Source organism: Pseudomaricurvus alkylphenolicus (assembly GCF_011683955.1).
Lineage (GTDB): Bacteria > Pseudomonadota > Gammaproteobacteria > Pseudomonadales > Cellvibrionaceae > Pseudomaricurvus > Pseudomaricurvus alkylphenolicus.
Genome location: NZ_JAAQPI010000017.1, coordinates 1 through 114,799 on the forward strand (window position 1 = coordinate 1; position 114,799 = coordinate 114,799).

Annotated in this window: 106 protein-coding genes and 1 tRNA gene (1 of these 107 cut by a window edge); 70 read left to right on the top strand and 37 right to left on the bottom strand. The window is 55.2% G+C overall.

What is annotated here, in order from left to right:
- Positions 1–184 precede the first annotated feature (184 nt).
- Positions 185–1,087 (bottom strand): hypothetical protein, encoded by a 903-nt coding sequence (locus tag HBA55_RS30105; protein ID WP_166999183.1) that lies wholly within the window; start codon positions 1,085–1,087, stop codon positions 185–187.
- A gap of 10 nt (positions 1,088–1,097) precedes the next feature.
- On the bottom strand, positions 1,098–2,345 hold the full coding sequence (locus HBA55_RS30110; protein ID WP_166999185.1) for a phage integrase: 1,248 nt from the start codon (positions 2,343–2,345) through the stop codon (positions 1,098–1,100).
- Positions 2,346–2,862: 517 nt separating this feature from the next.
- Here HBA55_RS30110 and HBA55_RS30115 point away from each other — a divergent pair.
- Together HBA55_RS30115 and HBA55_RS30120 are read left to right on the top strand one after the other, a co-directional pair.
- Entirely contained in the window at positions 2,863–3,108 is a 246-nt protein-coding gene (locus HBA55_RS30115) for a hypothetical protein (protein WP_166999187.1), read from the top strand.
- A gap of 51 nt (positions 3,109–3,159) precedes the next feature.
- Positions 3,160–3,693, top strand: coding sequence for a hypothetical protein (locus HBA55_RS30120; protein WP_166999189.1), 534 nt, complete (start codon positions 3,160–3,162; stop codon positions 3,691–3,693).
- A 118-nt stretch (positions 3,694–3,811) separates the two neighbouring features.
- Here the strand turns inward: HBA55_RS30120 and HBA55_RS30125 are convergent, their stop codons facing one another.
- From HBA55_RS30125 to HBA55_RS30135, 3 genes are all read right to left on the bottom strand, one after another.
- Complete coding sequence (locus HBA55_RS30125; RefSeq protein ID WP_166999191.1) at positions 3,812–6,646, bottom strand: fibronectin type III domain-containing protein; 2,835 nt, start codon at positions 6,644–6,646, stop codon at positions 3,812–3,814.
- Between the two features lie 257 nt (positions 6,647–6,903).
- Positions 6,904–7,230: a hypothetical protein gene (locus tag HBA55_RS30130; protein ID WP_166999193.1), complete on the bottom strand. Its 327-nt coding sequence runs from the start codon at positions 7,228–7,230 to the stop codon at positions 6,904–6,906.
- A gap of 153 nt (positions 7,231–7,383) precedes the next feature.
- Positions 7,384–7,965, bottom strand: coding sequence for a hypothetical protein (locus HBA55_RS30135; RefSeq protein ID WP_166999195.1), 582 nt, complete (start codon positions 7,963–7,965; stop codon positions 7,384–7,386).
- A 273-nt stretch (positions 7,966–8,238) separates the two neighbouring features.
- Between HBA55_RS30135 and HBA55_RS30140 the strand changes: the two genes are divergently transcribed.
- The 8 genes from HBA55_RS30140 (at position 8,239) to HBA55_RS30175 (ending at position 21,421) form a co-directional block, all read left to right on the top strand.
- Positions 8,239–9,600 carry a glycosyltransferase family 4 protein gene (locus tag HBA55_RS30140; protein ID WP_166999197.1) on the top strand — a complete coding sequence of 454 codons (1,362 nt, stop codon included), beginning with the start codon at positions 8,239–8,241 and terminating at the stop codon, positions 9,598–9,600.
- A 4-nt stretch (positions 9,601–9,604) separates the two neighbouring features.
- A complete protein-coding gene (locus HBA55_RS30145; RefSeq protein ID WP_166999199.1) occupies positions 9,605–12,427 on the top strand; it encodes an LTA synthase family protein in 2,823 nt (940 codons plus the stop codon).
- Between the two features lie 65 nt (positions 12,428–12,492).
- Entirely contained in the window at positions 12,493–13,872 is a 1,380-nt protein-coding gene (locus HBA55_RS30150) for a glutamine synthetase family protein (protein ID WP_166999201.1), read from the top strand.
- A gap of 10 nt (positions 13,873–13,882) precedes the next feature.
- Positions 13,883–15,034, top strand: coding sequence for an iron-containing alcohol dehydrogenase (locus tag HBA55_RS30155; RefSeq protein WP_166999203.1), 1,152 nt, complete (start codon positions 13,883–13,885; stop codon positions 15,032–15,034).
- A 122-nt stretch (positions 15,035–15,156) separates the two neighbouring features.
- Positions 15,157–15,942, top strand: a complete 786-nt coding sequence (locus HBA55_RS30160; protein WP_166999205.1) for a hypothetical protein — start codon at positions 15,157–15,159, stop codon at positions 15,940–15,942.
- Positions 15,943–16,050: 108 nt separating this feature from the next.
- Positions 16,051–19,296, top strand: coding sequence for an SNF2-related protein (locus HBA55_RS30165; protein ID WP_166999207.1), 3,246 nt, complete (start codon positions 16,051–16,053; stop codon positions 19,294–19,296).
- Positions 19,289–20,506 (top strand): hypothetical protein, encoded by a 1,218-nt coding sequence (locus HBA55_RS30170; protein ID WP_166999209.1) that lies wholly within the window; start codon positions 19,289–19,291, stop codon positions 20,504–20,506. The genes HBA55_RS30165 and HBA55_RS30170 overlap by 8 nt, the downstream gene beginning before the upstream one ends.
- 48 nt (positions 20,507–20,554) lie before the next feature.
- Positions 20,555–21,421, top strand: a complete 867-nt coding sequence (locus tag HBA55_RS30175) for a hypothetical protein (RefSeq protein WP_166999211.1) — start codon at positions 20,555–20,557, stop codon at positions 21,419–21,421.
- 341 nt (positions 21,422–21,762) lie between these two features.
- Here the strand turns inward: HBA55_RS30175 and pspF are convergent, their stop codons facing one another.
- Positions 21,763–22,770 carry a phage shock protein operon transcriptional activator gene (gene pspF / locus HBA55_RS30180; RefSeq protein WP_166999213.1) on the bottom strand — a complete coding sequence of 336 codons (1,008 nt, stop codon included), beginning with the start codon at positions 22,768–22,770 and terminating at the stop codon, positions 21,763–21,765.
- 215 nt (positions 22,771–22,985) lie between these two features.
- Between pspF and HBA55_RS30185 the strand changes: the two genes are divergently transcribed.
- Genes HBA55_RS30185 through pspC form a run of 4 tightly spaced genes read left to right on the top strand, consistent with a single transcriptional unit; the run spans position 22,986 to position 24,686 of the window.
- Positions 22,986–23,141 carry a hypothetical protein gene (locus tag HBA55_RS30185; RefSeq protein ID WP_166999214.1) on the top strand — a complete coding sequence of 52 codons (156 nt, stop codon included), beginning with the start codon at positions 22,986–22,988 and terminating at the stop codon, positions 23,139–23,141.
- A 39-nt stretch (positions 23,142–23,180) separates the two neighbouring features.
- On the top strand, positions 23,181–23,897 hold the full coding sequence (gene pspA / locus HBA55_RS30190) for a phage shock protein PspA (protein ID WP_166999216.1): 717 nt from the start codon (positions 23,181–23,183) through the stop codon (positions 23,895–23,897).
- Between the two features lie 24 nt (positions 23,898–23,921).
- Positions 23,922–24,200: an envelope stress response membrane protein PspB gene (gene pspB / locus HBA55_RS30195; RefSeq protein ID WP_166999218.1), complete on the top strand. Its 279-nt coding sequence runs from the start codon at positions 23,922–23,924 to the stop codon at positions 24,198–24,200.
- A gap of 21 nt (positions 24,201–24,221) precedes the next feature.
- Complete coding sequence (gene pspC / locus HBA55_RS30200; RefSeq protein ID WP_166999220.1) at positions 24,222–24,686, top strand: envelope stress response membrane protein PspC; 465 nt, start codon at positions 24,222–24,224, stop codon at positions 24,684–24,686.
- A gap of 106 nt (positions 24,687–24,792) precedes the next feature.
- On the opposite strand, the gene HBA55_RS30205 is transcribed toward pspC, so the two are convergent.
- On the bottom strand, positions 24,793–25,485 hold the full coding sequence (locus tag HBA55_RS30205) for an SOS response-associated peptidase (RefSeq protein WP_166999222.1): 693 nt from the start codon (positions 25,483–25,485) through the stop codon (positions 24,793–24,795).
- A 121-nt stretch (positions 25,486–25,606) separates the two neighbouring features.
- Between HBA55_RS30205 and HBA55_RS30210 the strand changes: the two genes are divergently transcribed.
- The 5 genes from HBA55_RS30210 (at position 25,607) to HBA55_RS30230 (ending at position 31,624) form a co-directional block, all read left to right on the top strand.
- Positions 25,607–26,089, top strand: coding sequence for an Lrp/AsnC family transcriptional regulator (locus tag HBA55_RS30210; protein ID WP_166999224.1), 483 nt, complete (start codon positions 25,607–25,609; stop codon positions 26,087–26,089).
- 191 nt (positions 26,090–26,280) lie between these two features.
- Positions 26,281–27,042, top strand: coding sequence for a PP2C family protein-serine/threonine phosphatase (locus HBA55_RS30215; protein ID WP_206020046.1), 762 nt, complete (start codon positions 26,281–26,283; stop codon positions 27,040–27,042).
- Positions 27,043–27,087: 45 nt separating this feature from the next.
- Positions 27,088–27,981, top strand: a complete 894-nt coding sequence (locus HBA55_RS30220) for an adenylate/guanylate cyclase domain-containing protein (RefSeq protein WP_166999226.1) — start codon at positions 27,088–27,090, stop codon at positions 27,979–27,981.
- 6 nt (positions 27,982–27,987) lie between these two features.
- A complete protein-coding gene (locus tag HBA55_RS30225; protein ID WP_166999228.1) occupies positions 27,988–29,517 on the top strand; it encodes a serine/threonine-protein kinase in 1,530 nt (509 codons plus the stop codon).
- Positions 29,518–29,650: 133 nt separating this feature from the next.
- Positions 29,651–31,624 (top strand): CsgG/HfaB family protein, encoded by a 1,974-nt coding sequence (locus HBA55_RS30230; protein ID WP_166999230.1) that lies wholly within the window; start codon positions 29,651–29,653, stop codon positions 31,622–31,624.
- 23 nt (positions 31,625–31,647) lie between these two features.
- Here HBA55_RS30230 and HBA55_RS30235 read toward each other — a convergent pair whose 3' ends face one another.
- Both HBA55_RS30235 and HBA55_RS30240 read right to left on the bottom strand, forming a co-directional pair.
- A complete protein-coding gene (locus HBA55_RS30235) occupies positions 31,648–32,061 on the bottom strand; it encodes a CBS domain-containing protein (protein WP_240946376.1) in 414 nt (137 codons plus the stop codon).
- 183 nt (positions 32,062–32,244) lie between these two features.
- Entirely contained in the window at positions 32,245–32,721 is a 477-nt protein-coding gene (locus HBA55_RS30240; RefSeq protein WP_166999235.1) for a MarR family winged helix-turn-helix transcriptional regulator, read from the bottom strand.
- Between the two features lie 229 nt (positions 32,722–32,950).
- On the opposite strand from HBA55_RS30240, the gene HBA55_RS30245 reads away from it, so the two are divergent.
- Complete coding sequence (locus tag HBA55_RS30245) at positions 32,951–34,108, top strand: CaiB/BaiF CoA transferase family protein (protein ID WP_338109487.1); 1,158 nt, start codon at positions 32,951–32,953, stop codon at positions 34,106–34,108.
- Between the two features lie 64 nt (positions 34,109–34,172).
- On the opposite strand, the gene HBA55_RS30250 is transcribed toward HBA55_RS30245, so the two are convergent.
- On the bottom strand, positions 34,173–35,396 hold the full coding sequence (locus HBA55_RS30250) for an NAD(P)/FAD-dependent oxidoreductase (protein ID WP_166999238.1): 1,224 nt from the start codon (positions 35,394–35,396) through the stop codon (positions 34,173–34,175).
- 118 nt (positions 35,397–35,514) lie between these two features.
- Between HBA55_RS30250 and HBA55_RS30255 the strand changes: the two genes are divergently transcribed.
- A complete protein-coding gene (locus HBA55_RS30255; RefSeq protein WP_166999240.1) occupies positions 35,515–36,573 on the top strand; it encodes an AraC family transcriptional regulator in 1,059 nt (352 codons plus the stop codon).
- A gap of 16 nt (positions 36,574–36,589) precedes the next feature.
- Here the strand turns inward: HBA55_RS30255 and HBA55_RS30260 are convergent, their stop codons facing one another.
- The 5 genes from HBA55_RS30260 to HBA55_RS30280 form a co-directional block, all read right to left on the bottom strand.
- The gene (locus HBA55_RS30260) at positions 36,590–37,726 is read right to left on the bottom strand and encodes a hypothetical protein (protein WP_166999242.1); all 1,137 of its coding nucleotides are present in this window, start codon (positions 37,724–37,726) and stop codon (positions 36,590–36,592) included.
- Between the two features lie 68 nt (positions 37,727–37,794).
- Entirely contained in the window at positions 37,795–38,532 is a 738-nt protein-coding gene (locus tag HBA55_RS30265) for an ABC transporter ATP-binding protein (RefSeq protein WP_166999244.1), read from the bottom strand.
- A 9-nt stretch (positions 38,533–38,541) separates the two neighbouring features.
- The gene (locus tag HBA55_RS30270; RefSeq protein WP_166999246.1) at positions 38,542–39,762 is read right to left on the bottom strand and encodes an ABC transporter permease; all 1,221 of its coding nucleotides are present in this window, start codon (positions 39,760–39,762) and stop codon (positions 38,542–38,544) included.
- Positions 39,763–39,777: 15 nt separating this feature from the next.
- Entirely contained in the window at positions 39,778–41,034 is a 1,257-nt protein-coding gene (locus HBA55_RS30275; protein WP_166999248.1) for an ABC transporter permease, read from the bottom strand.
- 14 nt (positions 41,035–41,048) lie between these two features.
- Positions 41,049–41,840 carry an outer membrane lipoprotein-sorting protein gene (locus tag HBA55_RS30280; protein ID WP_240946373.1) on the bottom strand — a complete coding sequence of 264 codons (792 nt, stop codon included), beginning with the start codon at positions 41,838–41,840 and terminating at the stop codon, positions 41,049–41,051.
- Positions 41,841–41,916: 76 nt separating this feature from the next.
- On the opposite strand from HBA55_RS30280, the gene HBA55_RS30285 reads away from it, so the two are divergent.
- On the top strand, positions 41,917–42,717 hold the full coding sequence (locus HBA55_RS30285) for an amidohydrolase (RefSeq protein WP_166999250.1): 801 nt from the start codon (positions 41,917–41,919) through the stop codon (positions 42,715–42,717).
- Positions 42,718–42,757: 40 nt separating this feature from the next.
- Here HBA55_RS30285 and HBA55_RS30290 read toward each other — a convergent pair whose 3' ends face one another.
- Genes HBA55_RS30290 through HBA55_RS30300 form a run of 3 tightly spaced genes read right to left on the bottom strand, consistent with a single transcriptional unit; the run spans position 42,758 to position 47,858 of the window.
- A complete protein-coding gene (locus HBA55_RS30290) occupies positions 42,758–45,202 on the bottom strand; it encodes an EAL domain-containing protein (protein WP_166999252.1) in 2,445 nt (814 codons plus the stop codon).
- On the bottom strand, positions 45,199–45,774 hold the full coding sequence (locus tag HBA55_RS30295) for a YfiR family protein (protein WP_166999254.1): 576 nt from the start codon (positions 45,772–45,774) through the stop codon (positions 45,199–45,201). Before HBA55_RS30295 ends, HBA55_RS30290 begins: the two co-directional genes overlap by 4 nt.
- Positions 45,774–47,858, bottom strand: coding sequence for a TonB-dependent receptor plug domain-containing protein (locus tag HBA55_RS30300; protein WP_166999256.1), 2,085 nt, complete (start codon positions 47,856–47,858; stop codon positions 45,774–45,776). Before HBA55_RS30300 ends, HBA55_RS30295 begins: the two co-directional genes overlap by 1 nt.
- Before the next feature lie 212 nt (positions 47,859–48,070).
- Between HBA55_RS30300 and HBA55_RS30305 the strand changes: the two genes are divergently transcribed.
- From HBA55_RS30305 to secF, 5 genes are all read left to right on the top strand, one after another.
- Positions 48,071–48,147 (top strand) — tRNA-Met (locus HBA55_RS30305).
- A gap of 277 nt (positions 48,148–48,424) precedes the next feature.
- Entirely contained in the window at positions 48,425–49,495 is a 1,071-nt protein-coding gene (gene queA, locus HBA55_RS30310; protein ID WP_166999258.1) for a tRNA preQ1(34) S-adenosylmethionine ribosyltransferase-isomerase QueA, read from the top strand.
- Between the two features lie 16 nt (positions 49,496–49,511).
- Positions 49,512–50,624 (top strand): tRNA guanosine(34) transglycosylase Tgt, encoded by a 1,113-nt coding sequence (gene tgt / locus HBA55_RS30315; RefSeq protein WP_166999489.1) that lies wholly within the window; start codon positions 49,512–49,514, stop codon positions 50,622–50,624.
- Between the two features lie 136 nt (positions 50,625–50,760).
- On the top strand, positions 50,761–52,632 hold the full coding sequence (gene secD / locus HBA55_RS30320) for a protein translocase subunit SecD (RefSeq protein WP_206020047.1): 1,872 nt from the start codon (positions 50,761–50,763) through the stop codon (positions 52,630–52,632).
- 24 nt (positions 52,633–52,656) lie between these two features.
- Positions 52,657–53,577, top strand: a complete 921-nt coding sequence (gene secF / locus HBA55_RS30325; RefSeq protein ID WP_166999260.1) for a protein translocase subunit SecF — start codon at positions 52,657–52,659, stop codon at positions 53,575–53,577.
- Positions 53,578–54,432: 855 nt separating this feature from the next.
- Here secF and HBA55_RS30330 read toward each other — a convergent pair.
- Entirely contained in the window at positions 54,433–54,612 is a 180-nt protein-coding gene (locus tag HBA55_RS30330) for a hypothetical protein (protein ID WP_166999262.1), read from the bottom strand.
- 331 nt (positions 54,613–54,943) lie between these two features.
- Between HBA55_RS30330 and HBA55_RS30335 the strand changes: the two genes are divergently transcribed.
- Entirely contained in the window at positions 54,944–56,914 is a 1,971-nt protein-coding gene (locus tag HBA55_RS30335) for a PAS domain-containing hybrid sensor histidine kinase/response regulator (RefSeq protein WP_166999264.1), read from the top strand.
- Positions 56,915–56,967: 53 nt separating this feature from the next.
- Here HBA55_RS30335 and HBA55_RS30340 read toward each other — a convergent pair whose 3' ends face one another.
- Positions 56,968–57,771, bottom strand: coding sequence for an inositol monophosphatase family protein (locus tag HBA55_RS30340; protein WP_166999266.1), 804 nt, complete (start codon positions 57,769–57,771; stop codon positions 56,968–56,970).
- A 240-nt stretch (positions 57,772–58,011) separates the two neighbouring features.
- On the opposite strand from HBA55_RS30340, the gene trmJ reads away from it, so the two are divergent.
- From trmJ to HBA55_RS30445, 21 genes are all read left to right on the top strand, one after another.
- Positions 58,012–58,842, top strand: coding sequence for a tRNA (cytosine(32)/uridine(32)-2'-O)-methyltransferase TrmJ (gene trmJ / locus HBA55_RS30345; protein ID WP_166999268.1), 831 nt, complete (start codon positions 58,012–58,014; stop codon positions 58,840–58,842).
- A gap of 107 nt (positions 58,843–58,949) precedes the next feature.
- Positions 58,950–59,420, top strand: a complete 471-nt coding sequence (gene iscR / locus HBA55_RS30350; RefSeq protein WP_166999270.1) for a Fe-S cluster assembly transcriptional regulator IscR — start codon at positions 58,950–58,952, stop codon at positions 59,418–59,420.
- Complete coding sequence (locus tag HBA55_RS30355) at positions 59,417–60,562, top strand: aminotransferase class V-fold PLP-dependent enzyme (protein ID WP_166999272.1); 1,146 nt, start codon at positions 59,417–59,419, stop codon at positions 60,560–60,562. Before iscR ends, HBA55_RS30355 begins: the two co-directional genes overlap by 4 nt.
- 104 nt (positions 60,563–60,666) lie before the next feature.
- The gene (gene sufB, locus HBA55_RS30360; RefSeq protein ID WP_166999274.1) at positions 60,667–62,103 is read left to right on the top strand and encodes a Fe-S cluster assembly protein SufB; all 1,437 of its coding nucleotides are present in this window, start codon (positions 60,667–60,669) and stop codon (positions 62,101–62,103) included.
- A gap of 31 nt (positions 62,104–62,134) precedes the next feature.
- On the top strand, positions 62,135–62,905 hold the full coding sequence (gene sufC / locus HBA55_RS30365) for a Fe-S cluster assembly ATPase SufC (RefSeq protein WP_166999276.1): 771 nt from the start codon (positions 62,135–62,137) through the stop codon (positions 62,903–62,905).
- Entirely contained in the window at positions 62,902–64,140 is a 1,239-nt protein-coding gene (gene sufD / locus HBA55_RS30370) for a Fe-S cluster assembly protein SufD (RefSeq protein WP_166999278.1), read from the top strand. The genes sufC and sufD overlap by 4 nt, the downstream gene beginning before the upstream one ends.
- Positions 64,137–65,354, top strand: coding sequence for an aminotransferase class V-fold PLP-dependent enzyme (locus tag HBA55_RS30375; protein WP_166999283.1), 1,218 nt, complete (start codon positions 64,137–64,139; stop codon positions 65,352–65,354). The genes sufD and HBA55_RS30375 overlap by 4 nt, the downstream gene beginning before the upstream one ends.
- A gap of 69 nt (positions 65,355–65,423) precedes the next feature.
- Positions 65,424–65,810 carry a HesB/IscA family protein gene (locus HBA55_RS30380; protein WP_166999284.1) on the top strand — a complete coding sequence of 129 codons (387 nt, stop codon included), beginning with the start codon at positions 65,424–65,426 and terminating at the stop codon, positions 65,808–65,810.
- 75 nt (positions 65,811–65,885) lie between these two features.
- Entirely contained in the window at positions 65,886–66,419 is a 534-nt protein-coding gene (gene sufT / locus HBA55_RS30385; protein WP_166999285.1) for a putative Fe-S cluster assembly protein SufT, read from the top strand.
- 43 nt (positions 66,420–66,462) lie between these two features.
- Positions 66,463–66,879, top strand: a complete 417-nt coding sequence (locus tag HBA55_RS30390) for a SufE family protein (RefSeq protein ID WP_166999287.1) — start codon at positions 66,463–66,465, stop codon at positions 66,877–66,879.
- 43 nt (positions 66,880–66,922) lie between these two features.
- Positions 66,923–67,228, top strand: a complete 306-nt coding sequence (locus HBA55_RS30395; RefSeq protein WP_166999289.1) for a 2Fe-2S iron-sulfur cluster-binding protein — start codon at positions 66,923–66,925, stop codon at positions 67,226–67,228.
- A gap of 161 nt (positions 67,229–67,389) precedes the next feature.
- Positions 67,390–67,815 carry a nucleoside-diphosphate kinase gene (ndk, locus tag HBA55_RS30400; RefSeq protein WP_166999291.1) on the top strand — a complete coding sequence of 142 codons (426 nt, stop codon included), beginning with the start codon at positions 67,390–67,392 and terminating at the stop codon, positions 67,813–67,815.
- Positions 67,816–67,851: 36 nt separating this feature from the next.
- Positions 67,852–69,039 carry a dual-specificity RNA methyltransferase RlmN gene (gene rlmN, locus HBA55_RS30405; protein WP_166999293.1) on the top strand — a complete coding sequence of 396 codons (1,188 nt, stop codon included), beginning with the start codon at positions 67,852–67,854 and terminating at the stop codon, positions 69,037–69,039.
- 10 nt (positions 69,040–69,049) lie between these two features.
- Entirely contained in the window at positions 69,050–69,838 is a 789-nt protein-coding gene (pilW, locus tag HBA55_RS30410) for a type IV pilus biogenesis/stability protein PilW (RefSeq protein ID WP_166999295.1), read from the top strand.
- Positions 69,839–69,856: 18 nt separating this feature from the next.
- Complete coding sequence (locus HBA55_RS30415) at positions 69,857–70,819, top strand: RodZ domain-containing protein (RefSeq protein WP_166999297.1); 963 nt, start codon at positions 69,857–69,859, stop codon at positions 70,817–70,819.
- A 34-nt stretch (positions 70,820–70,853) separates the two neighbouring features.
- A complete protein-coding gene (gene ispG / locus HBA55_RS30420; protein WP_166999302.1) occupies positions 70,854–71,966 on the top strand; it encodes a flavodoxin-dependent (E)-4-hydroxy-3-methylbut-2-enyl-diphosphate synthase in 1,113 nt (370 codons plus the stop codon).
- Positions 71,967–72,009: 43 nt separating this feature from the next.
- Positions 72,010–73,287: a histidine--tRNA ligase gene (hisS, locus tag HBA55_RS30425; protein ID WP_166999305.1), complete on the top strand. Its 1,278-nt coding sequence runs from the start codon at positions 72,010–72,012 to the stop codon at positions 73,285–73,287.
- Between the two features lie 101 nt (positions 73,288–73,388).
- Entirely contained in the window at positions 73,389–74,066 is a 678-nt protein-coding gene (locus tag HBA55_RS30430) for a tetratricopeptide repeat protein (RefSeq protein ID WP_166999307.1), read from the top strand.
- Positions 74,063–75,196, top strand: a complete 1,134-nt coding sequence (gene bamB, locus HBA55_RS30435; protein ID WP_166999310.1) for an outer membrane protein assembly factor BamB — start codon at positions 74,063–74,065, stop codon at positions 75,194–75,196. Before HBA55_RS30430 ends, bamB begins: the two co-directional genes overlap by 4 nt.
- Before the next feature lie 94 nt (positions 75,197–75,290).
- Positions 75,291–76,706, top strand: coding sequence for a ribosome biogenesis GTPase Der (gene der, locus HBA55_RS30440; protein WP_166999312.1), 1,416 nt, complete (start codon positions 75,291–75,293; stop codon positions 76,704–76,706).
- Positions 76,707–77,283: 577 nt separating this feature from the next.
- On the top strand, positions 77,284–78,018 hold the full coding sequence (locus HBA55_RS30445; RefSeq protein WP_166999314.1) for a VOC family protein: 735 nt from the start codon (positions 77,284–77,286) through the stop codon (positions 78,016–78,018).
- Positions 78,019–78,044: 26 nt separating this feature from the next.
- Here HBA55_RS30445 and HBA55_RS30450 read toward each other — a convergent pair whose 3' ends face one another.
- From HBA55_RS30450 to HBA55_RS30465, 4 genes are all read right to left on the bottom strand, one after another.
- On the bottom strand, positions 78,045–78,968 hold the full coding sequence (locus HBA55_RS30450; RefSeq protein ID WP_166999316.1) for an arginase family protein: 924 nt from the start codon (positions 78,966–78,968) through the stop codon (positions 78,045–78,047).
- Complete coding sequence (locus HBA55_RS30455; RefSeq protein WP_166999318.1) at positions 78,965–79,756, bottom strand: TSUP family transporter; 792 nt, start codon at positions 79,754–79,756, stop codon at positions 78,965–78,967. Before HBA55_RS30455 ends, HBA55_RS30450 begins: the two co-directional genes overlap by 4 nt.
- A gap of 54 nt (positions 79,757–79,810) precedes the next feature.
- Positions 79,811–80,716, bottom strand: a complete 906-nt coding sequence (locus tag HBA55_RS30460) for a D-hexose-6-phosphate mutarotase (protein WP_166999320.1) — start codon at positions 80,714–80,716, stop codon at positions 79,811–79,813.
- A gap of 106 nt (positions 80,717–80,822) precedes the next feature.
- A complete protein-coding gene (locus HBA55_RS30465; protein ID WP_166999322.1) occupies positions 80,823–81,248 on the bottom strand; it encodes a hypothetical protein in 426 nt (141 codons plus the stop codon).
- Between the two features lie 251 nt (positions 81,249–81,499).
- Between HBA55_RS30465 and HBA55_RS30470 the strand changes: the two genes are divergently transcribed.
- Together HBA55_RS30470 and HBA55_RS30475 are read left to right on the top strand one after the other, a co-directional pair.
- Positions 81,500–81,835 (top strand): hypothetical protein, encoded by a 336-nt coding sequence (locus HBA55_RS30470; RefSeq protein WP_166999324.1) that lies wholly within the window; start codon positions 81,500–81,502, stop codon positions 81,833–81,835.
- Between the two features lie 115 nt (positions 81,836–81,950).
- The gene (locus tag HBA55_RS30475; RefSeq protein WP_166999325.1) at positions 81,951–83,750 is read left to right on the top strand and encodes an ABCB family ABC transporter ATP-binding protein/permease; all 1,800 of its coding nucleotides are present in this window, start codon (positions 81,951–81,953) and stop codon (positions 83,748–83,750) included.
- Positions 83,751–83,801: 51 nt separating this feature from the next.
- On the opposite strand, the gene tal is transcribed toward HBA55_RS30475, so the two are convergent.
- Entirely contained in the window at positions 83,802–84,737 is a 936-nt protein-coding gene (tal, locus tag HBA55_RS30480; protein ID WP_166999328.1) for a transaldolase, read from the bottom strand.
- A 145-nt stretch (positions 84,738–84,882) separates the two neighbouring features.
- On the opposite strand from tal, the gene HBA55_RS30485 reads away from it, so the two are divergent.
- The 3 genes from HBA55_RS30485 (at position 84,883) to HBA55_RS30495 (ending at position 88,440) form a co-directional block, all read left to right on the top strand.
- On the top strand, positions 84,883–85,233 hold the full coding sequence (locus HBA55_RS30485; protein ID WP_166999330.1) for a DUF4156 domain-containing protein: 351 nt from the start codon (positions 84,883–84,885) through the stop codon (positions 85,231–85,233).
- A 32-nt stretch (positions 85,234–85,265) separates the two neighbouring features.
- Positions 85,266–87,806 (top strand): DNA polymerase II, encoded by a 2,541-nt coding sequence (locus HBA55_RS30490; protein WP_166999332.1) that lies wholly within the window; start codon positions 85,266–85,268, stop codon positions 87,804–87,806.
- Between the two features lie 373 nt (positions 87,807–88,179).
- Positions 88,180–88,440 (top strand): DUF4404 family protein, encoded by a 261-nt coding sequence (locus HBA55_RS30495; protein ID WP_166999335.1) that lies wholly within the window; start codon positions 88,180–88,182, stop codon positions 88,438–88,440.
- 64 nt (positions 88,441–88,504) lie between these two features.
- Here the strand turns inward: HBA55_RS30495 and HBA55_RS30500 are convergent, their stop codons facing one another.
- The 3 genes from HBA55_RS30500 to HBA55_RS30510 are packed head-to-tail and all read right to left on the bottom strand — an operon-like array spanning position 88,505 to position 90,185.
- The gene (locus tag HBA55_RS30500; RefSeq protein WP_166999338.1) at positions 88,505–88,882 is read right to left on the bottom strand and encodes a sirohydrochlorin chelatase; all 378 of its coding nucleotides are present in this window, start codon (positions 88,880–88,882) and stop codon (positions 88,505–88,507) included.
- A 59-nt stretch (positions 88,883–88,941) separates the two neighbouring features.
- Complete coding sequence (locus tag HBA55_RS30505) at positions 88,942–89,682, bottom strand: tRNA-uridine aminocarboxypropyltransferase (protein ID WP_166999341.1); 741 nt, start codon at positions 89,680–89,682, stop codon at positions 88,942–88,944.
- On the bottom strand, positions 89,679–90,185 hold the full coding sequence (locus HBA55_RS30510) for a MaoC/PaaZ C-terminal domain-containing protein (protein WP_166999344.1): 507 nt from the start codon (positions 90,183–90,185) through the stop codon (positions 89,679–89,681). The genes HBA55_RS30505 and HBA55_RS30510 overlap by 4 nt, the downstream gene beginning before the upstream one ends.
- 175 nt (positions 90,186–90,360) lie before the next feature.
- Here HBA55_RS30510 and HBA55_RS30515 point away from each other — a divergent pair, with 175 nt between their 5' ends.
- The 7 genes from HBA55_RS30515 (at position 90,361) to HBA55_RS30545 (ending at position 100,583) form a co-directional block, all read left to right on the top strand.
- Positions 90,361–91,569 (top strand): iron-containing alcohol dehydrogenase, encoded by a 1,209-nt coding sequence (locus HBA55_RS30515; RefSeq protein WP_338109489.1) that lies wholly within the window; start codon positions 90,361–90,363, stop codon positions 91,567–91,569.
- 128 nt (positions 91,570–91,697) lie between these two features.
- Positions 91,698–92,240, top strand: coding sequence for a (2Fe-2S)-binding protein (locus HBA55_RS30520; RefSeq protein ID WP_166999347.1), 543 nt, complete (start codon positions 91,698–91,700; stop codon positions 92,238–92,240).
- Positions 92,237–94,444: a xanthine dehydrogenase family protein molybdopterin-binding subunit gene (locus tag HBA55_RS30525; RefSeq protein WP_166999350.1), complete on the top strand. Its 2,208-nt coding sequence runs from the start codon at positions 92,237–92,239 to the stop codon at positions 94,442–94,444. Before HBA55_RS30520 ends, HBA55_RS30525 begins: the two co-directional genes overlap by 4 nt.
- A 121-nt stretch (positions 94,445–94,565) precedes the next feature.
- The gene (locus HBA55_RS30530) at positions 94,566–95,534 is read left to right on the top strand and encodes an XdhC family protein (RefSeq protein WP_166999354.1); all 969 of its coding nucleotides are present in this window, start codon (positions 94,566–94,568) and stop codon (positions 95,532–95,534) included.
- A complete protein-coding gene (locus HBA55_RS30535; protein WP_166999357.1) occupies positions 95,531–96,151 on the top strand; it encodes a nucleotidyltransferase family protein in 621 nt (206 codons plus the stop codon). The genes HBA55_RS30530 and HBA55_RS30535 overlap by 4 nt, the downstream gene beginning before the upstream one ends.
- Positions 96,152–96,398: 247 nt before the next feature.
- Complete coding sequence (locus HBA55_RS30540; RefSeq protein WP_166999360.1) at positions 96,399–98,999, top strand: TonB-dependent receptor plug domain-containing protein; 2,601 nt, start codon at positions 96,399–96,401, stop codon at positions 98,997–98,999.
- Between the two features lie 678 nt (positions 99,000–99,677).
- Positions 99,678–100,583 carry a class I SAM-dependent methyltransferase gene (locus tag HBA55_RS30545; RefSeq protein ID WP_166999363.1) on the top strand — a complete coding sequence of 302 codons (906 nt, stop codon included), beginning with the start codon at positions 99,678–99,680 and terminating at the stop codon, positions 100,581–100,583.
- A 239-nt stretch (positions 100,584–100,822) separates the two neighbouring features.
- Here the strand turns inward: HBA55_RS30545 and HBA55_RS30550 are convergent, their stop codons facing one another.
- The 3 genes from HBA55_RS30550 to HBA55_RS30560 all read right to left on the bottom strand — a co-directional run bounded on the left by HBA55_RS30550 (position 100,823) and on the right by HBA55_RS30560 (position 103,144).
- Complete coding sequence (locus HBA55_RS30550) at positions 100,823–101,497, bottom strand: hypothetical protein (protein WP_166999366.1); 675 nt, start codon at positions 101,495–101,497, stop codon at positions 100,823–100,825.
- Positions 101,498–101,500: 3 nt separating this feature from the next.
- Positions 101,501–102,610 carry a ribosome biogenesis GTPase YlqF gene (gene ylqF, locus HBA55_RS30555; RefSeq protein ID WP_166999369.1) on the bottom strand — a complete coding sequence of 370 codons (1,110 nt, stop codon included), beginning with the start codon at positions 102,608–102,610 and terminating at the stop codon, positions 101,501–101,503.
- A gap of 141 nt (positions 102,611–102,751) precedes the next feature.
- Positions 102,752–103,144, bottom strand: coding sequence for a glycine zipper family protein (locus HBA55_RS30560; protein WP_166999372.1), 393 nt, complete (start codon positions 103,142–103,144; stop codon positions 102,752–102,754).
- A gap of 125 nt (positions 103,145–103,269) precedes the next feature.
- On the opposite strand from HBA55_RS30560, the gene HBA55_RS30565 reads away from it, so the two are divergent.
- From HBA55_RS30565 to HBA55_RS30585, 5 genes are read left to right on the top strand one after another with little or no spacing between them, the layout of a single operon-like run.
- Positions 103,270–103,794, top strand: coding sequence for a DUF6942 family protein (locus HBA55_RS30565; RefSeq protein ID WP_166999375.1), 525 nt, complete (start codon positions 103,270–103,272; stop codon positions 103,792–103,794).
- Positions 103,791–104,402: a YigZ family protein gene (locus HBA55_RS30570; RefSeq protein WP_166999378.1), complete on the top strand. Its 612-nt coding sequence runs from the start codon at positions 103,791–103,793 to the stop codon at positions 104,400–104,402. Before HBA55_RS30565 ends, HBA55_RS30570 begins: the two co-directional genes overlap by 4 nt.
- A gap of 59 nt (positions 104,403–104,461) precedes the next feature.
- Positions 104,462–104,944 carry an FKBP-type peptidyl-prolyl cis-trans isomerase gene (locus HBA55_RS30575; RefSeq protein WP_166999380.1) on the top strand — a complete coding sequence of 161 codons (483 nt, stop codon included), beginning with the start codon at positions 104,462–104,464 and terminating at the stop codon, positions 104,942–104,944.
- A gap of 26 nt (positions 104,945–104,970) precedes the next feature.
- Complete coding sequence (locus tag HBA55_RS30580) at positions 104,971–105,381, top strand: YbaN family protein (protein WP_166999383.1); 411 nt, start codon at positions 104,971–104,973, stop codon at positions 105,379–105,381.
- A 2-nt stretch (positions 105,382–105,383) separates the two neighbouring features.
- A complete protein-coding gene (locus HBA55_RS30585) occupies positions 105,384–106,097 on the top strand; it encodes a TIGR00730 family Rossman fold protein (RefSeq protein ID WP_206020049.1) in 714 nt (237 codons plus the stop codon).
- Here the strand turns inward: HBA55_RS30585 and HBA55_RS30590 are convergent.
- Positions 106,069–106,611 carry a YaeQ family protein gene (locus HBA55_RS30590; protein WP_166999386.1) on the bottom strand — a complete coding sequence of 181 codons (543 nt, stop codon included), beginning with the start codon at positions 106,609–106,611 and terminating at the stop codon, positions 106,069–106,071. The genes HBA55_RS30585 and HBA55_RS30590 overlap by 29 nt on opposite strands.
- Before the next feature lie 122 nt (positions 106,612–106,733).
- Here HBA55_RS30590 and HBA55_RS30595 point away from each other — a divergent pair, with 122 nt between their 5' ends.
- Complete coding sequence (locus tag HBA55_RS30595) at positions 106,734–107,435, top strand: SIMPL domain-containing protein (protein WP_166999389.1); 702 nt, start codon at positions 106,734–106,736, stop codon at positions 107,433–107,435.
- 184 nt (positions 107,436–107,619) lie between these two features.
- Here the strand turns inward: HBA55_RS30595 and HBA55_RS30600 are convergent, their stop codons facing one another.
- The 3 genes from HBA55_RS30600 to HBA55_RS30610 form a co-directional block, all read right to left on the bottom strand.
- Positions 107,620–107,940, bottom strand: a complete 321-nt coding sequence (locus tag HBA55_RS30600; protein WP_166999391.1) for a 2Fe-2S iron-sulfur cluster-binding protein — start codon at positions 107,938–107,940, stop codon at positions 107,620–107,622.
- A gap of 161 nt (positions 107,941–108,101) precedes the next feature.
- Entirely contained in the window at positions 108,102–109,118 is a 1,017-nt protein-coding gene (locus HBA55_RS30605; protein WP_166999393.1) for a GlxA family transcriptional regulator, read from the bottom strand.
- Positions 109,119–109,255: 137 nt separating this feature from the next.
- Complete coding sequence (locus HBA55_RS30610) at positions 109,256–110,050, bottom strand: class II aldolase/adducin family protein (protein ID WP_420821516.1); 795 nt, start codon at positions 110,048–110,050, stop codon at positions 109,256–109,258.
- Between the two features lie 167 nt (positions 110,051–110,217).
- Between HBA55_RS30610 and HBA55_RS30615 the strand changes: the two genes are divergently transcribed.
- Genes HBA55_RS30615 through tadA form a run of 3 tightly spaced genes read left to right on the top strand, consistent with a single transcriptional unit; the run spans position 110,218 to position 111,803 of the window.
- Entirely contained in the window at positions 110,218–110,475 is a 258-nt protein-coding gene (locus tag HBA55_RS30615) for a DUF1653 domain-containing protein (RefSeq protein WP_206020050.1), read from the top strand.
- Positions 110,417–111,301 (top strand): putative RNA methyltransferase, encoded by an 885-nt coding sequence (locus HBA55_RS30620; RefSeq protein WP_338109492.1) that lies wholly within the window; start codon positions 110,417–110,419, stop codon positions 111,299–111,301. The genes HBA55_RS30615 and HBA55_RS30620 overlap by 59 nt, the downstream gene beginning before the upstream one ends.
- Entirely contained in the window at positions 111,288–111,803 is a 516-nt protein-coding gene (tadA, locus tag HBA55_RS30625; RefSeq protein ID WP_166999397.1) for a tRNA adenosine(34) deaminase TadA, read from the top strand. The genes HBA55_RS30620 and tadA overlap by 14 nt, the downstream gene beginning before the upstream one ends.
- Before the next feature lie 44 nt (positions 111,804–111,847).
- Here the strand turns inward: tadA and HBA55_RS30630 are convergent, their stop codons facing one another.
- Positions 111,848–113,623 (bottom strand): ABC transporter transmembrane domain-containing protein, encoded by a 1,776-nt coding sequence (locus HBA55_RS30630; RefSeq protein WP_206020051.1) that lies wholly within the window; start codon positions 113,621–113,623, stop codon positions 111,848–111,850.
- 112 nt (positions 113,624–113,735) lie between these two features.
- A protein-coding gene (mltF, locus tag HBA55_RS30635; RefSeq protein WP_166999401.1) for a membrane-bound lytic murein transglycosylase MltF crosses the window boundary here: on the bottom strand, positions 113,736–114,799 show its 3' portion. Its footprint extends 403 nt past the window's final position; the window shows 1,064 of its 1,467 coding nt (coding positions 404–1,467); the start codon falls outside the window, past its right edge — the gene reads right to left on this strand; its stop codon occupies positions 113,736–113,738.

Genomic DNA, 114,799 nt, shown 5'->3' on the forward strand with positions numbered 1-114,799 from the left:
GTCTGGAGAGGCTAGGAAGTGGGATTACATCAAAGAGGTCGAACTAAACCCGGATAACTCGGACCATGAGTGTGAGAAAGCAGCGTAAAAAATGAACTAATGGTGACATCTGTCTTGAAAAACGCCGCACGGTATCGACAGTTTTGCTAAAAAGATGATCGGCGTTTCGGTAAAGGCAGATTACTCAGTTAATTGCATTGTCGGCCAGTTCTTTTCTGATTTTCGAGACCAGCGCAGTAAAGGATCTGCGTTTCAAACTTTGCTCGACACCGTAAGTACTGACCCAATCAATTGCGTCCGCGTCTACCGCGAGAAGAATATTGTCTGTATCGTAGATGTTCTCTTCACTGTCGCATTCCGCTCTGATTATCTTCCATAGATCTTGGCTGGAAGCATTTGGATGGTCCAATAGCACCCGTGTAATCAGTTCTTTCAGTTGGTGATTGCGAGTGGCTTTCCCCCGAGATGCGACTTTCTTCACTTCCTTTAGCAAAGGGCTTTGAATTTTCCTGATTTCGGATGCTGGTATTCGGAGATCTTTTAATTTCCAACTGGCGTAAAAATTCCAGCTATAGGTCAGTGGTGCGGCGTTGAGGGCTTTCAGCGGAGCTAAAGGATCGTAATCCGGTTCTTTTGTTACTTCAAAGGCCGCGCGCAATCCCTGCTTAAAATCCTGGGTTTTATGGGGCATCAATACTGTGTGGTTACCAGACGCAAATGCCTCGTCTATCGATAAGGGTTCCCAGTCGTCTAGAGGGCCAAAGTCTTCAAAAGGGCAGTTGCCAGAAAAGTGAGATATCGATGAAAGGTCTAACGGCTGGTAGAAATAAATTTGATCGGCCCTTCGATTCAGCACCAGAGCTTTCAGAAGCTGTGGACTGGCGGCTACAGGGCCTTGATAGTAGAAATGGCAGTGTCCAACTTTCTTTCCATTTTTGGTAGTTGAATAAACTAGGAACGGCGTTTTACGACAAATGAGAACGCCGGTCAGGTTCCCTTGCTCTATTTCGTAGAATACATCTGAGCGAGTGTTGTTGAGTTTCTGTACGGCTTCATCCAGCGTATACCAAGGTCCTTCCAAGGGCATTCCATCATCCTTATCCGATCAACGCCACAGCCTCTGCTTTATGGTCCGGCGCCAAATGGGCGTAGCGCAATGTTGTATTCAAATCAGCATGTCCGCACAGCTCCCGAACGGTATTTAGGGGTACACCGTTCATCACCAGCTTTGATGCAAAATCATGACGCATATCATGCCAGCGGAAGTTGGAAATATCAGCCTTTTTCAGCAGGTTGCGCCACGCGGTGTTGACGTTATCCAGGCGGCTGCCGTCATCGGCGGGGAATACAAGACCGGATTTATTGGGAGCCTGCTTCTTCCAGTGCTCAATGGCCGTCAGGGCGGTCTGATTCAGGGGAATATGCCGGGTTTTGCCGGATTTGGCGTTTTCAGCCCGGACCGTGAGGATTTGTCTTTCGGTGTCGATATCCCGCCACTCCAGGTCAAACAGCTCACCCTGCCGGGCTCCGGTCTTCAATGACAGGGTTACCAGTGGCGTCAGGCGGTCACCGTAGGCCTTGCCCTCCAGGCATGGCATCAGCTCATAGCCTCGAACCCGTCGATGCTCATTGGCCCGGCCCCGAGCGGCGATCATTTCTTCGTCACGCTCTCTCAGGGCCGCCATCAGGCGATCTGCCTCCTCCTGGTTCAAGAATCGGGCTTGCTTGTTGGAGTCCTCTGGCAGAGATTTGAGGCGCTGTAGGGGATGTTCATCGATCACTTCCCACTCCACGGCCTTGGTCAGAATGGCACGCAGGGAATTAACGCGGCGGTTAATGGTGGCTGGCTTCAGCTTTCGGCCCTCCAGCTGCTCTGTGCGCCACTTTTCGATGGCGGACAGGCTGATTTCCGCCATGGGGGTATTTTTGAGGTGCTTAAAGCTGTATTCGATATTGTTGAGTGTTTCTTGACCAGATTTGAGGGTGGCCAGTGCCCAGTCTTTGTAGTGCTTGTCGATAAAGGTTTCCAGGGTGCTTTCCCGGACTGCCTTGGCGCGGGCCTTGTCTGCCTGTTTCTCCCCCTGGGGATCGTTCCCTTTGCCAACATCACCGGCGTAGCCCTTGGCTTCGTCGCGGGCCTGGGCGACGGTCTTGGAAGGGGATAGCTGGCCGATCTTAATCCGCTTGCGGTTTCCAGCCTTGGTCCGATAGGAGAAGTAGAAGGTCATTCTACCAGTGGGCTGCACCCGCAACAGAAAACCCTTGATCTCGGTATCCATGACCTCGTAGGCCTTGGCTTCAGGCTTGAGTGCTTTGACGCTGGTATTGCTGATTTTGGCTTTCATCGTTGGTCCCTCAATTTCAGGGCATTTTAGGGCTCTCTAAAATTTAAGTCCATATTAAGTCCAAATTGAAAGAATTGAGAGGAAAGGCAAAAAATCTCAGTGAACAACAATGAATTTATAAGCTGTTGATAAATATAGAGTAATTTGTGTTTGGTGGTGTGGGCTTGTTCATGGCGATTCACTGAAAATGGCCATTTTGAGGCACTGGGGGTGTGGTGGTCGTCGGTTCAAATCCGGCCACTCCGACCATTTCTTTTTTGACTTTCCCCTATTTCCAGTTGGGCAGCTGTGGGGCAGAGTTCTTAATGTCAGGGCAGTGTGAAGCCCTAAAGGTCAAATCATATGCCAGGTGCATTCCGAAGCGCTGAGGGCGCAATTGATCCGTTAGGCTGGCCGTATATAACCTTTTACTGCTAAAGATAGTGTTAAGTTTTCTTTGCTCATATAGCGGTCTGCTAAACCAATGGTTTACTATACGGCCACATGCAGGACTGTTTATATACATTGAGGCTAGATAATGAGCAAGCATGGGCTACAGATCACTGCTGAAGAGTACAAGGCCATCTGTGATGAAGTAATGCAGGGGGTGGCTCGCAGTAGTTCCGAACTGGAGCCTATGAGCAACGGTTATGACAAGCGGTCTCGCAAGTTCTTTGGTGGGCTCAACGCTCGTGTTCAACGCGGTGAGGAGCTGACAGAGATCATTGAGGGGGCCGATAGGCTCATGAACATGGCGTGGGGTACTGAATCCGCCAAACGTTAACCTGCACCACTGGGAGGCAGGGTGCCGCCCTTCGTCACAAGGATTTAGTGAATGCCACTCAACCCTTCCTTTTCTTCCCCTGAAGCGCTGAAAGACCTTAATGAAATCCTGACGCCTTATTTGTCGGCACTGGAAAACTACAATATCAAACTGGATTCAGATGGGCAAAACGATCTGACCAGGGGGATTATCCACGTCTACAGCGATTACATCGCACAATACAACGCCGTTCAAGTTAACGGGCACGACCCTATCAAGATTTTAGCGTGGGCACCGTACATACTGTGCCGGCCAGGCGGACTGAGCGAGCATGAAATGCAGTGCGCTTTCAGTGTGTCTGCGCATCTGTTGTGTAAACATCTCAAGGCCAGAGGCGTCTCGATCAGTGAAGTCTGGTTGAGTAAGGTTTTGCGAGTAGCAAAGAATGGTTTGGATGAAGACTTGGAGCCAGTGTCGATAGGACAGATCGGTTACTACGCTGTGTTTAAAACCGCCGATAATACCGCGCCATGCAGCCCATGGTGGAAAAAGGCACTGACTGCGGCCCGGTGGGTTGTGAAAGGTAAGACGGGTGGTGTGGGGTAAAGATAGAAATAAATCGCTATTCTTTATTCGGAATTAAGTCTTTCGAACAGAAGCAATCTATGGTCCGATCTGGGCAAACCCAAGCCGTCAGGTACAACCCGACGGCTCAGCTCCAAAATCAACGCACTATCTGCAAACAATCAGTACAGACAGCACTGCTGCCATCGGGATTGGTCACCACAACATCCCAGGTGCGAGCCTTGTTCGGTCCACCATTGCCGATACTGATGTCCAGACTAATATTTTCATCATCCAGAACTTGAACATTGCTGGCAACCGGGGCTGGCCCCGAACCGTTGGCAAATGTGATCTGTGCGTCTGCATCAAAACCGGCACCGCTGATGGTAAAGCTGGCGCCCTGCCTTAACTCAGACAGAGAGATTGAACCGGGAGTCATGCTGTCGACTGCCAGTACCGCCGCATTGGGATCGACAATAATCAGATTAATAAAGTCACTGCCAATATTGCCCGCCGAGTCGGTGGTCTGCGCAGTAATGGTATGCGCTCCGGCCGAGAGGTTGGAAAGCAGCAGGTTAGGGCCGCTGCCCAGATTTCCGTCGTTATCGGAATGCCAGCCGATAGCGTTGGTGACAACCTGATCGTCATCTTCAGGATCAGTGGCGTTGGCCGCAAAGGCAATCTCGCTTCCAAGATTGTGCTGACTTCCCTCGCCGGGGCTGAGGATGCTAACGACGGGCATCTGATCGCCGGGTTCACCACTGGACGTGATATCGAGGTAGAAAACGTCCAGGGCTGTACTCTGGCCGTTGCCTGTGGTGCGGTCAGTATCGGTTACACGGATATCAACATTGCCGCTAGTGCCGGAGGGTAAGGGCAACGTCAGCGTTTGACGTCCGGTTCCGTTCTCCAGTGTAGCCAGAGTGTTAAAACTGCCACCGTTAATGGCGTAGGCGATTTCAAAGTTGTCGCCTTCGCTGTTAGCCTCCGCTTCGGCGTCAAGGGTCAGTGTGACAGCAGCCGATGCATTAACACCGCTTAGATGCCAGTAGTGTTCCAGGCGACTGACACGATTTCGCGGCTTACCGCCCTGATGTTGTTCGACCAATCGTTGGTATCCAGAGGCCACGGTGGTGTCCAGGTAAGATCCGATTTCCGTGGTGCCGCTGACCGAGGTTTCACCACCGGCGTGGACTCGACTGGGGGCAACAATGGATACTGTGGATGTCTCATTCGAGTCGTTGCTGCCCGCACTATTATAGGCCTGCAGGTAGTAGCGATAATCGCCGGAAGCAAGATTGTTATCGGCGTAGGTGGTGCCGTTGCGAGGCACGTTGGCGATTTGAAGGTAAGCGCCGTTATTCATCGAGCGATAGACTCGATAACCGGATTCATCCGATTCAGGTGTTGAGGCGGGATCGCTCCAGTCTAATTGGATGCTTGTTTCCCCGGACAGTTGTGCAGCCAAATCCGTTGGTGCGGTCGGTGGTTCTGTTGAGGTCAGTTCCTGAGGGACAGTGCCGGTAATAAAGTACTGCCCCAAGCTGCCGTAGTTGCTGTAACCAGTGGTCGCCGGGTCACCTGCGCCCACACCTTCGATGGCCAGGAAATATTGTCCGGCAGCCACCCAAGTGGAAATCTGTGCGTAGGTGTCTCCTGCGATATCGCTGCGAATAATTTCGAAGCCATTGGCATCGTAGAGGATGGCTTGCGCGTCCAGGTTCATGCCCCGGCGACTTTGCGACGTGTATGAACTTATCCACGCCGGGGTGACGGCAATGTCCATTTGGCCTTCACCGACGTTCAGGGAAAACAGATCAATATCGTTACGGTCTTCAATGATGCCTTTGTTAGCCGGGTTGAGGTTGCCGGGGTCGGATACCGGATTAGTGGCCAGAAGGTCTGTACCGTTGCTGATCTGCAGCACCGTGGCGTTACCAAAGTTGACGTCCTCATGGTCGTCAATGCGATAGCCTAAATGCCCGGCGATAATTTGCAGGTCATCCTGGGTGTTGCTGGCATCGGCGTATTCTCCCTTGCTCCACTGACTGACTTGTGCGTAGTAGCCGACCCCCATAATGGGTCCCCAATCGGTATTTCCGCTGCCGTGTCCGCCATAGTAGGAACTGGTTGAGGTGCCATCATGACCGAGAGCCAGATTGTGGCCGAGTTCGTGAGAGGCTGCTTCTGAAATGTTGTGCGGGCCGCCGACACCGTCAAGGAATACAAGTGCGGGTTGATAAAAGGGATAATTACTGCGTCCCCAGACGTTGACGTAGGCGACGCCGCCGCAGCCACAACTGTAGATCTCCTGGCCGTTGGCATCGGCCTTGCGGGTAACCAGTATATGCCCGACATCGGGGCCAAAATTAGCGGGTTCTTGCGTGGTTACGTTTATATCGTAGGGAGCAAAATCTTCGGCGACTCGCTTCCAGGTTTCTGCGATATCGTTCAGTTCACTTTGGCTGAATGATGCTTCGTTGCCGTCAGTGTCGTAGGGACGCATATAAAAAGTATCCACGCCCTGATTGTTGTTCCAGATAGTCCCGGTTACGTTATGGCCGTCCATGTCCAGATAAACGGTGCGCGATGCGCCGGCTTTGCTATTTAAGCTGAACGCTTCAACTTCCGAAATATTACTGGCTTCAGGGGTCGAGCTTTCCCCCGTCGAGGTATTTTGTTCAACATCCTGAGCATCGTGAATCGGGTCTTCAAAGAAGATGCCACCGCCGGAGTCGGCACGAAGAAACGGCAGGTCCAAATTGGTAAAGTGAAAGTTTTGCAGCCATTCCAATGCGCGTTTTTGCGCTGCCGTCGGCAGTTCGTTTAACTGGGCTCGAAAAATTCCCGGGGGAATCTGCTCCAGAGTTTCAGGCATGCCCTGACCAAATTCACGATGTTCCATCGCTGCTGAATTTTGAGCGAGGCTGCTGGAGGAGGCGACCGTCAATATTGCTGCGAGGCCGATTGTTTTGATTGCTGGAGAATTGCCCATGCTGCACCCATCAAAAATGTGTTGAACAAAAATGCTATCACGGGGCAGTGGCTAAAATTATTGAACTGACTCACACTGAAAACGCGACCAATGCGCATTTCTGAAACCTTGTCACCCAGGTCATTTTGCTAAATAAATGCAGGAATAATGAGAAGCCCTGACAGTGACTTCCGGATCATTAATGATAGCGGCGTTTTATTTGCGTCAAGTGCTGAGTCGATGGACGACTTCGCGGGTGAGGCAGTGGCAGAGCGGTGTTAGCGCTCTGCCAGGTAAACGAAATCCGAATTGGCTTGGGCGTCTGCCAGGTCCGCAGCGCTGGGTTCTACAATGATAAAGCTGAAAGTGTCTTCAGTCGTTTTTTTCGCGGCGTTTGCAGCCTTAATGGTATGAACCCCTGCCTCAAGGTTGGCAGAAACCTGCAAGAGGATGTCGTCGGCCATCCGCGTATTTTCGGCGGGCTGTCGTTTACCTTCCGGCTCGACCAATGGTCCCGTTTCGGAACTTTGTGCCCAGCCATTTGCAACGACTCCGGCAAAGAAAACGAACCCGATCGTGTGTTTGATTACTCGTAACCTATCCATGTCGCCACCCGTGCATTTTTTCAGTGCGAGAATGCTAGCACGGGTGTTTACGCAAATTTATTGAACTGATTCACACTGAAAAAGCAACCATTGCTCATTCCTGTCAGCTTGGCATGAGCTTCATCTTTTTTACTGAATGATCACAGAAAAAAGTTAACTGCGTTGATCGTTGATGTCAGCAAAAGGAAAGGCGTCGAGAAAGGGTTCGAGCGCTTTCAGGGCTTCTTCCTGTCTTGAGTACTGTGGACTCTTTACGGTGATGAATGAGCCGTCATCCAAGGTAATGGTGATTTGGCCCTGTGGGTCCGCAGATGCCTTTAAACCTTGTACCCGAAAACGCCTGCCCTGTTGCATCAGTCCCATTTTCGCCAAGCCTCCCAAGGCGCCAGCGAATGCACCTCCGGATCCTTTGCTGCCAATCAGTGTGACGGTCAAGGTCTTGCCATCCTTACTGTACTCGCCAATGATGCTGCCCATACCCAGTGCATTTTCCTGTCGCACGTCTGTGCGCTGCCAGCCGGCAACGTTGGCGCTGAAGAAACTCGCGACAGACCCCTGCAGGCTGCTTTCCAGTGCCTCGACACACCAGCGGGCTTCTTCCAGGGCTTCTTTGAATTTCTCTTTATCCACCAGTCGCATGATGCCTTCGCAGCTGGTTTTCGGGCTTTCAGCTTCGATGGCTTCAATGCAGGCGCTAAGACTGAGGATCAGAATGGCGGCGATTATACGGGTCATGATTTTCTCCTTGACTGGCCTGAATTGACCAGCTCTATAATGATAATGACAGTCATTATCACTTGTGGTCTGAAAACTCTATCAATGAAAGAATAGACGCCCGCAAGCATTTATGCGGAGATTCCCCCTGGCTGGTCCAACCGGCCCCATCAATGCTATAGTGCGCCGCTTGTCGAATACCCTATTTGTCCGGGCCTCTGCCCGAGGTTGGTAACCCATGTCCTGTCATGCCAGGGCTGTAGTGAATGAAGTTGGAAAGGATTCTACCTGCCCATGCGATTCCTGATCGAATGCACCCATACCTTTTTTAATCCTGCTCATAACACCGGGATTCAGCGCGTGGTGCGCAATATTGTCGAGCACCTGCCCGAAGCCACCGAGGAGGTCGAGTTCAGACCTGTGGTGCTGAAGGAGGGCGAGTTGTATGGGGTCAAGGATCTGCCGGACGTAGATGAAGAACCCCAATACTCTGATGTGCCTCCCTGGCCCTATCGTGTATTGGAGCGCGTTGAGCAGCGTCACGCCGGACTCAGTCGCCGTTATCAACGCATCAATGAGCGACCATCCTTTCAGCGTTCCAAGAATGCCCGGCGGGCCTTGTTTGTGGTGGTCAAGGCGCTGGACCTCGGCCTGCGAGCGCTGAAGAAGGGATTGCGAACCATCGGTGATCGGGTGGAAGACCAGCGCCTGGAACGCCTGGAGTTGTCAGAGAATGATCACCTGATTCTTATCGACGCATCCTGGAACTACAGTCAGGCACCGCAGGCGTTTGAGGCGATAAATGCCAGTGGCGCGAAGATTTACGGTGCCGTTCACGATATTATTCCGCTCACCAATCCCGAATTTTTTCACGGCAAACTTGTGGATGATTTCTCCAAGTGGTTTGAAGCCGTCGCTCAGCTGGCGGCCGGATACATTTGCGTCTCCAGAACGACCATGGAACGCACCCGTAATAAAGTTAATGCTCTGGTGGGTTCTCAGGCGGGAGAGCGCAAGGTCTATGACTATTTTTATTCGGGCAGCGACTTCAGTCGTCAAACTCAGAGGGGCAGCGTTCGCCCGCAATTGATGGATATCTTCGCCAGCGATGAACCCGTCTATTTAATGGTGGGCACCATCGAACCGCGCAAAAACCACCGCTACGTGCTCGATGCTTTCGACCAGCTCTGGCAGCAGGGTGTCAGAGCACGCCTGTTGATTATCGGTGGTCAGGGCTGGAAATGCGACGATCTGGTGGACAGGGTTTTGCAACACCAACACCATGGTCAGGCCCTGGTGATGGTGAACGACGCCACCGATGCCGAATTGAACCATTGTTATCAACGCGCCAATCGATTGATACTGGCCTCGCACGATGAAGGATTCGGCCTGCCTATTATTGAGTCCATGAACAATAATCTGCCAGTGATCTGCAGCGATATCGACATCTTCCGGGAGGTGGGCGGTCAGTATTGCGACTATTTCGATCTCTCTGATTGCGGATCCTTGGCGGCGCAGGTGAAAGCGCAGCTCGGTGATACAAACGAGGTGGCAGCGCTGGAAGGCTGGCGTTGGGACAACTGGCGCGAGGCAACCCGGCGATTCTGCGATAACCTGGTGGATCTGGCACGCCGCTCTGAAGCAAGCCGTGGGTAACTCCATGAGATTTTTTGCTCTGGCCTGGCTTTTTCTGTTTGGCCTTGAACTCGCCATGCGTGCACTGTTGATGCACGAGACCGGCAGCAAGCTCTACGCTCTGCACCAGATGCTGCCGGCGATTGCCGCGGATGCCCTGGTGGCCATGGGCTTTGCTCTGATTGTCCGTGGTGCCAGGTTCTTTTCTTTAAGTGTGGATGTGGTTCTGCTGGCGGCGCTTTGGGCCTTAATGCACTGGCCAAATATGGAGAGCATTGTTGCGCTTGGCCAACCGGTGGATCTGGCGGATATCGCTTACGTTAAAGATGCCGATTTTTTGCAGGGGTCGTTACAGGCCTTCAGCTTTCCTTTGTTTTACCCGCTGTCCTTGGCGCTGGCACTGATCGCATTGCTCTGTTTAAACCGGCACCCGGTCAGCTCCCCCAAAGCCCGGGCTATCAGTATCGGGGCTGGCTTACTGGTGTTGGCGGTGGGTGGTTATACCAGCGTCGATGAGTTTTCTGACTGGCGTACCACACATCCCCTTTTTCTTACGCTTGGAACAGCAATTTCCGAAGAATACGGTTTGGAACCCGACAGTCTGGAAGCTGTAGAGCCAGCGCCACCGGTGCTGCGACCTTTGTTGAAGCAGGAAAGGTCGCAGGCCCGGGATGGTGAACCTCTTCAGGAACGTCGCCACAATGTTCTGCTGATTGCGCTTGAAGGCATTCCCGGTGCTTACGTTCGGTCCGTCAGAGAGTACTTTGGCCTGCCACAGGGCAGCGATCAGTCTATCGATGCATTTCAAATGCCGGGTTTGAGTAACATCGCGGAACAGGGACAGGTTACCCCCAACTTCGTGGCGCATACCCGCCAGACGATTCGAGGCCTGTATAGCCTGCTGTGTGGCGATTACCCGAAGTTGACGGCCCGCTCCACGACGCCCAAAACCATGGAGTACCTGCAGCTGCCACCGGCAAACAGGCCAGCCTGCCTTCCAACTATCCTGGCGGACAGGGGATATCAAACTCTGTATTTGCAATCAGCACCTCTGGCGTTTATGAGCAAAGACAGGTTTATGCCCGCTGCCGGATTTGTTGAGGTTCACGGCAGTGAGTGGTTTGAGCAGCAGGACAGTCTGAACGGCTGGGGCGCCAGTGACGACAACCTGTTTCGCAAAAGTTTGCAGCGTTTGCAACAGGCCAACGAGGCCGAACAGCCCTGGTTTGCGACGCTCTTGACGGTGGGTACCCATCATCCCTACGACGTGACCGATGAAGAGGCCGCCAGATACCCAAGCCGCAAATTGGCAGCCGTCGCCAAATTGGATGCAGCACTGCAGGAGTTTATGGAGGGGTTGAAGGCTTCCGGTTTGCTGAACGATACACTCGTTATTATTACCGCCGATGAATCCCACGATATTCCCAATCAGCGTCACGGCGCCAACTGGGGCCTAAACATTGCATTGGCACCCGAGTTACAGCCCGGTATCAAAGAGGGGATCTTTGGCCAGCTTGATATGGCGGTTTCGATTCTGGATTATCTTGGCGTACCGGACCGAGAGGGTTGGCTGCAGGGGGAAAGCTTCTTTCAGAACGAGTATGTTCCTCAAAGTCGCCCGATGCTTTTTTCACGGGGCCAACTGTTCGCCTATCTGGGGGATGGAAAAACTCTGGGTTGCGTGAGTGCCAAGCGTTGTCGTCAATACCAGGCGCATAATGGCAAGTTGTTTGCGGAAAGCTACGAAGAGGGCAGCACCTTCGAGTCCGACAGTGCGAGGCCAGAGTGGCTCCTTGCCCGGTCCGCAAACCAGCGTCTGCGCAACGGCATTTCTAACCCTAACCAAGTGGTTTTTCTTCAACAGCAGCAAACAACGGTTGGAAAGCATCCAACCTACATCTCTGCAGGGCAGTATATTGATATTCCTGCCGGGCAAAAAGTGAGTGTGCAATTGGATCTGAGCGTGCCAGAGGGTTCCGCCGCGGCATCTCCGACTCTGGAGATCAGAGCGCGAGGCGAACAGCCAGTGGACTTACCGGTGAAGCTGCCAATTATGCAGCCGGGCGAGCGATTGCAGGTGACCTTGAGTTTTTCTTCCGGCGAGTTTTTGCTCAATGCTTTTGAGGCCAACCTCCGGGGAAGAACGAAATCCGCCAGCGGGGCGACCATCAATGTCACGGACTATCGCGCAGCTTGGCGCGAAGGTGGCAGCGGAGCCGGTCGGGGGATTAACGATATTGAAGTGCAGCAATTCAGTCTTACCGACAACAAGGGCGAACAGCACCAGAGTGCTTTATTTCAAGACCATTACTTTATAGCAAAGGTCCTGGATGCGGACTCCATTGTGTATACAGACAGCGAGCACCTCGACAGCGACGGCTACTTGATACAGGGCTGGTCGCACCCCGAGAAGTGGGGCACTTGGAGCCAGGGTGAAGAGTCCGTGGTGGGATTCCATCTTAACGACAGTCCGCCCATCGGACTGGACGAGTTTGTGCTGGATCTGGATCTCCAGGCGTTTGTGACCCCGGAAAAAAACCAGAGTTTTCAATTGTCGCTCAACGGGTTGCCACTGGGAGAACAGACCATTACCTGGCCGGCCCGAAATCGCCATCTGAAACTGCAGGTACCCGCCAATGCTTTGCGTGAGGGGCTGAATACTCTGGCGTTCCACATTGACAACCCTCGCTCCCCGAAAGAGTTGGGTGTCAGTAATGATGCCCGCCCCATCGCGGTGGGGCTGCGGAAGTTAGCTATCCGTTACCCATCCTCCATACGTTGTTTATTGTCCCGGGTAGGCGAGTTCCTGTCCGCCGATAGCGATCCCTCTGAGCACTGCTTGCTGTAGATTGTCACAGAAACTTCACAAATCCTGTTCTATCCTCAAGGGAGTGAACAGGAGGAAGTGTCGTCATGCTGGATCCCCGCCAAGTCAAAACCGTTGCTGATGCCCGTCAGATTGTTGAACATCGGGGGCTTCACCACATTAAGGTCGGTCTTTTCGACAACGATGGTATATTGCGCGGCAAATACATGAGCCGCGACAAATTCCTCAGTTCACTGGAAAAGGGTTTCGCATTCTGCGATGTGGTGTTGGGCTGGGACAGCAATGATCAGCTCTACGAAAACGTCGATGTCAATTATACCGGCTGGCATACAGGATATCCGGACGCACCGGTCAGAATCCTGCCGCAAACCTGCCGCGACCTGACCTTCGAGCCGGGTATGCTGCTGTTTCTGTGCGAGTTTGATGATAAAGCCGCTGAGATCTGTCCGCGCAATCTTCTAGCACGCATACTGCAGCGTGCGCAGGGGCTGGGCCTGGAGGCCAGGGCAGCGTTTGAATATGAGTTTTTTCTCTTTAACGAAACACCCCATTCCGTACGTGCCAAGGGTTACCGCAATCTGGAGCCCCTGACCCCCGGTTTTTTCGGCTATTCCATGCTGCGCAACACCGTCCATGCCGAGTTGTACCACGACCTGCTTCAAACCTGCGAGCAAATGGATTTCCCGTTGGAGGGGTTGCATACAGAAACCGGGCCCGGTGTACTGGAGGCTGCCATATCCGTCACAAGCGCGGGTGAGGCGGCCGACCGTGCGGCGCTGTTTAAAACCTTTACCAAAGTCTGGGCGCAGCGGCACGAGATGATGGCGACCTTTATGGCCAAGTGGTGCAACGATTATCCGGGGCAGTCCGGGCATATTCATATGTCGCTCAATCATCTGGATGATGGCCGCTCGGCATTCTTTGATGCAGACGCTGATATGAATATGAGCCCAATGCAAAGGCATTTTGTCGCCGGGCAGCAGGCACTGATGCCGGAGCTAAGTGCCATGCTTGCGCAAACGGTGAATGCCTATTCTCGGTTGGTGCCGGGGTTTTGGGCGCCTACGGATGCCACCTGGGGCAACGAAAATCGCACCACGGCACTGCGGGTCATCTCCGGATCTGAAAAATCCCAGCGGGTGGAATTCCGTTTGGGATCAGCGGATGCCAATCCCTATATTGCACTCGCGGCGGCATTGGGTGCGGGCCTCTACGGGATTGAAAACAAGCTGGAGCCCGAACCCATGGTGCGTGGCAACGCTTATGAACAAAGGCATGCGGAGCAATTGGCATTGCCACAATCGTTGGGGCAGGCAGCTGGGATACTGCGCCGATCGGCAGCGGCGGAGCAACTGTTTGGCCGTGCGTTCGTGGATCACTACGCCGCCAGTCGCGAGTGGGAGGAGCGGGAGTTCCGCAAGCATATTACGGACTGGGAGCTGCAGCGCTATTTTGAAATTATCTAGAGAAGGGGCCATGACAAAACATCACACCAATTGGAATTACCCCACTGATATTCGACTGGGAGCGGGGCGCGTACAAGAGCTGGCGCAACACTGCCGTAATCTGGGAGTAACATCTCCGCTGCTGGTAACAGACCCGGGATTGGCGGCTTTGCCTATGGTCAGCAAGATAGAACAGGCCTTGCGCGGCGCCGGCCTGGCTTCTGGTTTGTTTACGGAGGTACAGGGTAACCCCACTGGAGAAAATGTCGCGGCCGGTGTCGAGGCTTATCGCCTGGGACAGCATGATGGCGTTATTGCCTTGGGTGGGGGCTCGGCCCTGGATGCGGGCAAGGCGGTGGCCCTGATGGCGGGTCAGAACCGCCCGCTGTGGGACTTTGAAGACCGGGATGACAATTGGACCCGCGTCAATGCTGACGCCGTCGCCAAGGTAATCGCAGTGCCAACCACGGCGGGTACCGGCTCTGAGGTCGGGCGTGCCGCTGTGATCACGGATACCGAAGCGCAGCTCAAAAAGATCATCTTTCATCCCAAGATGTTACCGACAATGGTCATTCTCGATCCAGAGTTAACGGTTAATTTGCCGCCGCCATTAACGGCAGCTACGGGGATGGATGCCCTGTCTCATAACCTGGAGGCATTCTGCGCGCCCGCCTATCATCCTATGGCAGCGGGTATCGCAGTTGAGGGTATCCGGCTGGTAAAAAACTGGCTTCCCACTGCCTACCATAATGGCGGGGATCTGGAGGCGCGAGCTCATATGTTGGTGGCGTCGAGCATGGGGGCTACCGCTTTTCAGAAGGGGCTGGGGGGCATGCACGCTCTGGCCCACTCACTGGGGGCACTCTACAACGCCCATCACGGCCTGCTCAATGCAATTCTGATGCCCTACGTGCTGCAGACCAATCGCAGTGTAATTGAGGATCGAATCAATGCGCTGGCGGCTTATCTTGGTTTAACAGGTTTTGATGGGTTTTATGACTGGGTGCTGCAGCTGCGCGCAGAGCTGAATATTCCCAATACTCTGGCCGATATTGGGATTGATACTTCGCAAGCTGAACGAATTGGGGCCATGGCCTATCGAGATCCTTCTGCGGAGGGAAATCCCCACCCATTGTCAGAGTCACAATATGAAATTCTCTTTTGTGATGCAGTTGGCACTTGATAACGGTGTAAGCGACGGATTAACGGCTATACTGATTGCGGAGGGCGACACCGGTGGGAATACCGGTTATGATGGGTTGTGCGCTTTTTGACCATCTCGGATAAGATGACCGAACAATAACAATGAGTCAGGAACATCACGGAAAACAATCTACCCACCTGCTGGCGCTGCCTGCGTTGGCACTGTCCTGCCTGATTGGTTCAAGCCCGTCGCTGGCTCAAGTCCAGGAATGGACCTTTGAAATCCAACCCTACGTCATGAATACGTCCCTGGAGGGAGATGCCGGAGTGGGCCACGTGGATGGCGATGATTTGACCTCGGAGTCCACCGACATACTCGAAGCACTAAAATCCGGTGGTATGTTGCACGCCGAGGCGATTCATGAAAGTGGCTGGGGTGTGGCGCTGGATTATGGCTTTATGGATCTGAATAATGGCGTATCCAGCTCCGCTGAGGGTGTTCGTGATGTCAAACTGCGTCAAGGAGTGCTCCAGGCGGATGTAATGTTCCGTACCATGATCGGCAACAGTACGCTCGACTATCTCGGCGGCATCCGTTGGTGGGACAGCAGTCTGGAACTGGAAAAGACCTCTGAGGATGGCAGTATCGAGTCCGATGTCAGTGAGGAGTGGCTGGACCTCTATGTTGGCGCTCGCTGGATCAAACCCATTGGCCAGGATTGGCATTTCCTGCTGCGTGGTGATCTGGGTGGCTTTGGCCTGGATGCCGAAATGACCTCCAGCTTCTCCACAGGTATCCAGTACCAGCTTAATGAAAAGCTTTCTCTCGACCTGCTCTATAAAGGCACCTGGGTAGAGTATGAGAAGGAGAGCTCCAACAAAGAAGAGCGCTACCAGTACGATGCCGTCACCCATGGTCCGGTGATGGGCGTTAAATTCAAATTTTAGTCTTCCTTGTAGTACACTAGCGCGTCGTTTCGCTGCTAAAACCTGCTAATTATCAATGACTTATTTTGGCCTTCTTGTGTTCCCGGCGAATTCCGGGGAATCTGCCCTGTGAGTGGGCTGGACATTGCTGCACTGCTTGGCGCGGATGTCGCTTGTTCCGGTCAGGCGCTGGTCGATGCCGGGCAGGTACTGGAAACCCGTGAGCCTCAGCCTGGTGCTGTAATTACGGGGGTGGTCGAGGATCAGGGCCGTCAACGGGTGTATATTCAGCTCTCGGATGGCGAGATTGATGGCGAGTGCAGCTGCGATGTGGGTGAAAATTGCGCCCATGTTGCGGCGGTTTTGCTGGCCAGACAAGCTCCACCGGGATCAGCGGCAGCACCGGAACCGACAATATCCACGGCGGCGTCGCCGTCTGTTCGAACCTCTCCCTCCCAGACCTCTTCAGCGATGGGCGCGCAACAGATCCTGCTGTACTCATTCAAGCTCAGTTCACTCACTCGGAGTGCCATTGCCCGTGAGGCGACCGCCAGTCTGCAGGTTTGGGTACAGCAGCCCTCAGGACAGCGCAGCGCTTTTGAATTCAATACCATTCGCGGTGGCCACTATCCTCGTTATGTTCAGGACATTGACCGGACGATCCTTCGTCGTTTGATGGCGGAAGGGGCACGCCAGCCGTTGGAGCTGACCGGGACGACAGGATTTGAGCTGTTAAACAGCTGCCTGGCGACGGGGCGTACGCAATTGCAGTCTGCCGAAGGCCGCGAGCTGCCCGCGTCGGTGATGGAAGCAAGAGATCCTCGAGATCCCCTCTGGCAGCTCCTGGCCGATGGCTCTCAGCAGCTGGCATTGGATGATTCGCGATCAGTCATTGCCAATCTGGTGCCACCATTATTGGTTGATACTGGCTCAGGTCACTGTTGTGTCGCTGAGTCCTTGTCGGATTCACTGTTGGCTCTGGCCACTCGTGAACCAATTACTCCTGAGCAGGCGGTTGGTTTGCCCGCGGGCCCATTACCGAAACCGCTGCCGCTAGAGCCGACCCTGACTGAGCGGAAATCGTTGAGTCCGGTGTTGCGTCTGCATGGCTACCGACATTCTGCAGATGAAGACGTAAAGGCGGTGGCAAATCTTGACTGGTGCTACAACGGTTATGTCATCGACACCGACCAGTTGCCCGCCACACAGAATTGGGTCCGATTTGTGGGAGAGGATCAACAGATTCACCAGGTAGCACGGGATTTGGAGGCCGAGAAGACTTGGCGTGACCAGCTCAAGGACTTTCAGGTCAATCCCCGTGGATTAAGTCTGCCGGGGCAGAGGGCCTGGCTGACGTTTGTGATGTTGGGGCAGGAGTCATTGCAACGGGCCGGTTGGCAAATCGACATTGATGACAGTTTTCCCTACAAAATGGCCGAGGCCAGAGATTGGTACGGCAATCTGATGTCAAAACCCCTGGCTCAGGGCAGCGAAGATCATCAGGATTGGTTTAATCTGGAGCTGGGCGTCATTGTTGATGGCGAGCCCGTTAATATATTGCCTTTGCTGATTGAACAGTTTCGGCATTTTTCATTCAGCGCCTCCCGTGAGGGTCGCTCCCAACAAAACCTGGAAGCGCAACAGGCCAGTGAACAGCAAGTTAATGAGCAATTGATGCTGTTTTTGGGTGACGGCCGATACCTGCCAATTCCCCTGCAGCGTGTGCAAAACATTCTGCATACCCTGGTGGAATTGTACGATCAGGAAAGCGAAGAGTTGAGTCTTCCCGCTGAGCAAACCGCATTGCTGGCGAAGCTTGGCCAGGTATTTGAAGAGGATGAGCTGCAATGGTCGGCCGATGATGCACTGGAGGCATTGGCGCATCGTCTGGCTGTTTTTGAGGGTATTGAGCCCATGCTGCCGCCGCCTGACTTTAAAGCGGAACTCAGGCCCTATCAGCAGGAAGGGTTGGGCTGGTTGCAATTTCTGCGGGAGTTTCATGCCGGCGGGATTCTTGCTGACGATATGGGGTTGGGCAAAACAGTGCAAACCCTGGCGCATTTGGCTACAGAAAAAGCCGCAGGGCGTCTGGCGCAACCCTGTCTGATTGTGGCGCCCACCAGTCTGATGGGCAATTGGCGCCAAGAGGCACGTAAGTTTGCTCCAGACCTAAAGGTGCTTACGCTGCACGGTGCCAAACGCAAAGCCAGCTTTATCGATATTCCCACCGCCGATATTGTGCTCACGACCTATGCGCTGTTGCACTTTGATGCGGAACAACTGCTGCAGCAAGAGTATGAGTTTCTGATTCTGGATGAGGCACAGACGATCAAGAATCCGCGCGCAAAAGCGTCACAAATTGTGCGCCAAATCGATGCCCAGCATCGGCTCTGCCTGACGGGTACGCCGATGGAGAATCATCTAACGGATCTTTGGTCGTTGTTTGACTTTCTGCAACCGGGGTTGTTGGGCAAGGAACGTCACTTCTTACAACAATACCGTCAGCCGATCGAGCGCGATGGCAATGAAGAGCGCGCGTTGCAATTATCTCAGCGCATCGCGCCTTTTATATTGCGTCGAACCAAATCGCTGGTGGCATCCGACTTGCCTCCCAAAACGGAAATTGTGCGGTCCATACCACTGGAGCAAAAACAACGAGATCTTTACGACAGTATACGCCTGACCATGCACAAGCAAATTCGCAAGGCAGTCGAGGATCAGGGCTTTGCGCGCAGCCACATCGCTGTGCTTGATGCGCTGTTAAAGTTGCGACAGGCCTGTTGCGATCCACGGCTGCTGGATTTGGATGCGGCCAGAGAGGTTGAGGAATCCGCCAAGTTTGATGCCCTGATGCAAATGCTGCCGGAGCTGGTGGAAGAGGGGCGTCGCATATTGGTGTTTTCGCAGTTTACCTCCATGCTGGCATTGATTGAACAGGCCGTGCAGGCACTGGAAATACCCTGTCTTAAGCTAACCGGGCAAAGTCAGAATCGCGCGGAGATGGTAGAAAAATTCCAAAGCGGCGACATTCCGGTGTTTCTTATCAGCCTGAAAGCGGGTGGAACCGGCCTGAATCTGACGGCGGCGGACACAGTGATTCATTACGATCCCTGGTGGAATCCCGCAGCGGAAAATCAGGCGACGGATCGCGCCTATCGCATCGGCCAGGACAAACCGGTATTCGTTTATAAGCTGATTACTGAAGGCACGGTGGAAGAAAAAATTCTGCAATTGCAGCATCGCAAGCGCGAGTTGGCCGATGGGCTCTATAGCGCCAAGGCGGGTTCGCCCACGCAATTAACTCAGGACGATCTGAATATCCTGCTGCAGCCCATTGACGAAACTCCAACAGACAATACACAAAGCCATGACTGAATCTATCGATAACCAACTACAGACACAAATCGACGGGCAACTGATGGAGCAGGGTGCCTTTACGCCGCTGGATTTACTGCTAAGCAGTGGCCGCTTGACCTATATCGACTATGAGCAATGGCGCCAGGGCAATCAGCCCTATCTGGATGAAACGCTGCTGGGAAGTCCCAAGCGCATTCGTCAGCAATTGGATGCTGCTGTCGCTTATGCCAAGCAAATCGGACTGGTGGAGGATGAGCAGGAGTTTACCTGCTGGGACAATACCGGTTCCAAGCTCCGGCTGAGTGCCGACGATGAAATGCACCACCTGCTGAGCCTGCGATTTGTCAGTGTACAAAACGAGCCACAGATGGATATGTTTTTTGATAATCCGGTGGTGGTGCTGGTTAATGATATCGTCGCTGCGCTGGTGAGCCGTTCATTGGCTGATGCCGAACGCGCACTGGACAATTTATACCAGCAATCTCCCAATCATGCCGACCTGGCAATGTTTGACCAGATGGTGTCTGCACTGGGGCGTTCTCAGGGGCCCTGTGGCGACACCCAGGCTGAATTGTCGAGCGTTCAGGAGTTAAGTGGCCATGCCAAACGTTTGTTGAGTGCGCAGTATCGGGAGTATCTGATTCCACTTTGGCGCTATCTGGCCAAGGCGTTGGAGGGGGTGGCATTTGATCCTGAGCAGCCGCAGCATCACAGCAGTTATGTATTGGCTCGAGCGGAGGATTGGCCGGGGGTCAGTCATGCAGTGAACCAATCGCCGCTGTGGCAGCAGCAACCGGTGTTGTGCCTGCGTCTGGCGGAAAGCGGTTTGCGTCGCCAGCAACGTATCGAAGCCATTACGGCCTGGTGTTATCTGTGCTGGCTGCATCCACAGGTAGCTGAGGAGAGTCTCAACGAGGGCGGGCAGGGGGATCGCAATGTGAGTGATCTGTGGCACCGGTTTCTGGATCTGGAGGACACGCTGGAGCTGGATGAGCCGCTCGAAATCGGGGTTTTTCCTGCCTGGTTGTTGCTGGCGGAGCCAGGGCTTGCTCAGTCTCTGCCTGAGAAACTGCCATTGCGGGAGGATCGGGCGGCTCAGTTATTTGGTGTCTGTCATCGTCTGGTGAAGGCGCGTCTGGCGGCTGATGGTGACCGGGAGATGGGGCTAAGGGGAGAGCTGCAGCAGTTGGAGCCTGCTTTGGTGGATTTTCTCAAGTCTCGGGTTTGATGAGTGGTGTGGTCTATTATTGCATTAGGTGATGGTTGAGCACTGACGATGAGTAATACGGTCCTGATAGTCATAGCTTTTAATCTGGCGCTGTTGTTGTTGGCCTCCTGGGGTTTTTTCCTGTATGTGGTGCGCGGTTTAAAGCGGGAGAATCGGCATAAGAGTGCGGCGTTGGATCGTTCGCTGAAGGGGTTTGCCGAGCTGAAGGTGATGTTGGAGAAGTTGCAGTTCAGTGTGGAGGCGTCGGCTTCTGCGCAGGCGTCGGTGGTTGCGACGATGGGCGCGGAGGCTGGTACGCCGCCATTGGGTGCAGGTCAGGGCGGTGGCACTGGTGTGAATGTTGCTGAGGTTCAGCATTATCGGGAGCAGGTGCAGGAGTTGTCTTCGCGGTTGGCACAGCGGGATTTGGGTTTTGAACAGTTGGAGGCAGAGAAACGCGATCTGAAGTTGCAGGTGAAAGCGAATCAGATGGCGGCGGATCAGCTAAAGCGGGTGCAGCAGGAGAATGCCAAGCTGAGGGCGACACTGGCGGATTATATCGCCAAGAATAAGGCCAGTGACGCCTTGGTGAAGGAGCTTGAACGGAAGTTGGCTGAGGTCCAATCAATGGCGGATGAGACGCGCCGGAAGCTGGAAGAGGTGCGCAAGCAGCCGCCATTTGAGATGGATAATGTGCAGCTTGAGGAGTTGAAGGATACCTTGCAGAGGGCGCTCCGGGAGAAGCAGTTTATTGAGGAGCAGTATCTGGAGTTGCTGGATAAGGTGGAGGAGTCTGAGGAGATTGCTCGCGAATTGCAGAAAGCGCGGCAGGAGTGTGAGCAATTGGAACAGTCTTATATGCAGTTGATTCAGCAGTTTGAGGGTGGGGGTGATGATGCTGAGGATGATTTTAAGCTTGAGGAGATTGATGAGTAGTCGGAGCTGTCTCCTAGTTGGATAGCTTTGGAGCCAACCTGGTGGATATGTGCCACAAACGCTCGTTCGATAATGTCTGCAACGACCGCACGAATGTAGGTCAGGTTAGCGCCGCTACGCGGTGCGTAACCTGACGATCCGCTGAAGGTTTAAATTGGCGGCGGCCATTTATAAAACGCCTGTTGCAACAACATCCCAGGATGTTAAAAACCGGGCAGCGCCAACGAACATCAGTGGAGCCGGCGGATTACGGCTTCGCCTAATCCGCCCTACGTATGAACAACACACGGACGATGCCATCGAGGCATGCCTGTTTCTGATGTTCGATCTTTTTGGTTTCTTTAGGCGCTAAGCTTAAACTTTCTGTAAAGCCCGCGTAATTGGTCATAGCTTAAGCCTAGCGACTTAGCTGTATTTCCCTGGTGAAATTGATTGTCTTCCAGTGCCTTGGTTAGTAGTTGGCGCTGATAGTTTTCTACTGCTTCCTGGAACGTTTCCTGCGTTTTTTCTTTTGTGGTTTTTTCTGTTTGATCTTTGGGTTCTGATGCGGCCTTGGGTTGCTTTTCTGTTTCGACTGTAGTGTCCGGCCCAAACGGATCAACCACAATTATATCAATGGGATCATGAGGATTATCCCAACGATACACGGAGCGTTCGACGGCGTTTTTGAGCTCACGCACGTTGCCGGGCCAGGTGTGGGTTTCGAGGGTTTGTAGGGCGTGGTCACTAAAACCCGGGAAGAGGGGCCAGCCCAGTTCGTGGCTGATACGCACGGCGAAGTGGTCGGCCAGTTCGGTGATGTCACCCAGGCGTTGTCGCAGTGGGGGCAGTCGAATGACGTCGAAGGCGAGTCGGTCGAGCAGGTCTTCGCGAAATTTTTCTTGTTTGGCGAGCGCTTTGAGGTCTCCGTTAGTGGCGCCGACGATGCGAACGTCGGTGGTGAGTGTCTGGCGACCGCCGAGTCTTTCGAATTCTCCGTATTCAATCACACGCAGGATTTTTTCTTGGACTCGCAAGTTCATGGTGGCGAGTTCGTCCAGCAACAAGGTGCCGCCCTGTGCCCGTTCGAAGCGGCCAATGTGGGTGCGGTTGGCGCCGGTGAAGGCACCCGCTTCGTGGCCGAAGAGTTCGGATTCCAGCAGTTCGTCGCTGAAGCTGGCGCAGTTGACCTTGATCAGGGGGTGGTCCCAGCGGCCGGAGAGGAAGTGCAGGCGCTCGGCAATGAGTTCTTTGCCGGTGCCCCGCTCTCCCAGTACCAGTACAGGTCGATTGATGGCGGCCAGCCGGGAAACCTGATCGAGGCTTTCGAGCCAGGCGCCGGAGCTGCCGATAATGCGTTGCTCTGCCATAATTTGGTAATTTTAGCCTTACGATTGGTTGAATTTACCATTTATAGGTTAATTTAACTATATAGTCTTCAGGGTAAATCAGAGATTTTTTCTAAATTTTATGAAAATCAATGACTTAACTAAGTTGGCACAATCTCTGTAATGTACTTGGCAAGCACCCACAGTCTTGTGGGATTCCGTAACCCGGTGGTTTTGAGATTCAGGGAGATAGCAGCATGGAGACAGGACGTTGGATTGCCCGTTTATTAAGTTGGGGAGCGCTGCTGATGACTCATACCCTGGTGTTGTTGCTGATTCTGTTGGCGGTTTTTTTGGATCGGTTGACGGTCGGAATTTTGCCGCAGTTGTTGGATTTGTGGGTGCTGTTTTAATCAACGGATCGGGTTCAGGCCCGCCAAGGAGTTTGATCGATGAGTATTTTTTCACGCATGGCTGACATCATTAATTCCAACATCAACGCGATGCTGGACAGTGCGGAAGATCCGCAGAAGATGATTCGCCTGATTGTTCAGGAGATGGAAGAGACTCTGGTAGAGGTGCGCAGTTCTTCCGCGCGGGTGATTGCGGATCGCAAAACAGCCCAGCGCCGCCTGGAGCAGGTGATGGCCGACGGTGATGACTGGGAGGCCAAGGCCAAGTTGGCGATCAGCAAGGGGCGTGAGGATCTGGCCCGCGCGGCACTGGCAGAGAAGCAGATTATGACTGAAGAAGCCGAGGCTGTGCAGCAGGAGTTAGCGGCCCTGGATGAGCATCTGGATCACTTGAATGAGGAGATCGCTCAGTTGCAACAGAAGCTCAATGATGCCAAGGCCAAGCAGAAGGCGATGTTGATGCGGGCGAAAACGGTGAATGACCGCATCAAGGTCAAACGTCAGATGCACCGCGATGCCTTGGACGAGGCATTTATGAAGTTTGAAAAGTTCGAGCGCCGGGTCGATAATCTGGAGGGTCAGTTGGAGGCCATGGATCTGGGGCGTGAGTCTAAACCGGACTTGGCATCGGAGATCGAAGAGCTGGCCAATCAGGACAAGATCGACGCTGAAATGGCGCGCCTGAAAGCGGAAATGAGTGGTGGAAATGGGGGTAGTGACACTCCCAGCGCGCAGAGCGACAAGGAATCGTCTTAATACCGCCTGTTATAGGAACCCGTTATGTACAACTTTATGTTTGTGCCCACCATTCTGTTTCTTACTATTGTGGCACCGCTCTGGATCATCATGCACTACCAGAGTAAGAAGCGTTCCAGTAAAGCTCTCAGTGATGAGGAGCGCCAGACGATTGAAGATATGCTGGAAACCGTGGATCGTATGGCGGAGCGCATAGAAACACTGGAGTCTATTTTGGATGACAGTCACCCCCGTTGGCGCCAGCAACATTCAGCGCGCAGTGAGGACAAAGTCAGTCCTCTCAAGCGTACTGGCGGGCAATAGCGAAACGATCAAGGAGTCCTGATGATGAGAAGACATCGAAGAAGGCGCACGTGTAGAAAACACCATATCGAAAGTCGTCGTCGCGACGGCTGGGGGATGAACCTCTACCGCAATAAAAGTGAAGGCAAGATCGCCGGTGTTTGTGCAGGTCTGGCCGATCACTTTGATTTTGACCCCTGGGTGGTGCGTCTGTTTTTTATCGCCGGTTTTGTATTTTTGAATGGCCTGGCTATCTTCGCCTATGTGGCGGGCTGGATGCTGATGGCCCCAGCCAGTGACAATGCCGTCGAATCCGTCGAGTATGATGAGCGGCGCCACAGCTACCGTCGCAAAAACATGTTTCGGCACAGCGCCAGCCCCTCAAGGCGCCTGCAGGAAGCCCAGCGACGCCTGAACGGTGTTATGAGAAGGGTGGAAGATATGGAGGCCTATGTGACTTCCCGCCAATATGAACTCAATCGAGAGTTTTCCAATATGGAGCGCTAGCGCTCCAAATCCCATGTGGCCTCACCATAGTGGCCTCAACAGTACCCTCAATTATCTGTAACACCCCACATCGTCGCCCCTGCAAAGGCAGGGGCCCTGCAGGCACTTACTCCGAAATTTCCCAGCTGTCACCAACCGCCTCAGGCAGTGTTTTGTCTCGGCTGTTGCTATAGCGCTTGTTTATCGGCCGTGCCCGTAACGCGTAGGGCAGGTGTGATGCCAGCAAGGGTTTAAGCTCATCGGTAGACGCTTCGGGATTCAGCCATTGCTTCATTTCGTCACCCCCTAACATCACCGGCATACGCTTGTGGATGTCGCGCATGGCGGGAGTTGCTTCGGTGGTAACGATGGTGCAGGACAGCAATTCATCGTTCCAGCAGTCCCATAATCCGGCAAATACCAGCGGCTGCTTTGGTGCAAACACCTCAATGGGCTGCTTGCCGCCTTCCTGCTGGCGCCATTCCACAAACGAGGTGGCGGGAATCAAGCAGCGTTTGTGCCGGAAGGGGCCTTTATAGGCGCGGCTGGTATGCAGGGTTTCCGCCCGGGCGTTAAACATGGCAAAGCGGGTATCCGGCCCACTTGACCAACTTGGGGTAAGCCACCAGCGTGCCATATGGCACTGTCGTTTACCGGTCTGGCCGTACAGACCGACTTCATCCTGTCGTGGCTCGATGATCATGGCCACCGCTTCAGTGGGGGCAATGTTCACACGATCACCCAGCTGCGCATCGACCCCGAGATCTTCCAGCAGTTCATCCACACCGGGGGTGGCAAGTAAATTAAAGCGGCCGCACATACCGTACTCCTTCAAGGGGATATTGCAATTCTAGAGGTTTTAGGCAATTGTTTCACTGCTATACTCGTTTTTGGTACAACGTCTCTATTGAGCCCAAAAAGGGCGCATGGAAGGAGTGCATATGAAGATCAAGGTGGACCGCCAGGATAAAGCCATACTGGCTCTGCTGCAGGCCGATGCCAGTTTATCTGTGGCGGAGGTGGCGGAGAAGGTGGGCGTATCCAAGTCCGCCTGCTGGCGTCGTATGCAAAAGCTGGAGGAGGCCGGGGTCATCCGCGAGCGGGTCACTCTGCTCAATCAGGATAAGGTGAATCTTCCGCTCACCGTCTATGTTTCCGTTCGCACCAATCAGCACAACGACCGCTGGGCCGAGCGCTTTCGGGAGGTGGTTGAAGGCGTGCCGGAGGTGCTTGAGGTGTACCGCATGAGTGGTGATCTGGATTATCTGATCAAGGCGGTGGTCACGGATATGCCAGGGTATGATCGGCTTTATAAGGAGTTAATCAAGGCGGATTTGTTTGATGTGAGTTCCAGCTTTGTGATGGAATCCATGAAGCAAACGACCCAATTGCCACTCCGATACCTGCAGGAAAAGACCCAATGACCTATAGTTGAGAGGTGGGGCAGGCGACCCGAACCCCCGCCAGCACTGGCTTGGCGAGCAGAGGGTTGGGTTTGGATGGTCTTTGGGTAACATTGATATTGTATTGCTTCTTATTTAGGGGCTGTAAAGCGAGGGCCTGCTTGGGTTATGGTTCGAAATAACGATTGGGATGTCAGGACAGGAAAAACGGCATGATGGAACCCCTTTTCGATGTGGGTCAGTGCACGGACAAAGGTAACTGTCGACCACAGAATGAGGACAGTTGTGGGGGAGACGCGCAGCTGGGGCTGTGGTTGGTTGCCGACGGCATGGGCGGGCACGAACACGGCGAGGTCGCCAGTCAGCTGGCTGTCGAGCACATCGCAGAGCAGGTGCGCCTCGGCAAGTCGCTTGAGGACAGCATTCGCTACAGTCACCAAATCATTCAGAATGTCAGCCACAGTAAGGGTTCCAGTCGCCCTATGGGAACGACCATAGTCGCCGTGCTGTTCGAAGACAGTCGCTACCAGATCGCCTGGGTGGGAGACAGTCGGGCTTACCTTGCCGACCAGCATTTGTGTCAGCTAACCCGGGACCATTCACTGGTACAGCGCCTGCTGGACAGCGGCGTTGTCACCGAGGAGGAAGCCAAAAATCACCCCAATCGCAATGTCATTACTCAGTCCTTGGGGTCAACCGAAATGAAGTCGCTGGTGGTGGATACCGTCAACGGTGATTTAAAGGCCGGTCAAAAGCTGTTGCTCTGCAGCGACGGGCTCAATGGCGAACTCTCCGATGAGCGTATTTACGAACTGATGAATACGCCGGACACTGCCCAGGATCTTTCGGAGCGCCTGGTGCAGGCCGCCAAGGACGCCGGTGGTCACGACAACATCAGCGCAATAGTGATCAGTTATCCTTCAGAGTCCCTAAACGCGGACGAGACCATGGTCATCAAGCGGGCGGGTGCATAATGGAAAAAACAATTGCAGGAATGAAACAGGACCGGGGTGCCGGCCATGAATAATTACGCCATCTTGTTTGCAGATATCGCTGGCAGCTCCGCCTTGTATAAAAGAGTTGGCGATGAACTTGCCCTGAAAATGGTGGATGACTGCCTGGCAGGAATTTCAGAAATGGTAGTGCAATTTCAGGGTACGGTGGTCAAGACGATCGGCGATGAAGTGATGTGCTTCTTCGAAGACCCGGAAAACGCCGTTCGCTGCGCGCGCAGTGTGCAGCGGGATCTGCATCAAAAAGCCAAAACTGACTCCAGTACGCTTTCAGTAAAAGTGGGTATTCACTACGGTCAAGCCATGCTCAAGGATGGGGATATCTTTGGGGATGCGGTGAATACCGCCGCCCGCATGAATCCGGTGGCCAATGCGGAACAGATCATCACCACCCAAGAAACTATCGACGCCCTCTCCGAGGAGCTTAAATCCCATACCCGGCCCTTTGATACCATCAAAATCAAGGGGTTTACTCAGGATTCTGTGCTCTACATCGTCGAATGGGCTGACGAAGAATTCGGTGATGCCACCGTGCTCTCCACAGGTTGCGCAGCCAATCCCAAGGCGGGACTTGCCAGCATTTATCTCAAGTGGGGAGACTACCGGACCCAGATTCACTCAGACCGATCCTCGTTTGTTATCGGCCGCGATCCGGCTCAATGCGATTTGTCAGTTACCTCAAAACGTGCTTCGCGCAAGCACGTATGGATTGAGTTCCGCCGCGGCAAGTTCGTGTTGATTGATCACAGTACCAATGGCACTTGGATTCAGACTCAGGATGGCAAGCAGGTATACCTGCGGCGCGAGGAATTACCACTGTGGGGCAGTGGGCTGATCAGCCTGGGGCAACCCATCGACAATAATCAAGAAGACTGTATACGTTTCGTTACCGAGGATTAACTGGCCATGGAAATCCCCGGCTATGAAATCAAGCGCAAGCTCGGTCAGGGTGGTATGGCCGCCGTCTACCTGGCACGCCATATTAGTTTAGAGCGGGATGTCGCTATTAAGGTCATGGCCAGTTCCCTGGCCGCCGACCCGAGTTTTACCGAGCGCTTCCTGCGCGAAGCCAGAATCGTTGCTCAGCTGAATCATCCTGGTGTGGTCGCCGTTTACGATGTGGGGGTGCATGAGAATCATCACTATATTTCCATGGAGTACCACAGCGGTGGTGATCTCAAGCAGCGTCTGAGAGCAGGGCTGACGCTGGACGAAAGTATCGACATCATGACCCAGGTGGCTGATGCCTTGAATTTTGCCCACGACAAGGGCTATATCCACCGGGATGTGAAGCCGGACAATATTCTGTTTAGCGAAACCGGTCGGCCAGTGCTCACGGATTTTGGCATTGCCAAGGCGACTAATACCGATGTGCAGATGACTCAGGCGGGTACGTTGATGGGTACGCCCCGTTATATGAGTCCAGAGCAAGCCAAGGGAAAGCCGTCGGACCTGCGCAGCGATATCTACAGCCTGGGCATTATTTTCTTTGAAATGATTACCGGACGCGTTCCTTTCAATGCCGACCAGGCCATAGCCATCACCATTCAGCATATTACGGATCCCGTGCCCCGCATCGATCCTCCGATGGATGTCTACCAGTCTGTGATCGATCAGGTACTGGCCAAGGAGGCGGATGATCGTTTTCAAAGTGCCAATGAATTTGCCCAGGCCATTGTCGCCACACCTAAACCCCAGTTGGATGCCGGCGCAACCGTGGTTGCCCTGGAATCTTCCTGGCAGGACTCTAATGCGGAAACCGTTTTGGCCGGTGCGGGTAGCGGTACCGGTGAGCCGGCCTGGAAGCGTTGGACACCAGCGGCTGCGGCCGCGGTTGTTGTGTTGGCGGGTGCGGGATATTGGTTGTCACGGGATGCCGGGGTTGCTCCCGAGCCACCAGTGCCGGCATTAACGCAAACCACGAGGCCTGCAACGACGAGCTCAGCGCCAGAGCCCACCCCAACGCAACCTCCGGCTGAATCGATTAAACCGGAACCCGTCAGTGTCGATCAGCCCGTGGTCGCCGCTACAACAAAAGTGGAATCTCCGACTTCGGAGCCCGCTTCACCGGCACCGGCCCGGGCTGAACCAGAGCCAGCGCCAAAGCCTGCCCTGGTCGTTGTTGAAAAGCCTAAACCGCAGCCTCAACCGGTCAAGCGCACCAGTATTCAGGACTTGCAGATCAAAATTCTACTGGCCTCCGCTGAAAGGCTGGTCCAACAGGGCGTGTTGCTGAATTCCACGGAGGAAAACGCGGTCACCAAATACCAGAAAATCCTGGCTATCGACCCCCGCCATAAACAGGCGCGGAGAGGTCTGCAAAAGGTGGTGAACACGCTGGACCAGCAGTTGTCCAATAATGAGCTGGAAGCATCGGCGCGGCAGCATGTGAACTCGGTGTTGAGCGATCTGCGCAACGAGTACACATTTTTGTGATGCCTGGCAATAAACATCAGTATTGAGGTCAATTTTGTGTGCCATTGACCGATATTTTTCAAACAGAACCATTACAATAGCTTGATGAATTGGGGAAAACCGTTCTACCTGAATGAGGAGGGGGCGAAGGGATATGACAAAACTAAGCAGACTGGTGTTGGTGATGTGCCTGGCGGGGTGTGCCGCTCCAGGGCCAAAATACACACTTGATGACATCGCCAATGCACAGTCAGCCGGCAGGCTGGAGGGGCTTTACGAGACCATCAGCCAGACAGTCGCCCAGGGTAAGGGTGGTCAGGAACTGAGCAGTTTGCTGACGGAAGCCGGTCGTCGCCTGGCAGACGATCAAATCAAGCGGTTTAGCACTGATCTTAAGCAACAGCGGGCCGAGCGAGGCGCCATTGCCCTGAGTGCCCTGCCTTCTATCGACAGCATTAAAGCCAAATTGCAGCGCTGGAATCCCAGCAGCGCCGCCCAGCTGGATAAACTGCTGGCCCGAGAGATCCAGCACACCCGTGATTTTGTGGCCCGCAACCGCGCCACTCTCGACGGCATCAAGTTGCAGGAGCCGCTAAAGGCTATCGCACTGGCCAGGGACAACGTTTATTTTACCGGCAGCGCGGACGACAAAAGCCTGTTGCAGACGCTGTCTGACCAGTTGGTGGAATACTTCTATTCACGCGGTGGTCAGAAACTGTTGTCTGGCGATTTCGCCTCCGCACTGGAAGATTATAAGATTGCCGCGGACATTCGCCCGGACTATAAGGATGTGGCTGACCAGGTAAACCGTATCAATGCTGCGGTATTCTCCCAGCAATTTGTCGGATTGCTGGAGCAGGGCAAAGCGGACGACGCTCACGCGATGTTCCTCAAGGCCTCTGACGATCCCTCCTTTGAGCAGATCAAACAGGAGTTGGGATCCACCGTCGGTATCATGCGGGATTTCTTTTCCCAGATGGCCGAGGAATCGAGCGAACACAAAGAGTACTACACAGCCTATCTGCGCTTCCGCCAAGCCGATGAAATTATGCGTCTGATGGAAATGCAGCATGAGCCGCCAACCAAGCAGAAGCGCGAGTTTATTAACTTTCTTCTCAAATTGGCGGAAAAGGTCCGTAAGGATGGACGACCGGGCGTTGCTCTGGGACTGGCCAAAGTGGTTGAAGAGTTGTCGCCCATTCCGGAAGAGCGAGCTCGTGAAACCAAATCAAGCCGCCAGGTTCGCCGCGTGCTGCGTCAGGCCCGAGAAGAAGTGGAGACTGTCGCGGTCAAGGGTATTTCCACCTCCACCTTCGCTCATTCGGCGGGTCAGGGCAACCTGGGTAATGCCATTGCTTCTCGTATCACCAAATACCTGTTCAACGAGATCCCCAACGATGTTCGTATCGTAGAACGGGAGCAGCTGGAAACCCTGTTGAGAGAGAAAAAGCTCAAGCAGCAATCGGCTCAGCAACGTCTGGCAACCACCGATTACTTTATCGAGGGCAGCATTCTTGAGGCCAAGGTGGACAGCTCGGTAAAAGACGGCTCCAAAACCATGCGTGTGGTCACGGGCCATAACGACACGCCTAACCCTGAACACGAAAAATGGTCCAAACGCAAGAACGGTCCTGAACCAGCGCGTTTTATCAAAACGCCAATTACCGAAACTGTCACGGTGAATATCCAAAGCCACCGCAAAGTGGGGCTGGTATCAGCTTCTTTTCGCCTGATTGCCGCAGAAAGTGCCAAGGTGGTCTACACGGACACCGTGAGCGAAGACGTTGTTCACAACGATCAAAGCTCAGAAGGTATTCAGATTGGTGAGTTTGTGGCGGAGCATAAGTTCTCTGAGCTGCCGTCCGATGTTGAGATCCTGAACGGCCTCAGTGTCTCGGTGTCCGACGAAATCGGTGCCAAGCTGGTCGAAGCGCTTAAGGATTCCGAGTCGGCTTACGCCAAAGAAGCTGAGGCGTTGATGCAGGAAGGCAACATTGTGGATTCTGCTGAATTCTATGCCTATGCGCTGGTCATGCTGGAAAGCAAGAAGAAAGATGCCGAACAGGTACTGACCAAACTGAAGGACGCGTCTGTACAGGGCGTAAGCGAAATAGCGGATACCCTGTAACAGGGTATCCCATTCGCATAACCTTACTGAGTCAACAACAGAGTCAGCACCGCCAGCATGTCGGTGCTGCTCAGAATACCCACCACTTCGTCGTTATCCAACACGGGCAGCGCCCCAACCTTGAGCTCCTTCAATAGCAGTGCCGCCTTTAGCAGGGTGGTGTCTGGTGCGATGGATGTGACCTCTGTGCAGTAGACTTCGCTGATAGGCAGGTGGCTTTCCAGCGCGCGGGTTCCGCGTTCATAGTTATCGCTGAGTCTGGAAAGGCCTGCGGCGTAGATATCTCGTTGGGTGACAATGCCGACCAGCTTTTTGTCGCGGTCAACAACAGGAATACTGCGAACACCGCGCTCTTCCATCAGCTTGCGGGCACGGGCGACGGAGTCACTCGCCGTCAACAGCACCACGTCCTTGGTCATATAGTCCTTCACCAGCATTTTTTTCACGATAATCTCCCTAGTTGATGTTCGCCTAATGTCTGTATTATAGCCGCGTGCCGAACGGGTATCGCACTCCCGGCGATGGCGCCGGCATGACCTGGATCAAAGCGGAGCCAATCAGGGCGGTTTATCGGCCCCAGGAGCAATTGCTTAAGCTGCCAGGGTGCTCAACCGAGCTTCCTATGAGTGTTGCTCATCGTCCTGCAGAGCGCCAGCGTGCTGGTGCAGCCGGTCGATCAAATCGCTGAACTGGCGTCGCTCTTCATCGTTAAAGCAGCACAGCAGTTTTTCCTCGTATTCGTAGGAGGTGGGCACCACATCGTTATAGACAGATTTGCCGGTGGGGGACAGTTGCAGCATCGAACGCCGGCGGTCTTCCGGGTCGAATTCCCGCTCGATCAATTTACGTTGTAGTAGCTTGCTTACTGCGCGGCTGATAATGGATTTCTCGATATGGGTCTTTAACGAAACCTCGTCAGCAGAAATACCGGGATACTCGCCCAATACCGCCATGATGCGCCACTCGGTAATCGAAATGGCGAATTTGTCCTTGTAGGTGTCGGCGATTATGCCTGAGACGGTGTTGGACAGAATTGAGAGCCGGTACGGAAAGAACCGCTCCAGGGTGAGTACACGGCTGAGATCTGAATCGGTCATAAATCCAGGTTTCCTTAAAATGTCTTCAATTTATTCAATATTCGCTTGTTTTCTTGCCATATAGAGTGAGGCAGGTTGGTTGCTAATGCAACCATAAGTGGTTGTCGCTGCAACTATGTATGATGATTTGTTGTTTAATGACAATTTTGCCGACCGCTGAGGTCATTGTTTGCCTGGTGGGAGTGCCGCAGAATGACTCTCAACAGATATCAAGATGAGGAAACGAGCGGTGAGTGGACCTTTAGCAGGCATCAAAGTGATTGAAATCGCTGGCATCGGCCCCGGTCCCTGCGCCGGCATGATGCTGGCCGATATGGGCGCCGAGGTGATTCTGGTGGACCGTAAGGTGGCCAATGCCAACGCAGCCCAAATTACCGGTGAGGGTGATGCCAGCCAGGTGACCTTCTTTAATCGCGGCAAGAAGTCGATCGCGGTGGATTTGAAGAGCCCCGAAGGTGTTGAGCTGGTGCTCAAGCTGGTCGAAGGGGCAGATGTGTTGATCGAAGGCTTTCGTCCTGGGGTGATGGAACGCTTGGGCCTGGGGCCAGAGGTGTGTCTGCAGCGCAACGCCCGTCTGGTGTACGGCCGTATGACGGGCTGGGGGCAAACCGGGCCACTGTCACATGCCGCTGGCCACGATCCCAATTACATTGGTGTGTCGGGTGCGTTGTACTACGGTGGCCGCAAAGAACAGCCCCCTATCGCACCTTTGACTTTGGTGGGTGATCTCGGTGGCGGTACTATGGTGCTGGCCTGGGGCATTCTCTGCGCCGTGATTAATGCTCAGAAAACCGGCGAAGGCCAGGTGGTGGATGCCGCCATTACCGATGGTTCTGCCTACATTTCCTCCCTACTGATGATGATGCGCAACACCGGCCAGATTCAGGATCGCCTGGAGACCGGTTGGGCAGACGGTGCCGCGCCCTGGAGCGATACCTACACCTGTGCCGACGGCAAGTTTGTGACGGTTTGTGCGCTGGAGCCTCAATTCTACGCAGAGATGCTGCAGCGTCTGGATCTGGCCGAGAATCCGTTGTTTGCCAACCAATGGGATATCAAATCCTGGCCCGAAGGCAAACGCGTAATGAAAGACATTTTCGCCAGCAAGACTCGCGACGAATGGTGTGAGCTGCTGGAAGGCACGGACGTCTGTTTTGGTCCGGTATTGGATTTCACTGAAGCGCAACAACACCCCCACAATGTTGCCCGCAAGACCTTCCTGAATGTTAACGGTATTCCTCAGCCGGCGCCGGCGCCCAAGCTGAGTAACTACCAGCCCGAGGTCGGACCTTGCCCGCGTTTGGGTGAACATACGGATGAAGTTTTGCAAGCAGCCGGATTGCCGGACGGTGCAATGGCGGAACTCAAGTCTAAGGGTATCGTTTGAGAATGCGAGAGGTTTGAGTCTGGATGACGGGGCGCCAGTGAGCGCCCCGTCATCTTTTGGAACGTTATCCGGCTAACAGTTCTTTGGGCGCAATGCTCTCGTCGGCCAGTTTGGCGGGATCGACGGAGATATTCTCGGCGATCAGCTTCTTGCTCACCATAAACTCCTGTGGACGGTTTACACAGTCGGCTGAAATCAGCTTGCCTTCCTTCAGGTAGAAGGCCACAAAGCTGCGGCTGCCGTCTTTGTCGCCGCGAATAATCACTTCGTCGTAGCCCTGGCTGAGTCCGGCGATCTGCAATTTCAGGTCGTACTGGTCGGACCAGAACCAAGGCAGGCTGCTATAGACCTTTTCATTGCCACAGATACTGGCGGCGGCACTCTTGGCCTGATCGGTGGCGTTGGGTACCGATTCCAGCCGCAGGCGGATATCGTAGAGGGCATTGGGGTGATTGGTGACATCACCGGCGGCGACAATGTCAGGGTCATTGGTGCGGGCGTACTGGTCAACCACCACGCCGTTTTCCACTTCCAGGCCAGCGGCTTCGGCAAGCTCAACGTTGGGCACGATACCGACACCAATCACCACCAGGTCGGCATCAAAATGGGTACCATCGGCACAGGTGACACGCTGTACCTTGCCATCGCCTTCAAAGCCGGCAACTGCCACACCGGTTTTGATGGAGACGCCTTCGTCGCTGTGGACGCGGGTGTAAAACTCAGACAGCTCCGGAGCGGTTACGCGGGCCAGCACCCGGGGTGCCATTTCCAGCACGGTGACGTTCATGCCCTGTTTTTTCAGAGAGGCTGCGGTTTCCAGGCCGATATAGCCGCCACCGACAATCACAGCGTTAGCGCCTTCGGCTACGTCTTCTTTGATCTTCTCCACATCACTGATGTCACGCAGGTAGTGGATGCCGCCCAGTTCCACGCCCGGCAGGGATACCGTGCGCACCCGAGAGCCCGTGCACAGGGCGAGCTTGTCATAGCTCATGACTTCGCCGTTATCCAGCGTCAGGGTCTTGTGGGAGCGGTCGATACTTTCAACCCGAACGCCCAGTTTGAACTCGATGTCGTTCTTCTCATAGATTGCCTGGTTGCGGATCAGGAGCTTCTCAGGAGTGGTGTCGCCGGCCAGGAAGGCTTTGGAAAGGGGGGGACGATGATAGGGCAGGTAGGGCTCGTCACCCAGAACAATGATTTTGCCATCCCATCCTTCCTGACGCAGGGAAGGGGCCAGTTGTGCCGCCGCGTGGCTGGCACCGATAATAATGCAGGTCTTGGACATGAATACCACTCATCGAAACTTTGTTTAAGGTGGCGACTAGCTTAATGCCCGACCGTTAAAACATGGCTATCATTTTCGTCCACATGATTAGTATTTTCGGCCAATTAAGGCTATCATTTTGGGCCAAACGTTTGATGTGGATCAAATGCAGCACTTTACCGACAGTCAACACATCTATGTGGATGCCCGTCTCAGGCGCCTGGAGCAGGTGCTGAAGGAAGAGTGCCCCTACGTGGATCGAGAGGCCCTGGGACACTGGTGCGGCTTTAATCGCCCCTGGTGGGTGGAGAACGCGGGGCTCACCCAGGAAGACTACCTGCGGCTGCTGCGCCAGCTGCATACCAATGAGGTCCCCAATATCGCCCTCAGGGTGGCCAGCCGCACGCAACTGCAGGATTCCGGCATTGTCGGCTATGCGATGATGTCCAGCGCCACTCTGGATAATGGCCTGCGGATTGCGGGCCACCTGCTGGAGCGCAGTTTTCCCTATATTCACATTGGCCTAGAAACCGACAGTGAACACGCGCGCCTGGTGTGTCAGGTAACGGCGGCCGGTTCCAATTACTTTCAATTGCTGGTGGAAGAATGGCTGATCGCCATGTGGGGGTACATTCGGGCGCTGTTGCCCGAAGGTGTGGCCGCTTGTGCGAGCTACGCCACCCTCAACTACGGAAAGCCGACCTATCACGGCCAGTATCAGCAACTACTGGGCTGTCGGGTCAGCTTTGATCAGCCCAGGGCGATTCTGGCCATTCCCAGGCAGTGGTTGTATATCGGTGTGCAGGGCAGCAGCCCTCAGGCCCAAACTCTGTATGACCTGCAAATCCGCCGTTTGATGCGGGACCACGAACACAGTGGTGACATCGTCAGCCGGGTGAAACGCCTGCTGCTGGAAAGGCCAGTGGAGTGTGGCTACAGCCTGGAAAAAACCGCGCCGCTGTTGTCGCTGTCGGCTCGAACCTTACGTCGGCATCTGGCGGACGCGGGCACCAGCTTTCGGCAGGTCTGCCTGGATGTGCGCATGGATCTGGCTCGGGACTATCTGCTCAGCAGCTCCATGACAGTGCAGGAAATCGCCTACCAGTTGGGTTATTCCCAGCCCAACAACTTTTATCGTGCATTCAAGGCAGTGTACGGTGAGCCGCCGGAACAGTATCGTCAGGGAATGAATCACTGACGCTGTGTTGGCCGCGTTAAAAATACCAGGCCAGTTGTGCCGTGGCGGTGAGTTCGTGTTGCCGCCACATCCGCGGTGCCGTTTGGTAGCCGCCGTACTCGCTGCCGGTCGGCCCCATAGGCAAGCTAATGGATAATAACAGTTGCAGATTTTGGGAAAGATCGTGTTGACTGGTGACTTGCAGCAGTGCCGATTGATCGCCGAGGTTGTTCAGCAGTGTCGGTGTTAGCAGCCACAGTGGGGTGATCTCGATAGTGGCAGACAGCGCCAGATAGTTACGCCCGAGGGTGAATAATTCCCCCCGCTGCAGACGCTCCACCAGCGCGGGCGACAGATCCGAGTCCTGATAGCGCTCACCGGTTTGACCGATCCCGTTGTAATAATATTCCGCCAGCGCACTGACGTTGTGACCCTGCCAAATCCAGGAGTAAGCGAGATTGGTCACCAGGCTCCAGCGCCAATCGCCCTCCACGTGCGTGGCGCTGATGTCTCCACGCCACAATGCTTCCCCCAAGGGAGTGGTAAACCCCGCTCCCACCAGTTCATCGTTGTAGTGGCGGGCGAGCAACAGGTCGTATTCCCTTTCGCCGGCAAAACCGTGGTATTTCAGTGCTACAGACTCACTCTGGAATACCCACACCGCCTGCAGGTCGTCGCCGTTTTCGCGCAAATATTGCCCGTAGGCCATATCGTCACCGTTCTTATATTCTTTGTCGACAGTGGTGGGGGCAAAGGGATTAAACACGTCCAGGGGATGGTACACCAGGCCATTACCCCAGCTGATGGCCTGGCGGCCGAGGCGCATTACACGCTGGTCATCACTGTATCCGAGGTAGGCGCGATCGAGTTTTTGCAGTGCGCGGTGGTCTTCGCTGTCGTCCAGAATATGCGTCAGGTCCCACCGACGTTGTTGATCGTCATCGACCTCACCGCGGCGTTGCAAGTGGTCGCCATGTTGGCTTTGCAGTTGATAATCGAGCCGCCAGTCCCAGTGTTCACCGGAATCGCCGACAAACGCTCTGAGACTGGCGATATGGTCTGTGAGGTGAGGTTGCAAGTGCAAGGCGTCAACGCTGTCATCGGCAAATCGCGTGTGCTGGATTCGATATTTGATGTGACCACCGGCTTCCATCGCCGCAGTATTCTGAGTCACCAGAAACCCGCCTATACAACAAAAGCACAGAAGCCACCGGCTTGATGCCACGCCGCCAAGACAAGGCATCAAAGCGCCTGTTCCTGAGGCGCAACACCCTCGGATTGCAGTGCTATTTTTCCCGGTTGGGTTTCGTCGCTGACGATGCGCCCATCCTGCATGCGAATCAGGCGGCGACAGTAACTCATGACCCGTTGGTCGTGAGTGGCAATGACAAAAGTAATGCCCCGTTTTTGATTGAGCTGTTGAAATAAATCCATTAACTGCGAGGCGCTGTTGGAATCCAGGTTGGCGGTGGGTTCGTCTGCCAACACCAACACGGGGTTGCTGACAATGGCGCGGGCGACCGCCACCCGCTGCTGCTGACCGCCGGAAAGTTGAGCGGGCCTTCTTTGCTCCAAACCGGCCAATCCCACTTCCGCCAGAATCGTATCCGACCGCTGGCGCCGTTCCGCCTTGTCGATGCCCTGTAACTGCATCACAAACTCGACGTTTTCCCGCGCGCTCAATACCGGCACCAGATTAAAGGCCTGGAAAACAAAGCCTATTTTCTGCAGGCGCAGATGAGCCAATTGCTTTTTCGACAATTGATCAATACGTTGATCGCCAATGGTGATTTCACCCTGGTCGGGTGTATCCAAACCTCCCAGCGCGTTCAGTAAGGTCGTCTTGCCAGAACCGGAGGGCCCGGACAGACACACAAATTCGCCGGGCTCGATGCTCAGGTCGACGTGATCGAGCCCTTTGATCAGGCTGCCGCCCTGCTCGAATGTCTTGCACAACTGTTGACAGAGAATGGAAGTCATTGGCGTGTCTCAAGTGTGATTCATGGTGGTGATCGGGTCGAGTCGCGATGCTTGCCAGGCGGGCAGGGCGCAGGCAACAATGCCCAACACCAGCACTACCCCATTGGCTCGAATCACATCGAGCGTATGGAGTGCCGGTTTTAAAACACTGCCGGCGCCCATCAATGCCATGCCCTCGGCGACGCCGGAAATATCCAGGCCGTCCTTTATGCTGTGCAGGCTAAGCAGCACCAGTGCATTGCCGACGAGCAGTCCAATCAGCAGCAACATCATGGCTTCCAGCAGAATCTGCACGCAGATGCTGGCGGGTGTCATACCCAGCGCTTGCATCAGTCCGATTTCGCGGGTGCGCTCGAAGATGGCCATGACCAGGGTATTGACCAGTCCGAACGACAGGGCAAGAAAAATAACAACAATAAATACCATGGAAAAGCCGTCAAAGGTTTCCACTGATGTCCCCAAAAACCGGTCCAGTTCGTACCAGGGCAGCACTTCCAAATGGGGTGCCGACTGCGCCAACCGTTCAACCGTCGGTTGCAACAAGCGTTGTTCCTCAGTCAGTATCACCAGCTCGCTGATTTTTTGATCCATACGCAGCATTTTCTGGAGAGTGGCACGGCCGGCGTAAACCTGATTCTCCTCTGTGGCTGACAGCTCTGATTCAAATATGCCCACCACCCGAAAGCCGCGGTCGACGACGTTGTTGTCCGGATCCTGGCTCATCAACACCACGCGCTTGCCCAGTCGGGTTTCCAATCGCTCCGCCAGTTTTGCTCCCATAATCAAGCCGCGATCTGACTCGGTCTCCAGCGAGCGGCCGTCTTTCAGCAGGTTGCCATCCAGAGGCAGTGGTTCAGCGGGGTCGACACCAATCAGGTTAACGCCTCGACTGGCCCGTTCACTGGCGATGACTGCGGGCACACGAACGCGCGCGCTCCAACTCTTAATGTCCGCCTGGTTGAGTTGCTCAAGCAGTTCATCACCGGGGGGGGCGAAGCGATTGACAATACTGGGGTCGGCCCGGTATTCGGGGTGATGCAACTGAATATGACCGGGCAGATTATTGACCCCCTGGGTGATCATGTCGGCCATCATGCCACGCAACATTGCGGTCATAAAAATCATGGCCCAGACGCCGAGTGCAATGGCACTGGTCATGATCAGGGTGCGTCGGTAATTGCGCCAGAGGTTACGCCATGCAAGAGTGGAAAGTGTTTGCAGCTGTTTCATAGTGGCTGGCTCATCTCAGGCCGCTCGCATTGCCGCGACCGGTTCCAGGCGCTGCAATCGCAATGCCGGATAAAGGCTTGCCAACAGACTGCCCACCAGAATCACTGCAGGGCCCAGGGTCAAGGGTAACATCGACAGCTCCGGATAGATCCGCGCCGGCATGTTAAAGCGGCTGTGCATCTCTTCCATACCTGGAAAACTGATGCCCACCTGGCTGATGGCATAGACGATGATGGCCCCCAGCAGCACGCCCAGTGCAAATCCCAATGACGCCATTAACAAGGTTTCCAGCATCACCAGGCGACCCAGCTGGCCGGGGCTGATCCCGAGTGCGGAGAGAATACCGAATTCCCGCGTACGCTCCAGCACCGACATCAGCTGGGTATTGAGCACGCTAAAGGCCACCAGCAAGGTGAGAATACTGTACAGAAACAGGGAGCTGGCGATATCGGATTGAATCGCCTGGCGCACGCCAGGCAGCAATTCATCCCAGTGTCGCGGCTGCCACACAGGTGCGAAAGATTGCTTAACATGGCTTGCTCGCCATTGCCGCAGCCGCTCCTGCAGCGCATCCGCATTGGCAGCGGAACTGCCCTGAATGACAATGCTGTGAACCTGTTGCTCCATGGTGAACAGTGTCTGGAAGTCGTCCAGCGGAATCTGAGCCATGGCGCGATCAATGTCACTGACGCCAGAGTCAAAAATACCTGTCACAATGGCAATGCCGGCGGCGAAGGAGCCGTCGCGGCCACTGCCCAATAACGTCAGCTCATCACCCAGCTCGACCTTGAGATTGTCCGCGATCTTGCGACCAATCACAATTTCAATGGTTTCTGTAGGTGCGGAGGGCAGGTATTTGCCGGACTTCACCAGCCCCGGCAGGCTGGAAACCATGGGTTCACGACCGGGCTCAACCCCCACCACCTGAATGCCAAAAGAACGTTCCTCGCTGGATACCAGAGCGAATCCCATACCGCGGCTGGCCAGAGCCCAGTTCTCGCCAAGTTCTTGTTGCAATTGCGTTTGCAGTTTGGCGGCGTCATCAATGCTGTAGTGGAGTTTGGGCGAATCGAGATACTTTGGGTGCTGTATTTGCAGGTGACCTGTAAACAGTTTGAGTGAATTTTCGATCATCAGGCCATAGGTGCCAAACTGAAGCGCAATCGAGAAAATCAGTAATACATTGCAAAACACCATGGCACTGACGGTTAGCCAGGTGCGGCGGCGATGCCTCCAGAGATTGCGCCATGCCAGGGTCAGGGTAATGTTCATGGCGGCGGACCGGCCTAGCGTTGGCGCGGGTTGCGCAGGTTGGAGAGGGTAAACAGGTTGTTGCCCAGCTCCACATCAAAGTCGATGTCGCGGATCAGCATTTCTGTCCATTCATCGGGGTAATCGCGTTTTTGCATGCGCATACGTGTGGCTACGGGGCGCCCGTCCAGTTCGCGAATTTCCAGGGTGGTCATGGTCTTCACCAGCTCGCCGTCCTGGTCCCAGAACTGTTCTTCCAGCATAACGTAATCGTCACGAATCAGCAGGACTTCTTTGCCCCAGACTACAGCGGCCTCCTCGTGGGGGATGGCGGTGATGACATAGACCTTGTGGCCATCTCGTTCCTCCACGGCGGTCAGCTGATGCTCGTACTGGTCGAGAATATCGGTGGATTTGCTGATGTCCTTGTTGGAGAAATCAGACCCCATCCAGCTTTGGTTCATCATGGAAGAGGGGATCTTGATGATGCGGTTGATCTTGGGGGAGTAGGTCCACATCTGCTGGTCATTAAGCAGTGTGCCGTTGCCGGCGTCTTTCTTCGGCTCCAGCACCCGTACCAGAGATAACTTCTCGCCCCGGGTCCAGGATTGCATGGTCATGGTGCGCCGCCAGTCCGGGCGCTTGATGATCATACTCATGGTGGCCTGCGAGGTCTGGCCGCGCCAATGGTCCATGGCGGCCTGCAGCAGCGCACGTGCATCGAGCGGCGTCTGTGTCGCGTAGGTGTGTGGTGTCAGCGCCACCAGCGCCAGCAGGCAGATCCGCCCCATCAACGCCGCGAATGCTGGTAACCTCGGTATGCCCATAGTATCTTCCCTGTCTGAGTTGAATCGATTATGCCCCCTGTATCAGGGGTCGACAATCCCCGCGGAGGAATAGGTTGTGCCAGATCAAAATCTCACCGTAAGCATCGTGCAGCAGAGCCTGGCCTGGCAGGCACCGCAGGAAAATCGCGGGCGCTTCGAGCAATGGTTACAGCCCTGGCAGGGGAAGACCGATCTGGTGGTATTGCCCGAGATGTTCACCGCCGGTTTCAGCATGGACGCCCGCAAGGTGGCCGAACCGCCCGCAGGGGAGACCCTGCAGTGGATGTCCGGTCTGGCCGCCGAACTGGGTGCCGTGGTGACGGGCAGCTATGCGGTGGCCACGGACGAAGGTCCGGTAAACCGACTGATCTGGATGCGGCCTGACGGCACCTACCAACACTACGACAAACGCCATCTGTTTCGGATGGCCGGTGAACACAAGAAGTATCGCGCGGGTTCTGAGCGGATAGTCGTGGAGCTGAACGGTTGGAAGGTATGCCCTATGGTGTGCTATGACCTGCGTTTTCCGGTCTGGTGCCGTAATCGCAGCACTGAACTGGGGCTGGACTACGATCTACTGCTGTTTGTGGCCAACTGGCCGGCCAAGCGCTCCTATCACTGGAGCCAGTTACTGCGCGCCAGAGCGATTGAAAACCTTGCCTGCGTCGTGGGGGTGAATCGGATTGGTGAAGACGGCAATGGACATCTCTACAGCGGCGACAGCGCCATTATCGATGTTCGCGGTCAGGCATTGGCAGATCCCGGTTCAGAGGCCGGTGTCTTTACTGTGACCTTGGAGGCCGACGAGCTGAACAGCTATCGAGAGAGCTTTCCGGCCTGGCTCGATAGTGACGACTTTGAGCTACTTGAAGACTGAAGTACGCGGCTCGGGAAGCTTGTTGTTGGACAGACGCCAGCTACGCGGTTTCCTGCTGTAGAACGGAATCCAGCAATCCCTGATGTTGCTCCAACAGTTGCTCTATGGGCATGGGGCGACCCAGCATATACCCCTGCAGGTAACGGCAGCCCTGGTCCACTAAAAACTGCTTCTGCAGGTGCGTTTCGATGCCCTCGGCAATCACTTCAAGCCCAAGTTTGTGCGCCATGGCAATAATCGCAGAGGCGATCTCTGTGGCACTGTGGTCGTTGGGAATATCAATAATAAAGGATCGATCAATCTTGATGGCGTGAATAGGGAATTGCTTAAGGTAAGATAGCGAAGAGTAGCCCGTGCCAAAGTCGTCGATGCTCAGGCGGCAGCCCAATTCCTTGATCGCCTGCATGGTTTTGATGGCGCTGTTAACATCATCGATTACAACAGATTCAGTGATTTCGAATTCGATCATGGATGGCGGAATCGAATAGTCCTTCAGCGCCGATTCGATTTCCTGTAGCAGCTTTTGGGAATAGAACTGGCGCGCGGACAGATTGATCGCCACGCCTTGAATGCCGGCTCGCTGCAGCTCATCCATGTGTTTGTCCATTAACTGACACGCGGTTCGCAGTACCCAACTGCTGAGCGGAATAATCAGGCCGGTTTCTTCCGCCACAGGAATAAACCGGGCGGGAGAAATAAAACCCTCTTCCTCGTCGTACCAACGCAATAGCGCTTCGCACCAAAAGAAGCTCTGTCGCTGGGCATCATACTGAGGCTGCAGGTGCAGAGTCAGAGACTCCTGTGCAATGGCTTTACGCAGCTTGCCTTCCAGGCGCAACTTGTCCTTGACTTCAATATCCAACTGCTCGGAAAAGTAAGAAGCCTGGTTGCGACCGTTGGATTTTGCGTTATAGAGCGCTATGTCTGCGTTGCGCAACAGGTCTTCAGCGCTACTGGCATCTTCCGGGTAGCGGGCAATACCCAATGAGGCGCCAATTTCAATCAGCTGTTCGGAAATTTCCAGCGGCTCGCGAATAGATTCCATAATCCGCTGGGCCGCCTGATCGATACGGGTCACCGGATGGGGGTTGTTGAGCAGGATGGTAAATTCATCGCCGCCCATGCGAGACACCACGTCTTCTTTGAAGACCACATCGCGCAGGCGTTCGCTGATGCGTACCAGAAGCTGGTCACCGGCATCGTGGCCGAGAGAATCATTCACACGTTTGAAGTTGTCCAGATCAAGCATGATCACGGCCAGTGGCGAGCGGGTTTTTTCTGAGGCCGCCAACTGAAAATCCAGGTGATCGCGGAAGAAACGACGGTTGGGCAATTGTGTCAGTGGGTCATAGAATGCCAGCTTTTCAAGTTCCAGCTGGGCCATCTTCAGTTCCGAGACATCCAGCACCGAACCGATGTATCCGTCGATCAGCGGTTGCTCTTTTTCGCTGCTTTCCAGATTCAGTGGTGCCACATATTCCATCAGCACCTGCTGCTCCTTGTCGCCGGGCGAGCTGTAGTGATACTCCACCACTTCGGTGCGTTGCATTTGCAGCACGCTTTGCAGCACCGTGTTGTAGATGTCCCGCTCCGCTTGAGGAATATTGTTCAGGTATTCGTCAAAATTCATGTCCAGGGACTGCCCGGTAATCTGTCCCCAGCGTTCGTTGGCGTAGATCAGACGCTGTTCGCGATCGCGGAAATAAATACCAATGGGGGCGTGGGCGGCGAGGGTACGGAAGCGTTTCTCCGACGCCGACAGCGCCTGGTTGTCCAGTGCGAGGTTGTCCAGCATTTGGTTAAACACACTCACCAGATCACCGATTTCATCGTTATTGAGGCGCGGGGCGCGCAGCGGGGAATAGCTGTTTTGGGAAATCTGGCGGGCGGTATCGTAGAGGGCGTCCAGCGGCTTAAGTGTTTTTGACAGCATGCGATTGGCCAGCCAATAGGCCAAAATGCCCGCCAGCACAAACGCCGCCAGAATCACAATCACCAGGGCATTTCTCGCTCCCATCAATCGTTCAAGGCTGGCCCGCAGCGACAGGAACCCCATATGCTCGTCGCCATCGCGTACCTGTAGATAGAGCTCAACGCCGTTGTCTGAGAACTGTGCCTCGCGCGCGTGGGTGTAGGGGGCTTGTTCGGCGCAGGTGGCGGATTGTCCGATATCAAGCCGCTGGTACTGGCTGAACAACTGGCCACTGGCGTCGTACAGGCAGATACTCTCGATAGTGGGTTCGTATTGGGCGGAGGCCAGGTTGGTGGCGGCGGCCTGAGGGTCGTTGAAGACCAGCGCTGCGATGGATCGGTTGCCGATAATATCAGCAGTCGCATTGAGGTTGCTGACCATCTGATTGCGCAGCTGCTGTTGTTCAAACAACAGGGTGCTGACACCCATCAACAATAGGGCGATCGACAGGGCAATGATCAGGATGCGTACCAGCTGGCCGCGAAACGAACGGCGTTTTTGCAGTTCCGTCACTGGCGCGCTCCTTCAACCTTGGCGGCCAGTTCCAGCAGCGAGGAGCTGAAGGTGATGCCGCTGGAGTTGGCCTGTTTCAAGTCCACTTCGAAGCCGATGCGATTCTGACGCCGCACCAGAGTGATGGCAGCCTCGTGGTGGGCGCTTTTGCAGCCGTCGCAGATGGTCAGAGCGGTTTTCAGAAAGTCTTCGCTGCCGGTCGGTCGGGCGTCTGGCCCGTAGATGACCACGTGGCAGGGATTGGCAGCGTTCTGTTGATCTGCGCTCAGATCATTGACGGTGGCGGACTTACCTTTGACCTGAACTTTTTTTACGGCTTGCTTGAGAGGATGTGCGGACTCGGGCTCTCCCATCGTGCACAGAGAGATGTCCGGCTGGCGGTCGACTGCCTGGCTCCAGCCGGTATAGCGCAGAATGCCCAATACCACCGCCGCACGCAGGCTGGCTTCGTCGGTATGGCGGTCAGTGGCATTACCCGGGGTGGGGGCGAGCGAGGCTGTCAGCGTTGCCACCAGCAACGCTGCAATTGCGCCTATTCGAGAGCCTGGTCCCTGTGGCACTGTGGTAAACATTACCCACCCCAGTCAAAACGAAGGCCCAAGATAACACTGCGCCCTCGTGCTGGTAAACCATCGTCGATTCCCGTCTGGGGCGACCAGGTGTTGTAGTGTTTGTCGAACAGGTTGTTCACGTCCACTGTGATGGCCAGATGCGCTTGTAACTGGTAGCGCAAAGCCAGGTTCCAGTGCCAGTAGGGGTCCAGGAATGTAGCTGGAGTGGTGGCATCGGCGGGTCGGGAGAGGACCTCGTGGTGGAAGAAGCCGCTGAGGTTGGCATTCCAGGCTCCCCGCTGGTAGTTGCCTACCAGAAATGCCGTGGTTTCGGCGGTCTGCTCGTTATCCAGTGGCGTAAAAAGATGGCTGACACCGGCTTTGAACAACCAGGCGTTGGCGGGGGTAATGGTGACTTCGAGCTCGGCTCCATTGGTGCTGTCGTCTCCGGTGTTTTGTGGTTGCGTCGCGGTAATGCCGGTAACGACATCTTCCACCACCACCTGCCGAATTATGTCCCGGTATTGATTCCGGTAAAGCGTTACGCTGGTATTCACCCGGGACCACTGCCGGGCCCAGCTCAGCTCAAAGGTGTCGACGGTTTCGGGATCCAGATCAGGGTTGGAAATGCCGCCAGAGGCGATGCCTGCTCTGGTTTCAAGAAATGAGGGGGCGCGGAATGCTCCGCCGTAGAGCAGCTTCCAGGTGTCAGAGCGGTTGGGTTGCCACACCAGGCCACCTCGAAGGCTGGTGTGGGAGCCAAAGTCATCATAGTGGTCGTGGCGCAGGCCGGATACCAGCTGCCAGTTCTCGTTTATACGCCATTCGTCCTGCAGATAGAGCCCCCAATTGTCCCGCTCCTGTGCGGTCAGCAGGTCGGCGCGCATACCACCCAAATAAAACCCCTCCTGTATGGGGTTGCTGGAGGGGGCTGGTTCGAGGCGACCGGTAGTGCGCAACAGCTCGATATCGATACTGGACTGAAAAGGGTTGAGCCCGACGGATTCTTCGCGCGCCTCTAATCCCAGCAGCAGCTGGTGGTCTTCTCCCACCGGCCAGAGGACATCAAGACCGATCCGATCATGCTCCACGGTTCTCACATTGCCACCCAGCATCAGCTGGGTGGAACCGTTGGTCCAGTACAGGCCCGAGGCCTGGTCAATGGGCGGCTCCGGACTTTCGGGGAATAAGCCCAGCAATGAATCCTGGTCGCCCTCTGAAGTTTCCGCATGCCAGTGAAGGGTGGCAGCACCCCACTGATGTTCATAAGAGAGTCTCAGGCTGCGGTTTTCCACCTTAAAGCGCTGGTCTCCGTTAGCCATGGCTCCGACAACAATAAAATCTTCATAGCGTCGTTTACTTTGACGGTAGTTAAGGTCGAATCCCCGGCCTCGCAGGCGCACCTGCCAGTCCTCAAGTCGTTTGCTGTCGCTGGTGGGCTCAAATGTGCCAAAAAAAGAATAGAATGCGTCGTAGTCCTCGCCGTCGTCGCGGTAATAATCGGCAGACAGGTCAAGTTGCCAATCATCGCCCAGAGGCAGGGTAGTCTGTAATCTGACTTCTCGGGCCCCAAAATCGCCACCACCCAGCTCAACTTCATTGACGTCGGTATCGCTGATGATATTGATTACACCGGAAAAGGCATTGGCGCCATAGAGGGCAGAGCCCGGGCCCCGGATGATCTCCACCTGGGCGACATTGTGCAGTGAAATCTCCGGGCTCTGATTGAATGTGCCTCCCGCAACCGGATCGTTGATGCGTATGCCGTCGATCAGCACCAATACGTCCCGCGCCGCCCCCTGATTGCGCCGCCCGCGAAAACTGGCAGGATAACCGCGTCCGCCTTCATCCGTTCTGGAAGTCTGCACGCCGGGCACAAAGTTGAGCAGCTGTTCAAGGCTATTAATTCCCATCGCCAGTATTTCTTCGCGGGTGTAAACCGTTACGCTGGAGGGTGAGACCTGAAGAGGACGATCGCTGTGAGTGGCGGCCTGCACCTTGATGGTCAGCAACTCTTGCAGCGATAGGCTGTAGAAATCTGTCATGTCATCGGCGTTGGCAGCGAGACACACGCTGGTGAGGGCATAAGGCAGGCAACGATGCATCAATTAACCTTAAAAAGCGAAGCAGTAATCCGATGCCCAACCGGGATCGGTGATTACAGATCATTATAGCGTCTGCGCTGACATCTCAATAATACGTTACTGCGCGGGTTTTGGATGTATGAAGATTTAATGACAAAAATGCCTTGACCTGCCGCGGGAAATCTCTAGAATGCGCCACCTCGATTGAGCGAGAGCGGCAGTCGAAACACTGATGCGGGGTGGAGCAGTTTGGTAGCTCGTCGGGCTCATAACCCGAAGGCCGTTGGTTCAAATCCAGCCCCCGCTACCACATTCTGAAACCCGAAGTCTGGTTCTCAAGAGAGCCGGCTTCGGGTTTTGTCGTTTAGGGCCTCTACCCAGGGGGTTGGGTTTGAACCAACGGCTTATAAAAGAGCCGGGTTCAGTGATTGCATTGTAATCTCCAGCAAGTCGCGAAGCCCCCCGCAAGCATTGACTTTCCTGGCCTCCGAACGGCTTTTCCTATACTCTTGCCACCCTTGAATTACTGCCCCAGGAGGCATTCCCGGAGACCCATGAACCGGTCCGGGACACAGATAGAGACCCCTATGCGTCGCCAGGACTTTTATTACGATCTCCCCGATGAATTGATTGCCCGCCAACCGGCCAAAGAGCGCCGTGGCAGCCGCTTGCTGCGGTTGGATGGTGACACCGGTGCCATTCAGCACGGCCAGTTCCCGGACTTGCTCAATTGGTTGCAGCCCGGAGATCTGATGGTGTTCAACAATACCCGGGTTATCCCGGCTCGGGTGTTTGGTCACAAGGGAAGCGGCGGCAAGGTTGAGGTGCTGGTGGAGCGGGTGCTGGATAGTCACCGGGTGCTGGCACATACCAAGGCCAGCAAGGCGCCTCGGGTGGGTACCGATATTGTTCTTCAGGACGGCACCCCACTGATTGTCATCAATCGTCACGATGCCCTGTTTGAGCTGGCGTTTCCCAAGGATCAGCCGGTATTGGAGGTGCTGGAGCGTATTGGCCATATGCCGCTCCCTCCGTACATCGATCGCGAAGATGCCGCCGAGGACCGGGAGCGCTACCAGACGGTTTACAGCGATTCGAGCAAGGCAGGTGCGGTAGCGGCTCCCACTGCCGGCTTGCACTTCGACGAAGAACTGTTGGAGCAGCTGCGGGCCAAAGGGGTGGACACCGCGTTTGTCACTCTGCACGTGGGTGCGGGCACCTTCCAGCCGGTGCGTGTGGATAATATCCATGAGCATCAGATGCACAGCGAAATCATGGAGCTGGATGCACAGGTCTGTGACCAGGTGCGCCGGGCCAAGGAAAATGGCGGTCGGGTTATTGCGGTGGGCACCACCAGTGTTCGCTGTCTGGAGACCGCGGCTCAGGGAGGCGAACTCAAGCCCTATCAGGGCGAAACCAATATCTTTATTTACCCCAGTTACCAGTATCAGGTGGTGGACGCATTGGTTACCAATTTCCATCTCCCGGAATCGACGCTGTTGATGCTGGTGTCGGCCTTTGCCGGTTATCGCCACACGATGGCGGCGTACGATGAAGCGGTGGCAGAGGCTTATCGCTTTTTCAGCTACGGCGATGCCATGTTTATCACCCGTAACCCCAATGCGACTACCGAGGAAATCAATCGTGAGCGACGTTAGCGACCGCCAATGCTTTATGGAATTTGAGCTCGACGGCAGCTCCGGAAAGGCCCGTCGCGGGCGCTTGAAATTCCCCCGTGGGGTGGTGGAAACCCCGGCATTTATGCCGGTGGGTACCTATGGCACCGTCAAAGGCATGTTGCCAAGGGATATCGAGGAAATCGGTGCCCACATTATTCTGGGCAACACCTTTCACTTGATGTTGCGCCCCGGTACTGAGGTGGTCAAACAGCATGGAGATCTGCACGATTTTATGCAGTGGCAGGGTCCAATTCTGACCGATTCAGGCGGTTTCCAGGTCTTCAGTTTGGGCAAGATGCGGAAGATTACTGAAGAGGGCGTGACCTTCCAGTCGCCCATCAACGGCAGCAAAGTGGAGCTCAACCCGGAAATCGCCATGCAAGTGCAGCGGGATCTGGGTTCCGATATTGTGATGATCTTTGATGAGTGCACTCCTTACCCCACCACTGAAAAGGAAGCGCGTGATTCCATGGAGCTGTCCCTGCGCTGGGCCAAACGCAGCAAGGACGCCCACGGCGATAGCCCTTCGGCACTGTTTGGCATTATTCAGGGGGGTATGTACGAATCCCTGCGGGACGAATCCATGCAAGGTCTGGTGGATATCGACTTCGATGGCTACGCCATCGGTGGCCTCTCCGTAGGCGAGCCCAAGGAAGATATGATGCGGGTATTGGACCATCTGGCTCATCGCATGCCTGAGGATAAACCCCGTTACCTGATGGGTGTCGGCAAACCGGCGGATATCGTAGAGGCGGTACGCCGTGGCGTGGACATGTTCGACTGTGTTATGCCCACCCGCAATGCCCGCAATGGTCATCTGTTTACCAGCGAAGGCGTGATCAAGATCCGCAATGCCAAGCATCGTCACGACACCAATCCGCTGGATGCTGACTGTGATTGCCACACCTGCACAAATTTTAGCCGCAGCTATCTCCATCACTTGGACAAATGTGGTGAAATTCTGGGCGCGCAGTTGAATACGATCCACAATCTGCGTTACTACCAGAATCTGATGTCCGGCCTGCGCGAAGCGCTGTCCAGCGACAGTCTGGACGAGTTTCTACAGTCGTTTTACGACAAACAGGGGCTGGAAGTACCCCCTTTGTAACAATAGTGCCTATAATGCGGCACCTTAAGCGGGCGGTGGCTATTGTAAATAGCCCTGTTCGCCCATACCTCTAAACGGTACGGAAACTTCCAACAACAAGAATGCAAGGGCGCACCGCGCCAACCTGGATGCTCGAATGCTGAATCGCTACCCCCTCTGGAAAAATCTGCTGGTACTGTTTATCGCCGCGCTGGGTATGGTCTATGCGGCCCCCAATCTTTACGCCCCCGATCCCGCGGTACAGATCTCCGGCCAATCCGGTGCCACCGTTATTGATGAACGCACGCTGTCGATGGCCACCAAGGCTCTCGACAACGCCGGTATTGACTATTTTGGAGAGCAGGCTGACGGCAAGAGCGCGCTCCTGCGTCTGTTTGATGCCGAGCAGCAGCTGGCCGCCAAACAGGCTCTGCAGCAGGCGTTGGGTTATAACTACGTGGTGGCGCTCAACCTGGCGCCGACCACGCCGGAATGGCTGCGCAACTTTGGCGCGGAGCCTATGAAGCTGGGGCTGGATCTGGCCGGTGGTGTGCACTTCCTGCTGGAGGTTGATACCAAATCCGCTGTGGCCAAGCGTCTGGAATCCAACGCCCAGGAGATCAAATCCAAATTGCGTAAAGCCAAGATTCGCTACTTGTCAGTGAATTTGGGTGATGACAATGTGGTTACTGCGGTGTTTAAGACGGCTGAACTGCGCGATTCGGCGAGTGCGGAGGTGCGCTCCGAGTACCCTGATCTGCAGCGCCAGAGTGTCGATGAAGGTGATCGTTTCCTGCTCACTCTGAGTATGTCAGAGCAATCTGTCCGGGAGATTGAGGACTACGCGGTCAGCCAGAACCTGACCACGCTGCGCAACCGGGTGAATGAGCTGGGTGTGTCTGAGCCTATCGTTCAGCGCCAGGGGCGCAACCGGGTGGTGGTGGAACTGCCGGGCGTGCAAGACACTGCAGAAGCCAAGCGTATTATTGGTAAGACGGCCAACCTGGAGTTCCGTCTGGAGGCCAAGCCCTCTGAACTGGTGACCCGCAAGGAATCCTTTGAATTTCGCAATGAGCTGGATCAGCGCCGCTGGGGCAATGCCGATCTGGAGAAAAAGCTGATTATCTCTGGTGATCATGTCGCCAACGCACAGTCGAGCTTTGACAGTCAGACCAGTCAGCCGCAGGTGAATATTACCCTGGACAGCTCCGGCGGCGCCAAGATGCACCGCTCGACCCGCAACAACGTAGGGCGTCGCATGGGGGTCCTGTTTATTGAGTACAAGACCCGTACGGACTACGAAGTGGATGAGCAAGGTGAACAGCAGGCCATTCACACTCAGATCGTGGAAAAGAAGGTTATCAGTCTAGCGACTATTCAGAGCGCGCTGGGCGTGCAGTTCCGGATTACCGGTCTGGATAATACCGCCGAGGCTTCGGAGCTGGCGCTGTTACTGCGTGCCGGTGCGCTTGCGGCGCCGATGTATTTTGTTGAGGAACGGACTATCGGGCCGTCTCTGGGGGCGGAAAATATCGCCGTAGGGGTCAAGTCGGTTCAGATCGGTTTGGGCCTGGTGCTGGTATTTATGCTGTTTTATTACCGCGTATTCGGTATCGCTGCCAACATTGCCTTGGCGCTGAATATGGTGTTGCTGATCGCTTGCATGTCGATTCTTGGGGCCACCTTAACGCTGCCCGGTATCGCCGGTATCGTGTTGACGGTGGGTATGGCGGTGGATGCCAATGTGTTGATCTTCTCACGGGTTCGAGAAGAACTGGCCAATGGACTGCCCCCGCAGTCGGCCATTAATTCCGGCTTTGATCGCGCTTTTACGACGATTTTGGATGCCAACCTGACGACGCTGATAGTAGCGGTCATTCTTTACGCCATTGGTTCCGGGCCGGTCCAGGGTTTTGCTGTGACCTTGTCGATCGGTATCCTGACATCGATGTTTACCGCAATTGTGGGTACCCGTGCATTGGTGAACTGGATGTACGGCGGTCGCAATGTTCAAAAATTGTGGATTTGATGCAACAGCAGCTGGGAATTAGATATGTCTGACCTGAAGATTATTAATTTTATGGGGCAGCGCAAGATTGCGGCGGCCCTGTCCGTCCTGCTGCTGTTGGGTTCGATCGTTTCGTTGACGATGAACGGTTTGCAGTTTGGTTTGGATTTTACCGGTGGTACTCAGATTGAGGTGGGATACGAGCAGCCGGCAAACCTGGAGCAGGTGCGCTCGCAGTTGCAAGCGGCGGGATTTGAGTCTGCGGTGGTGGTGCACTTCGGTGCCGAAACGGATGTGTTGATTCGTTTGCAGCGGGGTTTCGAAGCCGGGCTGGGTGATGAGATTCTGGCGGCTTTGCAGCGCGACAGCGGGCACACCGTTGATCTGCGTCGTATTGAGTTTGTCGGTCCGCAGGTGGGCGAGGAGTTGCGTGACGATGGCGGCATCGGCATGTTGTTCGCGCTGGTGGTGGTGATGGTGTATGTGGCCATGCGCTTTCAGTTTAAGTTTTCTGTGGGTGCTGTGGCGGCTCTGATTCACGATGTGTTGCTGGTACTGGGCGTGTTTTCGGTGCTGAAGCTGGATTTTGACCTGACGGTGCTGGCGGCGGTATTGGCGGTGATCGGTTATTCGTTGAACGATACCATTGTGGTGTCGGACCGTATTCGTGAGAATTTCCGTAAGTTGCGTACTGAGACGCCGCTTGAGGTGATTAATTTTTCTCTGTCGCAGACATTGGGCCGTACGTTGATTACGTCTTTGACGACGATTTTGGTGTTGTTGGCGTTGTTCTTTTTCGGCGGTGAGATGATTCATGGTTTTGCCACGGCGTTGTTGATTGGTGTTCTGGTGGGTACCTATTCTTCGATTTATGTGGCCAGTAATGTGTTGCTGACTATGAATATCAGTAAGGAAGATTTGATGTTGCCCGTTAAGGAAGGGGCTGAGGTTGATGATGTACCCTGACGGTTTCTAATGTTTAATGGGGAGCCTTTTTGGTGTCTCAGCCGGTGCCATTTTTGCGAGGCTTCTGGTTAGGTGCCAAAACGGGCGGCCGGGTGTTCACTTGAGGAGCGCGCGGTCGGCCCTCCAGGCTACCTTCAGTCACCATTGAGCCAAGCAAAAAACGCTTGTCTCAATAGCTCCTTCAGCGACCGCTTAAATGCTCCTCAAGCGCTCTTGTTTGCAGGGTCAGCCGGCCACCCTTGACGCCGAGGTATTCCATATTGGGTGCCTGATTGTTGTTGGATTTCTATTTTTTATTCTTTTTGCTCCGTTCTGGAGCGGCCTGAGTTGATCCGTTTGTTTGTCCTTCTGCGAAGTTTCTGGTTTTGCATGATTGTTGTGCAAAGTTGGAGGCTCTGCGCTCGACCATGGTGCGGGCGTCTTGTTTCGTCATTTTATTGATTTGTAGGCTGTTGATTAAGAAGGGTTTGATCGGCTGAAAGGATCAATTTATCAGATTCCGAATCGGTGCAAAATTTCCCCTTATTTTTGGCGGTTGAACCGGAATGGGGCGATTTGTTGAGAGAAGGCCTCTGATTCACGGTTTTTTTCTGGCACAGCACTTGCTCTGTATGTCTGTAACTAGCGAATTTCTCCGGCTGGCCATTGTGTATGGCGGGGTGGAGTTACCGGGTTCTCTCTGAGCTTGTGCCCTGCTCGCAGGGCAATTTTTTATGTACAGGATGTACGGTATATCGCGGGAGGCAGGACGCCGGAAGCGATCATGTACAGGATGTACGGTATATCGCGGGAGGCAGGACGCCGGGAGCGATCATGTACAGGATGTACGGTATATCGCGGGAGGCAGGATCCAGGTTAAATAGAATCTCTCTGAGCTTGTGCCCCGTTCGCGGGGCCTTTTTTCGGCAGCAGTTGACGCATGGGGCAGCGTCGCTGGCGTTTTGGGGTCAGTTTTTCGCGTTGTTCCGGCCCCTGGTTTTTTGCCAGCATAATAAACAGGTCTTGCAGAGTCTTGATCAGGACGCTTTGGGTCATCGCTGTTACTCCTTCCGGTTGTCGCTCGACACGGCCCACAGGGCTGTTTTCCCCTTGTCGCTCTTTCGAGCTTAGACCATCTTTCTGCTCAGTTCTATATCGCCAATTCGGCCATTCTGCACTATGTTTTAACGGTGAAAATGGGATTGGACTGTTTTCTTTGTTTATCGCTTTGTCAATTTAGGGCATGGTCTTGAGTATTGATTTGTTCTGGATCAAGTCGGGGAGAGGTCGTTGCGGTTTTTGAACAGTGTCCGGGTCATTGGTGGTGTTCGAAGATGAGTCGTTATCGGCAGCCACAGGCAGCGGAGAAACTTGAGGCGTAAAGACGTTGCAGGACTTTAAAGAGTTCCAGAGTGTTGAGTTTCAGTGTTATCAGCGCTTGTTGAAGGCTGAGGGGTTTGGCTTTTGGGAGTGGGTGCCGGAAGAGGATGCAGTGCATCTGAGAGGGGGGTTCTGGCGAACTTTGGGGTACGAGTTGGGGGACTCGGAGTCTGTGGTTCGGGTGAGTCGACTGGGAGAAGTGATTCATTCGGAGGATTGGCATGGCTTTTTGAAAACCACCGCCCGTGTTCTTGGGCGCGGTCATCGAATGCAGCAGCGGGTGAGGGTTCGTCATTCGCAAGGTGGTTATTTCTGGCTCTGTCTGGATGGGGAGATTACCCGGCGGCGTGATTTGCAGATCAGTTGTGTTTCGGGCATCGCGTTTGATGTTTCGAGTCAGCAGGAGTTGGAGCAGCGGCTGCAGAAGAGTGAGGAGCGTTTGATGCGTATTCTGGACTCTTCCAATGACGGTATTTGGGAGTGGACGGAGGCGCTGGGAGGCTTTCATTTTTCGGACCGCTGTTGGCAGCAATTGGGTTACGACGGTCACGATGATGCCATGTTGATGGGCCGTAATCGGTTGGAGGTCTGGAGAGAGCTGATACACCCGGAGGATAGAGCGCGTTTTCATCAGCACTTGGTTGATCATTTGAAGGACGACAGCACCTTTGATCTTGAGTATCGGGTGGCAACCAAGTCGGGTGGTTGGTGCTGGATTCGGGCTCGCGGCCAGTGTCATCGGGATGGGCAGGGTCGGGCGGTGAGTATGTCCGGCACCAATATGGATATCACTGAGCTGAAGCATACAGAGGAACGTCTGGTATTCGCGCGCGAGGAGGCGGTGGCGGCGAGTCAGGCCAAATCCCGGTTCTTGTCCAGCATGAGTCATGAACTGCGTACACCGTTAAACGCGATTTTGGGCTATTGCCAGGTGTTTGCGATGGACTCGGCGTTGTCTGAGCAACAGCAGCAAAGCGCTCGGGAGATTCGCAAGGCGGGCAATCATTTGTTGCAGTTGATCAATGATGTGATGGATTTGTCCCGTATTGAAGCCGGGCAGATGTCGCTGTCGCAGGAACCTGTGTTGGTCAGTCGTCTGTTGGAGGAGTGTCTCACCTGGATCAAGCCGTTGGCGGATGTTCGCCGTATTCGCATCTTGCGCGACTATGGTGTGCTGGGGGAGATCTATGTGCTGGCTGATGCAACACGTTTGAAACAGGTGTTGCTGAATCTGATCAGTAATGCGGTGAAGTACAATCGGGAGAGCGGGTTGGTTACCGCTCGCTTGCAGGCGTCGACCGGTGCATTACGCGTCGATATTGAAGACACTGGTCGCGGTATTGAGGAGGCTCGCCAGGCGGAAATCTTTGAGCCCTTTAATCGTCTGGGCGCCGAGTCCAGTGCGATAGAGGGCACGGGTGTGGGGTTGTCGATCACTCGCCAGCTGGTCAATAGCATGGGGGGCGAGATGGGTTTTCGCAGCACGCCGGGCAAAGGCAGTTGCTTCTGGGTTACCTTTCCCAGTGCGGCTGATCAAGAGCCAGCCGTTGAGCAGAACCTGTCAGACGCTGAAATCGAGCAGCAGCCCGGTCTTGGGGATGCACCTCTGAGGGTGCTTTATATTGAGGATAATCCTTCTAACATCCGAGTGCTTAAGCAGATGTTGGAGGCCTGGCCTCAGGTGCGGCTGGAGGTTGCCGATGAACCTTTTTACGGATTGTATCTTGCCCGCACCAGCCGACCGGATGTGGTGCTGATGGATATTAATCTGCCTCGAATGGATGGTTTTGAGACCTTGCTGTTTATGCAGCAGGATCCCTGTTTGCAGGGAATTCCGGTGGTGGCGTTATCGGCCAACGCGTTGCCACAGGATATCGAGAGAGGCAAGGCGGCGGGATTTTTTGAGTATCTGACCAAGCCGGTGGAGTTGCCACAGTTATTGGCGGTGTTGGCGCGCTTGAAGGTTGGAGGCCAATAATCTGAGGGCTTGCCCTGGCCACACATCTGGGGCGCGGCCAGGGTATTGGAGAATCAGACGTTGCCCATATGTTTGCCGACAATCTGCAGCAACGGTTTAAACACCTTGGGCGGTGCGCAAACCACGTTGCCGCTGTTCATGCTGTCGTTACCGCCTTTGAAGTCACTGACCAGACCGCCTGCTTCTTTGACCAACAGGATGCCCGCGGCAATGTCCCAGGCCTGCAGGTTCATTTCCCAAAAACCGTCAAAGCGGCCGGCGGCCACGTAGGCCAGGTCCAGGGCGGCCGAGCCGGGGCGGCGGATACCGGCCGTTTGGCCGGCGATGTCCTGGAGGGCGGCCAGGTAAGGGGTGATGTTTTCAAAGGCGTAGCCGTTAAAGGGGATGCCGGTGCCGATCAGGGCGCCATTCAGACCTTTGCGGCCGGAGACGCGAATACGGCGGCCGTTAAGGGCGGCGCCTTTACCGCGGCTGGCAGTGAATTCTTCGCGGGACATGGGGTTCAGGACCACGGCATGCTCGATCTGGCCTTTGTAGACGCAGGCAATGGATATGGCGAAGTGGGGGATGCCGTGGATAAAGTTGGTGGTGCCATCGAGGGGGTCGATGATCCACTCGTAATCGCTGTCAGGGTTGTTGCCTGAGCGGCCGCTTTCTTCACCCAGGATTTTGTGGTCCGGGTAGGCCTTGCGCAGGTGGTAGATAATTTCTTTCTCGGAGGCTTTGTCCACTTCTGTGACAAAGTCGTTGCGGCCTTTTTCTTCAAAAGCAACAACATCCACTCGTTCCAGGGCGCGCTCTATCAGCTCGCCAGCCTTGCGCGCGGCGCGCAGGGCGATATTCAGCATGGGTTCCATGGGGCACCAACCGTGTAATGACAGCAAAAAAATGTAAAAGAGCAAATGCAATGGCGGCGGGTACACCCGTTTGGGCGGCGGCACCCGGCACTGCATCGAAAGGGGCGCGATTATAGCAGGCTTCAGGTGAGAAAGCACCGGCTGGCCGCTACTCCCGAGAGGTTCAATTTGCTACACTGCGCGGCTTTTAATCCCCGACCGTTATTTTATCCCAGCCCATTATTGTTTCTGAGAGTCCCCATGACCGAGAGTACCGCCGACACGCCTACCCCTCTGGATAACGCCCTGCAAAAAATCCGCATCGTACTGGTCAATACCAGTCATCCGGGCAATATCGGCGGCGCTGCGAGAGCCATGAAAAATATGGGGCTGTCGCAGTTATACCTGGTGGCTCCGAGAGAATACCCCGCGGATAAGGCCGTCTGGCGTGCAGCCGGCGCTTTGGATGTGCTGGACTCGGCGGTTGTGGTGGAAACCCTTGATGAAGCCGTTGCTGACTGCGGTCTGGTGGTGGGCACCAGTGCTCGTGAGCGTCGTATTCCCTGGCCTCTGGTAACCCCCCGCGAGTGTGGTGACCGCGCCATTGCCGAGGCGGCTCACCACGAGATTGCCATTGTCTTTGGTCGTGAGGATCGGGGTCTGACCAACGAAGAGCTGCACAAGTGCAACTATCACGTCCACATTCCCGCCAATCCGGACTACAGCGCCCTGAACCTGGCCACGGCCGTGCAGGTGTTGTGCTATGAAATGCGTATGGCCTGGCTGACTGCTAAAGAAGGCAAGGCGCCCCACTTTGATGATTGGGATCAGCCACCTGCCAATAACAAGGCATTGGAGATGTATTACGAGCACCTCCAGCAAACCCTGGAGAAACTGGGTTTTCTGGAGCCGGGCAATCCCCGCCAGACCATGACCCGTCTGCGTCGTCTGTACAGCCGAATTCGCCTGGACGAAATGGAGTTAAGTATCCTTCGTGGAGTTCTGACGTCAGTACAGAATTTCATTTTCCATACAGATAAGAAGATAAAATCACTAGAGGAAGGGCAATCCAAGCAAGACGCAGAAAAATAATTCGGGCGCCGCTAATACCATAGTAAATTACTAGGTTATATACTTGACCAATCTAGTAGGTTTTTACATAATGCGCCCCTCGAAATAACTGCACGGAAAATAGGTGTATGCGTCTTACAACGAAAGGCCGCTACGCGGTTACCGCCATGCTGGACCTGGCGCTGAATGCTGACAGAGGTCCTATCAGCCTGGCGGATATCTCCAAGCGCCAGGAAATCTCACTTTCCTACCTGGAGCAGTTGTTTTCCAAGCTCCGCCAGCAAACGCTGGTGACCAGTGTTCGTGGCCCCGGCGGCGGTTATAAGCTGGCCAGATCCTCCGAAGAGATCTGTGTGGCCGAGATTATCGATGCGGTCAACGAATCCATCGACGCCACCAACTGCAATCGCACTGGCAATTGCCAGCATGGTCAGGTCTGCCTGACCCATTACCTGTGGTGCGATCTCAGCGATCAGATTCATGCCTTTCTCAGCGGTATTTCCCTGGCCAGTCTGGTGGCCCGCCAGGATGTTCGTGCAGTATCCGAGCGCCAGAATATCGAGCAGGGGCTGGAGTTGATTGAGACGGGGGACGCGTGAAGCCCATCTATCTGGATTACGCCGCCACCACTCCGGTGGATCCCGCTGTCGCCGAGGCCATGGGGCGCTGCCTGACCCTGGATGGTATTTTTGCCAATCCGGCGTCGCGTTCGCATTTATACGGCTGGCAGGCGGAAGAGCAGGTGGAGCTGGCGCGTCGCCAGGTGGCGGACCTGATTGGGTCAGACGCCCGCGAGGTGGTGTGGACCAGCGGTGCCACCGAGTCCAATAACCTCGCACTGAAAGGCATTTTTGAAGATCTTGATTTCCAGGGACACCTGATTACCTCGGTCAGCGAACACAAAGCGGTGATCGATCCGGCCAAGTGGCTGGAAGGCAAGGGCGTAGAAGTTACCTGGCTGACGCCTGACCACCGGGGTGTTGTCAGCGCCGAGCAGGTCAAAGGCGCTCTGCGAGAAGACACTCGCCTGGTCAGCCTGATGCATGTCAACAACGAGACCGGTTCGGTCAATCCGGTTGCGGAGATCGGCCGGCTGTGCCGGGACAACGATGTGCTGCTGCATGTGGATGCCGCTCAGTCCAGCGGCAAATTACCCATTGATGTTGAGGCGCTTCAGGTGGATATGCTGAGCATGTCCGCGCACAAATTTTATGGCCCCAAGGGCGTCGGTGCGCTCTATGTGAGGCGTCTGGTGCAGCGCCAACTGCAGCCGATTATTCACGGTGGTGGTCACGAACGGGGTATGCGTTCGGGCACCTTGCCAACCCATCAATTGGTGGGCATGGGTACGGCGGCTCAATTGTGTAGTGAACAAATGGCCGAAGAGGGACCGCGAATTGCCGCGCAGCGCGATCGACTCTGGCAGGGCATCTGCGAGTTGCAAGGCGTCAAGCTTAACGCTGACCCGCAAGCCGTCAGCCACGGGCATTTGAATGTCTGTTTCAGCGGTCTGGATGGCGAAGCCCTGCAGTTGTCCTTGCGCAACCTGGCGATCTCCTCGGGTTCCGCCTGCACCTCCGCCAGTGTTGAGCCCTCCTATGTGCTCAAAGCCATGGGTTTGAGTGACAACGACGCACACAGTTCCCTGAGGATCTCTCTGGGCCGCTTTACCACTGACGAAGACGTCGACCTGGCAATCGAGCATATCCGCCAGGTGGTGACACAACTGCAGGCGGGATAAATCCACCGCGGGCAAAAAAACGACAGACAAGGCGCCGCCCAAGAGCGCTGTAAAGAATTGAGTTGAGCGCGTCCCCGACGCGCCGTGATTAGCGAGTTATCATCATGACAGAGCAGATCGACAAAGCGCTGCAAAGAGAGTACGAAGCGGGTTTCGTCTCCGACATTGAGTCCGATACGTTTGAACCGGGTCTCAATGAAGATATTATCCGCCGCATCTCCAGCATGAAGCAGGAGCCCGAGTGGATGCTCGAGTGGCGGCTCAAGGCCTTTCGCAATTGGCTTGAGATGGAAGAGCCGGACTGGGCCCACGTGGACTATCCGAAGATCGATTTTCAGGCCATCTCTTACTATTCTGCGCCGAAGAGTATGAAGGACAAACCCAAGTCTCTGGACGAGGTGGACCCCGAGCTGCTGAAGACCTACGAAAAGCTGGGCATTCCCCTGCACGAGCAGATGATGCTGGCTGGAGTGGCGGTGGACGCGGTGTTCGACTCCGTCTCAGTGGTGACTACCTTCCGCGAAAAGCTGGAAGAAGCGGGTGTGATCTTTATGCCCATCAGCGAGGCGGTGCATAAGCACCCAGAGCTGGTGCAAAAGTATTTGGGCAGTGTTGTTCCGCAAAAGGACAACTACTACGCGGCGCTGAACTGCGCAGTCTTTACCGACGGCTCTTTTGTCTATATCCCCAAGGGCACCAAATGCCCCATGGAGCTGTCCACTTACTTCCGCATTAACGAGCAGAATACCGGTCAGTTCGAGCGTACCTTGATTATTGCCGACGAGGGCAGCTACGTCAGTTATCTTGAAGGTTGTACGGCGCCCCAGCGGGATGAAAACCAGCTGCATGCGGCGGTAGTTGAGCTGGTGGCGATGGATGATGCCGAAATCAAATACTCCACCGTGCAAAACTGGTATCCCGGCGACGAAGAAGGTCGTGGTGGCATCTACAACTTCGTCACCAAGCGCGGTCTCTGCCATACCAACGCCAAGATCTCCTGGACTCAGGTGGAAACCGGTTCCGCGGTAACCTGGAAGTATCCCAGCTGTGTTCTCAAGGGTGATAACAGCGTCGGCGAGTTTTACTCCGTGGCGTTGACTCGCGGCTGTCAGCAGGCAGACACCGGCACCAAGATGATTCACCTGGGCAAAAACACCCGTTCGACGATTATCTCCAAGGGTATCTCCGCTGGTCGCAGCAACAACAGCTATCGTGGCCTGGTGCGAATGAACAGCAGCGCCAAGGGCGCGCGCAACTTTACCCAATGTGACTCCCTGCTGATTGGCGACCAGTGTGGCGCCCACACCTTCCCCTATGTGGAAAGCCGCAACCCCAGCGCCATTGTCGAGCACGAAGCGACCACCTCCAAGGTGTCCGACGATCAGATGTTTTTATGTCAGCAGCGCGGCCTGGATCCGGAGAAAGCGGTGTCCATGATCGTGAATGGCTTCTGCAAAGAAGTCTTCAAAGAATTGCCGATGGAATTTGCCGTGGAAGCGGGCAAGTTGCTGGAAATCAGTCTCGAAGGTTCAGTGGGTTAATCCCAAAGTTTAGGTTGAGGAAACGTACACGATGTTATCGATTAAAAACCTGCACGCCAGTGTGGAAGACAAGCAGATTCTCAAGGGCCTCGACTTGGAGATCAAACCCGGTGAAGTTCACGCCATCATGGGTCCTAATGGCGCCGGTAAAAGTACTATGGGTTATGTGCTGTCCGGTCGCGAAGGTTACAGTGTCGAAGAAGGGTCCGTGACCCTGGATGGTACCGACCTGCTGGAGCTGGAAGCGGAAGAGCGCGCCCGCGCCGGTCTGTTTCTGGCATTTCAATACCCGGTGGAAATCCCCGGTGTCAGCAATCTGGAATTCCTGAAAGCCGCCGTGGATGCACAGCGCGAAGCACGCGGCGAAGAGGCCGTCAGCTCCAAGGACTTTTTGAAAATGGCCCGTGAAGCCTGCAAGCAGGTTCACCTACCCGCCGAATTTCTGAAACGCGGTGTCAACGAGGGTTTTTCCGGGGGAGAGAAAAAGCGCAACGAAATCATGCAAATGCTGTTACTGCAACCCAAGCTGTGCATTCTCGATGAATCGGATTCCGGTCTCGACATTGACGCACTGCAGGTCGTCGCCGAAGGGGTAAACAGCCAGCGTTCACCGGATCGCAGTTTTGTGGTGGTTACTCACTACCAGCGGCTGTTGGATTACATCAAACCCGACTACGTACACGTCTTGTCCGAGGGCAAGATTGTTAAGAGTGGCGATGCCTCGCTGGCCCAGGAGCTGGAAGATCAAGGCTACGCCTGGTTGAAAGAACAGCGTGCGGCTGACGCGGAGCAGAGTGCATGAGTAGCTGGCTGCAGACAGCGGTCGAGCGGGCCGCAGACGTCAGTGACGGGTTGGCGCTCAAGCGCCAGGCTTCACTGGAATTATTGTGTGATGCCAAGTGGCCGACTCGCAAGACCGAAGCCTGGAAGTACGTACCCATTAATGTTTGGGAGCGGGCCGAACTGTCCGGTGCCACAAACGACACTGTCAGCGCTCCCGTTATCGATGGGTTGGACAGCCTGGATGTGGTGTTCGTTAACGGACAGCTTCAGAGCGTTGCCGCTGAATCTATTGAAGGCCTGACGCTGATATCGCTGTCGGACGCGGGTGCCCAGGCCGCTGATCTATTTGGCACAATCAAGCCCGATCGTCACCTGTTTGGCCTGGTGAATGATGTTCTGGCCACCGAGGGTGTCGTTATTGATGTCGCCGCAGGTGCAGAGATCGAAAAGCCGATTCGTATTGTCAATCTGCTGGGCGAGGGTGCCGAAGCGCATACCCGCGTGCTGGTCAGGCTTGGCGCTGGCGCCAAGGCAACTGTCATTGAACACTACAGTGGCAACAGCCTCAGCCGCAATACCGGTTTTGCAGAATACCAGGTCGGTGAGAAAGCCCAGTTGGAGCACTACCGTTTTGCTCTGCAAACCGGCGAAGCAATGAGCATTGGCGGTTGCCATGTCGAGTTGGCGGAGCATTCCGAACTGAACTCCACGCTGGTGGGTTTTGGCAGCGCCCTGTCGCGGATCGATGTGGATGTGACTCACGCCGGTTCCCATGCATTTGCCAAGATGAATGCAATCTACCTGCTGGATGGCAAAGAGCTGTTTGATCTGCACAGCACCATCGAACACGCGGTGCCCAACGGTACCACCGAGGAAAACGTGCGTGGCATTGTCGCGGACAATTCCCGCGCCGTCTTCAATGGTCGCATTCATATCCATCGCGATGCGCAAAAAACGCTGGCTGAGTTGAATAACCGCAACCTGTTGTTGTCCGATCGGGCCGAAATCAATACCAAGCCGGAGTTGGAAATCTATGCTGACGACGTGCGCTGTGCACACGGCGCCACGGTGGCAGAGATCGACCAAAAAGCGCTGTATTACATGCAGTCCCGCGGTGTCAGTCGCGCCCAGGCGCAGGTTATGCTCAACTTCGGTTTTATCAACGAGTTGGTGGACCAGATGCCCAATGAGGCACTGGCAGAGTGGCTGCGTCCGCAACTGCGCGAACGCTTTGCCAGCATGGAGGTCAAATGACGTTTGATGTAGCGGCCATTCGCGAGCAGTTTCCGATTCTGTCCCGAGAGGTGGACGGCAAGCCTCTGGTGTATCTGGATAACGCGGCAACCACGCAAAAGCCCCAGTGTGTGATTGATGCGCTGGTAGATTACTACAGTACCTGCAACTCCAACGTGCATCGCGGAGCCCATCGTCTCGCCGATGAGGCGACTCAACGTTACGAAGGGGCGCGTGACATTGTCGCCGGCTTTATCAACGCGGATTGTCGCGAAGAAGTTGTCTGGACCAGCGGAACCACCGAGGCCATTAATGTTGTCGCCCACGGCCTGGCCCAGTTGCTGAAAGCCGACGATGAAGTGCTGGTGACCGAGATGGAGCATCACGCCAATCTGGTGACCTGGCAGCAGGCTTGTAAGCAAGCCGGTGCCACCCTCAAGGTGGCACCCATCTGTGACAATGGCGAGCTGCGAGTCGATGAGTTCGAAAAACTGCTCAGCGACAACACCAAGCTGGTGGCCTTTCCCCATGTATCCAATTCTCTGGGTACGATCAATCCGGTCAAGCAGCTGGTGCAGCTGGCGAAAAAAGTCGGCGCCTGGGTATTGGTGGACGGTGCCCAGGGCATCGCCCACGGTGCGGTGGATGTACGGGATCTGGGCTGCGACTTTTACGCCTTTTCCGGCCACAAAGTGTTCGGGCCAACGGGCATCGGTGTGCTCTGGGGACGCAAGTCTCTGCTGGAAGAGTGGCCGGTGTGGCAAACGGGTGGAGAAATGATTTCCGAGGTGACCTATCAGGATGCCCGCTGGAATGAGCTGCCCTATCGTCTGGAAGCCGGCACACCACATATTGCCGGTGCCATTGGCCTGGGCGAAGCCATTCGCTGGTTCTCTGAGCTGGATTTCGACGGCATGAAAGCCCACGAAACCGCATTGATGGAAAGTGCGACCCGTCAGGCAGAAGCCTTTGAAGGATTGACCATCATCGGCAATTCGCCTGAGAAAACCGGCGTACTGAGTTTTGTGATGGACGCGGGCCATCCTGCCGATATCGGCTTTTTGCTCGATCGTCAGGGCATAGCCATACGCACCGGCCACCACTGCGCCGAGCCCCTGATGAATCGCTTGGGTGTTCCTGGTACCGCCAGGGCCTCCTTCAGTATTTACAACACACTGGAAGAAGTGGATGCGCTGTTTGCAGCGCTGAAGAAAGTACAGATGATGCTGGCCTAAAAGTGTACAAGGTACAGAGAGACCAACACTTGCCTGCATCGAGATAGCCAATGACCAAAGGGAACAACAATGACCGAGACAAACTCGTCAAATGAGACGAACGCCGCCCAGGTTTTTGACCCAAACGCCCCGGCGGTAACCATGACCGAAGCGGCCCTGCGCCACTTTGAAAAGAAGCTCGCCGGGCAGGAGGGCAAAATCATTCGCCTCAGCACCGAAACCAGCGGCTGTACCGGCTACGCCTATGTGCTGGATTTTGCCGATGGGCCGGAACAGGACGACGAAGTGCTGCAGCCGGGTGAGCAGGTGACCCTGGCGGTTGACCCGCAAGCCCTGGCGATTCTGCGCGGTACCGAAATCGACATGGTCACCGAGGGCATTAACAAGGTGGTCAAGTTCAACAACCCCAACGTTATCGCCGAGTGTGGGTGTGGTGAGAGCTTCAGCGTGGCCTAAATTAAGAGCTTCAGCGTGGCTTAACCAATAGCTTCAGCGTGGCTTATTTTTTAATCTGACAGGTAGTAACAGCGAATGCAGCAAAACATGGTAGTCACCCGCCGCGAGTGTCCGGCGCGGCGGGTCCCCTCCGGGGAGCCGGCGATCATCCCCGAAGGGCAGTTTATTACCATCAATCAGACCCTGGGAGGCAATTTTACCGTGACCTGGCAGGGTAATATGCTGCGTATCGACGGCTCCGACGCGGATGCCATCGGGCAAGAGGTGGAACTGCCGGAATTTGAGGACGACGGCAGCGGCCGCATCAACGAAGAGCAGGTCTGGGCTGCACTGGATTCGATCTTCGATCCCGAAATCCCCATCAGCCTGGTGTCCCTGGGGCTGGTCTACGGTGTCGAGATTAATCAGGATTCGGGGCGGGTGGATGTGCGCATGACCTTGACGGCACCCGGTTGCGGTATGGGCCCGGTGCTGGTCAGTGATGTAGAATACCGCACCGCCAAGGTGCCGAACGTCAAATCGGTGCAGGTGGAGCTGGTGTTTGATCCTCCCTGGTCCAAGGACATGATGAGCGAGGAAGCACAGCTGGAAGCGGGTCTGTTTTTCTGAACAGTCCAAAAGTCGAATTATCTGGATGCGATTGTAAAAGCCAATGTCACTGCCCACACCTGAAGAAATACTCGACGATCTGACCTTCTTTGACGACTGGGAAGAGCGATACAAGTACATCATCGACCTTGGCAAAGATCTGCCGGAGCTGGAGGATGCCCTGCGCACACCGGAGCGTCTGGTCAAGGGATGCCAGAGCAATGTCTGGATCGATGTGCAGGAAGACGGTGAGCAGCTGCACTTTCGGGTCGACAGCGATGCAGTCATCGTGCGTGGCCTGTTGTCGGTGGTGATGGCCGCTTACGACAACAAAACCCCAGCACAAATCGCCGCCTTTGATGTGGATGACTACTTTGAGCAACTGGATCTGGAGCGCCATCTGAGTCCCACCCGCGGTAATGGCCTGCGGGCGATCGTGGCCCGTATTCAGGGCATCGCGCAGGCAGCTCTTGCCGCCTGATCGATAGCTGCCCGTTAAATTCAGTCGATTTTCCAACAATTCCATGCCAAAAATAATTGTATTGCCGCACCGGGATATTTGCCCCAAGGGCGAGGTGGTGCAGGCCCGACAGGGGGCCAGTGTCACAGAGTCCCTGGTGGCGGCCGGTGTCGATATCGAGCATTCGTGCGGTATGAACTGCGCCTGCACCACCTGCCATATCATCCTGCGCGAGGGTGCGGATTCGGTGGCTCCGGCGGATGATCTGGAGCGCACAATTACCCGCGGCGTGATGGGATTTGGTCCCGATTCACGCCTCGGATGCCAGGTGAGGCTGGGCCGGGACGACCTGGTGGTGGAAATCCCCTGAATTCTTGTTATTTTTCGTGAATTTTGCCTGCTATTTCTCAGTTATTTCGTATTAACTTCATAATATTCCGCGTATAATTTGCGGGTTTAGGCTTCTGCCCATCAATGCTCCCATCCGGGGGCGAATTTTTAACCTTAATATCGACTGTTTTGGAGACCCAAATGGCCGTTGAACGTACCCTGTCTATCATCAAACCCGATGCTGTTGCCAAGAATGCCATCGGTGAAATCGCTGCCCGCTTTGAAAAAGCCGGCTTGAAGATTGTCGCCATGAAGATGCTGCATCTGGACGATGAGAAGGCCGGAGGCTTCTACGCTGAGCACAAAGAGCGTCCTTTCTTCGCGGATCTGGTTTCTTTCATGACCTCTGGCCCTGTTGTGGTACAGGTTCTGGAAGGTGAAAATGCCATCGCCGCCAACCGCGACCTGATGGGCGCCACCAACCCACAGGAAGCGGCTCCCGGCACCATCCGTGCCGATTTCGCTGAAACCATTGACGCCAACGCCGTTCATGGCTCTGACTCTGCCGAGTCTGCCGCCCGCGAAGTGGCTTACTTCTTTGGCGACGACGAGATCTGCCCGCGCTAAGCCGGGCTTTGGTTGGTTACCCGAGGTAAAACATTCATGACAGATACCGTGTCTGAAACTGTCTCAGATAAAAAGGCGAGCACGGAAGCCAATACAGAAAAGGTCAATCTGCTGGGCCTGTCTCAGGCGAAGCTGGAAGCTTTTTTTGAATCCATTGGTGAGAAGAAATTCCGCGCAACCCAGGTTCTGAAGTGGATTCACCAGATGGGCGTCGATAACTTCGACGAAATGACCAACATCAGCAAGGTTCTCCGCGAAAAGCTCAAGCGCATTGCGGAGATCCGTGCGCCCAAAGTCCTGCAGCAGCTCGACAGCGCCGACGGCACCCGCAAGTTCCTCATAGAAGTGACTGGCGGCAGTGCCATTGAGGCGGTGTTGATCCCCGACGGCGAGCGCGGCACCCTGTGTGTCTCCTCCCAGGTGGGCTGCTCGCTCGATTGCAGCTTTTGCTCCACGGGCAAGCAGGGCTTTAACCGCGACCTGACCGCCGCCGAGATCATCGGCCAGGTGTGGCTGGCTGCCAAATCCTACGGCCAGTTTGGCGAGAATCGCCCCCGTATCATTACCAATGTGGTGATGATGGGTATGGGTGAACCCCTGTTGAATTTCGACAATGTTGTCGATGCCATGAATCTCATGATGCATGACAACTGTTACGGCATTTCCAAGCGCCGGGTGACTCTGAGCACCTCGGGTGTGGTACCGCAGCTCGATCGTCTCGGTGAAGTCACCGATGTGTGCCTGGCCGTGTCTCTGCACGCGCCCAACGATGAGTTGCGCAATGAATTGGTACCTATCAACAAAAAGTACCCCATCGCAATGCTGCTGGATTCCGCCCAGCGCTATATCGAAGGCCTGCCGGACAATCACCGCAAGATCACGATTGAGTACACGCTGATCAATCAGCTCAATGACCGCCCCCATCACGCCCACGAGCTGGCGCAGTTGCTGCGGGATATACCGGTCAAGATCAACCTGATTCCCTTTAACCCCTTTGATCAGTCTGACTATCGTCGTGTCAGCAATAATGCCCTGAAGAACTTCCAGGACATATTGATCAAGGCGGGTTTTACCACCACCATTCGCACCACCCGTGGTGACGATATTGATGCGGCCTGCGGACAACTGGCCGGTGCCGTCAACGACCGCACCCGTCGCAGCGAACGCCATCGGGCCGCCCATTCGGCACGCATGGAGGCCGAACCCGTACGCATTGTTAACTGAGGACGCAGATATGGCACTGAGGCCGACATTTCACCTCCCGGGGCGGGCTGCCAGGCTATCGCTTGCGCTGACTCTGGGGTTGTTGCTGAGCGCCTGTGTCACCACCACCAAGACCCCACAACAGAAGGTGGATTTGAAAAAGGCTGAACAGACCCACGTTCAGGCGGGTCTCGGTTATCTGCGACAGCGTGATAAAGAGTCGGCACGTCGACACTTTCTCAAGGCTTTGGGTATGAACGACAATTCAGCCGGTGCCCACAATGGCATCGCGCTGGTCTATCAGCTGGAAGAAGAAGTGGAACTGGCGGACAAGCACTTCCGTCGGGCGCTGAAGCTGCAGCCGGATTTTTCCCTGGCCCGCAATAACTACGGCGTGTTTCTATTTCAGCAAAAGCGTTACCAAGAGGCTCAAAAGCAATTGGCGCAAGTCGCGCAGGACTTTGGCTATAACCGCCGTCACTTCGCTCTGGTCAATCTCGGTAAAACCCAGCGCAAGCTCGGCGAAACGGATGCTGCTGTCAAATCCTTCAAGCAGGCGCTGGGTATTAACTACCGCATCGCCGCTGCGCATCTGGAACTGGCGCAACTGTATTTCGATAAAACCGAATATACGCTGTCCAAACACTATCTCGACCAGTTCGGCAAGATGTCCCGCCAGACGCCCAAAAGCCTGTGGCTGGGTATTCGCATAGAACGAATCTTTGGCAACAAAGACAAAGAAGCCAGTTATGCCCTGGCACTAAAAAACCTGCACCCGTATTCCGAGGAGTATCTGGAATACAAGAAAACCATCGACTGATAACCTGGGTGGCTGCACATGGACCATGAAACCAAAGAGTCGCCTGTACTGGAACCGTCTCCTGGCAATATGCTGCGGGTGGCCAGAACCAAGGCGGGAATGAGCCTCGAGCAGGTAGCTGAACATCTGCGCCTGAGTCCCGGTTATATACACGCCCTCGAAAACGACGAGTACGAAAAGTTGCCCGATGAGCCCTTTGTGCTGGGTTATTTTCGTGCCTACGCCAAACTGGTGCAAATTTCGCCGGACAGTCTGGTGCATGCCTATCGCCAGTACCGGGCACAGCTGCAGCACACGGTTGATCAAGTGGTACAGCCGCGCCAGGCCAATGCGGCGATGAAGTTGGATGACAAGTCAATGGTGACGGGGGGCAACCTGCGATATGTGATCGTGGTTGTGGCGCTGCTGTTGGCAACCGCTGTGGGTTGGTTTTTGATGTCCGAGATCGGCAAAAGCACGATCCCATCGAACGAGGCTACCCAGCCCAAGGCGGTTGAGATCAATGAACCTGAACCTGAACCGGCGCCTGCGGTTGAGCCCGCAGTTGAGCCCGCGGTTGAGACAGCCGCTGCCACTGAACAAGTGACGGCGGATACAGGGCCTGCTGCAGAATCTGCACCAGTGGAGGTTGCAGCGGGCGCAGAAGGCCCAACCACCACAACCGTTGCCGAAGATTCATCACCCCAATCCTCGATAAAGCCAGTGGCAGCACAGCCACTGGATCGCACGGCCACTGCAGGCCTGGATGTTCTGGAGATATCCTTTTCCAGCGAATGCTGGCTGGAAGTCACCGACAGCAACGGTGACGTAGTAGCTGCCAATCTCTACCAGCCGGGTGAGCGCGCAACTCTCCAGGGTGTGGCGCCATTTTCTGTGATGTTCGGCAATGTTCGCGGCGTCAGCGTCACTCTGAATGGTGAAACCGTCGCAACCGTGCCGGATGGCGACCGCAAGACCCTGCGCACCACGATTGGCCGCTGAATCCTATTTTGAGACTTCACACAGGTAGTATCCCATGCACTTTGAATCCCCGATAAAACGTCGCCGCTCGCGCCAGGTGATGGTTGGCAATGTGCCCGTGGGGGGCGATGCACCCATTTCGGTGCAGAGCATGACCAACACCGAGACCACGGATGTCGAGGCCACAGTGGGCCAGATCCAGCGCATTCAGAACGCCGGTGCCGACATTGTGCGGGTATCGGTTCCCTCCATGGATGCCGCTGAAGCCTTTGGTGAGATCCGCAAGCGGGTGGATATTCCCCTGGTGGCGGATATCCACTTTGATTATCGAATTGCCCTGCGGGTGGCTGATCTGGGTGTCGACTGCCTGCGCATCAACCCCGGTAATATCGGCCGTGAAAAGCGTATTCGCGCCGTGGTCGACAAAGCCAGGGATTTGAATATTCCCATTCGCATTGGTGTCAATGCGGGCTCTCTGGAAAAGGATTTACAGAAAAAGTACGGCGAACCCACACCGGATGCCCTGGTGGAATCCGCGCTGCGCCATGTTGAGATTCTCGACAGTCTGGATTTTCAGGATTTTAAAGTCAGCGTTAAGGCATCGGATGTGTTTATGGCTGTCGCCGCCTATCGTAAGCTCGCCGAGCAAATCGAGCAGCCTCTGCACCTGGGTATTACCGAAGCCGGCGGTTTTCGCGCCGGCACCGTCAAGTCCGCGGTGGGTCTGGGCATGCTGCTGATGGATGGCATCGGCGACACTCTGCGCATCTCTCTGGCGGCCGACCCGGTGGAAGAGGTCAAGGTAGGCTGGGATCTGCTCAAGAGCCTCAAACTGCGCAGTAAGGGCATCAACTTTATTGCCTGTCCCAGCTGCTCACGCCAGAATTTCGATGTCATCAAGACCATGAACGAGCTCGAAACCCGCCTGGAAGACATCACCACCCCGTTGGATGTGGCAGTGATCGGTTGTGTGGTTAATGGCCCTGGTGAAGCCAAAGAGGCCGATATCGGTCTGGCCGGTGGTACCCCGAACAACCTGATCTACGTCGATGGTGAGCCGGATCAGAAACTCAAAAAAGACAATCTGGTGGATGATCTGGAACGATTGATTCGAGCCAAGGCCGATGCCAAGGCAGAAGCCGAAAAAGACATCATCGCCAAGGCCTGAGTGCCATTACAATATTGCCAGGTAAAAAGCTAAGGACCCCACTTTGAAAAAACTGCAAGCCATTCGCGGCATGAACGATCTGTTGCCTGCTGATTCCAGCATTTGGCAGTACCTGGAATCCACCGTAGCTGACGTTGTGCAGGGCTACGGTTACCGCGAAATCCGTTTTCCGATTTTGGAACCCACCGAACTGTTTAAACGCTCCATTGGTGAAGTGACCGATATCGTCGAAAAGGAAATGTACACCTTTGACGATCGCAACGGCGACAGCGTCACCATGCGCCCGGAAGGCACCGCCAGCTGTGTGCGCACCTGCGAGCAGCATGGGCTGCTGTACAACCAGACCCAGCGCCTCTGGTACCAGGGCCCCATGTTCCGTTATGAGCGTCCCCAGAAGGGGCGTTTGCGCCAGTTCCACCAGATCGGAATTGAAACCTTTGGCATGACCGGCCCCGACATCGATGCGGAGCTGTTGTTGATGACCGCGCGTTTATGGCGCGAGTTGGGTATTGCCGATGCCGTCACTCTGCAGCTCAATACCTTGGGTTCCAGTGAGGCCCGTGCCCGGTACAAGGCGGCGTTGGTGGACTACCTCGCTGCTCGTAAGGACCAGCTTGACGAAGACAGCCAGCGCCGTCTGGACAGCAATCCGCTGCGTATTCTCGACAGTAAGGATGCCGGTACCCAGGCACTGCTGAACGATGCCCCGGCCCTGCACGACCACCTGGACGACGAGTCCCGCGAACACTTTGAGCAGCTCAAGGCCATGCTCGATGCGGCCGGCATTCGTTATGAGGTCAACCAGCGTCTGGTGCGTGGGTTGGACTACTACAGCAAAACCGTTTTTGAGTGGGTGACTGACAAGCTGGGCGCCCAGGGCACTGTCTGCGCCGGTGGCCGCTACGACGGTCTGGTGGAGCAGCTGGGCGGCAAGCCCACGCCGGCGGTGGGCTTTGCCATGGGAGTTGAGCGCCTGATTCTGATGCTGCAGGAACTAGATGTGATCCCTGCTGGTCTGAACCAGAATGTGGATGTTTACGTGGCCGCCATGGGGGGCGCCCAATCCGGTGTTCAGGCCCAGGCCTTTGCCGTGGCTGAGCGTATCCGCGATGCGCTGCCGCATCTGCGGGTGATGAGCCACTGCGGGGGAGGTAACTTCAAGAAGCAGATGAAGAAGGCGGACGCCAGCGGCGCTGATGTGGCCGTGATTATCGGTGAGGATGAAGCCGCCAAGGGTCAGGCCAGCCTCAAATATCTGCGGGAAGATCGCCCTCAACAGACACTGACCATTGAACAATTGCTGGCAGCACTGCAAGATTAGGCCCTTAAAATTTTCGGCCGACTGGTCTTAACAACTATTTTTGACATAACTAAGGAGGCTGCCGCCAGATCGGCAGCCCAAGGATCCATCAGGAGCTTTTTGTGACCGCACACCTAACAGAAGAAGAGCAGCTCGAGGCGTTAAAACGCTGGTGGGCAGAAAATGGCAAATCCACCGTCTTCGGTGTGATTCTGGCTGTAGGTGGTTATCTGGGCTGGGAGGGCTGGCAGGACCACCAGCGCACGCAGGCTGAGACGGCATCCGCCAGCTACCAGAATCTGGTGGAGGCGCTGGCTATTGATCCGGCTTCTGAACTGACGGAAGAGCAGACAGCCACAGTCAATCACTTGGCCGAGGCATTGAAATCCGACCACGCCAACAGTCTCTATGCCAGCCAGGCGGCACTGTTCCTGGCCCGCCTGGCCGTTGAGCGGGACGATCTGGAAGGCGCGGCGGCGGAGCTGCAGTGGGTGCTGGACCAAAAACCGGATGCGGCATTGGATAAGCTCACCCGTTCCCGTCTGGCGCGCGTCAAAATGGATCTTAAGCAGTACGACCAGGCTCTGGCCCTGGTGGCAGACAAAGACAGTGGCGTGTTTAAAGCGATTTTTGCCGAAATTCGTGGCGATGCCCTGTTGGCCAAGGGTGACAGTGGCCAGGCCCGTGCAGCCTATCAGCTGGCATTGGACAATCTGACAGAGGAATCCCAGGGCCGTTCGCAGCTTTTGCAAATGAAGATCAATGACCTGAAAACGGCCGCAGAGGGAGAAAATTCATGAAACGGATACTGATTCCGGCGCTGCTGGCGCTGCTGGCGGCCTGTTCCTCCAATGACGAAATCGACCTGGAACCGGCGGAGCTGGTCGATTTTGACGCAACCGTCAAAGTTGACGATGTCTGGTCGGGTGATGTCGGCATTGGCGCCGGTAAAAAATACACCTTGCTGCCCACGGCTACCACCGGCGACCAACTGTTTGCGGTGGATGCCGAAGGCCTGGTAAAGGCGTTTAACCTGGAAAGCGGCAGGGTCAACTGGGAAGTGGAGCTGGAGACCGGTGTCGCCAGTGGCGTCGGCGCCAACCAGGGCCAGGTTTTTCTGGGCACCCTCAATGGTGAACTGCTTGCTTTGGATGCCAGCGATGGCGCGGAACTCTGGCGCGCTGAGGTGGGCGGAGAAGTCCTGGCACCCCCTCAGAGCAATGGTTCCGAAGTGGTTGTTCAGACCCTGGACGGAAAGATTCATGGTTACAGCGTCGGCAGTGGCGACAAGCTGTGGATGTACGACAACACCATTCCCGCGCTGACTCTGCGCGGTACGGCTACCCCGGTGGTGACCCCGACATCAGTGTATGCGGGTTTCGCCACGGGCAAGATTCTGGCGCTGGATGTCAAAGACGGCACTCTGCAGTGGGAGCAACGCGTGGCGATTGCCCAGGGCCGTTCGGAGCTGGAGCGGGTTATCGACATCAACGCTGCGCCTCTGCTGGTGGGTGATATCTTGTATTCCGGCAGCTATCAGGGGCGTCTGGTGGCGCTTAACCGTGGTACTGGCGGTGGACTTTGGGCCAAGAGCGAATCCAGTTACAACAACCTGGCTTCCGGTATCGGCTATATCTTTGTCACCGATGCGGACGACAAGGTTAAGGCCTATAACGCCACCAACGGTCAACTGATGTGGGAAAATGATCTGTTGGTGCGCCGCAAGCTGGGCGGCCCGCAGACCTTTGGCAGCTATGTTGCCGTGGCGGATTTTGAAGGCTATGTGCACATCATGGACCAGACCAATGGTGAGTTTGTGGCCCGCCGCAAGGTTGACGGCGATGGCGTACGTTCACCCATGCTGGGCGTGGGCGATGTGCTTTACGTCTACGGCAACAGCGGTGAGCTGGAGGCCCTGAAGGTCAGGTAGCCCCAGGGCCAAACCCGATTCATGTATACTGAGGCCAGAGTGGCACAACGCCGCTCTGGCCTTGCTGTTTTTACCAAGTAGGTATTTAGACCCGATGATTCCTGTAATTGCCCTGGTGGGGCGCCCCAATGTAGGCAAATCCACCCTGTTTAACCGTCTCACCAAGAGCCGCGATGCGCTGGTGGCGGACTACGCCGGTCTGACTCGCGACCGCAAATACGGCGAGGCCGAGATGCTGGGGCATAAGTTTATGCTGATTGATACTGGCGGTATCAGTGGCGACGAGGAAGGCATTGATGAGGCGATGGCCGAACAGTCTCTGCAGGCGGTGGATGAGGCCGATGCGGTGTTGTTTATGGTGGATTGTCGGGATGGTCTGACGGCTGCGGATGAGATGATCGCCCGACATTTGCGTATCAATGGTAAGCAAACATATATCGTTGCCAATAAGGTCGACGGCCAGAATTTTGATATGGCGGTGGCGCCGTTTTATGAGATGGGTCTGGGGGATATTTACCCCACCACGGCGACTCAGGGGCGCGGTGTTAAGAGTTTGATGCAGGCGGTGTTGGGTAAGTTTCCTCCTCAGGAAGAGGTGGAGGAAGAAGAGCATCGTGGTATCAAGATGGCGATTGTCGGGCGCCCGAACGTGGGCAAGTCGACTCTGGTGAATCGTTTGTTGGGCGAGGATCGGGTGATTGTTTACGATATGCCTGGCACCACCCGCGATAGTATCTATATTGATTACGAGCGCGACGGTAAGCCTTATACGATTATTGATACGGCGGGGGTTCGTCGTCGTAAGAATGTGAAGTTGACGGTGGAGAAGTTTTCTATCGTTAAGACGCTGCAGGCTATTGAAGATGCGAATGTGGTGGTGTTGGTGATGGATTCCCGTGAGGGGATTGTGGACCAGGATCTGCATTTGATGGGGCAGGTGATCGACAGTGGTCGTGCCCTGGTGGTGGCGTTAAATAAGTGGGATGGTCTGGAGAGCGAGCAGAAGGATTATATTAAGACGGAGTTGGATCGTCGGCTGCGTTTTATTGATTTTGCGGATGTGCATTTTATTTCGGCATTGCACGGTACGGGTGTGGGGCACCTGTATGAGTCGATTGAGAAGGCTTTCCACTCCGCCACGGATAAGTTGTCAACCAATCATTTGACGAAGATCTTGGAGGATGCGGTGTCGGTGCATCAGCCACCGATGGTGAATGGTCGTCGTATCAAGCTGCGTTATGCGCATTCGGGGGGGCATAATCCACCGATTATTGTGATTCATGGTAATCAGACGGATAAGATTCCCGGGCATTATACGAAGTATTTGGAGAAGACGTTCCGGCGGGCTCTGGATTTGCACGGGACGCCGGTGCGGATTCAGTTTAAGACGACGGAGAATCCGTTTGAGGGTCGTAAAAATAAGTTGACGGATCGGCAGTTGCAGAAGAAGCAGCGGTTGACGAAGCATTATCAGAAGCAGAAGAAACAGCAGAAAAAGAAAAAACAGTAAGATTCATCAAACTGGAAATGATCTTATATTCGAGATCAACAGAGAGTGATCAAGGACTGATAGACCGCTGAGTGCCATAACCGGAAGTTCGAAACGGCAGGATTTTCTTCCCGCGTAGGTCGGATTAGCTCCGCTTCGCGGAGCGTAATCCGACGGTTCCGCTGGAGCTGTTCGTTGGCTTCGGCCCGGTTTTTAACACCCTTGAATGTGCCTGCAACAGGTGATTTGTACACGGCCGCCGCCAATTTAAACCTTCGGCGGATCGGTGGATTACGAAGCGCAAAGCGCTTCTAATCCACCCTACGTCGTGCGGTCGTTGCAGACATTATCGAACGCCCATGGTGCCCTGAACCAGGATTATGAACTTCCGGTTATGGCACAAACCAGCCACCTTTTAGTCTGTGGTTCTCCGAGTTTGGTGCCTCATTAATATTGGTTCAATATTGTGTTTTCGCATTGTCGTTTCCAGCCATTTCTGTGACTGGGCTGTCACGAATTGCTCTTGAACGGCCTGGTGCTGCGGGGTAGGGTTTTCTTCTCTTGCTCAGCGAATCTGTCGTTTTATAAGGATGTCCCCGTGCCTAATGTAACCGCGTTCAACCGTATTCAATTTGCCTGCGCCGATCTCGATCAGTCGGTTTCGGAATATCAGTATTTGTTTGGCTCAGAGCCTGGTTGGCGGGGCGAAGTTTCCGTCGGTGAAGAGACGGTCTCTGCAGCATGGTTTTACCTTCAGAATACGGTGTTGGAGTTGTTGTGTTTGCCTGAGAAGAAGCCTGGGCTCTGGGGGCTGGTATTGGAGTGTGAGCAAGATTCTCTGCAGGGCGTACAGCTGGAGTCGGAGGCTAGCCGCAGCTTGCCGATCACATTGCAATCCCGTCAACTGACCTTGGATCATGCTCCCGGTGAGTCGCAGTTGCAGGATATGTGGAGCGCAATCGCGGCGATTCCCCGGGTGGATCATTTGGTGCTCTATACGTCGGATGCGGATGATTGTATTCGCCTTTTTGGTGATCTGGGCATGCGTCTGGCTCTGGATCAGACGGTGCCGGAATGGGGCGGTCGAATGGTGTTTTTTCGTTGCGGTAAGCTGACGTTGGAGATTATCGAACCCGGTAAAGGTCTGAAGGGAGCAGATTATTTTTGGGGTATCGCGTACCAGGCGGAAGACATTGAGGCGGTTTGTGCGCGCTTGAGTGAGGCGACCTTGTCGGCGGTACGAGATGGCCGCAAGCCCGGTACGCGTGTGGCTACGTTAAAGAGTCATCATTTGGGTATTCCGACGCTGTTGGTTCAGCAACTCCCCCGCTAGCAACACCATATGTCTAACCATCCCGGTTATCCCTCGAACACACGGAAGGCTTCTTCGATAACCATGGCGTGGCGCCGGACCAGGGCAGCGCGATCGTCGTCATAGCCGCCGCCGATGACGGTGGCGACCGGGAGGCCTTTTTCCCGACACAGATTGAGCACAAGGTTTTCTCGCGCTCGCAGTCCGTCCAGAGAAATATTGATCAGACCAAGCGGGTCTTCGGCATAGACATCGACGCCGGCGTCGTAGAAGACCAGTGTGGGTTTGCTTCGATCTATTGCTTTAAGGAAGGCGTTTTTTACGGTGTGCAGATATTCGTCGTCTTGTGTGCCGCGTGGCACTTCCACATCCATATCGCTGCGGGCTTTGCGGGCGGGAAAGTTTTTGTCGCAATGAACGGAGCAGGTGAATACGCGGGGTTCGTGTTCGAGGATGCGTGCGGTGCCGTCACCCTGGTGGACGTCGCAGTCAAAAATCAGAATAGATGGGTTTGGCAGTGTGGTTCGTCGGGATTCGTGGAGCAGTCCCAGGGCGGCCACTGCCAGGTCGTTGAGTACGCAAAACCCGGAGGCGGCATCCCGATGGGCGTGGTGCGTACCGCCGGCGAGATGGCAGGCGATGCCTTCTTGCAATGCCAGATGTCCGGCAAGGAAAGTGCCGTTGGGGGAGATCAGGGTGCGTTTGACCAGCCCCGGGGACCAGGGCAAACCCATGCGGCGAATTTCCTGCGGGGTTTGTTTATTGTGGATAAAACGGTCCAGGTATTCGGGGCAGTGGGCAAGTTGCAGCAGCTCCAGTTTGGCGCGCCCGGGTCGGAGTGTGTTTTCGTCGGTCGCCAGACCGTTTTGTTGTAAGTATTGGTGCAACAGTTTGAATTTTTCCATCGGGAAACGATGTCGACTGGGAAAGTCGAAGCTATAGTCGGGATGGGTTATGAGTTTGATGCTCACAGCGCTGAGAGTCCTTGATACAGGCCCATCACGCTGATCAACAGCAGGACGCTACCCAGTACCCGGAAAAAGATGGGTGTTTCAGCATTCAGCATTCTATCGTGCAGACGCAGTCCGATAACGTGTCCGACGGCGGCGCAGGGCAACAGCCACAGGTGGTGGCGCAGCTGCAGGTCGACACCCACGTAGATAAAAGCAGCCAGTTTGATGGCGACCAGAATGACCCAAAGGGCGAAGAGGGTGTCGCGCAGTTGGTGTTTGGCCACGTGGTTGGCGTAAACGGCGATAATGAGTGGCGCACCTATCAGTGAGGTGCCGCTGATGTAAGCTCCCAACACCAGAAACAGGGCGTCGAGCCAGGGGTTTTGGCTTCGAAAGGGTTTGTTAAAAATATAGGTGAGCGAGTAGAGCGCCACGATTACAAAAATAATCGCGCTCATTAAGGTATTGGGCAACAAGATCAATCCGAATACCCCCACCAGCTTGGGGATAATCATGATTAACAGGGATTTTTTCAGGTACCCCCAGGCTACGGTCCCTTCTGTTGTTGGACCGTCGTCTGTCTTTGGATGGCCCTTGTTGCGGTTGTTTTGCCATACGGTGAGAGAGGCGAATACCAACAGATGGATGGAGATGATCGGCAGGAAAACCAGCGGATCATTGTGAACCATCAGCAGGAACGGCAGTGACAGGACTGCGCCGCCAAAGCCCAGACCTGAGCGTACGAAACCACTCCAGATAAAGATCAATCCGATCAGTGCGAGTTGTAATTCGCTGAGTTCTGCCATAAAAGAGATGCGTCCGACGCTCTAGATCAATGAAAAAAGGCCAAATTGCCGTACTCAGTCGGCGAAGCGGATGCAAACTCGGGCGCTGTGATGATCACCGGGTGCCAGATCCAGGGCATTGTCAGCCGCGTCGCCCCGTTCCAGGCAGACAAAGCCAAGGTGGTTGTCTTCTCCCACGTCGGCCATGCCTGCAGCCAACTCTGTACCCGGATTCCAGACAATGGCGCTGCCGCTGTTGCTGGCCTGCACAGCCAGGCGGGGCTGTGTTTCGATGATCTGCTCATCGGGTACGGAGACATAAACCCGGTCCAATTCGCCGTTGAATCTCACGGCCCCTTGCTGGGTGGTACGAGCACGATCGCGGGTATTATCCAGATAGTGGCAGTTCTCCAGACCGGAAATCCGCACCTGTGACAGGTCGGAGACCGGGTGATAGCTGTGCAGGGCCCAGGTTACTGGCATATTGGTGTTGTCGGTGTTGGTGATCCTCAGTGCGAGGTCGATCTGGGCGCCAAGAATCATCGTTAGTTGAGCACCAAACGTGAATTCAAATTGCGGATGGGCTGTCTCGCAATAGTGATCGAAACACCAGACCAATTCGGTACGACCGTCGTCCAGGGCATTGGCGGCGCTGAGGAGCCAGTCCTGGTTACGGCAAATTCCGTGTTGAGGTTTTTCCGGATCCGAACTATGGGGTCCAAACCAGGGCAGGCAGACAGGTACACCACCTCGAATGGCTTTGCCCGGATTGAATATGGCCTGGGGGCTGAGCCATAGCAGAGGCCCCTTGGCTGTCTCGCACTCCAGTAGCTGAGCCCCCTGTTGAGCAATCACGGCTCTGCAGTGGGGGTTGTTCACCAGAACAAGCGGCATGCCTTTGCTGGCACCGTAGCATTTGGCGGTATCGCTGAGAGCCAGATGCGGGCAGGATTGGATCAGGGGTTCAAACGGGGTAGACATGTTCGCTCCTTCATGAGGGCGACCATTCTAATAGCTAGGGGAATTCGAGAACAGAGACCTGTCCAGATTACGGTATTGAGTGTCTCAGACCACGGCACGCCTTCATTCAGCGGTTATATACGTCCGGTTCTACGTCGGGCGAGTCTTCGGTGTAGTTCAACTTAAGTGCAAAATCCTGGCGTTTTCCCAGGTAGATAATGACGCCACTGCGACCCTGTTCCAGATTCTTGACCACCTCAAAGCGTTGTTTTTGCTCCACAGGGCGTCGCACTTTGGTAATGATCTCCGGCTGACCGAGCACCACTACTTCTTCGATATCGGAGTCGTCCTGGGCGGGGATAGAGACTTTGATCTTGACAACTTTGCCGTCCTCAATGTGCTCCACTGACTCAATTCGGGCGCCCAGGGCCCTCCCTTGGTGGCCGACCTTGGGTTTCAGCACGTCGGTTTCCAGTGCAGTGGCTGTCTGCGCCTGGCTGAAGGCTGTAAACACTATTGCAGCCAAGGCCGCTATAAGACTCCCAAATCTCACCGTGTTATCTCCCGTGGGTCAAGGTCTGATAACCAGTATAGCAGCCGATCAAAAGGCTCCAGGCAGGGCTTCGGGGGTAAAAGCACAGGTTTCAAGCTAAAAACCCGGTTAACTTATAGACAAATGGTCTAAATGCCAATCGCAAAGCTTGCTTACACTTTCTAAGGATGGGCTTCACTAAGGCGAATTGGGGGTGGGGCCATAGACCAGCGCCTGTTTCGGGGCGCGATTTCATTAGCGAGGACCGTGTCATGCCCAGCATCACCTTTCGTTTTACCACCGAGTGCGAAATGACCTTGGAAGGAGGCAGCTACGAGGAAATCTATCTGCGCTTCAAGGATTTTCACCACGGTGTTCAGCAAGTGCAGAGTGAGGCCAGAATCAGCGTCTGCCCACCGGAATCTGATCAGGTCTTTTTTGCCCTGGATGGCGACAGCACACTTTATGAAATTCCCTACTTCAAGGGCAGCTTCGAGGCGGATATCGCCAAAAACTGTGAGGGCCAGTCCCTCAAGGTGGACAAGACCCGGCGCGGGCCCTTTATCTCTACTCAGGTAGCCGACCAAATCCCCGACGTCTACTGGTAATTCCAAGCGCGGCCCGCTTTATCGGGTACCGCGATTGAGAGTAATATTCAAATAGACGCTGACAGCCAATGGGCGTTAGCATGGGCACCCGTTTACAGCAAATTCAGCCCTTCCCATGCGCAGTATGAAAACAGACGTCGCCTATGGCGACGTCAACTGGTCGACCCTGAAAACCCTGATTCCCTTCCTGACTGAATTCAAGACCCGCATGGGTCTGGCGCTGTTGTGCCTGGTGATGGCCAAGCTCGCAAGCGTCGGCTTACCATTTATTCTCAAGCATATTGTCGATGACCTGGATCAAAGCAGTGAGGTGGGCACGGCGTTGGCCATCCCGCTGGGCCTGCTGTTGGCCTATGGTACCGTGCGCTTCTCCAATGTGTTATTTGGTGAGCTCCGCGATACCTTATTTGGGCGCATCACCGAACGAGCCATGCGCCGGGTTGGATTGAAGGTGTTCCGGCATTTGCATGCACTGGATCTGGATTTCCACCTCAATCGTCGCACCGGTGGCCTCTCCCGCGATATTGAACGGGGCACGAATGGCATCGCCTTTCTGCTGCGGTTTATGGTGTTCAATATCGTACCCACCTTGCTGGAAATCGTCATGGTGATCGGTCTGCTGGTGTGGAACTATTCCGTGTGGTTTGGGGTGATTGTGGCGCTGGCGGTGGTTGCCTATGTTGCCTACTCGGTGGTGGCGACTGAATGGCGTACACGATTTGTACGTCAGGCCAATCAGGCGGAATCCCAAACCAGTACCCGCTCGGTCGATAGCTTACTGAACTACGAGACCGTCAAATACTTCACTAACGAGAAGCACGAAGCAGAGCACTACGATCGGGAGCTGCAAGACTGGGAAAAGGCCAGGCGAATGAATCGTTTGTCGGTGTTTGCGCTCAATGGCGGTCAGTCTTTTGTGATTGCCGTTTCCATGACCGCAGCGATGGTATTGGCGGCCCACGAAGTGACCAATCAGCGCATGACCTTGGGTGACTTCGTTCTGATTAACGCATTTATGATGCAGATTTTTATGCCCCTGAACTTTCTCGGCTTTGTGTATCGGGAGATGAAGGGCTCGATGGCCAATATCGAAAGCATGTTTGGGTTGCTGAAAGTGGAACCCAAGGTCACGGATATTGCGGACGCGCCGGAGCTGCAGGTTCGTGAAGGAGCCATTGAATTCGAACAGGTACAGTTCGGCTACCATACGGATCGCAGTATCCTTAACGGTGTCAGCTTCAGCGTACCTGCGCGGCACAAGGTGGCGGTTGTCGGCAGCAGCGGTGCGGGCAAGTCGACGCTGGCAAAAATGTTGTTTCGTTTTTACGATGCCGATAAAGGCAGGGTGTTGATCGATGGCCAGGATGTCAGCCAGGTCACTCAACACTCGCTGCGCGGTGCCATCGGTGTCGTGCCACAAGACACGGTGTTGTTTAATACCTCGATTTTTGAAAACGTGCGCTATGGCCGCGTCGACGCCAGCGACGAAGAGGTTTGGGAGGCTATTCGTCTGGCGCATCTTGCAGATTTTATTCGCCAGCTACCGAAGGGCGAGGAGACGGTTGTCGGTGAGCGGGGGCTGAAATTGTCCGGCGGTGAAAAACAGCGGGTGGCGATTGCGCGGACTATTTTGAAGCGCCCGCCCATTATTGTCTTTGATGAGGCCACCTCGTCCCTCGACAGTCACTCTGAGCAAAGTATCCTGAAAGCGATTGAAGAAATTTCCCGGGAGCAAACCAGCCTGGTGATCGCCCATCGGCTATCCACGATTGTCGATGCGGATAATATTGTTGTGCTGGATCAGGGACGGGTTGTGGAACAGGGCAATCACGAAGCGCTGCTGGCCCGCGGTGGACACTATGCCCATCTCTGGGAATTGCAACAGCAAGAGCCGCTGTTGCCGGAAGAAGTCTGAGGTACCCATCGACCCGCTACGGGCACCTCCTCTGCATTGACGCGACGAGGGTTAACTCGTCGCCAGCAAACGCTCCAGGTTTTCCTGATCCTTGATGAAATTGCGAATGCCTTCGGCCAGTTTTTCGGTGGCCATGGCACTGTTGTTCATGGCCAGTCGGAAGTGGGCTTCGTCAAAGCTCTCCTTCGGCTGAGCTTCTCCGGTATTGCCCGCAGACAGGCGTTGCGCCAGTTCACCCTGATCTTCCTCGAGTTCGTGCAACAACTGTGGGCTGATGGTCAGTCGATCGCAGCCGGCCAGGCCTTCAATTTCCCCGGTATTGCGGAAGCTGGCACCCATCACAATGGTGTTGTAGCCATGCTGTTTGTAGTAGTTATAAATCCGGGTGACGGAGAGCACACCGGGATCGGTTTCTGAGGTGTATTCCTTGACATCGGTATTGGCCTTGTACCAGTCCAGAATGCGGCCGACAAAGGGCGAAATCAGGGTCACACCCGCTTCGGCGCAAGCCACGGCCTGGGTAAAGTCAAACAGCAGGGTCAGGTTGCAGTTGATGCCTTCTTTTTCCAGCACTTCGGCAGCGCGGATACCTTCCCAGGTGGAGGCGATCTTGATCAGAATGCGCGAACGCTCCACACCGGAGGCCTCGTAGAGTTCGATCAGGTGGCGGGCCTTGTTGATGCTGGCCTCAGTGTCAAAGGAGAGACGGGCGTCCACCTCTGTGGATACGCGGCCGGGCACCAATTGCACAATTTCACGACCGATGGCCACGGCGAGATGGTCTGCGGCCAGACCTATGTCACCCCCCCCGGCCTGACGGGCTTCGTCCAGCAGATGCTGGTACTGGGGCATTTGGGCAGCCTTATACAGCAGGGAAGGGTTAGTGGTGGCATCCAGGGGCTTGAAGCGGGCGATCGCCTCGATGTCGCCGGTATCGGCAACCACGTCGGTAATGGCTTTCAGCTGTTCCAGCTTGCTGATGGTCATGGCAGGTGTATTCCTTCTGGGTCGATCAAATTTGCGGCAATCATTAAAGCATGTAACGCCTGACAGGGGTAGTGATCCCGCTTGGGGGATTATGTAGAATGCTGCGACATTACTATGACTATACGATGAGCAAACAGGAGAAGACATGCGGTTTTTGAAGGGGTTGCCGTACATTAAACCGACTATTCTGGTCGCGACGGGTATGATGATGTCCGCCTGTGCCTCCATTTTGCCTGCGCCAGGATCAGAGAAACTGCTGGTCAAGAGCGCGGAAGAGGTTATCCACTGCCAGTTTCTGGGGTGGTCTACGGGTCATACTCAGGACAAAATCTCGGTTTTTCCACGCAATGCTGAACGTGTACAAAAGGAGATTCTGATTCTGGCCCGCAATGAGGCGCTGGAAATGGAGACCAATGTGCCGCCCAATGCCCTGGTTATCGAGACCAATGTCGCTGCCGGCTCACGGACTTTTGGAGTTTACCACTGCCCGGAGTAACGGGCCTTGCCGAGCATTGATGTTGTTTGCAGATGTCTGAAACTGGTGTGTTGATCAATCCCGATTCGCTGCAGGGTTTTATTCTGACCCGACAGTGGGAGGATGTAGCGTTTAAAACACCATTCGGGCGCTTGCGCCAGCTGCAGATGACCTTGTGGTTGATCTCCGACCGGGGGCCCGTAAAGGTGGTTGTGGAGGGGCAGACCGCCGTTTTCTTTTTACCCGCTGAAGATCTTTCGTCAGCCAGCGCCGTGCTTGATCGCTCCCTGGGGAAATCCGCAGCCCACCCCTCAGTGACTCCGGTCTGGGAGGCGCGAGCTCTGGATTTAAAGGATTTCCGCCATCGACCTGTCGTCGGTTTGTACTTTCGTGAGCAGCGAACACTCTATAAAGCCAGGGATGCGCTTAAACGTCAGGGGTTTGAGCCACTGGAAGCCGATATACATCCCACAGACCGTTACCTGATGGAGCGGTTTGTCACCGGCGCAATTCAACTGCAGGGTAACCTCGAAAACAAAGACTCCTATCTACAGGCAAATAACCCTCGTCTCGCCCCCGCAGAATTCCAACCTTATTACCGTGTTCTGTCGCTCGACATTGAGACCGACATGCGTGCCGAGCAACTCTACAGCATTGGTGCCGTGGTAACCGAGACCAAAACACCAGCGGCTGAACCGCAGCGGCGAGTGTTTATGGTGGGCGAGGGCGAACCGCCTGCGAGTCATCCATACCTGCATTATGTTGATGATGAACGGCAGTTGTTGAATCAGTTTCTGTCCTGGTTCCAGCAAATGGACCCGGATGTCATCATCGGTTGGAACGTCATTAATTTTGACCTGCGGGCGTTGCAGCGTAAGGCGGATGAGTTGCGGGTGCCGTTTGTTTTTGGCCGTGACGGGCAACGAATTGACTGGCGTCAATCCCGCGGTGACGATGATCATTACACGTTGCTGGTGCCCGGCCGCCTGGTGATGGACGGCATTGATACGCTCCGTTCAGCCACATACAACTTCGAAAGTTTTTCATTGGAGTCTGTGGCTCGGGAGTTGTTGCAACGGGGCAAGCTCAGTGAGGATGTGGACCATCGTGGCGAGGCGATCACCGAGCAATTCCTGCATGACAAACCGGCACTGGCGGCATATAACCTGGAAGATTGCCAGCTGGTCTGGGATATTTTTGTCAAAGCCCGTCTGATCGATTTTGGCGTGGAGAGAGCGCGTTTGACAGGCTTGGCGATGGATCGCTTCGGTGGTTCGGTGGCGTCGTTTGATAACCGTTATCTTCCCCGTCTGCATCGACAGGGTTTTGTGGCTCCTGCTCTGCCGGAGAATCCGGTGGGGGTCGGCAGCCCCGGTGGTTATGTGATGGATTCACTGCCCGGGTTTTATAACCATGTGCTGGTGCTGGATTTTAAGTCGCTGTACCCGAGTATCATCCGCACCTTTCAGATTGACCCTTTGGCGCGAGTGTGTGGCTGGGAGCATGAGCGTTTGAAGGGACTGGAGCGTGAGCCCCATTGGGACAGGCATGAAACCGCAGAGGTGGACCGCGAGTTGTTGGCGCCGGGCTTTAATGGCGCGGTGTTTTTAAAGGAGCGCGCGCTGCTGCCTAATATTATCGGTGAGTTGTGGGCGGCGCGGGATCAGGCCAAACGCCTGGGCAATGGGGCGATGTCTCAGGCGATCAAGATCATCATGAATTCGTTTTACGGTGTGTTGGGCACACCGGGATGTCGCTTCTTTGATTACCGGTTGCCAAGTTCGATTACGCTGCGTGGGCATCAGATTTTGACGCGCTCGCGGGAGTTGATTGAAGAGCAGGGGCATCGGGTGATTTATGGGGATACGGATTCTGTGTTTGTGTGTCTGGCGGGTGTGGATCAGTTGAGTCCGCCAGAGATTGATCAGGTCGGCCAGCAGTTGGCGGAGAATTTGAATCGGTGGTGGCGGGATTTTTTGCTGGCCGAGTATCAGTTAGAGAGTTTTCTGGAAATCGAGTTTGAGACCCACTATAGCCGTTTTGTGATGCCGACAATTCGTGGTGCGGATACGGGCAGTAAGAAGCGTTATTCGGGGTTGGTGGAGAAGGCGGGAGTTGAGCCGGAGTTGGTGTTTAAGGGCCTGGAGGCGGTACGAACGGATTGGACGCCGCTGGCGCGGGAGTTTCAGCGGGAGTTGTATCGGCGGGTGTTTTTTGATGAGCCTTACCGGGAGTATCTGCTGGGGTTGTTGCAGGAGATTCGTGACGGTGAGCACGACGGTGAATTGTTTTATCGCAAGCGGCTGCGGCGGCATTTGGAGGATTATGTGCGTAATGTTCCGCCCCATGTGCAGGCAGCGCGTAAGGCGGATGAATGGCTTGAGAGAGAGGGGCTGCCGCAGCGATATAAACGGGGTTCCTGGGTACAGTATGCGTTGACAGTGAATGGACCTGAGCCGCTGGAGCATTTGCAGTCGCCGCTGGATTATGAGTTGTTGATTGAGCGGCAAATTGTGCCGATTGCCGACGGGATTTTGCAGTTTCTGGGGACCTCGTTTGAGGAGATTGCGGATCAGCAGTTGGGGTTGTTTTAGTAGGTCCCGGGTATGTGCCACTACCGGCAGCTGGGGGGTGCCTTAACCGGGCGCCTTCAGCGCTCCTCTTTTACGCTCCGAAAACACTCCCTCCAGCCGCCCTCACTCTGAGGTTCGCTGAGTGCATTGCCTCATTGGTTGGGTGGGATGACTGGGAGTTGGTTGATCTGGATCAGCGTTGGTGCCGACAATTTTAGCGATGCTGTTAGCTGGAGGCCTTATAAACTCTGATTTATGTCTATTTTTCATTAAAAATTGATTCTGTTGCTGCCTTTCGGCGCAAGTGCATAGCAGGTTCATGGGCTATAACTACTAGGCACACGTAAGAAATCTATGCCGCGCCCAGCCCCTGAGCGTAGGCAGGGAGGTGACAATGACTGAAGATCAACTCAGGGCATCGATTGCTGAGGTCCGGGCGCTGATGCATACAGCTCTGGATAGCAAGGAGAAGGATTTGCTCGGGGATATTATGGAATCCATCAGCAGGGGACACGCTGAGGAACATTCTCAGGATCATGCCGATACCATCAGCCAGCAGTTGGATACGAAAGCCGTGGAGTTTGAATCCAAGCACCCAAAGCTGGCTCGAGCCATTAGGGAGGTGATGGACTCGTTAAACAAAATGGGGGTCTAGGAGGCTCTCTAAGTCAGTCCGTACCTTTTTCCCACAAAGGTACGGGCGCGCTTCACCTGAAGGGTCAGTCTTTTTGGGCGAATATGTGGCCCAACACCAAGTCAGCCAGTCCTTGGCTGCGTCCAAAGTATTCTAGTAATCGAATGTTTTTCTCCGGCATGGCTTCCATCACTTCGGCCACTTGTTGGGGGATGTCTTTTTCGACGTGTCGGCCACAGTTGAAGAACAATGGGTAGACGTCGATGGCTTCGATATGTTCGGGCAGTGCCTGGCAGGCCTGCAGCAGGGTCGGCGGTGCTTGCTCGAGCAAGGCCGGGCGGCAGTGGTCGTAGTCATCGCTGGTGTGGTCGATGGTTTCGACCAGGGCGAAGAATTCCTGGTTGGCGCTGTCGCGGCGGCTGCCGTGGGCCATGATGATCAGGGCACGGTGTTGTGGGTTCATGGCAAGTTTTTGGGCCGGAGTTGTCGATGGGGACTGGGTAAAGTTTATCCTATTACGTGTCAGGCGGGCGAATGGTTCAGGCGCCGGTTCATTTTCATGGCGACATAGTGTTCAGTAAATCGACTGAAGTATTCAAGCAAGGCCACGGCCTGGAGGTCGGCTTTGCAGCTGGCCAGGGCGAGCGCTGTGGCCTCAGCCGTGGAGAGGTGCCCATTTGCTGCGGCTTTTCGTAAAGGGTAATGGCCGAGTGGGAATTGATGGATCGAAGAGGATTTGAGGTTTGCCATCAGTGGGGCAAGGTCCAATAGGGGCGTCGTTTGCAACCATTTTGCCTGGGCGAACATTTTGCGGGCCTGCTTCCAGGTGCCGTCCAGAATAATCAGGGTCAGCTTTTTGTCAGTGGTTCTGATGCAGCTGTCGACCAGGTCTCGCGGGCGCTGTGGGTCTGGAGGAAATACGACCCCGCATTGTCGATTGGGGTCGTTGAGAATGTCCAATAATGCCGTGTCGGGATCGATGCGGTCCCACAGGAATGCCCGGGTGTGGGCCGGGAACAGGTCTGCGATCAGGCGCCCACTATTGGTGGGTTTGTAGACTTCGTCGCGATGCATGATCAAGACAACGTCAACGGGATTGGCCTGTGGCCGGCGATAGTCGCAGATGCAGGTGTAATGTCCGAGCATGCAGGCAGGGCAGCGCTTAACGTCAACGCCGCGGGCATTGAATTTGCGGGTTGAGTTTTGTTCGCAGTAATGGCGCAGCTGGTCTACAGCGTGCGCAGGAAAGCGACGTGGCGTCATGTGAGTGTATCTGTGCAGTGTTCTGAGAGTGTCTCCTCACTGTCGCAAGGATGCTTATTCAGCATGACGGTCGCTTCGAGGGAGGCGACTTTGGCGCCTTCCTGGTCAAGCACTTCCGCCCGATACTGCATGATGCCCCGGTCCCGGTTTTTCACGTCGGTCATACATTTCAGCACCGTTATTCTGGCGCTCAGGGTTTGGTCGGGCAATACGGGTTTCAAGAAACGCAGCTTGTCGACACCCATGCCAGCAACAACGGCGGTGCGGCAGTAGAGTTGATCGACGGTCAGGCGCTGCAGGATAGCGAAAGTCTGAATGCCACTGGCGCAAAGGCAGCCTATGGGGCTGTCTATGGCCTTCCCGGGGTCGATGTGAAACGGTTGGGGGTCGTAGCGGCGGGCGAATTCGATCAGCTCTTCCTGGCTCAGGTAGTAGTTACCAAGCTGGTGGGTGTCGCCGGGCTTAAAGTCGTTCCAATAGAGGATGTCGGAAGCGTTGGTCATGGGTTCAGGTTCTGCGTCTCGGGGGCGCCATTGTAAGGAATCGTTCCATTGCGGGTAAATAGCGATGCATATTTGGCGCGCAATGATAAATGACTGGCCGTTTGACACCCGATCATCAGAGCAGTTATGGCTAGAATCGGGGGGAGGTAGTCACAAGGTTTTCCGGGAGGAAGTGGTGTTTTCAGTTCAGGTTGTGTTTTTTAAGCTTTTGATGCTGGTCATGAAGGTGGTGTTGAAATTTATTCCCGATGCCCGCCCTACGGTGTTTTCCGGCGAGGGGTCAGCGGTGAAGCTGGCGCAAACCATCGGTCACTTTGGCCATAAAAAGGTGTTGGTGGTAACAGACGCCATGCTGGTAAAGCTGGGAGTGATCGATCCTGTGATTGAAGGTTTGAAAGCCCGGGGAATCGAGCCGGTGATTTATGACGGTATTCAGCCGGACCCCACCTTTAGTGTGGTGGAAGAGGGCTTGAAGCGGCTGCGCAGCGAAGGCTGCGACTCGGTGCTGGCCATAGGCGGGGGCTCTTCCATGGATGCCGCCAAGGTGATGGCTTTGGCGGCCAGCAATCAGCGCCCACCCCAGGATTTTGAGGGCAAGTTTGTGGCGAAGAAGCCGGCTCTGCCGCTGTTTGCCATACCCACTACCGCGGGTACCGGCTCTGAGGTGACGGCCGCTGCGGTGATTTCGGATACCGAGGAAAACGCCAAAAAGCTGGTGATGGATCCCAAAATTGTACCTTTGGCTGCGGCACTGGATCCTACTTTGATGGCGGGCCTGCCACCACAGATTACGGCAGCCACGGGTATGGATGCGCTTACCCATGCCATTGAAGCCTATATCTCGCGTCTGGCCACAGACGAAACTGATGCCTATGCCCGCGCGGCGACGCGGATGATTATCAATAATCTGGAAACGGCCTATGAAGATGGCGGCAATATGGCCGCGCGGGAGGCGATGGCTCTGGGTTCCTTTTACGCCGGAATGGCGTTTACCCGCGCTTTTGTGGGTTATGTGCATGCCATAGCGCATCAATTTGGTGGCCTCTACCACACGCCCCATGGCTTGGCTAACGCGGTGGTATTACCCCATGTGCTTGAGTATTCCAAGGACCATATCAACAGCCGACTGGCAGATCTGGCGCTGGAGTGCGAGCTGGGGCAACCCGGAGAGTCGGAGTCGCAACTTGCCCAGAAATTTATCGATAAGGTGTGGGCGATGAATCAGGCGATGGGTATTCCCAGAACCCTGGATGCGCTAAAAAGGGAAGACATTCCAACCATCACCAAGGCAGCGTTGTTTGAGGCGCATTTTACCTATCCTGTACCCAAATATATGGATAAGCAGCAGTGCCAGACGCTGCTCAATAATCTGCTGACCGCCTGATTTTTTGCACGAATGTACAAAAATGTTTAGAAGGGTTAATTCAGGTGCGATCACCCGCCTCCCGGCGCTAAGCTAGCGACTTACAGTTTGTCTCGCTCCATTCGGAGTGAGTCGCCGGGAGACCCTTCATGATCCGCTTTCGACTTAACGGTGAGACCGTCACCACCGACGCGCCTGCCGACACCCCGTTGCTGTGGGTGATTCGCGAATACTTTCAACTGACCGGCTCCAAGTTTGGTTGCGGCAAAGGCCTGTGCGGCGCCTGCACCATGCATATGAACGGCAATGCGGTGCGCACCTGCGTGTTGCCGGTTGCAGCGGTTGCCGATGCCGAGATCACGACTATTGAGGGCCTGGGCCAGCCCGACAATCTCCATATCGTGCAGCAGGCCTGGGTCCACCACAATGTGCCCCAATGTGGCTACTGTCAGCCGGGTCAGATTATGTCGGCCAGCGCATTGCTGGCACAGAACCCCAATCCCAGCGACGAAGACATCGATCAGTTTATGAGTGGCAATATCTGCCGCTGTGGTACCTACCCCCGTATCAAATCGGCTATTAAGGCTGCTGCCAAAGCGCAATCGAGCGGCGTGGTGTTATTCGACCCCAATCAGCCTGTCAGTGCGGCTGCCAATGCCGAGAGCAATGCAATGTCCGGAGGTGCCGCATGAGCAAGGCGATCAGCAGCAATCGACGTGATTTTCTCAAGATGATGGGGATCACCGGTGGCGGTCTGGTGCTCGGTGTTCCCTTGAGTGGCTGTGCCAGTGCCCAATCCCGGTTCCCCTATGCCGCTGAGGATGCCTGGCAGGCTGACGCGTTTTTGCAGGTGACGCCTTCCAACCAGGTGCGTTTCTTTGTGCCTCAGGCGGAGATGGGGCAGGGCGTGAATATGGGTCTGACGACCCTGATCGCCGAAGAGTTGAATATGGATCCGGCGACTATTGAAGTGCGAACGGCCGGCATCCACAAAGACTACGGTGTGCCCGGTTACGGAATACAGGTGACCGGCGGCAGTGCCAGTATCCGGGTACGCTATGAGCCACTGCGTCAGTCGGCGGCACAAGTGCGGGAGTTATTACTGCAGGCGGCCTCTTTGCGTTGGGGCGTGAGCAAAAACCAACTGTCCATGGCCGACGCTAAAATCAGCAGCGGTGATCGCACAGAAGGTATTGGTGCCTTTGTGGTGGATGCGGCGGAATTACCGGCACCGGAATCCGTTGAGCTGAAGCCAGACTCGGAACTGCGCTGGATAGGGCGAGACCGTGGGCCTCGAATTGATGCCCTCGCCAAGGCCACCGGCACGGCCGATTTTGGGATTGACGCCAAGATACCGGGCATGAAAAAAGCGGCCTTGTTGCGCAGTCCGGTTGCGGGCGGCAAGGTGCTGTCTTTTGCATTGAACGGCGCGGACCAACAAGCCGGTGTTCACAAAGTGGTTGAGATTTTTAACGGCGTGGCGGTGGTGGCGGAACACTACTGGCAGGCCCGCAAGGCGCTGGAGCAAATCGAGGTCAAGTGGGAGCTGCCGGCACTGAGTTCGGTGTCCTCAGACGCCCTGGGTGAGACCATGGCGGAGGCACTTAACGAGGAGGGGCAGGAGGCGCACAAGCAGGGTGAAGGTGCCAAAGCTCTGAGGGAGGCGGCCAGCACCCTCAGTGCCCGCTACGAGGCACCGTTTTTGGCACACGCCACCATGGAACCGATGAACTGTACGGTGCATATGCAGGGCGACAGGGCGGAAGCCTGGGTGCCGACCCAGGCCCCGGATCTGGCCGGTAACCTGGTTTCTGAGTATGGCGGCATTGACCGTGACAAGGTGCAGGTACACAGCACCTATTTGGGCGGCGGCTTTGGGCGCCGCGCTTTTCACGATTTTGTTGCAGAAGCCACCGCTATTGCCCGCAAGGTGAAGGTGCCGGTGCAACTGACCTGGAGTCGGGAAGACGATACCCGCAATGACTATTACCGCCCGGCGGCGACGGTGGATCTGGCCGCAGGCCTGGATGAACAGGGGCAGTTGCAAACCTGGAGCGCCAAGCGTGCCGGCGCCAATATCATGCCCTATATGCTGGATCAAAACGCCGGCGCTCTGCTGCCGGAATTTCTGCCTGATGGCATGGTCGACTGGGTCAGCAAGCGTGGCTACGGCTTGTTCAAAAACTGGTTGGTGGACCCTTCCAGTGTCGAGGGTCTCTATGAAGACTATGACGTGCCCAATAAAGAAGTTCGCCACGTCACGGTGGATGTCGGCATTCGCACCGGTTACTGGCGATCGGTTGGGCATTCCTTTACCGGGTTCTTTAAAGAATCCTTTATGGACGAACTCGCCCACGCCAGTGAACAGGATCCTCTGGCATTTCGCTTGCGTCATCTGCCGGCCGATTCGCGTCTGCGTAAAGTACTGGAAGCAGCGGCGCAAAAGGCGGGCTGGGGTCAGCCCAAAAACGGCCGTTTCCTGGGGATTGCCGCGCAAGAGAGTTTTGAGAGTTTTGTCGCCGAAGTGGCCGAGGTCTCAGTGGAAAACGGGCAGATTCGAGTGCACAAGGTCACCTGCGCAGTGGACTGCGGCAAGGTGATCAACCCGGATATCGTTCGCAGCCAGATGGAAAGCGGCGTTAATTTTGGTCTGACAGCGGCGCTCTACGGTGAAATCACTTTTGCCAATGGTGAAGTGCAACAGAGCAACTTCCACGACTACCCGATGTTGCGAATGAATGAGTCTCCCGAAATCGACGTTGTATTGATTGATAGCGATGAGCATCCCACCGGGGTGGGCGAGCCAGGTTTGCCTCCAATCGCGCCGGCAGTTGCCAACGCGGTCTTTGCCGCCACGGGAACACGCTTGCGTTCCATGCCTTTGCGCTTGAGTTAAGCCCGCCGTTGTTGGCAGCACCCGCGGCGTTCGGCCACATCAACAATGGGGAGGCAGGGCTTGAAACCCGTCGTCCCTGCACTCATATTGGGTGTAAGCCAACAAAAGCAGAGGTTTGAAAGTGCAGACTACCCAGCTGGAAGTATTGCAGGCGGCATTGGAGGGTCTCAACCGGGGCGTCAAGGTGACGTTGGTTTCGGTGGCCCAGACCTGGGGTACGTCGCCGAGACCGGTGGGGTCGCTGCTGGTGGTTTGCAGCGATGGGCATTTTGCCGGCTCAGTGTCCGGTGGTTGTGTTGAGGAAGATCTGTTTGAACGATTGATTGAATCGCCCCCGACCCAACCCGAGGTCACCCTCTACGGCGAGACCGAAGAAGAGCGACACCGTTTTGGCCTGCCCTGTGGCGGCACTCTGGCACTGATACTGGAACCCTTCTCGGATGTTGCCGTGGTTCAGGCATTGATTGATGCCCTGCATCAGCGCCGCACCCTGACACGCACACTGTGCATTGAGACGGGCGATATTCAGTTGGGTGACTCGCAGGACGAAGATATCGCTCATCTGACCGAGACTCACTGGGTCAATATCTTTGGTCCGGTGTGGCGTTTGCTGATTATTGGTGCCGGGCAAACCTCCAGTTATCTGGCGGAGATGGCCAATGCTTTGGGCTACCGGGTACTGATCAGCGACCCCCGCCCTGAATATCGGCAGGATTGGTCGGTGGCGGATACGGAATTGCTGGAAGGCTATCCCGACGATGTGGTGCGCGCTGTCAATCCCGATCGTCGTACCGCCATTGTGGCCCTGACCCATGACCCCAAGCTTGATGACCTGGCGTTGCTCGACGGACTGCGGTCAGAGGCGTTTTATGTGGGGGCGTTGGGTTCTCTGCGAACCACGGAAAACCGTCGTCAGCGTTTAAAAGAGCACTTCGAATTTACGGACGAGGAACTGGACCGACTCCGAGGACCGGTGGGGCTGCCCATTGGCAGTAAAGCGCCACCAGAAATCGCCTTGGCGGTTTTGGCCGAACTGACGGCATTGCGCAACGGTATCGATATCAAAGCGCAGCTGCAATCCCAATCATGATCGCCGGAATTCTGTTGGCGGCGGGGCGGGGCAGTCGCTTTGGCGGTGACAAACTGCTGGCGCCGCTGGCTGACGGTCGCACGATGATTGAGCATTCAGCGGAGCGTTTTTTTGGCGCATTTGACAACGCCGTGTGCGTGGTCAGGCCGCAGGACGAGGTACTGCAAACGCTGCTGGATCAAAGCGGCTACCCTTGGATAGTCGCCGAGCGTGCCCATGAGGGTATGAGCCAGAGTCTTGTCGCCGGCGTTGCTCATTGGCCGCATGCCGATGGTTGGATGGTGGGACTGGCGGATATGCCGACGATAGAGACTGAAACAATCGTAAGCCTGCGACAGCAGCTGCAGAAGCCGATCTCCACGGATGATTCAGCAACAATAATCGTGCCTTGGTTCCAGCAATCCCAGGTCCGGAAACGTGGCCACCCTGTAGGCTTTTCCCATCACTTTCGCGAGGAGCTTTTGGCGCTTCAAGGTGATGAAGGCGCCCGCTCAATTTTGAAATCCCACGGGGATTGCCGGGTGGATGTGGAGTGTTGGGATCCCGGCATTCTGCAGGATGTGGATCTTCCTGAGGATATCGTCAGACTCAATTCTCAGGTTTCGCGGCAGAATTGATGACCAGGGTTGCAGAAGATGAATGCAATCTCAGTTCAATATCACCCATCAGCATAAACTCTATTTCCTATCAAATAGCTGGCGGCTATTAATTTGTTGCTTAAATATTACCAAATGGCATTTCAGCGTTTGGGTTTTAGCTCCTATTGTTAATTAAACGTTTCGGACAACAATCATCCACCCAGGGAGGCGGTGATGTCGGACAGAGTCTTCCTGCGTGGCACTTTCATGTCGAGGAGAGAAGACCATGCCATTCCCATTGAAAAATACTAATACAATCTGTGGGGTTTCTTTGTTTGCCGCTTTGCCGTTGGCGATTGCTGCAGCTACGGCTCAGGCACAAAATGAAGGCGAGCAAAGCGAAGAGGTGATTGAGGAAGTGGTGACCATTGGTACCCGTACCAAAGGCCGTACCGCCGAAGATTTGCCCGTTCCTGTGGATGTTCTTAATTCGGAGGCTATGTCGAATACGGGCCACACCGAAGTCGGGCGTATGCTGCAATCGCTGGCGCCTTCCTTTAATTTTTCATCTTCCACGATCAGCGACGGCACCGATGCATTGCGGCCGGCTACGCTGCGAGGACTTGGGCCAGATCAAACTTTGGTATTGATCAATGGCAAACGTCGTCATCAGGCTTCTTTAATTCATATCAACACCTCTGTTGGGCGTGGCACCGCCGGGGTGGATATGAATGCCATTCCGGCCTCGGCGATCAAACGCATTGAGGTGCTCCGCGACGGTGCGGCTGCCCAATATGGGTCCGATGCGATTGCCGGTGTGATTAATATTGTACTCAAGGACGATAATGAAGCCGGTCATATCAGTACGTCTTATGGAGAATATTCAGAGGGGGATGGCGAAACCATTAATGTCGATCTCTCTAAGGGTTTTGAGCTGGGTGATTCCGGTTTTGTGAGTGCCACGCTCAACTATCGTGACCGTGAAGGTACCAACCGGGCCGGATTACAGGGCGCTTGTGCCTATGGTGGCTGTAGCGATACAGATGGCAATGGTTTCGCTGAGGTCGGTGATCCTAGAGAAATCGATTTTGATCGCACTATTTTCCGTATCGGTGACGCGGATTCAGAGCAGTTGGCATTTGTACTCAATGCTGCGATTGAAGCTGGACAAGGCGAACTCTACGGTTTCGTAACCTATTCGAAACGAGATAATCAGTCAGGTGCCTTTTATCGTAATCCCAGCTCTGGATTCTCCGCCGCGCTTGATGACGGGGACAATGTCATTCCCAAGGGGTTTCTGCCGCTCATCGATTCCGAGATTGACGATCTTTCTGTAAATGCGGGATACCGAACAGAGTTCGACAGTGGTATGACGCTGGATCTGTCATACACCTATGGACGTAATGAAATCGACTACACCACCAGTAATTCTGTCAATTATTCGTTTGTAAATTTTTTGAATTTTGGAGAAGGCCTTAGTGATGAGGAAATCCGTAGCAGCATTCCCCGTAGTGCCGATGCCTATGGATTGGAGTTGGGGCTTGAGACGTTCAATCTTGACATAACTCACTCCATTGGTGATTTAGGCGTCGCTGCTGGTTTGGAATACCGAATTGATGAGTACAAAGTGATCCCTGGAGAAGCCTACTCATATCAGGATTTTGATACCGACCTGGAGAACGGTGGAGTTTCACTATTTCCTCAAGATGCGGCCGGAGGCATTCAGGCGTTTAACGGCATTGGTCCGGCGTCTACAGTGGATGAGGATCGGGATGTCACTTCGGCATATGTTGACTTTGAGTATCAATTTTCAGACGCGCTATTAGTGAGTGCGGCGATTCGATATGACGATTATGAGGACTTTGGTGATACCACCAATTTTAAGTTGGCAGCCAATTGGGCCCTGTCGGATAGCGTGAGGTTGAGGGCAGCGGGTAGTACAGGGTTTCGCGCGCCGTCGATGCAACAGCAGTATTTCAATAACATCGGCACGCAGTTTGTATCCGATCCTGCGGACCCCGAAGGGCCGCAAATTCCAGTTCAGGTGGGTACCTTTCGAAACGATAGTGGTCTGGCCCGTGAATTGGGAATTCCGCAGCTGAAAGAGGAGGAGTCGGTTAATCTGAGTTTGGGGGTTGTTTTCACACCGACTGATCAACTTAGCATTACACTGGATTATTATTCGATTGATATTGATGACCGGATTGTGATTAGTAATCGTTTGGATGCTGATGACGATCCCACAGGGACATTAGGCGATGCATTGGCAGCGTCGGGTGCCGGTGCGGCTCAGTTTTTCTTGAACGGTGCCAATACTGAGACTCGCGGGTTTGATCTGGTGGCCACTTATCAAGGTATTGAAATTGGCGATGGTCTGTTGGATTTGACGCTGGCGGCCAATAAAACCGAAACGGACGTGGTGGATTTGTTTACATCGGAGGGGGGTGATCTTTCAAATTTGGAGCCTGAGGTAGTGTTCAGTTCTCAGGATGTTTCTATTATTGAAGAGTGGCAGCCGGAGGACCGAGTGAGTTTGACGGGGCATTATTCGTTGGAGAATTGGCGCGCAACATTGTCGTTTAACCGCTTTGGTGAGTATACGGTTACGGATGGTGGGCGACAAACACATGGAGCCAAGACATTGACGGATTTGAATGTGACTTATGCGTTCGAAAGCGGGTTGAGTATCAGTGTTGGTGGTAACAATATTTTTGACGAATTCCCCGATAAGAATGAAATTGGTAACAGCCGCGGCGGTGCATTGGAGACGGCGGTTGGAGGTGAGGTGATTGTCAATAGCCCGGGAATATTTACTTATTCCCGTCGTTCGGCGCCGTTCGGTTTCAATGGGGCTTATTGGTACGGGAAGATTTCTTACGACTTCTGATCGTTGTTATTTAAGTTGTATGGGAGACTAATCTGAACCTTTTTATTTCCGCTTCGTGCCAAAAGCTGAACTTCGGCGTGGCACAGTTTGTCTTCGTGTGTAGCAGCGCGCTCCGAGCGCGACCGGGTTGGCAGCGTCTCTTTGCACCATAACCGGCCATTGGAATTAGGTGTTTTTCCCAGGTCTTTTCTTTGCGGATTGGACGAAAGCGGCTGCTGATTTTGTGCCACAACGGGCGGCTGGGTGTCCGTTGGAGGGGCACGCTACCGGCCCTCCCGGCTTCCCTCAGTCCCCAATGAGCCAAGCAAAAAACGCTTGTCTCATTGAATCCTTCGGCGTTCGCTCGAAATGCCCCTCCAACGAACACCCAGCCACCCTTTAGATCGAGGTACCCCGACTTTATCTCACCGATTGTTATTGTCTCAATATGAAATTGAGCTCTTATCAAGAAGACGTAGGGCGATGAGAAGCGCTCTGCGCTTCGTCGCCTAAAGCGCATAATCTGCCCAAGCTTTAAGTTTGTCTATTTGTTGATCAATGACATCACGCCTTACTGCTAATTTTCTCCTGCTTTTAGCGACGACGGTGAGTCAGTTTTAGCTGTTGGTCGTATTGATATAGCAATAATACCTATATACCATGGTTTTCTATTTTTTGCCTAGACCAAGGAGGTTTTACATGTTTAAAGCTCTTATTCCCGGTGCTCTGATAATGGCGATGTTGGCGGCTTGCAGTCAGGAGGCGACGCCGCCGGCCGAGGTTTCAACTCAGGCGGTTAAGCCCACAGCCGCAGCGCCGGCCCCGGTGGTGAAGGATGTATTTGCCTCTCAGTCAGAGGAGGTGCAGGCTCGCTACGTATACCGGCATCCGCAGGAGACTCTGGAGTTTTTTGGTATTGAGCCTGGTATGACGGTGGCGGAGGCGCTGCCTGGTGGGGGTTGGTATTCGAAAATCTTGCTGCCGTTGTTGGGTGGTGAGGGTAAGTTGATTGGTATTGATTATGCGTTGGATATGTTCCCGAAGTTTGGCTTTTTCAGCGCGGAGCGGATAGAGGCTAAGAAGACCTGGACGACGACTTGGACGGCGGATGCGAATTCCTGGCGCACCGATGACAGTGCGGTGGTATCCGCTTTTGTTTTTGGTTCGATGCCGGAGGAGAGTAAGGGGGTTGCGGATGCCTTTTTGTTTATTCGCGCGTTACATAATCTGAATCGCTTTGAGGGTGATGGCGGGTATCTGACAGCGGCGTTGCGGGATGCTTATGATGTGTTGAAGCCTGGCGGTATTGTGGGTGTGGTTCAGCATATGGCCCCTGAGGATAAGGCCGATGACTGGGCGGATGGCTCAAAGGGCTATTTAAAGAAATCTCTGGTGATTAAGAAATTTGAGGAGGCCGGGTTTGAGTTTGTGGCGTCGAGTGATGTGAATTTGAACCCTGATGATCAGCCTGGCGATGAAGATATTGTCTGGCGGTTGCCGCCGACCTTGGCAACCAGTCGGGATAATCCGGAATTGAGGCAGCAGATGTTGGCAGTGGGCGAGTCCAATCGGATGACGCTCAAGTTTCGTAAGGTTGAGAGGTAATTAATTTGTTTCCGGGTGGGGTAGTTTGGCGATTGCTGGTCGTTGGATGCCTCAATCGGCGGCTGGAGGTTCCGTTTTCCGAGCGGTCGGGCGGCCCTCCGGCCTTCCCTCAGTCGCCAAAAAGCCCGGCAAAAAGCTCCGGTCTTTTTAGCTCCTTCGGCGCCCTCTTTGATGCTCGGAAAACGGAACCACCAGCCACCTTAGTTCTGCGGTGAATGAACTGCTGTGCCTCAACTTTCTTATTTTGTTCGGTACCGTTGCAGAGGGGCTGAGAGTTTTTCGAAGGATCTTGGTGCCACGTATTGCAACAGTTCTTTGCCTTCTTGGTTGAGGACGACTTCCAGACCTCTGTCCGGGTAGAGGAAATGTTCGCTGTTTTCGTCAACTCTGATGCGTTCGCTGGGCTGGCCAAAGCGAGCGAGGATGATGTCTTCGTCGAGTGAGGCGGCGGGTATGAGGTTAAGGCTGGCGATGGGCCAGTGGCGGATGTTTTGCAGGTCGTTTTCGTTAAGCAGGAATTTGCGTGAGCCGGAGCTGGTGAAGCTGGCGCTGCTGGCGTTCTCCTGCATTTGGATGAGTTGGGTCTGGTCGGCCTGGACCGCAATAATCAGTTTGGCCTGCAGGGGGCCGGTTTTGAAGTGGCTGTAGTAGATTTCGAGCCCGCTGTTGTCGTTGCTGTCGCTGATGATGCCGAGTTCGTGGTCTTCGCCGAGTGTCTGCAGAGCGTCAGCAACGGTGGTGTGTTCGAGGGTGAGCCCGAAGACGCTGCTGGTCTGGTCGGCGTGGGTGTCGATTTGCCAGGGCAGGTTAGCGGGAGTGCCCATTGGGCTTTGTGGGTTTTGCGGTTTCAAGACCACAAAGGCAAGGGCGCAGATTAGTGCGAAAGCACCCAGGGTCAGTAGTGTTCGAGTCATGGTTTAGCGTCGTTTTCCCGGGCGACTGGGGCTTTTACCCCGACCGCTGGATTTGCTGTTGGGTTTGCTGCGATTGAGTTGGCAGCCGCTTTTGGGGCCGGCCACGCCGGAGGTTTTTTTGTTGGCGCTCTTAGCTTTGTTGGCCGTCTTTGGTTTGGTTTTTTTTCGGGGTTCACCATCGGGTTGCGGATCTCGGGACCCAGCCTTGAAGCGTTGTTTGCGTTCTTGTTTTTCGGCTTCTTTTTGAGCTTGGGCTTCTGCGACTTCGATCTTTTCCTGGTCAATCATCTCCGGGGTTTCCAGAGTGATGCGGCCCAGCTGTCCGGAGCGCAGTTCATTGATCAGCACTTCGCAGATTTTGTGCAGGTTGACCCGGCCGCCCGCTGCTTTGGCACCACGGCGGGCGCCGGCGAGTTCGAGGAATTCGAGTTCGGTGGCGGGGATGTGGTCGAGGTCGAATCGCTGTTTTAACAGGTCTGGGTAGGCCTTAATAAGGAATTCGGCGGTGAAGAAGCCAACGTCGTCGTATTCCATGGCGGTGTCTTTGATGGCGCCAGTGGCGGCCAGGCGGTAGCTGCTTTTTGGGTTTTCCACTTTGGGCCAGAGGATACCGGGGGTGTCCAAGAGAATGATGCCGCTGCCCAGGTTGATGCGTTGCTGGCTTTTGGTGACGGCGGGTTCGTTGCCGGTCTTGGCGATGGTTTTGCCGGCCAGGGTATTGATCAAGGTGGATTTGCCAACGTTGGGGATACCCACAATCATGGTGTGAATGGTTTTGAAGCCGGCGTCTTTTTCGGGCAGCATTTTGCGACACAGGTCGATCAGCAACTTCATTTTGCCGGGCTGCTCGGTGGTGATGGCGAGGGTTTTCACCCCCTTTTCCTGTTCCAGGTACTGCTGCCAGGCCGCCGTGGTGTCCGGGTCGGCCAGGTCGGTTTTGCTGAGGACTTTGATGCAGGGTTTGTCACCGCGCAGTTCGGCAATGGCGGGGTTTTCGCTGGAATAGGGAATGCGTGCGTCCAGCACTTCGATCAGCAGGTCCACTTGCGGGAGTACTTCGCGGATCTGCTTTTGGGCCTTGTGCATGTGCCCGGGGTACCACTGGATGGCCATGGAGTGCCTGCCCTTGTCGTTCTGGCTGTCGAAAAGGGCGCTATTGTACCTGCTGTGGCGTTGAATCCCTAATCAGTCGAGGACTCTATATCCATCCGGTTGAGGACTCTATACCCAGCTAGTTGAGGACTCTCAATCCAGCTAGTTGAGGACTCTATACCCCCGACCGATCAGGCAGTTGCGGATGATACGCTGTTGTTCGCGCTCGGCTTGACTGAATCCGCCCGCGCCGCCGGTGACGGCGCCGACCCCGGCTCCGCGGGATGCGGTGCCGCTATTGCCGATAATGGCTCCGATGGCGCCACCCAGAATCGCGCCTTTGGCGCCTTTTTCCGCCGCGCGTTCGGCGCGGGAGACTTCGGCTGCGTAGACTTTGCATTCGTCGAGGTCGTTCTGGTAGGCCTGCATGTCCACGCCTTTGCGGTCGATGATGATGCCACCGTTGTGCTGCTCGCTGGGTGCAATACAGGCGCTCAGCCCAACGGCGACGGCTGCGCAGAGGAGAGTGGTGCGAATAGGGGCGGTGACGTCCATGGTTGGCTCCAAAGATGACTTTAGGGTCTCTACTCAACAGTATAAGCCTAGCCGGGGTATGATGAACGCAAGCTGAATGAAAAATGGTATAGTCCCCGGCCCGAATGACCCGATGAATCTGCCCTATGAGTGCGTCAGACCGGGCGGTGGGGTTTGGCAGTGAGGGCTACCAGTTGGCCTTCTGTATCGCCAACCGTCCGCCCATTGATGATTACCCCCACCTCAATCTGCTCAAGCCGCTGGTGCCGGGGGAGTTGGATCACATTGTGGGCAATACCAGCAACCACTGGCGCAAGGTGTTTAATGTATATGCCAAGTTTCTGATGACGCTTGGGGACGCTCCTGTGCAGCAGTGGGGCAGTTGGCAGGAGTACCGTGATCGCCGGCTGCTGCAGGCCGATTGCCGGGAGGCGCTGTTATTCAGTCCTCCGGATACCGAAAAGGCTGAAGCCATTCACATTGTCGCCGGTAAGACCTACGCGGCGGCACTGGGTCTCAACAATCTGGTGTGGCTGGATGCGCATTTTGCTGTCGATGCCAGTCGGCGCTTGATCGTATGTCCTTATCTGGATTATCGCCAATTGAGTAATGAACGCATCGAACGACTGGCGGAGCTGGTTCGGCAGTTGCGCCAACAGGAACCTGTATGAAACAGCCCCGCCCCACCTATGCCGTGCCTGCCGAAGCCGTTGCAGTGGAATACGAGATCAAGAAAAGCCGTTTTATCGCCCGCGCCGCCAGAGCGAGCAACCGCGAGGAAGCCATGGCGTTGTTGCAGCAGGCCCGATTGGATTACCCCGATGCCCGCCATCACTGTTGGGCTTATCTGATTGGAAACCCCCATTCTCCCACCACGGTGGCCATGTCCGATGACGGCGAGCCCAGTGGCACGGCTGGCAAGCCGATTCTCAATGTGTTGCAGCACAAGGGGGTCGGAGACATCATGCTGGTGGTAATTCGCTATTTTGGGGGAATCAAGTTGGGGGCCGGTGGCCTGGTAAGGGCTTACGGCCATGCGGCTCAATTGGCAATGACAGAACTGGAAACCGAGGATCAGGTGCCCTATAGCCAGTGTCAGGTGCAAGGTGACTATGCACTGGAGCAACCTCTGCGGCACTGGTTGGGCCAGCATCAGGGGCAGGTCAGCGGAGTGGACTACGGCGAGCGGGTCAGTTTTGAGGTGTCTTTGCCCGATAACGCTGTGCCGGAGTTGAAGGCGTTTATTGACGGCGTGGGCGCTCGCTTGCACGAGCTCTGATTGCCAATTTTTCTATGACTGGCCATACTGCGGCCATCAATTCGGTTAAGGTTGTATCTATGCAGATAAGTAAAGATAAGGTTGTTTCTTTCCATTACCGCCTAAAGGAAGAGGGTGGTGACATCTTCGAAGATTCCCACGATGGTAACCCGGTGCTCTATCTGCACGGCCACGGTGGCATGTTGCGAGGGCTGGAAAGCGCCATGGAAGAACGCTCTGCGGGGGACAGCTTTGACGTCACGGTTGACCCGGACAACGGCTATGGCCAGCGCAAGGAGCTTCCACCCCAGCGGGTGCCCAAAAAACACCTGGTGACCAAGGGCAAGATTAACGTCGGGCAGGTGGTGCATATCAATACCGAAAAGGGACCTCAGGAGGCGGTTGTGGTGAAAGTGGGGCTAAAGAATGTGGATGTGGACCCCAATCATCCGCTGGCCGGCAAGACTCTCGTGTTCGCGGTTGAGATCGTTGATGTTCGTGAGGCCACGGAAGAAGAACTGGCCCATGGCCATGCCCACGGTGTTGGTGGTCATCAGCACTGATTTTCCGCAGTTGAGGAGAATCTCTGATGGTTAAGCGTTATGCCTTGATCAGCCTGGGTTGGCTCAGTGTGGCGTTGGGGGTTATCGGTATCTTTCTGCCGATCCTGCCTACAACGCCGTTTATACTGCTGGCCGCCTGGTGTTTTGCCCGCTCCAGCGAGCGTTTCCATCAGTGGTTGCGCAATCATCCCCGCCTGGGGTTGATTGTGCGCTCCTGGGAGGATGGCCAGGGTATTCCGCGCAAGGTGCGCAATCGCGTGATCCTGTTGCTCTGGGTCAGTATGTTGTGTTCCTCACTGATTATTGGGCGTTTGTACGCGAGCCTCACTCTGGTGTTTATCGGCAGCTGCGTGACGATTTATCTGCTGCGCCAACCGTTATTGGAAGAGTCAGAGGTAGCTGCAGCAGAGTCAGACAAACGGGGCGAGGAGATCTAAGCGTGCCACTACCGCATCGCCGCCGTTTGCAGCCTCGCTGGGATCAGGCACTGCTCGAAGGTGCGCAGGGGAGTTTGCAAGATCTGTTGAACTGCTGGCGCATCTCCCGGGAATTTTACTATGGGTTCAGTCGATTGCGTCGTATCGGGCCCTGTATTACCGTTTTCGGTTCTGCGCGATTTGAGGAGCACCACCCCTATTACCAGCTGGCCAGGAACGTGGCGCGTCACTTGGGCGAAACGGGGTTTGCCATCATGACCGGCGGCGGTCCGGGTATTATGGAAGCCGCCAATCGCGGTGCCCGCGACGCTGATGTCTTATCCGTCGGTTGCAACATTGAATTGCCCATGGAGCAGAAGCCAAATCCCTATCTGGATATCTGGACGGAGTTTAATCACTTTTTTGTGCGCAAGGTTATGTTGGTGAAGTACTCCAGCGCCTTTGTGGTGTTGCCGGGTGGTTTCGGTACTTTGGATGAGGTGTTTGAAACCCTGACGTTAATCCAGACCGCCAAGATCAAGCGCTTTCCACTGGTGGTGGTCGGTGTGGACTACTGGAAACATCTGCGGGATTTTATCGACGGGGCGATGCTCGCCCAACACACAATATCCGAACAAGATCTGGATTCGGTATTGATTACCGACGACTGTCAACAGGCGGTTGAATTTATCCTGTCGTCGGTGCCGGTCAGGCAGGGAACCACTGCTGCCAGGTGACGGTGACACTGTGTTCGCCGTCGCTGACCATCAGCTCGCCGTCCTGAATCGTGCAGTGCAACTGCATGTTGCGCTGAGCCATGTCGGTCAGCTGCTGCAGCGCTTCGTGATCAAAATTGAACACCCTTAACTCGGCGAACCGCTGCAGGGTACTGCGATTTTGTTCCCACCAGATTTCCGCGGCCTGGCCGCTGTAACAGTATATGCTGACCCGGTCTGAGCGGCCGCTGGCCTGTCGGATGCGTTTCTCGTCCGGTTGACCCAATTCAATCCAGTGCACGATATGGTTGCTGTAGTCCTTCACCCACAGGTCCGGTTCATCGTCCGTACTCAGTCCCTTGGTAAAGTTCAGTTGCGGTTCAGCATTGAGCGCAAATACTGCCAGCCGAGTCATCATGCGCAGATCGTTCTCCGATGGATGACGGGCAATGGTCAGTGAATGTTCCTCGTAATAGTGCCGGTCCATATCGGCAATATTGAGAGTGGCTTTGAATACGGTTGCTTTAAGAGCCATGGTGTTGAATGCTTACATCGCTGTTTTTTCGGGGGGCGAATTGTAACCGCAGTTCATCCCGGGTTCGAATGTTTTGCTAATGTAAGAGTAGTCACAATTTCCGTAACAGGGAGGTAATACCGATGAAAAACCTGATTGTGCTGGTGTGTTTATTGAGCGTCTGGAGTCTGGCCCAGGCCAAAGGGGCGCCACCGCAGGTGTCCAGTTCTGCCCGGGGTGAGGTGATGGCCAATCCCGACATCGCCATTGTCAGTGGCCGCGTGGAGGTGCTTGAGGACAGTGCCGAAAAGGCGGTCAGAAAAGCGCAAAAACAGCTTGACCGGTTGGTAGAGTACCTCCTGGATCGCGGTGTTAAATCCAAGGATCTGCAGGCGGCCCAGGTGCTGGTCAGCCCGCAGTGGCACTATCAGAGAGACAAGCCCCGCCAGTTGAGCGGCTACAAAGCACACGCCAACTTTACCGCCAAATTGCGTGAGATCAGCAAACTGTCGTCACTCTACGGTGGCCTGGTCAAGTCCGGGGCAACCACACTGCAGCCCACTCAGTTTGATTTCAGCAATCGTGATGAGCTGGAGCTGAGAGCGATCGCCAAAGCTGTGAAAATGGCCAAACGCAAGGCTCAAGCGGGTCTTGAGCCGCTGGATCAGGATGTTGGCGAGGTGCTGGTGTTGAACGTGGATACCCGCTGGCAGGCACCGTCTCCGCTCGTGATCACCGCGATGAAGCGTGAATCGGCGGCCATGTCATCTCCGGCTCCCAGAGTCAACGTGGGGCAGCACAGCATCGAGGCGACGGTTTCGGCGACGTTTTTGATCGATGACTGACTAATTGGTCGTCATGTCTGCGTCGATCAGTTTCGAACAGCGGGTTTCGCAGCAGCAGGCTCCAACCCTGTCGCCCTCAGAGATTCTATGGCAATTTTCCATGGCTCAATGCTTACCGTAGCAGCGCGCTCTGAGCACGACCGGTCGCCCTCAAGCGGGCTGCTACGAAGTACAGCGGATGGTCTTAGTACTGGGATTCAGGCAGGTGAACAACGAGACCGTCCATTTCCTCAGTGACGACGATCTGGCAGCTCAGGCGGCTGTTGTCTTTGGGGTCTACCACGGCATCCAGCAGATCTTTTTCCGCGTCTTCAGCGGCGGGAATCTTGCCAACCCAGGCTTCGTCCACGTAGCAATGGCAGGTGGCACAGGCACAGGCGCCGCCGCACTCGGCCAGGATGCTGTCGATCATATTGTCTACCGCGCCCTGCATCACACTGTCGCCGACGGCAACCTCAATTTCGCGTTTGTCGCCATTAGCTTCGATGTAGTTAATCACTGGCATGGTAAATCCTCTTGGTTACAGGCTGGATATCACAATCTGAGCGCGCAGCACTCGTTAAATTTTGGTGCCGAAGGATATAAAAATCTGGCCGGAAGATAAACCTCGATTCGGAGTATATCTGTATTAATGCGCACTTATTGTTCAGTTATCCAGACAGGACACTAACCCGCCATTGATTCGTCCTGGCCACCATCGACATAGGCAAATCGGCTGCGGTAGGCTCGGGGGGTCAAATCGGTCTTGCGCTGGAACAACCGGCTGAAGGAGCTGAGGTCGTTGTAGCCTACCTGCAGCATAATGGCCTCAATGGTGCTGCCACTGGTCTCCAGCAGCCTTTTGGCGGTGTCGATACGGAGGTTTTGCAGGTAGCGGTTGGGGGTGATGTCCATGGCCTGCTTGAATCGACGGATCAGGGTGCGGGAGCTGACGTTGAGATGGTCCGCCAGTTTGTCCAGGGCGCCGGGTTCGCGCATATTCACTTGCAGCCAGCTCTGGGCCTCAGCCACCAGCGAGTCATTGTGCTGCAGTTGCTGCTGCAGCGTCATATAGGGCGTCTGCTCCACATGGTTGGCGTCCACCAGCATCAGCTTGGAGGTCAGAGCGGCAATCTGCGGTCCCATATAGCGCTCGATCAGCTGCATGGCTACCAGGGAGTCGGTGTTGCCGGCGCCGCCGATGATGTAGTTTTCAGAGTTGACCAGCAGCTTGTTCACGTCCAGCTCGATCCGGGGGTAGCGTTCTCGAAACAGATTGGCCAGCCACCAGGTGGTGGTGGCGCGCAAGCCATCCAGCAGGCCGGTCTCGGCCAGCAGGAAGGTGGCGGTACAAGAGGCGACAATGTCGGAGCCGGCTTCACCCTGTTGGCGCAACCAGCTGATCAGGCGCCGCTGCTGGTCCAGAAACTGGGGGTAGTGGTACTTGTTGGAATACTTGCCGGCAGCCACTATGACGATATCGGAACGCCCGGCGTCCGCCAGAGAGCAGTCAGGAACCACTGGCATGCGGGTGGCGCTGGTTACGGCGCGGCCGCCAGGGGATGCCAGCTGCCATTCGAACAGGGCTTCACGGGCTTCGTACTGCTTCTGCCACTGCATATTGGCAATATCCAGGGTGTCGAGCAGGTTGCTGAAGCTGGATAGACGGGCACCGTCATAGACGGCAATGGTGACCTTGGGCATACAGCAGCTCCATCCAAAACTCAGGGTAGACCCGCATTCTAGCCGCCGCGCCCAAAGAGATATAGGTTAAAAAGGGTCAAATGTGACGGTAATAACTGTCAAATGTGAAAACTGACAGAAATTTTTACACATTGGGTTCAGTCAAACATATCGGGTTGTTCGTCGGTGATCACCTGCAGCAGCGGTTGAAAACTGAACCATCCGGCCAGTTCACTGCCGACGGTTTCGTGGGTAATCTTGGCGGCTTCAGGCTTAATGAGCTTGGGAGTACCCGCGGCTTCGGCCAGCAATTGAGCCTGACAGGTGCGCTCCATAGTGATAAACCACCAGGTGGCGCTTTCCACGCTTTCTCCGACCGTCAGCAGACCGTGATTCTGCAAAATGGCGGCCTTGTTATCGCCCAGGGCGGCGGCAATTCGCTCGCCCTCACTCATTTCCAGCACCACACCGGTAAAATCATCAAACAGGACGTGATCCTCATAAAAGGCGCAGGCGTCCTGGGTGAGGGGGTCCAGTGGACGCCCGAGGCTTGACCAGCTTTTGCCGTAGAGCGAATGGGAATGGGCGGCGGCGGTAATTCGTGGGTGAGCCTTGTGGATATGAGAGTGGATGGTGAAAGCGGCGCCATTCAACAAACCGCTGCCTTCGACCACCTCACCGTCGTGATTGACAAGCAACAGCTGGGACATTTTTATTTTTTTGAAGGAAACGCCCATCGGATTGACCCAGAAGTGATCCGGGCGCTCCGGGTCGCGCACCGTAATATGCCCGGCTACGCCCTCGTCGAAGCCAAATTTACCGAACAGACGGAAGGCGGCGGTCAGCATGCGCTTGCGGTGTTGTCGCTCCTGGGCGGGGGTGCGCTCGTCGCTGCTGCCGGGAATACCGCTCATACCGGATTCCTGATTCATGACGATGTCGTTAACACTCATTGGCTTCTCCTTACTTTTTGGCGTCGGTGAAATGTCGATAGCCAGAGTTTAGTCTCCCCGAGAGGGGGCAACCGTAACCTCGGTGACATTCTCTGCAATAGTTTGCATGGATAGTGGTACCATGGCCGGCTTTTCCACAGCTGAACGTGTTAATTGAGAGGATTGCAATGCAGGCGGGTGTCTATCGTCATTACAAGGGCAGCGACTATCAGGTCTTTAACGTTGCTCACCACAGCGAAACCGAAGAGGCGCTGGTGGTTTACCGCTGCCTGTATGGAGATTACAGCTGGTGGGTGCGTCCCCTGGAGATGTTCGCTGGCAGTGTAGAGTTCGAGGGAGAAAGGCGCGAACGTTTTGCCTACCAGGGTGCCTTTGAGGCGTCTCAATATCCTGAGGCACCTGTACTGGCTTTTGAGGGGGTTTAAGGCTTTGATTTGGGCCTGTCCCCTGTGCCAGCAAGCTTTATCAGTGGAGGCATCGGTCGCCAGCTGCCCCCACGGGCACCGCTTTGATCGGGCCCGGCAGGGCTATCTGAATTTACTGCCTGCCCACCACAAGCGTTCTCGCGCTCCCGGCGACGATCGACAGATGTTGCTGCAGCGCCGCGAATTTCTGCAGGGGGGGCACTATCAACCCCTGGCGGCGGCATTGCAGGGGATGGCGACTGACTTTGTGGCGCAGCGAGAGGCACTGACGGTGCTGGACACGGGCTGTGGAGAAGGCTACTACCTGTCCGAGCTACAGCGTGCCCTGGAGCAGACAGGAAAGGCAATGGAGCTGTACGGCTCGGATATTTCCAAGGAGGCGGCACGCCTGGCAGCGGCGCAATACAAAGACATCCGGTTTGCAGTCGCCAGCAGCTTCCAACTGCCGGTACTCACTGACAGCGTGGATCTGGTGTTGCGCATCTTTGCACCGGGAGATGTGTCGGAGGTGCTCCGAGTGCTGAAACCCGGTGGGCAGTTCTGGCGAGTGGTGCCAGGGCCAAGGCATTTGCAGGAGCTCAAACAGGAACTCTATCAACAACCCAAGTTGCATCGTATACCAGAGGTTCCCGAGGGTATGATTGAAGTGGCGACGAGGGCGGTTAAGGCTACCATGTCACTGACCTCGGCCCAGGAGGTGGCTGCGCTCTTGCAAATGACCCCTTTCGTTTGGCGGGGCAGCCAGGAAGGTAGGGCGCGCCTGCAATCCATGCAGAGCCTGTCGGTGACAACGGAATTTGTGGTGCAGTGTTATGACGCCACCTGACGTGAAGGACGACACCTACTGGATGGAGCGGGCGCTGGATTTGGCGGCCCGGGCGGAATCTCTGGGGGAGGTGCCGGTTGGCGCATTGGTGGTGCTCGATGGCGAAATTATTGGTGAAGGCTGGAATCAGCCTATCAGCGGTTGTGATCCCACCGCTCATGCGGAAATTATTGCGCTGAGGGCGGCGGCCCGACACCAGAATAACTATCGCCTGCCGGGCGCTTTCCTCTATGTCACTATCGAGCCCTGCACCATGTGTGCTGGCGCCATCATTCACAGCCGCATTGAACGGGTGGTGTTTGCAGCCACTGAACCCAAAGCCGGGGCGGTAGTCAGTAACGGCAATCTGTTTGAGCAGCCGCAATTTAATCATCAGGTGGAATATGTCGGCGGCGTGCTGGCGGAAAAAGCCAGCGAGGGTATCCAGGCGTTTTTCAAACGACGCAGAGAAGAGCTAAAGGTGGCTCGGAAGGCCGCCAAATCAGAAGGCCAAAATGAATAGGCCGACAGCCTGAATGCCAGCTTTCTGCGTCTCTGTCGTTCTGTTCAGGCCAGAGCCTCCTCAATACTGTCGCTAAATTGCAGTTCACACAATCGCCGGTACAGTGGCGAACTGTGTTGCAGGCTCTGGTGGGTTCCGATATCCACCAGCTGTCCTTGATCCAATACCGCGATAGAGTCCGCGTGCTGAATGGTTGCCAGTCGGTGCGCGATGATCAGCGTGGTGCGATTTTCCATCAATGTTGCCAGTGCCTGCTGCACATGATATTCACTCTCGGCATCCAGGGCGCTGGTGGCTTCGTCCAGTAGCAGAATGCGTGGATCTTTGAGAATGGCCCGCGCAATGGCGATGCGCTGGCGTTGGCCGCCCGAGAGCCTTACCCCCTGCTCGCCCAGTTCACTGTCATAGCCTTCAGGCAGCTGCAAAATAAAATCATGGGCGTGGGCGGCCTTGGCGGCGGCAACGATATCTTCGAAACTGGCGTCTTCACGGCCATAGGCGATATTGCGTTTAACGCTGCCCGAGAACAATGCCGGTTGCTGCGGTACCAGCGCAATTTGTCGGCGCAGGTCATTGGGGAGTAACTGGCGCAGATCGGTACCGTCGAGATCGATTTCACCGCTGCCGGGGTCGTAAAACCGCAGTAACAGTTCAAACAGGGTGGATTTGCCGGCACCTGAGGGGCCCACCAATGCCACGGACTTTCCGGCCTCAATATTGAGATTCAGACCTCGGATGGCGGGGCGATCCGGCGCGGAGGGATAGTGAAAGGTGACGTTCCGAAACTGCAGGCGCGGGGCCAGGGCGTCTGCCTTTGAGGGTTGAGTCGGCGCAGTGATCACGCTGTCCACGTTGAGCAGTTCCAGCAGGCGCTCGGTAGCGCCTGCAGCGCGCTGCAGATCTCCGAACACTTCAGACAAGGTGGCCACGGCGGTAGCCACCATAATGGCATAGAACACAAAGGCGCCCAGATCGCCGCCACTCATGGCACCGGAGAGAACATCATTGCCGCCCACCCACAACATACCGGCAATGGCACCGAACACCAGCAATATCACAACGGCAATCAAAATGGCGCGTTGGCGGATACGCTTGCGGGCGACGTTAAAGGCGTTCTCCACTTCCTGGCCAAAGGCCTGTTTTTCACTGGATTCCCGGGTGTAGCTCTGCACGGTTTTGATATGCTGAATCGCCTCTCCGGCGTAGCTGCCCACATGGGCGATGGAGTCCTGGCTCTCGCGGGACAGGCGCCTGACCCGGCGGCCATAGAGCAGGATCGGCAACAGAACCACTGGCACGCTGCCCAGTACAATCAGGCTCAGCTTCAGGTTGGTGACCATCAGCATGATCAGGCCGCCGCTAAACGTGAGTGCTGAACGCAGGGCCATCGATAAACTGGAACCGATGATGGTTTGCAGCAAAGTGGTGTCCGTGGTCAGCCTGGACATGATTTCGCCGCTCTTGTTGGTCTCGAAGTAACTCGGATGCAGCTCAATGATGTGGTCGAACACGGCTCGGCGAATATCGGCGGAAACCCTTTCACCCAGCCAGGAGACCAGATAAAAGCGCGTAAAGGTGCCGATCGCCATAGCGAAGATCAGCGCGGTGATAAAGGCGATCGCCAGGTTCAGCTGTTGTCGGGATTGCTCTACAAATCCCTGGTCGATCAGAACTTTGACCCCCTGACCGATGGCCAGGGTGGCGAGCGCCGTGAATACCAGTGCGACAGCGGCCGCCGCCAGGGTGCCTTTGTAGGGGCGCAGGTAGCCGGTGAGATGAAGTAATACAGACAGCTTCTTGTTGGGCTTATCGGTTTCCATGGATGAATCTCGGGGGCATGAGAGATTCATCATTAGGTTTGTGGGGGGCAATTAAAAGGGCAGGGAGGATAACTTTACCCTTCCTAACGCCCGGTTATCCCTATGCGACAAACTAGAGTAGCGAGGTGGAGTCCTGTTCGGCGGCGGAAAAGTGCACTGGCACCAGTTCGGCGTCTTTCTTGACCTGGGCCATGCGCCGCTGCTGCACCTGCTGGTGCCAGGCGATGGTGTTGTAGTAGCTGCGGATGCGCTGTACGTATTGCACCGGTTCCCAACCGCGCGCGTAGCCGTGTTTGGCACGGCGATAGTACTTGCGTTTGGCCAGCAGCGGCAGATGTTCGCGCACGTCGACCCATTTGTCGGGGTCCCTGCCCATGCGCTCGGTCAGCACCCGGGCGTCTTCCATATGGCCAAAGCCCACATTGTAGGCCGCCAGCGCCAGCCAGGTGCGATCCGCGCCCTGAATATCCTGGGGGATGCGATCGAAGATCTTTTTAAAGTACTTGGCGCCGCCATAGATGCTCTGGATGGGATCGAGACGGTTTTCCACGCCCATTTCAGCCGCTGTGACTTTGGTCAGCATCATCAGTCCGCGCACACCGGTATAGGATTGGGCACGGGAGTTCCAGTGGGATTCCTGGTAGCTGATGGCGGCCAGCAGTTGCCAGTCCAGATCGAACATGTCGCCGGCAATCTGCAGGTATTCCTGCCAGCGGGGCAGGCGTGTCTGCAGGCGGCGGGCAAAGGTGAGGGCGCTACCGGCGTCCAGACCGTCCACATGGCCATAGTAGTATTCATTCATTTCCTGCAGCATGCCCGACTCATGGGCCCTGGCGATAAAACCGTTGGCACGGTCCAGCAGGCTGTCATCCACACCTTTCGGAAACGCCCATGCCACTGCCTGGGGCTCGCTGACATCAAAAGCGACCTTGGCGCGCGGGTAGAGGGCGCGATTGAGGTCAAAGGCATTGGAGCTGACCACCGCGAAATCAATTTCGCCTTTATGGACTTTCTCCATCAGATCGAGGATTTCCAGATCTGACTGCTCGTGCCAGCGCAGTTTGGGGTGCTGCCGCTGCATCTCCCGCAACAGTTCGGCCTGAGCGCTGTTAGAGATGACCAGCAGGCTCTTGCCGATAAGGTCCTGTACCTTTCTGGGCCTGGCAGTGCCTGTGC

What these genes read in the sequence shown, in the direction of transcription:
- HBA55_RS30490 (WP_166999332.1), top strand. Translation starts at nt 85,266, where the DNA reads ATGTCTGAAACTGGTGTGTTGATCAATCCCGATTCGCTGCAGGGTTTT.
- HBA55_RS30590 (WP_166999386.1), bottom strand. Translation starts at nt 106,611, where the DNA reads ATGGCTCTTAAAGCAACCGTATTCAAAGCCACTCTCAATATTGCCGAT.
- HBA55_RS30415 (WP_166999297.1), top strand. Translation starts at nt 69,857, where the DNA reads ATGGACCATGAAACCAAAGAGTCGCCTGTACTGGAACCGTCTCCTGGC.
- HBA55_RS30145 (WP_166999199.1), top strand. Translation starts at nt 9,605, where the DNA reads ATGAGATTTTTTGCTCTGGCCTGGCTTTTTCTGTTTGGCCTTGAACTC.
- HBA55_RS30205 (WP_166999222.1), bottom strand. Translation starts at nt 25,485, where the DNA reads ATGTGCGGCCGCTTTAATTTACTTGCCACCCCCGGTGTGGATGAACTG.
- queA (WP_166999258.1), top strand. Translation starts at nt 48,425, where the DNA reads ATGCGTCGCCAGGACTTTTATTACGATCTCCCCGATGAATTGATTGCC.
- HBA55_RS30485 (WP_166999330.1), top strand. Translation starts at nt 84,883, where the DNA reads ATGCGGTTTTTGAAGGGGTTGCCGTACATTAAACCGACTATTCTGGTC.
- pilW (WP_166999295.1), top strand. Translation starts at nt 69,050, where the DNA reads ATGGCACTGAGGCCGACATTTCACCTCCCGGGGCGGGCTGCCAGGCTA.
- trmJ (WP_166999268.1), top strand. Translation starts at nt 58,012, where the DNA reads ATGACCGAGAGTACCGCCGACACGCCTACCCCTCTGGATAACGCCCTG.
- HBA55_RS30580 (WP_166999383.1), top strand. Translation starts at nt 104,971, where the DNA reads ATGGTTAAGCGTTATGCCTTGATCAGCCTGGGTTGGCTCAGTGTGGCG.
- HBA55_RS30155 (WP_166999203.1), top strand. Translation starts at nt 13,883, where the DNA reads ATGACAAAACATCACACCAATTGGAATTACCCCACTGATATTCGACTG.
- HBA55_RS30215 (WP_206020046.1), top strand. Translation starts at nt 26,281, where the DNA reads ATGATGGAACCCCTTTTCGATGTGGGTCAGTGCACGGACAAAGGTAAC.
- der (WP_166999312.1), top strand. Translation starts at nt 75,291, where the DNA reads ATGATTCCTGTAATTGCCCTGGTGGGGCGCCCCAATGTAGGCAAATCC.
- HBA55_RS30560 (WP_166999372.1), bottom strand. Translation starts at nt 103,144, where the DNA reads ATGGACGTCACCGCCCCTATTCGCACCACTCTCCTCTGCGCAGCCGTC.
- HBA55_RS30610 (WP_420821516.1), bottom strand. Translation starts at nt 110,050, where the DNA reads ATGAGTGTTAACGACATCGTCATGAATCAGGAATCCGGTATGAGCGGT.
- HBA55_RS30110 (WP_166999185.1), bottom strand. Translation starts at nt 2,345, where the DNA reads ATGAAAGCCAAAATCAGCAATACCAGCGTCAAAGCACTCAAGCCTGAA.
- HBA55_RS30105 (WP_166999183.1), bottom strand. Translation starts at nt 1,087, where the DNA reads ATGCCCTTGGAAGGACCTTGGTATACGCTGGATGAAGCCGTACAGAAA.
- HBA55_RS30380 (WP_166999284.1), top strand. Translation starts at nt 65,424, where the DNA reads ATGACCGAGACAAACTCGTCAAATGAGACGAACGCCGCCCAGGTTTTT.
- HBA55_RS30615 (WP_206020050.1), top strand. Translation starts at nt 110,218, where the DNA reads ATGCAGGCGGGTGTCTATCGTCATTACAAGGGCAGCGACTATCAGGTC.
- secD (WP_206020047.1), top strand. Translation starts at nt 50,761, where the DNA reads ATGCTGAATCGCTACCCCCTCTGGAAAAATCTGCTGGTACTGTTTATC.
- HBA55_RS30600 (WP_166999391.1), bottom strand. Translation starts at nt 107,940, where the DNA reads ATGCCAGTGATTAACTACATCGAAGCTAATGGCGACAAACGCGAAATT.
- HBA55_RS30495 (WP_166999335.1), top strand. Translation starts at nt 88,180, where the DNA reads ATGACTGAAGATCAACTCAGGGCATCGATTGCTGAGGTCCGGGCGCTG.
- HBA55_RS30140 (WP_166999197.1), top strand. Translation starts at nt 8,239, where the DNA reads ATGCGATTCCTGATCGAATGCACCCATACCTTTTTTAATCCTGCTCAT.
- HBA55_RS30565 (WP_166999375.1), top strand. Translation starts at nt 103,270, where the DNA reads ATGAGTGCGTCAGACCGGGCGGTGGGGTTTGGCAGTGAGGGCTACCAG.
- HBA55_RS30520 (WP_166999347.1), top strand. Translation starts at nt 91,698, where the DNA reads ATGATCCGCTTTCGACTTAACGGTGAGACCGTCACCACCGACGCGCCT.
- HBA55_RS30470 (WP_166999324.1), top strand. Translation starts at nt 81,500, where the DNA reads ATGCCCAGCATCACCTTTCGTTTTACCACCGAGTGCGAAATGACCTTG.
- HBA55_RS30375 (WP_166999283.1), top strand. Translation starts at nt 64,137, where the DNA reads ATGACGTTTGATGTAGCGGCCATTCGCGAGCAGTTTCCGATTCTGTCC.
- HBA55_RS30210 (WP_166999224.1), top strand. Translation starts at nt 25,607, where the DNA reads ATGAAGATCAAGGTGGACCGCCAGGATAAAGCCATACTGGCTCTGCTG.
- HBA55_RS30220 (WP_166999226.1), top strand. Translation starts at nt 27,088, where the DNA reads ATGAATAATTACGCCATCTTGTTTGCAGATATCGCTGGCAGCTCCGCC.
- HBA55_RS30300 (WP_166999256.1), bottom strand. Translation starts at nt 47,858, where the DNA reads ATGCATCGTTGCCTGCCTTATGCCCTCACCAGCGTGTGTCTCGCTGCC.
- HBA55_RS30505 (WP_166999341.1), bottom strand. Translation starts at nt 89,682, where the DNA reads ATGACGCCACGTCGCTTTCCTGCGCACGCTGTAGACCAGCTGCGCCAT.
- HBA55_RS30120 (WP_166999189.1), top strand. Translation starts at nt 3,160, where the DNA reads ATGCCACTCAACCCTTCCTTTTCTTCCCCTGAAGCGCTGAAAGACCTT.
- HBA55_RS30230 (WP_166999230.1), top strand. Translation starts at nt 29,651, where the DNA reads ATGACAAAACTAAGCAGACTGGTGTTGGTGATGTGCCTGGCGGGGTGT.
- HBA55_RS30150 (WP_166999201.1), top strand. Translation starts at nt 12,493, where the DNA reads ATGCTGGATCCCCGCCAAGTCAAAACCGTTGCTGATGCCCGTCAGATT.
- ndk (WP_166999291.1), top strand. Translation starts at nt 67,390, where the DNA reads ATGGCCGTTGAACGTACCCTGTCTATCATCAAACCCGATGCTGTTGCC.
- HBA55_RS30540 (WP_166999360.1), top strand. Translation starts at nt 96,399, where the DNA reads ATGCCATTCCCATTGAAAAATACTAATACAATCTGTGGGGTTTCTTTG.
- iscR (WP_166999270.1), top strand. Translation starts at nt 58,950, where the DNA reads ATGCGTCTTACAACGAAAGGCCGCTACGCGGTTACCGCCATGCTGGAC.
- sufT (WP_166999285.1), top strand. Translation starts at nt 65,886, where the DNA reads ATGCAGCAAAACATGGTAGTCACCCGCCGCGAGTGTCCGGCGCGGCGG.
- sufB (WP_166999274.1), top strand. Translation starts at nt 60,667, where the DNA reads ATGACAGAGCAGATCGACAAAGCGCTGCAAAGAGAGTACGAAGCGGGT.
- tadA (WP_166999397.1), top strand. Translation starts at nt 111,288, where the DNA reads ATGACGCCACCTGACGTGAAGGACGACACCTACTGGATGGAGCGGGCG.
- HBA55_RS30240 (WP_166999235.1), bottom strand. Translation starts at nt 32,721, where the DNA reads ATGACCGATTCAGATCTCAGCCGTGTACTCACCCTGGAGCGGTTCTTT.
- HBA55_RS30455 (WP_166999318.1), bottom strand. Translation starts at nt 79,756, where the DNA reads ATGGCAGAACTCAGCGAATTACAACTCGCACTGATCGGATTGATCTTT.
- sufD (WP_166999278.1), top strand. Translation starts at nt 62,902, where the DNA reads ATGAGTAGCTGGCTGCAGACAGCGGTCGAGCGGGCCGCAGACGTCAGT.
- sufC (WP_166999276.1), top strand. Translation starts at nt 62,135, where the DNA reads ATGTTATCGATTAAAAACCTGCACGCCAGTGTGGAAGACAAGCAGATT.
- HBA55_RS30395 (WP_166999289.1), top strand. Translation starts at nt 66,923, where the DNA reads ATGCCAAAAATAATTGTATTGCCGCACCGGGATATTTGCCCCAAGGGC.
- HBA55_RS30125 (WP_166999191.1), bottom strand. Translation starts at nt 6,646, where the DNA reads ATGGGCAATTCTCCAGCAATCAAAACAATCGGCCTCGCAGCAATATTG.
- HBA55_RS30185 (WP_166999214.1), top strand. Translation starts at nt 22,986, where the DNA reads ATGGAGACAGGACGTTGGATTGCCCGTTTATTAAGTTGGGGAGCGCTG.
- HBA55_RS30250 (WP_166999238.1), bottom strand. Translation starts at nt 35,396, where the DNA reads ATGTCCAAGACCTGCATTATTATCGGTGCCAGCCACGCGGCGGCACAA.
- HBA55_RS30295 (WP_166999254.1), bottom strand. Translation starts at nt 45,774, where the DNA reads ATGTTTACCACAGTGCCACAGGGACCAGGCTCTCGAATAGGCGCAATT.
- HBA55_RS30115 (WP_166999187.1), top strand. Translation starts at nt 2,863, where the DNA reads ATGAGCAAGCATGGGCTACAGATCACTGCTGAAGAGTACAAGGCCATC.
- rlmN (WP_166999293.1), top strand. Translation starts at nt 67,852, where the DNA reads ATGACAGATACCGTGTCTGAAACTGTCTCAGATAAAAAGGCGAGCACG.
- HBA55_RS30545 (WP_166999363.1), top strand. Translation starts at nt 99,678, where the DNA reads ATGTTTAAAGCTCTTATTCCCGGTGCTCTGATAATGGCGATGTTGGCG.
- HBA55_RS30595 (WP_166999389.1), top strand. Translation starts at nt 106,734, where the DNA reads ATGAAAAACCTGATTGTGCTGGTGTGTTTATTGAGCGTCTGGAGTCTG.
- HBA55_RS30570 (WP_166999378.1), top strand. Translation starts at nt 103,791, where the DNA reads ATGAAACAGCCCCGCCCCACCTATGCCGTGCCTGCCGAAGCCGTTGCA.
- HBA55_RS30575 (WP_166999380.1), top strand. Translation starts at nt 104,462, where the DNA reads ATGCAGATAAGTAAAGATAAGGTTGTTTCTTTCCATTACCGCCTAAAG.
- tgt (WP_166999489.1), top strand. Translation starts at nt 49,512, where the DNA reads ATGGAATTTGAGCTCGACGGCAGCTCCGGAAAGGCCCGTCGCGGGCGC.
- bamB (WP_166999310.1), top strand. Translation starts at nt 74,063, where the DNA reads ATGAAACGGATACTGATTCCGGCGCTGCTGGCGCTGCTGGCGGCCTGT.
- HBA55_RS30130 (WP_166999193.1), bottom strand. Translation starts at nt 7,230, where the DNA reads ATGGATAGGTTACGAGTAATCAAACACACGATCGGGTTCGTTTTCTTT.
- HBA55_RS30525 (WP_166999350.1), top strand. Translation starts at nt 92,237, where the DNA reads ATGAGCAAGGCGATCAGCAGCAATCGACGTGATTTTCTCAAGATGATG.
- pspB (WP_166999218.1), top strand. Translation starts at nt 23,922, where the DNA reads ATGTACAACTTTATGTTTGTGCCCACCATTCTGTTTCTTACTATTGTG.
- ylqF (WP_166999369.1), bottom strand. Translation starts at nt 102,610, where the DNA reads ATGGCCATCCAGTGGTACCCCGGGCACATGCACAAGGCCCAAAAGCAG.
- HBA55_RS30160 (WP_166999205.1), top strand. Translation starts at nt 15,157, where the DNA reads ATGAGTCAGGAACATCACGGAAAACAATCTACCCACCTGCTGGCGCTG.
- HBA55_RS30340 (WP_166999266.1), bottom strand. Translation starts at nt 57,771, where the DNA reads ATGGAACCCATGCTGAATATCGCCCTGCGCGCCGCGCGCAAGGCTGGC.
- HBA55_RS30605 (WP_166999393.1), bottom strand. Translation starts at nt 109,118, where the DNA reads ATGCCCAAGGTCACCATTGCCGTCTATGACGGTGCCCGTCTATCCAGC.
- HBA55_RS30280 (WP_240946373.1), bottom strand. Translation starts at nt 41,840, where the DNA reads ATGGGCATACCGAGGTTACCAGCATTCGCGGCGTTGATGGGGCGGATC.
- pspC (WP_166999220.1), top strand. Translation starts at nt 24,222, where the DNA reads ATGATGAGAAGACATCGAAGAAGGCGCACGTGTAGAAAACACCATATC.
- HBA55_RS30225 (WP_166999228.1), top strand. Translation starts at nt 27,988, where the DNA reads ATGGAAATCCCCGGCTATGAAATCAAGCGCAAGCTCGGTCAGGGTGGT.
- HBA55_RS30390 (WP_166999287.1), top strand. Translation starts at nt 66,463, where the DNA reads ATGTCACTGCCCACACCTGAAGAAATACTCGACGATCTGACCTTCTTT.
- HBA55_RS30475 (WP_166999325.1), top strand. Translation starts at nt 81,951, where the DNA reads ATGCGCAGTATGAAAACAGACGTCGCCTATGGCGACGTCAACTGGTCG.
- tal (WP_166999328.1), bottom strand. Translation starts at nt 84,737, where the DNA reads ATGACCATCAGCAAGCTGGAACAGCTGAAAGCCATTACCGACGTGGTT.
- HBA55_RS30175 (WP_166999211.1), top strand. Translation starts at nt 20,555, where the DNA reads ATGAGTAATACGGTCCTGATAGTCATAGCTTTTAATCTGGCGCTGTTG.
- pspF (WP_166999213.1), bottom strand. Translation starts at nt 22,770, where the DNA reads ATGGCAGAGCAACGCATTATCGGCAGCTCCGGCGCCTGGCTCGAAAGC.
- HBA55_RS30330 (WP_166999262.1), bottom strand. Translation starts at nt 54,612, where the DNA reads ATGACCCAAAGCGTCCTGATCAAGACTCTGCAAGACCTGTTTATTATG.
- HBA55_RS30135 (WP_166999195.1), bottom strand. Translation starts at nt 7,965, where the DNA reads ATGACCCGTATAATCGCCGCCATTCTGATCCTCAGTCTTAGCGCCTGC.
- HBA55_RS30170 (WP_166999209.1), top strand. Translation starts at nt 19,289, where the DNA reads ATGACTGAATCTATCGATAACCAACTACAGACACAAATCGACGGGCAA.
- HBA55_RS30500 (WP_166999338.1), bottom strand. Translation starts at nt 88,882, where the DNA reads ATGAACCCACAACACCGTGCCCTGATCATCATGGCCCACGGCAGCCGC.
- HBA55_RS30275 (WP_166999248.1), bottom strand. Translation starts at nt 41,034, where the DNA reads ATGAACATTACCCTGACCCTGGCATGGCGCAATCTCTGGAGGCATCGC.
- HBA55_RS30235 (WP_240946376.1), bottom strand. Translation starts at nt 32,061, where the DNA reads ATGCTGGTGAAGGACTATATGACCAAGGACGTGGTGCTGTTGACGGCG.
- HBA55_RS30510 (WP_166999344.1), bottom strand. Translation starts at nt 90,185, where the DNA reads ATGACCAACGCTTCCGACATCCTCTATTGGAACGACTTTAAGCCCGGC.
- ispG (WP_166999302.1), top strand. Translation starts at nt 70,854, where the DNA reads ATGCACTTTGAATCCCCGATAAAACGTCGCCGCTCGCGCCAGGTGATG.
- HBA55_RS30460 (WP_166999320.1), bottom strand. Translation starts at nt 80,716, where the DNA reads ATGTCTACCCCGTTTGAACCCCTGATCCAATCCTGCCCGCATCTGGCT.
- HBA55_RS30270 (WP_166999246.1), bottom strand. Translation starts at nt 39,762, where the DNA reads ATGAAACAGCTGCAAACACTTTCCACTCTTGCATGGCGTAACCTCTGG.
- secF (WP_166999260.1), top strand. Translation starts at nt 52,657, where the DNA reads ATGTCTGACCTGAAGATTATTAATTTTATGGGGCAGCGCAAGATTGCG.
- HBA55_RS30550 (WP_166999366.1), bottom strand. Translation starts at nt 101,497, where the DNA reads ATGACTCGAACACTACTGACCCTGGGTGCTTTCGCACTAATCTGCGCC.
- HBA55_RS30630 (WP_206020051.1), bottom strand. Translation starts at nt 113,623, where the DNA reads ATGGAAACCGATAAGCCCAACAAGAAGCTGTCTGTATTACTTCATCTC.
- HBA55_RS30265 (WP_166999244.1), bottom strand. Translation starts at nt 38,532, where the DNA reads ATGACTTCCATTCTCTGTCAACAGTTGTGCAAGACATTCGAGCAGGGC.
- pspA (WP_166999216.1), top strand. Translation starts at nt 23,181, where the DNA reads ATGAGTATTTTTTCACGCATGGCTGACATCATTAATTCCAACATCAAC.
- HBA55_RS30535 (WP_166999357.1), top strand. Translation starts at nt 95,531, where the DNA reads ATGATCGCCGGAATTCTGTTGGCGGCGGGGCGGGGCAGTCGCTTTGGC.